This is a genomic window from Streptomyces sp. NPDC045022, from assembly GCF_056432605.1.
Window position 1 is genome coordinate 171691 of record NZ_JBWKIR010000010.1, and the last position, 105367, is coordinate 277057.

Consider the following 105367-nt stretch of genomic DNA (forward strand, 5'->3'; position numbering starts at 1 on the left):
TGACAAGAGGGCCGGTCGGAGGGGGTGCGGGCATGCTTCGGGAGTCTTCCCGACGGGGCCTCGCGGCGCTACTGATTTGACCGGCGACGGGTCCGCGGACGATCGATCAGATGATCGTTTCCGCAGGTCGGATTAGGTATGCCTAAGTGACGTAGGGCACCGCCCGGTGATCCAGGCGCCGCTTGTCAGGCTCCGCGGAATTACGCAACAATGGCGTTGTGAAAAACGTCGGCGAGGCTCGGGAGACCCCCACGGGGACCCCTCAGGAGGAGCTGGCGACCGGTGAGCGCTCGACGCGCAACCGAGTCGCGCGGTCCATCCTGGACCACGGCCCGTCGACCGTCGCCGAGCTGGCAGGCCGGCTGGGACTCACCCAGGCCGCGGTACGACGGCATCTGGACGCCCTCGTCGCCGATGACGTCGTGGAGGCCCGCGAGCAGCGGGTGTACGGCACGCGCACGCGTGGCCGTCCCGCGAAGGTCTTCGCGCTGACCGACTGCGGCCGGGACGCCTTCGACCAGTCGTACGACAAGCTGGCCGCGGACGCCCTGCGCTGGATCGCCGAGCGGGAGGGCGGCCCCGAGGCGGTCGCCGCCTTCGCCCGCGCCCGGATCGTCGCCCAGGCGAGGGCGTACCGCGACGCGATCGAGAGTGTGAGCCCCGACAAGCGCGCCGAAGCGCTGGCCAAGGCCCTGAGCGCCGACGGGTACGCTGCTACGGCGCGCAGCGCACCGGTCGGCGAGCAGCTCTGCCAGCACCACTGCCCGGTCGCCCACGTCGCGGAGCAGTTCCCGCAGCTGTGCGAGGCGGAGACGGAGATCTTCGCCGAGCTGCTGGGTACCCACGTCCAGCGACTGGCGACCATCGCGCACGGCGACGGCGTCTGCACGACGTTCATTCCCAAGATTTCCACTGACGCACCTGCAAACACGGCCGGGAGGAACCCCGCATGACTCTCCCCACGGAGACTGCCCACCCCGAACTCGAGGGCCTGGGCAACTACGAATACGGCTGGGCCGACTCCGACGTGGCCGGTGCGTCCGCGCGCCGTGGCCTGAACGAGGACGTCGTCCGCGACATCTCGGGGAAGAAGTCCGAGCCGGAGTGGATGACGAAGCTGCGCCTGAAGGGCCTGAAGCTCTTCGAGAAGAAGCCGATGCCGAACTGGGGCTCGGACCTGTCGGGCATCGACTTCGACAACATCAAGTACTTCGTGCGCTCCACGGAGAAGCAGGCGGAGTCCTGGGAGGACCTGCCCGAGGACATCAAGAACACCTACGACAAGCTGGGCATCCCGGAGGCCGAGAAGCAGCGCCTCGTCGCCGGTGTCGCCGCCCAGTACGAGTCGGAGGTCGTCTACCACCAGATCCGCGAGGACCTGGAGGAGCAGGGCGTCATCTTCCTCGACACCGACACCGCCCTGAAGGAGCACCCGGAGCTCTTCAAGGAGTACTTCGGCACGGTCATCCCGGTCGGCGACAACAAGTTCGCGTCGCTGAACACCGCGGTGTGGTCCGGCGGCTCCTTCATCTACGTCCCGCCGGGCGTGCACGTGGAGATCCCGCTCCAGGCCTACTTCCGCATCAACACGGAGAACATGGGCCAGTTCGAGCGGACCCTGATCATCGTCGACGAGGGTGCCTACGTGCACTACGTCGAGGGTTGTACGGCCCCGATCTACAAGTCGGACTCGCTGCACTCCGCGGTCGTCGAGATCATCGTCAAGAAGAACGCCCGCTGCCGTTACACGACCATCCAGAACTGGTCGAACAACGTCTACAACCTGGTCACCAAGCGCGCCGTGGCGTACGAGGGCGCGACCATGGAGTGGATCGACGGCAACATCGGCTCCAAGGTGACGATGAAGTACCCGGCCGTCTACCTGATGGGCGAGCACGCCAAGGGCGAGACCCTGTCCATCGCCTTCGCGGGCGAGGGACAGCACCAGGACGCCGGCTCCAAGATGGTCCACATGGCGCCGAACACCTCCTCCAACATCGTGTCGAAGTCCGTGGCGCGCGGCGGTGGCCGCACCTCCTACCGCGGTCTCGTCGAGATCGGCGAGGGCGCCCACGGCTCGAAGTCCAACGTGCTGTGCGACGCGCTGCTCGTCGACACCATCTCCCGCTCCGACACGTACCCCTACGTGGACGTGCGCGAGGACGACGTGTCCATGGGCCACGAGGCGACCGTCTCCAAGGTTTCCGACGACCAGCTCTTCTACCTGATGAGCCGCGGTCTGAGCGAGTTCGAGGCGATGGCGATGATCGTGCGCGGCTTCGTCGAGCCCATCGCCAAGGAGCTGCCCATGGAGTACGCCCTTGAGCTCAACCGGCTGATCGAGCTGCAGATGGAAGGCGCGGTCGGCTAACCCGCCCCGTCGGTCAGCACACGTCTTACTCAGAGAGAGAGCACTACGACAGCCATGGCTGAGGCTCAGAACATCCCGGTGGGCTCCACCACCGCCGGCCAGATCGCGGTGGCCGCCGAGTCGACCGTCGCCACGCGCATGAGCGCGCCCCCGTCCTTCGACGTGGCGGACTTCCCGGTCCCCCACGGCCGCGAGGAGGAGTGGCGGTTCACCCCGCTGGAGCGGCTGCGGGGGCTGCACGACGGCACCGCGGTCGCGACCGGTGACGGCGTGAAGGTGGACGTCCAGGCCCCCGAGGGCGTGACCGTCGAGACGGTGGGCCGCGACGACGCCCGCATCGGCAGGGCCGGCGTCCCCGTGGACCGCGTCGCCGCCCAGGCGTACTCGGCGTTCGAGAAGGCCGGCGTGGTCACCGTCCCCAAGGAGACGGTCCTCACCGAGCCGATCCGCATCGCCGTGCACGGCGAGGGCGGGGTCGCCTACGGCCACCAGGTGATCGAGCTGGGAGCCTTCGCCGAGGCCGTCGTCGTCATCGACCACACCGGTGACGCCGTGCTGGCCGCCAACGTCGATTACGTCCTGGGCGACGGCGCCAAGCTGACCGTCGTCTCCGTCCAGGACTGGGACGACAAGGCCGTCCACGTCGGCCAGCACAACGCGCTCATCGGCCGGGACGCCACCTTCAAGTCCTTCGTGGTCACCTTCGGCGGCGACCTCGTGCGTCTGCACCCGCGGGTCGCCTACGCCGGCACCGGTGGCGAGGCCGAGCTGTTCGGCCTGTACTTCACCGACTCCGGCCAGCACCAGGAGCACCGCCTCCTCGTCGACCACAACACCCCGCACTGCAAGTCCAACGTCGCCTACAAGGGCGCGCTGCAGGGCGAGAGCGCGCACGCCGTGTGGATCGGCGACGTGCTCATCGAGGCCAAGGCCGAGGGCACGGACACCTACGAGATGAACCGCAACCTCGTCCTCACGGACGGCGCGCGCGTCGACTCGGTGCCCAATCTGGAGATCGAGACCGGCGAGATCGTCGGCGCCGGCCACGCCTCCGCCACCGGCCGCTTCGACGACGAGCAGCTCTTCTACCTGATGGCCCGCGGCATCCCGGAGCACGAGGCCCGCCGCCTGGTGGTCCGCGGCTTCTTCGCCGAGCTCGTCCAGCAGATCGGCGTCGCCGACATCGAGGAGCGCCTGCTCGCCAAGATCGACGACGAGCTGGAGGCTGCGGTCGCATGACCTTCGTACGCGCCTGTGGGCTGAGCGAGCTGGCGGAGGACACCCCGAAGCGGGTGGAACTCGACGGCACGCCGGTCTCGGTCGTGAGGACCGAGGGGGAGGTGTTCGCCATCCACGACATCTGCTCCCACGCGAACGTCTCGCTCTCCGAGGGCGAAGTGGAGGACTGCCAGATCGAGTGCTGGCTGCACGGCTCCGCCTTCGACCTGCGCACCGGCAAGCCGTCCGGCCTTCCCGCGACGCGCCCCGTCCCCGTATACCCCGTAAAGATCGAAGGGGACGACGTTCTCGTCTCCCTCTCCCAGGAGTCCTGAGGCACCCATGGCAACGCTTGAAATCCGAGACCTGCACGTCACCGTCGAGGCCGACAACGCCACGAAGGAGATCCTCAAGGGCGTCGACCTCACCGTGAAGCAGGGCGAGACGCACGCCATCATGGGCCCCAACGGCTCGGGCAAGTCGACCCTCGCCTACTCCCTCGCGGGTCACCCGAAGTACACGATCACCAGCGGCACCGTCACCCTCGACGGCGAGGACGTCCTGGAGATGTCCGTCGACGAGCGCGCCCGCGCGGGCCTGTTCCTGGCGATGCAGTACCCGGTCGAGATTCCCGGCGTCTCGGTCTCCAACTTCCTGCGCACCTCCGCCACCGCCATCCGCGGCGAGGCCCCGAAGCTGCGTACCTGGGTGAAGGAGGTCAAGGAGACCATGGAGCGTCTCCACATGGACCCGTCCTTCGCCGAGCGCAACGTCAACGAGGGCTTCTCCGGCGGTGAGAAGAAGCGCCACGAGATCCTTCAGCTGGAGCTGCTCAAGCCGAAGGTCGCGATCCTCGACGAGACCGACTCCGGCCTGGACGTCGACGCCCTGCGCATCGTCTCCGAGGGCGTCAACCGGGTCCGCGAGACCGGTGAGGTCGGCACCCTGCTGATCACCCACTACACGCGCATCCTGCGCTACATCAAGCCCGACTACGTCCATGTCTTCTCCGCGGGCCGGATCGTCGAGTCCGGCGGCGCCGAGCTCGCCGACAAGCTGGAGGACGAGGGCTACGAGGCATACACGAAGGGCGGCGCATCCGCGTGACACAGCTGCCGGGCCTCCTCGACACCGAGGCGATCCGCAAGGACTTCCCCATCCTGGACCGGCAGGTCCACGACGGCAGGAAGCTCGTGTACCTGGACAACGCGGCGACCTCGCAGAAGCCGCGCCAGGTGCTGGACGCCCTGAGCGAGTACTACGAGCGCTACAACGCCAACGTCCATCGCGGCGTGCACGTCCTCGCCGAGGAGGCCACGGCGCTCTACGAGGGCGCGCGTGACAAGGTCGCCGAGTTCATCAACGCGCCGAGCCGCAACGAGGTGATCTTCACCAAGAACGCCTCGGAGTCGCTCAACCTCGTGGCGAACATGCTGGGCTGGGCCGACGAGCCCTACCGGGTGGACCACGAGACCGAGATCGTCATCACGGAGATGGAGCACCACTCCAACATCGTGCCGTGGCAGCTGCTGGCGCAGCGCACGGGCGCGAAGCTGAAGTGGTTCGGCCTGACCGACGAAGGCCGCCTGGACCTCTCCAACATCGACGAGGTCATCACGGAGAAGACGAAGATCGTCTCCTTCGTGCTGGTGTCGAACATCCTGGGCACGCTCAACCCGGTCGAGGCCATAGTGCGCCGCGCGCAGGAGGTCGGCGCGCTCGTCTGCATCGACGCCTCCCAGGCCGCTCCGCACATGCCGCTGGACGTGCAGGCCCTCCAGGCCGACTTCGTGGCCTTCACCGGCCACAAGATGTGCGGCCCGACCGGCATCGGCGTGCTGTGGGGCCGCCAGGAGCTGCTCGAGGACCTGCCCCCCTTCCTGGGCGGCGGCGAGATGATCGAGACCGTCTCGATGCACTCCTCGACCTACGCCCCGGCGCCGCACAAGTTCGAGGCGGGCACGCCCCCGGTCGCCCAGGCGGTCGGCCTCGGCGCGGCCATCGATTACCTCCAGTCGATCGGCATGGACAAGATCCTCGCCCACGAGCACGCGCTCACCGAGTACGCGGTGCGGAAGCTGGGCGAGGTCCCGGACCTCCGGATCATCGGCCCCACCACGGCCGAGGACCGAGGAGCCGCGATCTCCTTCACCCTGGGTGACATCCACCCGCACGACGTGGGCCAGGTCCTCGACGAGCAGGGCATCGCGGTCCGCGTGGGCCACCACTGCGCGCGGCCCGTGTGCCTCCGCTACGGAATTCCTGCGACCACGCGAGCGTCGTTCTATCTGTACTCCACGCCTGCCGAGATCGACGCACTGGTCGACGGGCTGGAGCACGTTCGGAACTTCTTCGGCTGAGAGGCGTGAGCTGAGACCGTGAAGCTGGACTCGATGTACCAGGAAGTCATCCTCGACCACTACAAGAACCCGCACGGGCGGGGCTTGCGGGAGGGCGACGCCGAGGTGCACCACGTGAACCCGACATGCGGCGACGAGATCACCCTCCGCGTGAAGTACGACGGCACGAAGATCGCGGATGTGTCGTACGAGGGCCAGGGCTGCTCCATCAGCCAGGCCTCCGCCTCCGTGCTGAACGAACTGCTGATCGGCAAGGACGTCACCGAGGCGCAGAAGATCCAGGAGACCTTCCTGGAGCTGATGCAGTCCAAGGGCCGGATCGAGCCGGACGACGCGATGGAGGACATCCTGGAGGACGCGGTCGCGTTCGCCGGGGTCTCCAAGTACCCCGCCCGGGTCAAGTGCGCCCTCCTGAGCTGGATGGCGTGGAAGGACGCGACGGCCCAGGTGCTGGGTGGCGCCGACGCCGAAAGGAAGACCGCATGAGTGACACCGTGGAGATGAAGCCGGCCTCGGAGGAGGAACTCCGTGAGGCCCTGATGGACGTCGTCGACCCCGAGCTGGGCATCGACGTCGTCAACCTCGGCCTGATCTACGGCATCCACGTCGACGACGCCAACATCGCCACCGTCGACATGACCCTGACGTCGGCGGCCTGCCCGCTGACGGACGTCATCGAGGACCAGGCCAAGTCCGCCACGGACGGCCTCGTCAACGAGCTGCGCATCAACTGGGTCTGGATGCCGCCGTGGGGCCCGGACAAGATCACCGACGACGGCCGCGAGCAGCTTCGGGCGCTGGGGTTCAACGTCTGAGAACACCTCGCGCGTGAAGCGGCGGCACCTGCCCGGGTGCCGCCGCTCGCGCATGCTCAGCAGCGGGAACGCCGAGTCCGCCCGGTGCGGGCCGGTGTTCCGGCACGCGGCGGCGATCCGGGTGGCCGGCCGGCGGGGACGGCGTCGCCGGGCTGAGCCACCGCTCGGTCGCCGGCGAGGCCGCGACGTACCGCTCGGCTCCACGACGGACCACTTCGCCACCCCTGACGATGTGCCGGTGGCCGCCCTCGGTCAGCCCGATGAGGGCTTCGCCGGCGTCCTGGCCGCCGGCGGGGTGCTGAGAGGACGGTGACGGCGACCTCGCCGCCGGTCTCGTCCGGGTCCTCGGGCAGTGGCCGGGGGCGGCGACCGGCCGGGCGCCGAGCCGGAGCACCAGCTGTGCCGCAGGTGCCGCTGACGGGCGGTTCGTACGACGGGGAGCACGCGCGGGAGGTGCCGGCTCGGGTGATCCCCTGAAACCGCGCCCGGCACGTGAGACACGGTTCGCTCCCACACCCCGCCTCACGTTAGGTTTTCCCCCATGACCGAGTCTGCTTCCCGTACCACCGGCGCCGTGGCCGCCGGCCTCGCCACGATCGCCTCCGACGGCACCGTTCTCGACACCTGGTTCCCGGCCCCCGAGCTGGTCGGGGAGCCGGGCCCGGCCGGCACCGAGCGGCTGACCGCCGAGCAGGCGGCGCAGCTGCTGGGCGGCGGCGCGACCGCGGCGATCGGCCCGGACAACCGCCGGGGTGTCGAGGTGGTCGCGGTCCGCACGGTCATCGCCTCGCTGGACGAGAAGCCGATCGACGCGCACGACGTCTACCTGCGCCTGCACCTGCTCTCGCACCGCCTGGTCAAGCCGCACGGCCAGAGCCTGGACGGCATCTTCGGCCACCTCGCCAACGTCGCCTGGACCTCGCTCGGCCCGGTCGCCGTGGACGACATCGAGAAGGTCCGGCTGAACGCCCGCGCCGAGGGCCTGCACCTCCAGGTGACCTCGATCGACAAGTTCCCGCGCATGACGGACTACGTCGCCCCGAAGGGCGTCCGCATCGCCGACGCCGACCGGGTCCGGCTGGGCGCGCACCTGGCCGAGGGCACCACGGTCATGCACGAGGGCTTCGTCAACTTCAACGCCGGCACCCTCGGCACCTCCATGGTCGAGGGCCGGATCTCCGCGGGTGTCGTGATCGGCAACGGCTCCGACATCGGCGGCGGCGCCTCCACGATGGGCACCCTGTCCGGCGGCGGCAACGTGATCATCTCGATCGGCGAGCGCTGCCTGATCGGTGCCGAGGCGGGCGTCGGTATCGCGCTCGGCGACGAGTGCGTGGTCGAGGCCGGCCTGTACATCACCGCGGGCACCCTGGTCACCATGCCCGACGGCCAGATCGTCAAGGCCCGCGAGCTGAACGGCGCCTCCAACATCCTCTTCCGCCGCAACTCGGTCACCGGCAAGGTCGAGGCCCGCCCGAACAACGCGGTCTGGGGCGGTCTGAACGACATCCTGCACAGCCACAACTGACGCACGCCGTCCGGAGCGCCCCTCACCCCTCGGTGCGGGGCGCTTCGTCATGCGGGTGGGCCGGGGTCGACGGGCGGTGCTTGGGTATGCGGGTGGCCGGCGGTGGTCGCGAACTCCCTCAGCGCCGTGAAGTCGGACTCGCGCAGCCCCCTTCGCGGGTCGACGTGGCGCAGCAGGGCCGGGCCGGGGTGATGGGCGGCCACGTACGCGGTGTCCGCCGGGCTCTGCTCGTCGTCCACCCAGGCGAACGGGCGGCCCTCGGCGTACGCCACGATCGCCTCCGTCTTCCAGTGGACCCCGTCCGGGCGCTCGGCGAACAGGCCGGTGCCGAAGTCGACGTACGGCAGCTCGGGCAGGCCGACGACCGGGGCGATCCAGCGGTTCGCCTCGGCCATCCAGGTGGTCGCCCAGCACAGGTCGTAGCCGAGGCGGAGCAGGGCCGGGCCGTGGGCAGGGTTGAGCCAGACCCTCAGGGGGCGGCGGGAGCGCAGGGGCACCTGGATCGTCGTGTACCCCTCGGGCCGGCGTTCCGGCTGGGCCGCGTACGGATTGAGGGGGCCGTCGACGTCCAGGAACAGCAGGGGGCGGCGCACGGGGACACCGTACGGCAGGAGGGACGCCACGAGTGGGGGACCGGCGGCGTCCCGCTCAGTGGCTGCCGGAAGCGGGGTGCCGGCCACCACCGGCCGAACCGGCAACCGGTCTTCGCCGGGCGCTGATCAGACCGTGGCCGGGGTGTCCGTCACGAGCCGTTCGTACAGGGCCAGCAGTCCGTCGGCCGTTTCCGGACCGGCGGGCAGCAAGGGTGCGCGCACCGGGCCGGCGGGCAGTCCGAGGCGGCCCAGCAGGGCCTTCGCGGTGACCGTGCCCGGCAGGCCCGCACCCGTCATCGCCTCGATCAACGGCATCGCCTTCAGCTGGAGTTCCCTCGCCCGGACGGTGTCGCCCGCGTCGAAGGCGTCCAGGATCGCGGCGATGTGGGCCGGTACGGCATTGCCGACCGTGCTCACGCAGCCCGCCGCGCCGACCGCGTACAGCGCGAGCACGTGCTCGTCGCAGCCGGCGTAGTACGCCAACTCCGTGCGTGCCAGCACCTTCTGGGTGCCGAGGAAGTCGTAGGAGCAGTCCTTGACGGCGACGATCCGGGGATGGTCGGCGAGGCGGATGATCGTGTCCGGTTCGATCCGGGTGCCGGTGCGGCCCGGGATGTCGTAGAGCATCACCGGAAGACCGCTCGCGTCGGCGACCGCCAGGAAGTGGGCGGCCACGGCTTCCTGCGGAGGTCTGCTGTAGTACGGCGTCACCACCAGGACGCCGTCGGCACCCGCCTGCTCCGCCGCGAGGGCCAGTTCGGCCGTGTGCCGGGTGTCGGAGGTGCCCACGCCGGCGACCAGCGCGGCCCGGTCGCCGACCGCCTCCCGGACGGCCGCGATCAGCTCCGCCTTCTCGGCGTCCGTGGTGGTGGGCGACTCGCCCGTGGTGCCGTTGAGGACCAGGCCGTCGCAGCCCCGCCGCACCAGCCGCGCGGCCAGGCGCCCGGCTCCGTCCAGGTCGAGGGCACCCCCCGCGGTGAACGGCGTGACCATCGCGCAGAGGGTGCGGCCGAAGGGCGGGGCGGGCTTGCGTGGGCTCGTCATGGGAGTAGTCTCGGCCCGAGCGTCGTGAAGCTCTACTTAATTCTTCTATGCGATATTGCTAAGCATCGCTGAAGTGTGCAGGGCGTGGCCGGAGGTCGGGTGTCCAATTCGGCGCCTCATGGGTCACTATGGCCGGAGGGTCACCGACGTCAGGTCATGGGAGGCACCATGAAACTGGGCAAGGCACTGGCCACCGGGGTCGCCGAGGAGCGGCCGCTCGTCCACGAAGAGGAAGCACGGCTCCCCGAGGACATCGTCCGCACCGAACCGGCCGAGCCGGCCCGCGAAGAGGTCCCGGCCACCCGATGAGACTGCGGCTCCCGGCGGAACGCCCGACGGAGCCGCCGACCGGATACAAGATCGCCCACCCGGTGCTGTCCCAGGACGGCACCCGGGCCGGGTTCACCGGCGTCTCCCTGGGCGGCGCAATGCCGTACACGGTGCTCGACGACGCAGCTTGTGTCTACGGCCGAAGGCACCGGCCGCCCGCGCGGCTGTGCGACTGCGGCTTCCACTGCGTGCACGACCGCACGGCCGCCGAGGCCCTGCTGTGCACCGCGGAGCACCGCACGGCGGCCCTGCTCGAGGTCTCCGTGCTCGGCGCCTACATCCGCTTCGAGCGGGGTTTCCGCTACGCCCGGCAGCGGGTGCGCACGGCGACCGTGCGGGCCTGCGGCTGCGGCACCGGTGCGGTCGGGCTGGCCGACGCGGGCTGGGGCAGACCCGGCTGGCGGGCCCTCGCGCCCGTCTGCGCGGACTGTGTGCGCGGGCGTACGTCCGTCTCCCTCGCGGGGTTCGCCCGGCTGGCCGGGGACGGGCTGCGGGTGGTCGCGGAAAGCGGTGGTACGGCGGCTTCGTACGTCGAGTTGGCGGCCGCCACCGGCCCGGGCGTGCCCGAACTCGTCGCGGAAGCAGCCCTGTTGCAGGCGCGACTGGACTGGTTCCAGACCCAACTCGCCCGCCTCGGTGAACGTGGGGGCGGGGGAGCGGAGCAGGGCTAAGGGTCTTGGGTCCGGGTACCCGGACGTTCCGTACAGGAAGGGAGGCGGAACACCGTGACCGTGGCCCCGTACGCGCGGCCCGCGGCCGACGGGCACCCCTCCACGGGCGCATTCGCCGGCCCGGCCACCGAACGGTTCTCCCGGCTGCTGCGGCGGGAGGCCGTCCTCGGCGGGGAGGATCCGGCCGAGGAGGGACGTCGTGCCGGACGTGGCGGCGGACCGCTCGGCGCCGCGGACGCCGTCGGACACGCCGGGCCGATCACCCCGGCCGGTGCCGCCACCGCCGCCCTCTCTCCGGCGCTGCCCGTGCGGGCGGGGGCGCTGAGCGTGGCCGCGGTCCTCCTCGCCGTGGCCGGCCGCACCCCGGTGCGCCGAGCCGCCCCGTCCGGACCCGCACCCGCACCCGCATCCGAGGAGACGCTCGGCAGCGTCAGGGCGAATGTCGACGCGATCAGGGAAAGGGCACACCGATGAGCGACAACACTCCGCACGGCTCGGGCGCCAAGGGCCCCGACGAGCTGCGGCAGCAGATCGAACAGACCAGGAGCCAACTGGGCGCGACCGTCGCTCAGCTGATGGACAAGGCCGATGTGAAGGGCCGGGCCCGGGCCCGGGCCGCCGACCTGAGGGACAAGGCCGGTGCCATGACCGTCCAGCTGCGCGCGAGCGCCGCCGGCGCGGGGCACACGGTGCAGGAAAAGGCGGCCAGGACCGGGCACACGGTGCAGCAACGGGCGGCCAGGACCGGGCACACGGTCCAGGAAAGGGCGGCCAGGACCAGCCACACGGTGCAGGAAAGGGCGCTCCACGCCGGTCATGCCGTGCAGGACCGGGCGGTCCACGCCGGGCACGCCGTACAGCATCAGGCCGGCCGCGCGGGCCACGCCATGGAGGGCTCCGTTCCGCAGCCGCTGCGTGACGCGCTGCGCAAGGCCCGGAGCCACCCGGGGCCGGTCCTGGCGGTGGGCGTGCTGGGCGCGGCCGCGGTGGCGGCCGGCATCACCTGGCGCAGGCAGCGCCACCACTGACGCCCGGACGGGCCACAGAAGGCTCCGCACCCACCCTCTCACCGAACAGTTGGTCCTCCTGGACAAAAAAACTTGTCGGTGGGAGGGTGGACCCATGCTGGACGTGACCGTGATCGAGGACCCCCAGGCGGCGGCCGTATCGCTCGACCCGGTACGGGCCCGGCTGCTCGCCGAACTGGCCGCCGAACCGGCGTCGGCGGCGATGCTGGCCGGCAAGGTCGGGCTGCCCCGGCAGAAGGTGAACTACCACCTCAGGGCGCTGGAGCGGCACGGCCTGGTCGAGCTGGCCGGGGAGCGCCGCAAGGGCAATGTCACCGAGCGGCTGATGCGCGCGACCGCCGCGTCGTACGTCATCTCGCCGGCCGCCCTCCCCGCCGTGCAGCCGGACCCGGACCGCTTCCGCGACCAGCTCTCCGCGCGCTGGCTGCTCGCGCTCGGCGCCCGCCTCGTACGGGACGTCGGCGCGCTGATCACCGGCGCCGCGAAGGCCCGCAAGCGGCTGGCGACCTACGCCCTGGACGGCGAGGTCCGCTTCGCCTCGGCCGCCGACCGCGCGGCCTTCGCGCAGGAGCTGACGGCGGGCGTGAGCGCCCTGATCCGCAAGTACGACGCCCCCGGCGCCGAGGGCGGCCGCGACCACCGGATCGTCGTCGCGCTGCATCCCACGGTCAAGGACCGGCCCACCATCGAAAGCTGAGCAGGAGCCCGCCATGCCCGAGGAATTCGAGATCGTCCGCGAGTTCGAGGTCGACGTCCCGCCGGAGGAGGTCTGGGAGGCGGTCACCACCGGAACCGGCGGCTATCTGTGGCCGATGGATCCGCCCGAGCCCCGGGAGGGCGGCACGGGGCCCTTCGGGTCCACGGTGACCGTCTGGGACCCGCCGCACCGCTACACCAGTCGCAGCGAGGACGTCGGCTTCCCCACCCAGTCGCTCAACCAGCTCGACCACACCATCGAGCCCCGCGACGAGGGCCGCCGCGCCTGGGTGCGCTACGTCCACAGCGGCATCTTCACCGACGACTGGAACAACCAGTACGACGGCGCGAGCAAGCACACCAACTTCTATCTGCACACGCTGCGCGAGTACCTCACGCACTTCGCGCCCCGCCCGGTCACCTTCGCCCAGCTGAACGGCCCCGAGGCCTCGAACACCGCGCGGGCGCTGGCCGCCGTCGGCCGCGCGCTCGGCCTGGCGGACGACACGGCCGCGGGCACGAAGATCAGCGCCCAGGGGCCCGGCGGGCGCACCCTGGACGCCGTACTCGACTACCGCAACCCGTACTTCATCGGACTGCGCACCGACAGCGCCCTCATCCGCTTCTTCGGACGCGGCCACTGGGGCGCCCCGCTCGGCATCAGCGTGCACGACTTCGCGCCGGACGCCGATGCCCGGGCGAACGAGTCCGCCTGGCAGGGCTGGCTGAACGGTGTGTTCAGCCGGCCCTGAGCCGTCCGCCGGGCCCGTGGACTACGGGCGGAACCTCAGCACCTGCGGGTCGTGGTCGCTGATCTGGTCGTTGAACTCCGAGTTGATGTGCACGCTGTCGTACTCGAAGTCGCAGCCGCGCCGGATCGCCGGGCTGATCATGATCTGGTCCAGCACCTGCTGGTTGCCCTGGTAGTCGTAGGTGTAACGCTCGCTCCGGGGCAGCGACTTGATCGCCGACCACAGCTCGCCGTCACCCTCGAGGATCTCCGCGGTCCCGGAGAACTCGAAGTCGTTCATGTCGCCGAGCGCGATGACGTTCGCGTTCTTCTGCACGTCCAGGAGGTCCTTGACGAACGCGTGCACCGCGGTCGCCTGTGCGTGGCGCTGGATCTCCGAGCTGCGCACCGGCGGCTGGTACTGCGCGGTCAGCCCCTGGTCGCCGCCCTTGGAGTTGAGGTGGTTGGCGATCACGAAGACCGTCTTGCCCCGGAAGGCGAACTCACCGGCCAGCGGCTTACGGCTGTTCGCCCAGGCCGCATTGGCCGGGTCGATCCGGCCCGGCGAAGCCGTCAGCCGCGCCTTGCCGTGCACCTTGGTGACGCCGACGGCGGTGGTCGAATCGCCGCCCGCGCGGTCCACGAAGGACACGCGCTCCGGGTTGAACAGGAACACCTGACGGATGTTGCCGCCCGGCTCGCCACCGTCCTTGTCGTTGACCGGGTCGATCGAGCGCCAGTCGTACGTCGGGCCGCCCGCCGCGACGATCGCGTCGATCAGCTTGTTCACGGTCTCGCTCGCGTCGACCGTGCCGTCGTCCTTGGCGCCGTTGTCGTCCTGGATCTCCTCCAGGGACACGATGTCCGGCGACTGCAGGTTGTTCACGATCGCGGCGGCGTGCTTGTCGAAGGTCGCGTCCGCCGGGTCGAGGTTCTCGACGTTGTACGTCGCCACCGCCAGCTCGCCGCGCGACTGCTCCCGTGTCGTCTCGCGCTCGAGCCCGCCGCTCTTCAGCGTGCCCAGCCTGCTCGCGACGAGGGTGTAGCCGCCGAACTGGTTGAAGTCCAGCGGGCCGGTGGTGGGGCCGGTGAGTGTGTCACCGACGTTCGCCTTCGGGAAGTCGGCGGTCGGGCCCAGCGACTGGATCTGCAGCCGGCCGGTGTTCTGGGAGTCGTAGGAGCCGTAGACCGTACCGCCGCGGCGGTTGCGGTGCTCCCACGGCTTCACCGTGACCCACAGCTCGCTGTACGGGTCGGTCGCGGTGACCACGCGGGCGTCGGCGACCTGGACGTCCATGCCCTCGAGGGACTCGTAGTAGTCCAGGGCGTACGTCGACGGCTCCAGGGTCAGGCCGTTGACCGAGCCGCCCGCGGCCGTGTCGCCGGCGGGGGCGTACTCCTGCGGTACGGAGTCCTCGTCGACGACGACCGGGGCCGGGGCCGCGTTGCCGGTGGAGACGGTGGTGACGGCCGGCTTGGTGATCTCCGTCAGCGACTGGTTGCCGGAGGAGGCGCCGCCCGGGACGTACTCGGAGACCGTGCCGGTGACCGTGACCGAGTCACCGACCGCGACCTTCGGCGTGGAGCTGGTGAAGACGAACACGCCCTCACTGGTGGCCGGGTTGTCGTCCGGGGTGGGGTCCTGGAGCCAGAAGCCCTTGGAGGAGCCGTAGGTGCGCGTGGCTGTGACGATGCCGGGCACGTCCGTCACCTTCTGGCCGGCGAACGGCGATATACGGGACGCGCCCTGGATGTCGTGGATGCGCACCGAGTCGGCGTGCGCGGGTGAGGTGAGGACGACGGACGCCGCACTGCAGACGGCGGCGACGGTGAGCGCGGCGAGGCGCGCGGAAGACCTGCTCGGCAAGGGTTCCCTCCGGGGACGAACGTGAGCGCCGGGACGAGGGTGGAACGGGAGCGTGTGGGGCTCGTGGCCCTCCGTGACACGCGTAGAGCCGAGTGAACAGTTGTCCCCCCAACTTCTACGCGCGTCAATCTCCTGCCTGGCGTGGGGAGTTGTCAAGGTTTCGGCCATGTACGGCGGCTGACCGGGAGATGAACCGGGCGGCATGGGTGGAAATCCGTCTAGGCTGAGCGGCTGAGCCCGATTCACGGTCCGAGGAGAACCAGCCGATGTCAGACAGCTCCCCCCTGCCGCCCGTACGGCTGCACCCCGAAGCGGAGCTGGCGCGTGCCGCGCTGTCCACGCCGTTGCTCTCCCGCGCCGCCCGCCTCGCTCGCTGGGCCGGACCCGGGACCCGGGTGGACGCCGGCGGCGGGCTCGTCGAGGAACAACTGCCGGCCGCCGCCGAACTGCTCGGGCTGAGCGGTGACGACGCCGCCGCATACGCCAGTGAGGCCTGGCGGGTCGCCGTGGACGCCGGCCTGGTCGAGATCGTGGACGAGGAGGCCGGGACCGTGGCGGCCGGCGCGGACCTGGCCCTGCTCACCGGCGGCTCCCCGCACGATGTGCTCACCGTGTGGCTCGCCGCCGTGGAGACCGTCCTCGCGGACGCGAGCGTGCCCGACCTGGACGGACTGGTCGACGCCCTGGATGAGGGCGGCGAGGTCGATTTCTCGTCACTCGACTGGGACCCGGAGGCCGAGGCGGAGTTCCTCGACGGCGTCCTCGGCAACCTCTACCTGCTCACCGTGAGTGAGGACGGCCCCGGCGAGGCATCCGTCCCGCTGCCCGCCCTGGCCGCGTCGATGCTGGTGCCGGACGACATGGGCGAACCCACCAACGACGTCCTGGAGCAGGTCTCCGACGCGATGATGCGGCTCGACAACCAGTTCCGGATGCTGGAGCCCGTCGGGCTCGTGGAGTACCGGCCGGTGGACGAGGCGCTGCTGGCGGACATCGAGGGCGCCGCCGAGGAGCCCGCCCCACCGGTCGACGACACCGACGTCTCCCGCTACGGCATGGTCCGGCTCACTCCGCTCGGCGCCTACGGGCTGCGGGCACGACTGCTGGAGGCCGGCTTCGAGGCACCGGTCGTCGGTGACCTCGTCGACAAGGGCGCGGACGCGCTGCTCGACGGCACGGCGGGATTCGGGCAGTTCGCCGCGCGCGCCGAGACCGAACACTGGCTCGCCCGGCGCGAACCCCTCGACGCCGCCCGCGAGTTGCTCGCCGCGGCACGGGGTGCGGACGCGGGGGCGCCGCTGCGCAGGCTGCGCTGTCAGCAGGCGCTGTCGCTGGTGGGCGCGGAGGCCGAGCCCGCGCTGCGGGAGGTCCTCGACGACCCCGAGCTGGGCGGCCTCGCCCGGGTGTGGCTGAGCGAGCGGGGTGCCGCCGGGGTGCCGGCGCCCTCCCAGGAGCTGGTGTTCTGGCTGACCATCGACACCGTTGCCGCCCAGCTGGCCGCCGAGGGCAACTCGGAGGAGCTGCAGGCGCTGGTGGAGGGGCTGGCCGAGCAGCACAGCGGGTTCTTCGCGGCCGCCTGGCGGGTGGAGCATCCCGCCACCGCGGATGTGCTGGAGGCGATGGGGCGGCTGCACCCGGACAAGAAGGTGGCGAAGGAGGCACGGAAGGCCGCGTTCAAGGCCCGGTCCCAGCAAGGAGGGTGAGGGCGGCAGGGGGGGGGCTCGGTTCGGCACGGCCGGGCCGCACCGCGTGGGCCTGGTGCCGGGTGGGCCCGGTGCTGTCACGGCGGGACCGAAGTCGGTGCCCGGACACGACGCGGCCGGTGTTTTTGTGGGCCATGGGGCAGCGCGTACGCATTCATGGAACAGGCTCCTCTTAAGTGGCCGGGCGTTCAACTCCCGTTCAAAAGCAGGCGGGAACGTGTGCGCCGAACCGAGGGCCGCCACCCTCCACGGCACGCCCACGTCACAGGAGACACCATGTCGCTCACCCGCAGGGACTTCGCCAGAACATCCGCGATCACCGGTGCCGGGGTCGCACTGGCGGGCAGCGTCGGCGCGCTCGCCACCGCGCCGAACGCCCTCGCGTCCACGGAGACCGACACCGAGAACACGGACGGCGTGTCGGCGCACGGCCACCACGGCGTCGGCTACGGCCCGCTGATCCCCGACCCGAACGGCATCCTCGCCCTCCCCGCGGGCTTCAAGTACCGGATCATCACCTACAGCGGCAGGACCAAGCTGGAGTCCGGCGAGTTCACCCCGTCCAACCACGACGGCACCGCCACCTTCGACGGCCCGCGCGGCGCCACCCTCCTCGTCAACAACCACGAGCTGGCCGGCGCCCGCGCCCAGTGGCCGCACCCGGTGCCGCTCACCGAGGGCCTCGTCTACGACCCGGCGGCGGCCGGCGGCTGCACCGTCGTCGAGGTCCGCCGCGGCGGCGAGGTCGCCGAGTGGGTGGGCATCGCCGGCACCGCCACCAACTGCGCGGGCGGCAGCACCCCGTGGGGCACCTGGCTGACCTGCGAGGAGACCGAGGACAAGGCCGGCAAGAACGGCTTCACCAAGGACCACGGCTACGTCTTCGAGGTGGACCCGGAGGACCGCCGCGCCAACCGCGACCCCAAGCCCATCAAGGCGCTCGGCCGCTACGCCCACGAGGCCGTCGTCGTCGACCCCAAGCGCGGCCACCTCTACCTGACCGAGGACGCCTCCGGCCCCAACGGCCTGTTCTACCGCTGGACCCCGCCGGAGGACTTCCGTCACGGCCGCGGCAAGCTGCGCACCCTCGCCGACGACGCGGGCGTCCTCCAGGCCTTCAAGTGCTTCGACTCCGGCGGCACGTTCGTGGACGACCTGTCCCGGGCCACGAAGACCGGCACCGTCTACGGCGTCGACTGGGTGGACGTCCCGGACCGCGATGCCAAGACGGTTTCGACCCGCAAGCAGTTCACCGACGGCCAGATCACCCGCGCCCGCAAGCTCGAGGGCATGTGGTGGGGCGACGGCGGCGTCTACGTCGTCTCCTCGTTCGCCCGTGCGGAGAGCCCCGTCCAGCACGACGGCCAGGTCTGGTTCTACGACCCCAAGCGCCGCACGCTGACCCTCAAGGTCCTGTTCGGCGTGAACCCCGACCCGGCCGCGGACGGCAACTTCGACGGCCCGGACAACATCACCGTCTCCCCGTACGGCGGCCTGGTCATCGCCGAGGACGGCGAGGGCGTCCAGCACCTGTTCGGCGCCACCGACAGCGGCCGCACCTACCCGATCGCCCGCAACGAGCTGAACAACGGCACCGCGGACGAACCCGAGTACAGCGAGTTCACCGGCGTCACCTTCTCACCCGACGGCCGCACCCTGTTCGCCAACATCCAGACGCCCGGCATCATGCTGGCCATCACCGGGCCCTGGAAGCGGCAGAAGCGCGGCTGAACTCCACGCCGCGCCTGCACCAGGCACGGCCGGCCCTGAGCGTGGCCCGCACTTCCCCCGGCGGGGTGCGGGCCGCATCCGTGTCCGCCGGTGCTCCCTGTCCGAGGCTCGATAAAATGCCGGGACAGCCACCGCCCGCAAGGAGTTCCCGGATGACGCAGGTCAGGCCCATGCGCGCGGACGCCCGGCGGAACTACGAGCGGTTGCTGGCGGTGGCGGCGGAGGCGTTCGCCGAACAGGGGGAGAACGCCTCGCTCGACCAGATCGCCAAGCGGGCGGGCGTCGGATCGGGCACGCTCTACCGGCACTTCCCCACCCGGCACGCGCTGCTGGAGGCCGCGTACGTGGACCGGATCGAGGCGCTGGGGAGGCGGGCCGACGAACTGGCCATGGAGCTGCCGCCGGGTGAGGCGCTCATGGAGTGGCTGAACGAGCTGTGCGTCGCCACGATCCAGCTGCGGGGCATGAAGGCGCTCCTGGGGGCGGCGGTCACGGACGGCGGCTCGGCGGCACCGACGGCGTGCGGCACGGCGTGCGGTACGGCGGTGAAGGGTGCGGCGAGCCGGCTCGTGGGCGCGGCACAGGCGGACGGGGTCCTGCGGGCCGACCTGGAGCCGGTCGAGGTGCTGCGGCTGGCGCACGGGGTGGCCACGGCGTCGGAGCTGGGGAGCGGGCAGGGCGAGGAGATCCGCCGTTATCTGACGTTGCTGACGGAGGGGCTGCGGCTGTAGCCCGGCGCGGTTCGTCCGGTGGGGCGCCCCCGCAGGGGCCTCAGATACCCCGGCGCCGCGGCCGGGGTGCGAGCCGCGGTCAGCGGCGATCGCCCCCGGCACCACGACGTGCCGCGGCAGCCCCGCTACAGCGCCCTCGCCCCCGGTTCCACCATGTTGCGGACGGTGCGGGCCTTGACGAAGTCGCCCAGGGCCGTCATGTCCCACTCCCCGGAGAACTGCCGGATGAGCTTGGCCATCAGCACGCCGGTCTGCGGTTCGGCGCCGGTGAGGTCGAAGCGGACGAGTTCCTCCCCGGTCGCCGGGTCGACGAGGCGGCAGTACGCCTTGGCGACCTCCGTGAACTTCTGGCCGGAGAAGGAGTTGACCGTGAAGACCAGTCCGGTGACCTCCTGCGGCAGCCGGCCGAGGTCGACCACGATCACCTCGTCGTCGCCCCCGCCCTCGCCGGTCAGGTTGTCCCCGGAGTGCTTGACCGCGCCCTTCAGGATCGTCAGCTTGCCGAAGTAGCAGCTGTCGATGTGGTTGCGCTGCGGGCCGTAGGCGATGACCGAGGCGTCCAGGTCGATGTCCTTGCCGCGGAAGGCGGGCTCCCAGCCGAGGCCCATCTGCACCCGGGAGAGCAGCGGGCGCCCGCCCTTGACCAGGGACACGGTCTGGTTCTTCTGCAGACTGACCCGGCCCTTGTCCAGGTTGATCTTCCCGGCGCCCGGCACGGGCGGAGCGGGCGGCACCGGGGGAGCCGGGGGTGCCGACGGGACCGGGGGCGCCGACACCGCCGGGGCCGGCGGGGCCGGCGGGGCGGCCGGCTGTCGCGCCGGGGACGCGGGGGCGGCGGCCGGCTCCTCCACCGTCACGCCGAAGTCCGTCGCGATACCGGCCAGCCCGTTGGCGTACCCCTGGCCGACGGCGCGGGCCTTCCACTGGCCGCCCCGGCGGTAGATCTCCACGACGACCAGCGCGGTCTCGCTGCCGAGCTGCGGCGGGGTGAACGTGGCCAGCACCGCGCCGCCGTCCGCCTCACGGATCGTGGCCGTCGGCTCGACGCCCTGGAAGGTCTGGCCGGCCGCGTCCGGGCTGGCCGTGACCACGATCCTGTCGATGTCCGGCGGCACGGCGGCGGTGTCCACCGTGATCGCGTCGGGCGCGGCACCGCCGCCGGATCGGTAGCTCACGCCCGGTCCGGCCGGCTGGTTGTAGAAGATGAAGTCGTCGTCGGAACGCACCTTGCCGTCGCCCGTGAGCAGCAGGCCCGACACGTCGAGCCGCACCGGAGCGGCGACGTCCACCGTCACGCGCACGGCGGAGAGAGGGATGTTCGAGCCAGGGGTCATAGCTGTCATGCCCGGTGAACGAACGACACCGCTTTACTGTTCCCTTACCTGCCGAACGGGTTACGGCACCACGACGATCTTCCGCCCCACACCCGCCGCGAACTGCTCCAGCGCCTGCGGGTACCGCTCCAGCGGGACCCGGTCGCTGATGAACACCTCCGGGTCCAGCACCCCGCCGGCGAACAGCTCGGCCGCCCGCTCGAAGCTGTGCAGTACCGCCATGGAACCGGTGATGGTGATCTCCTGGTTGTAGACGCGGTACGGGTCGATCGTCACGCGGGTCGCGTAGTCGGCCACCCCGAACTGCAGGAACGTGCCCGCTTTCGCCACCCGGTCCAGGCCGTCCTGGATCGCCGCCGCGTTGCCGGTCGCGTCCACGACCACGTCCCAGCCCTGCGGCCGGTCCAGTTCGTCCGCGCCCGCCGCCGCGCCCGAGACGCCGAGCCGGCGGGCCGTCTCCAGGCGGGCCGGGTTCACGTCGACCACGTCCACGCTCGCCGCGCCGGTCCGTTTGGCCAGCTCCAGCATCATCAGGCCCATGGTCCCGGAGCCGTAGATCAGTACGTGGGCGCCGAGGCGGGAGCGCAGGACGTCGTAGCCGCGCACCGCGCAGGACAGCGGCTCCACCAGGGCCGCGTCCTCGGCGCGCACGTGCTCGGGGAGCTTCACGCAGTTGGCGACCGGGGCGAGCGCGTACTTCGCCGCCCCGCCCGCCGTCGTGACGCCGATCGCGGCCCACCGTTCGCACAGGTTGTTGTGGCCGGTACGGCAGTAGCGGCACTCGTAGCAGTACAGGGAGGGGTCCACGGCCACCCGGTCGCCGACCGCGACCTCGGTGACCTGGGTGCCGACGCCGACGACCGTGCCCGCGAACTCGTGTCCGGGCACGATCGGCAGCTTGGGCGCGAACTCGCCCTGAAGGATGTGCAGGTCCGTGCCGCACAGACCGCACGCGGCGACCTCGACGACGACCTCGCGGGGCCCTGGCGTCGGGTCCGGGACCTCGGTGACGACGGCGCGGCCCACGGACTCGATGACGGCGGCCTTCATTTCACGGCTCCCAACGACAGGCCCTGGACCAGCTTGTCCTGGGCGGCGAACCCCGCGGCGAGCACCGGCAGGGAGACGACGAGCGACGCGGCGCACACCTTGGCCAGGAACAGGCCCTGGCTGGTGATGAAGCCGGTCAGGAAGACGGGGGCGGTCTCGGCGACCACGCCCGTCAGGACCCGGGCGAACAGCAGCTCGTTCCAGCTGAAGATGAAGCAGATCAGTGCGGTCGCGGCGATGCCGGGCAGGGCGATGGGGGCCACCACGCGCGCGAGGATGACCGGCAGCCGGGCACCGTCCACCCGTGCCGCCTCGATGACGGCGACCGGCACCTCGGCGAGGAAGGACTGCATCATCCACACCGCGATCGGCAGGTTCATGGAGGTGTAGAGGATGACCAGGAGCCAGATGTTGTCGAGCATCCCGGCGTTCTTGGCGAAGAGGTAGATCGGCAGCAGGCCCGCCACGGCCGGGAGCATCTTCGTGGACAGGAAGAAGAACAGCACGTCCGTCCACTTCCGCACCGGCCGGATCGACAGCGCGTAGGCCGCCGGGAGGGCCAGCAGGAGAACGCAGAGCGTCGACGCCACCGACGCCACCGTCGAGTTGATGAGCGCGGGCCAGGGGCTCGCGCCGCCGCCGCTGCCGAAGAACTCGCGGTAGCCGTCGAGCGTCAGCGACGCCGCGAAGGAGGGCGGGTTGGCCGCCGCGTCGGCTTCCGAGTGGAACGACGTCAGCGCCATCCACGCGATCGGCAGGAAGAACACGATCCCGGTCAGCCAGGCCAGCAGACCCAGCCCGCCTCGCCGTACGGTACTCATGCGCGGGACACCTCCTCGCGGAACAGGGACGACACCACGCGCAGCGCGAAGGTGGCGATGACGATCGAGCCGATGACCACCAGGACGCCCGCGGCGGATGCGAGCCCGTTCTCGTGGGCCTGGTAGAAGCTCTGGTAGACGGTGTAGGGCAGGTTCGCGGTGCCGAGGCCGCCGGAGGTGATCGTGAAGACCGCGTCGAAGTTCTGCACGATGTAGATCGACCCGAGCAGGGCGCCCAGCTCCAGGTAGCGGCGCAGGTGGGGCAGGGTGAGGTGGCGGAAGACCTGCCAGTCGCTCGCGCCGTCGACCCGGGCGGCCTCGATCTGCTGCTGGTCCCGGCTCTGCAGTCCGGCCAGCAGGATCAGCATCATGAACGGCGTCCACTGCCACACCAGGGAAACCTCGACCGCGAGCAGCGGCGTGTGCGAGATCCAGTCCAGCTGTGGGCCGCCCACATAGTGCAACAGCCCATTGAGCAGGCCGTATTCGGGGTTGTAGAGCACATGCTTCCAGAGCAGGGCGGCGGCCACCGGCACCACCAGGAAGGGCGCGATGAGCAGGGTGCGGACGATGCCCCGGCCGCGGAACCTGCGGTCCAGCAACAGGGCCAGCACGAGCCCCAGCACCAGGCTGGCCAGTACCACCGCCACCGTGAGCAGCACGGTCGTCCACACCGAGTGGCGCAGGCCGGCGTCGGTGAGTACCTGGTGGTAGTTGTCGAGGCCGGTGAAGCGGCGGGCCTTGGGATAGAGGGCGTTCCAGTCGAAGAAGGAGATCACCAGCGTGGCCACGAACGGCAGCTGGGTCACCGCGATCATGAAGACCAGGGCCGGCAGCAGTGGGGCGCGGGTGGCCCAGGCCCGCAGCCGGGCCGGGGGCTGCCGTACCGTCCGTGCGGGGGTGGCCGCGAGCGGGGCCGTTGTCGTCGCTGTCATCGTCCCTCGTACTCCTTGGAGATCTGCTCGGCGAGTTTCTGGGACTTCCTCAGGGCCGAGGTGACGGACTGGCGTCCGGCAATGGCCGCGCTGATCTCCTGGGAGACCTTGGTGCCGAGGTCGGTGAACTCGGGGATGCCGACGAACTGGATGCCGGGCGCGGGACGCGGCTGTACGCCGGGGTCGTTCGGCCGGGCGCTCTCGATGGCCTCCCGGGTCATGTCCTGGAAGGCGGCGGCCTCCTTGCGGTAGGCGGCGTTCTCGTAGGTCGACGCGCGCTTGCCCGCCGGGACGTCCGACCAGCCGCTGGTGTCGCCGACGAGCTGCTCGTAGCCCTTGCCGGACGCCCAGGAGACGAACTTCCAGGCCTTGTCGGGGTTGCGGGAGGCCTGCTGGATGCCCCAGGCCCAGGTGTAGAGCCAGCCGGAGGACTTCGTCTCCTGTACGGGGGCGGGGGCGTAACCGAGCCTGCCCCTGACCGGGGACCCGGCCGCCTCCAGCAGTCCGGCCGCGGAGGTGGCGTCGTACCACATGGCGACCTTGCCCTGGGTCATGTTGTTCAGGCACTCGGCGAAGCCGGACTGGGCGGCGCCGGACTCGCCGTGCTCGCGGACCAGGCCGACGTAGAACTTCGTCGCTTTTTCGAAGGCCGGGGAGTCGAGCCGGGCCTTCCAGTCCTTGTCGAACCAGGTGCCGCCGAAGGTGTTCACGACCGTCGTCAACGGTGCCATCAGCTCGCCCCAGCCGGGCAGCCCACGCAGACAGATGCCCTTCATGCCGGGCCGCGCCCCGTCCACCCGTGCGGCGAGGTCGGCGACCTGCCGCCAGGTGGGGTGGGCGGGCATCGTCAGGCCCTTCGCCGCGAACACGTCCTTGCGGTACATCAGGAAGGACGACTCGCCGTAGAAGGGCTGACCGTAGAGCTTGCCGTCGTCGCCGGTGAGGGACTGGCGCATGGGGCCCAGGACGTCCTGCTCGTCGTACGACGGGTCCTTCGCGACGTACGTGTTCATCGGGTGCAGCCAGCCGTTGCGGGCGTAGATGGGTATCTCGTAGTTGGACAGGGTGGCCACGTCGTACTGGCCGGCCTGGTTGGCGAAGTCCTGGCTGATCTTGTCGCGGACGTCGTTCTCGGGCAGGACCGTGAAGTTGACCTTGATGCCGGTCTCTTTCGTGAAGTGCCCGGCGGTCAGCTTCCGCAGCTCGGTCATCTGGGGGTTGTTGACCATCAGGACGTTGATGGAGTCGCCGCCGGAACCGGTCCCGCCCGCACCGGCCCAGCAGCCGGAGAGCAGCGGGGCGAGCAGCGTCCCTGCGGCGGCCATGGCGAGCGTGGCTCGCGGCCTCCGTCGGCTCGGGGTGCGCATGGATCGCTCCTGGAGATATGAGGGCATAAGGGGCGCCCGGAGGTGTGGAACGCCCCCAGGGGGACGAGTGGGGAGTTCAGACCCGGATGACCTGCGGGCCCAGCAGGGAGTAACGGTGGGCCTCGGCGGCCGGGAGCAGGGTGCTCGTCACGATCGCCGCCAGCGCGCCGACCTCGGCGAACCGGCAGAAGCTGACCGCGCCGAACTTGGTGTGCACGCCCGCGAACACGGTCCGCCGCGCGGCCCGGATCGCCTGCGCCTTGACCTCGCTGACCGCCGGGTCGGGCGTGGTCAGGCCGTGTTCGCGGGAGATGCCGTTGGCCCCGATGTAGGCGAGGTCGACGACGAAGCCGGCCAGCATCTTCGTCGTCCAGTGGTCGACGGTGGCGAGCGTGCCCGGGCGGACCCGGCCGCCGAGCAGCAGCACCGAGATGTGCTCGGCCTCAGCGAGGGCGCCCGCGACCGGCAGGGACGCGGTGACCACGGTCAGCGGCCGGTCCCTCGGCAGTGCCTCGGCGATGAGCTGCGGGGTGAAGCCCTCGTCGACGAAGACGGTCTCGGCGTCCCCGAGCAGCTCGGCGGCGGCGGCCGCGATCCTGCGTTTCTCGGGCACATGGCTGGTGGCGCGGAAGGAGAGCGTCGTCTCGAAGCCGGCGCTCTCCACCGGACAGGCGCCCCCGTGGGTGCGGCGGAGCAGGCCGTGGTCCTCCAGGGCGCGCAGATCGCGCCGGACGGTCTCCTTGGCCACGTCCAGCTCGGCGGCGAGCGCGGTGACGTCGACCGAGCCGGTGGCGCGCGCGGCCCGCACGATCTCGCGCCGGCGTTCTTCCGCCGTCCTTGTGCCCATCTCGTCACCCACTTCCCCGCGGAGCTGCCCGTTCGGGCCCATGGGGGAAGTTCTACAGCGGGTGCGCGGCGCTGACCAGGCCTGTTGCGGATCCGATGCTGCCCGGGTGCGCCCGCTTGCCGCGCGATGTGCCCGCCGCGGACCTGCGGCGCCGTGCGCCGCGGGGTGGGAGCGGGCGCCGTGCATGCCCGAACACGGTGGCGGGCGGGCCCGTTCGGTGCCCGCCCGCCGCTGTGAGCGATCCTTTTCCGCCGTCGCGACGCAGTCGCGCGGGTCAGTAGGGCCAGATCGGCGGGTCGCTGACGAAGTGCCCGCCCAGGTGGCTGTGGGCCGGGTTCCGCGGGTCCAGATCGCCCTGCTCGGCGATCAGCTTCCCGGCGTACGGCTCGGAGTCGTCCTGCGGCTCGTAGCCGAGTGCCCGTGCGGTCGTGAGGTCCCACCACAGGCGCGTGTTGGCGGAGGAGCCGTAGACCACCGTGTGGCCGACGTGCTCCGCGGTCAGGGCCGCGTGGAAGAGGCGGGCGCCGTCGGCCGGGCTCATCCACACCGAGAGCATGCGCACGCTGGTCGGCTCGGGGAAGCAGGAGCCGATGCGCACCGAGACGGTCTCCAGGCCGTGCTTGTCCCAGTAGAGCTGGGCCAGGTCCTCGCCGAAGGACTTCGACAGGCCGTAGAAGGTGTCCGGGCGGTGCGGGGTGTCGACCGGGATGAGCGGATCGCCCGCGCCCGGGGCCGGGGTGAAGCCGACGGCGTGGTTGGAGGAGGCGAAGACGATCCGGGGCACGCCTTCCAGGCGGGCGGCCTCGTACAGGTTGTAGGTGCCCTCGATGTTCGACTTCAGGATCTTCTCGAAGGATGCCTCCAGGGAGATCCCGGCGAGGTGGATGATCGCGTCCACCCCGCGCACCGCCTCGCGCACCGCCTCCTTGTCGGAGAGGTCCGCGGTGATCGCGTCCGGCTCGCCGTCGACGGGGCGCATGTCGAACAGGCGCAGCGAGTGGCCGTAGCCGGGCAGCAGGGACCGCATCAGGGAGCCGACCCCGCCGGTGGCGCCGGTGAGCAGAACGGTGCGGGGAGCGGGCATTCTCGGTCTCCTTGGCGGTCAACGGCCGTATGTGTGGACCGTATGTGTGGACGAAATTCACATGCATGGACACGCTAGGGAGCGGCGACATGCCTCGTCAAGTGTGCCGTGACAGGGTGGAATCCGCCGCTGTCTTGCCTCTTGATGCGCTTGACCCGCTCCGACGCGGACCCGTAGCGTGAGTTCGTTCAGAAACATAGACAACGGTCAGAAGCATGCACCGACAGGGAGCGCCCGTGACGCCAGCCCCTCTCGCCGCCCGGCTCCGCGATCCGAGCGGGCCGCTGTTCTTCCCCGTCACGGCCTACGGCCCCGACGGCTCACTCGACCTCGACGTCTACCGCACCCATGTGCGCCGGGGGGTCGCGGCCGGTGCCGCCGCCGTGTTCGCCTGCTGCGGCACCGGGGAGTTCCACGCGCTGCTGCCGGAGGAGTTCCAGGCCTGCGTCCGGGTGGCGGTGGAGGCGGCCGAGGGCCGCGTCCCGGTCGTCGCGGGCGCCGGCTACGGCACCGCGCTCGCCGTCCGCTACGCACGTCTCGCCGCGGACGCGGGCGCCGACGGCCTCCTCGCGATGCCGCCGTACCTCGTGCTCGCCGGCCAGGAGGGACTGCTGCGGCACTACCGGGAGGTCGCCGCGGCCACCGCCCTGCCGGTCATCGTCTACCAGCGTGACAACGCGGTCTTCACCCCGCGGACCGTGGTCGAACTCGCCCGCACCGACGGCGTCATCGGCCTCAAGGACGGCCTCGGTGACCTCGACCTGATGCAGCGGATCGTCAGCGCCGTCCGCACCGAGGCCCCCGGCGACTTCCTGTACTTCAACGGCCTGCCCACCGCCGAGCAGACCCAGCTCGCCTACCGCGCCCTCGGCATCACCCTGTACTCCTCGGCCGTGTTCTGCTTCGCCCCGGAGATCGCCCTCGCCTTCCACCGTGCCCTGGAGACGGGCGACACGACCACCGTCCAGCACCTCCTGGACGGTTTCTACCGCCCGTTCGTCGAACTGCGCGCCCAGGGCCGGGGCTACGCCGTCTCCCTCGTCAAGGCCGGCGTACGGCTGCGCGGCCTGGACGTCGGCGAGGTCCGGCCCCCGCTGCACGAGCCGGGCGAGGACCATGTCAAACAGCTCGCTCAGCTGATCGAGCGTGGGTACGCGCTGCTGGAGGAGGACGCGTGAAGGCGTCGGCGTTCGTCTACCCCTGGGACGTCAACGGGGACCCGGAGGCGCCCGCGCGCATCGCGGGTACCGGCGTGGAGCAGGTGACCCTGGCCGCCGCCTACCACTCCACCCGGACCCTGACCCCCCGCCACCCGCGCCACCGCATCGTCACCGCCGAGTACGCGGCCGTCCTGTATCCGCCGGGCGACCGCTGGGCGGGCCGCGGCCTGCGCCCGTACCCCGCCGGCCGCTGGGCCCCCGGCAACGCGTACGGCGAGGCCGCCGAGGCCCTCACCGGCGCCGGTCTGGAGGTGCACACCTGGGTCGTCCTCGCCCACAACTCCCGGCTGGGCGCCGAGCATCCGGACACCTCGGTCGTCAACGCCTACGGGGACCGCTACCCGTGGGCCCCCTGCATCGCCCAGCCCGCCACACGCGCGTACCTGGTCGACCTGGCCGCCGAGGCCGCCGTACGCCCCGGCGCCCACGGCACCGAGCTGGAGTCCCTCGGCTGGTACGGGCTCCAGCACCTGCACGCCCACGACAAGACCTCCGGCGTGGGCCTCGGGGACGCCGGGCAGTACCTGATGTCCCTGTGCTTCTGCCCGTCCTGCCGCGCCGGCTACGGCGGACAGGGCCTCGACGCCGACGAGCTGGCGGCGGCCGTGCGGACCGCGCTGGAGCCGCTGTGGCGGGGCGCGGCGGACGACGAGGGCTGGCCCACGGCCGAGAAGCTGCTCGGCCAGGACACGGCGGCCGCCACGCGCGCGTGGCGCGAGCGGACCGCCCGCACCCTCCAGGAGGAGGCCGTCGCCGCCGTACGCGCCGCCGCGTCCGACGCCTTCCAGATCCTGCTGCACGCCGACCCCGTCTCCTACCACTGCGGCGCCAACGCGGGCGTCGATCCCGCCCACATCCTGTCGGTGGCCGACGGCGTGGTGGTGCCCTGCACGGGAGGTACGGCGCTGCTGGCACCGTTCGCCGAACGGGCGCGGGAACGGACGGTGCTGGCCGCAAACCTCACGGTCGTCACCGGCATGGGCGGCAGTCCCGGCACGCTCGCATCGGACGCGGCACGCGCGCGTGCCGAGGGGGCCACGGAACTGCGGCTGTATCACGCCGGGTTGGCGTCGGACGGCGACCTGGCGGCGGTGCGGGAGGCGCTGTCCGCCCGCTGAGCCAGCGGGACCGCCGTCAGGACCAGCGCGAGGCCGTAGATCGGCAACAGCAGCCCGGTACCGGCCAGTTCGACCAGGCCGGCCCCGAGGGCGAGGCCGAGCACGTTCGGGGTGAAGATCAGCGTGTTGGCGGTGGCCGTCGCGCGGCCCAGCAGCGGGCCGGGGGTCTCGTGCTGGACGGCGGTGAACGCGGCGATCAGCACGCAGGGCAGGCCCAGACCGCTGGCCACACCCGACACCAGGGCCACCGCGTCCGACGGCACGGCCCGCGCGGCCACCGCGGCCCCCGTGAGGTCCTTGACCCACACACCCGACGCCAGCCACAGCGAGGAGGTGCCGAAGGCGGACACCACCAGGCCGATGAGGTACAGCCCCGCATTGCGGTCCCGCAGGACGCGGACCACGGTCCAGGAAGTCGTCATGCCCGGCCATCGTGGGCCTGAGGCGGGGACCTCGGGATCGGTCAGGTGCTCTAGGTGTGCCGTCCCGGGACTGAATTTCCGAGCGACCCTTCGTGACACCGATGAGTTCCGGGGAGCCAAGCGGTCAGTCCTCCGTACGAGAAGCGCAACCCCCGAGGAGTGAGGGCATGACCATGGTGGATCTCGGCCCGCAGACCAGGATCGTGGCGCGGCTCGCGGAGTCCGTGGCCGACGCGCAGCTGACGGCCGTCACGCCGTGCCCGGACTGCGCGGTGCGGAACCTGCTGGGGCACATCCTGATGTTGTCCGTGGCCTTCCGGGACGCGGCCCGCAAGGACCTCGGCGCGACGACCGACACGAACCCGAACGCCGCCGCCCCGGACATCGGCCCCGGCTGGCGCGAGGAGCTGCCCAAGGCGCTGGACGACCTGGCCGACGCCTGGCGCGACCCGGCCGCCTGGACCGGCGGCACCCGGGCCGGCGGGGGGGACCTGCCGGGCGCGGTCGCGGGCGCCGTCGTCGCCGACGAACTGGTGATCCACGGCTGGGACCTGGCCCGTGCCACCGGCCAGGACTACGCCCCGGACCCGGCCGCCCTGGAATCGGCCCACGGCTTCCTCCTCGCCGCCGCCGACGACCCCGGCCGCGGCAACGGCCTGTTCGGCCCGGTCGTCCCGGTCCCGGCGGACGCACCGCTGCTGGACCGGGCGGTTGGACTGAGTGGGCGGGACCCGGGGTGGCGGCCGTAGCAGCGGCACTGAGTAGGAGGACAGGTACGGCATGAGTACCCCGGCCGGTGTGCCGGGCCCGGCGGTGCCGGTTCGATGACCACATGACGACACAGCACATCGCGACGGTGCCGGGCCCGGCGGCCGGGAAGGAACGGGATCCCCGGGGCTGGGTGGCGCCCGCGGTGGCGACGGCCCTGATGGTTCCGCTCGGCCCGCTCGCCCTCCTCTTCGGCGGACTGTCCGCCATGGCCACGGACAGCTGTGGCCCCGACGACTGCTCGGCCGCCCTGGACACGGCGCTGACCTGTATCTACGGCATGCTCCTCCTCGGCGGCCCGCTCTCGTTCGCGGCCCTGCTCACCGCGTGGCTGCTGCCCTGGAAGCGACGCTGGTCGGCGGCGCGCGTCTGGGCGGCCCTGCTCGCCCTGGTGCCGCCGCTGTCCGTGCTGTACCTGGTGTTCACGCTTCCGGCGCCCTGACCGGACCTCTCCGTCGTACGCTCGCTCCCATGCCGCTCACCCTCACCGTCCTCGGCACCGCCTCCCCCCACCCGGGCCCCGACCGGCCGTGCTCCGGGTACCTGCTGTCCGGCGGGGGCGCCGAGGTGTGGGTGGACGCGGGCCCCGGGACGTTCGCCGCGTTGCAGCGGCACACGGACCCCGCGCGGCTCACCGCGATCTGGATCTCGCACCTGCACGCCGACCACAGCGCCGACCTGCTCGCGGCCGCCTACGCGTTCGCCTACGGCGGGATGACCCCGCCCGCGCCGGTCCCGGTGTACGCCCCACCGGACTGCGCCCGTCGGCTGGCCGGCTTCTTCGGGCGACCGGACGTCGACTTCCTGAAGGGCGTCCTCGACTTCCGGGACCTGTACGACGGCCACGACGTCCGGCACTGGAACCTCCGCCTCGCCGCCCGCGCCGTCGCCCACGACACCGAGGCGTACGGGCTGCGCGCCGAGTGCCAGGGGAGCGTACTGGCGTACTCCGGGGACAGCGGGCCCTGCCCGGCCCTCGCCGAACTCGCCTCCCGCGCGGACCTGTTCCTGTGCGAGGCGGACATCGACGAGCATCGCGAAGGCGAAGCATCGCAACAGGTGCATCTGACGCCCGAGGACGCCGGCCGGATCGCCCGCGACGCCCGCGTGCGCGAGCTGCTCGTCACGCATGTTGGGCCCACGCTGACCCGCGAGGCGGCCGCCGCCCGCGCCGCCGCCGTCTCCGGCCGGCCCACGCACATGGCGGTCGAAGACGGCACCCGCACCGTCTGAGCGTCTCCGCCCCGCAGCCCGGCTTCCTTTGTCAGAAGCATTGACGAAACGCGGGCCCCCTCCTACCTTCAACGCGTCGTACTTCGTACGTCATATATGAGACGCGATATGTGAGATCCGAGAGGGCCGCATGACCTCTGTGCCCATCCCGATCCCGTCCCGCACGCAATACGTGCTGGACGCGATCAGGCACCGCATCCTGACGGGGCAGCTGACGCCCGGCCAGGCCCTGGTCGAGACGGAGCTGGCCGCGCAGTTCGGGGTGTCCAAGACCCCGGTGCGGGAGGCCCTGAAGACGCTCGCCGGGACCGGCCTGGTCGTGATGAGCCAGTACAAGGGCGTCACGGTGCGCAGGGTGGACGCGGACATGGCACGCGAGGTCTACGACGTGCGGCTGCTGCTGGAGCCGGAGGCCCTGCGGCGGGCGGTGCGGCGCGGGGCGTCCCTCGAAGACGCCCGCGACGCGCTGACCCGCGCCGGCGACGCCACCGACACCGCCGAACGCTCGCTCGCCAACCGGGAGTTCCACCGCGCCCTCTACCTGCCCTGCGGCAACCCGCTGCTCGGCCGGATGCTGGACGAGGTCCGCGACCAGGCCGCCCTCGTCTCCGCCGTCGCCTGGGCGGCCGACCCGTCCTGGGAGCGGGAGGCCACCGAGCACCGGGAGATCCTGCGGCTGGCGCTCGCCGGTGACGCGGACGGCGCCGCAACCGCCCTGTACGCACACATCGCGTCCTTCGTACGGCGAGCTTTCCCCTCGGGCACCGAGCCCCAGCCAGAGGAAGGTCATCAATGAGCAGCGTGACGTTCGAGACCCAGCGGGCGGCCCTGGCCGACGTGGTGGCCATCCCGGTGACCCCCTTCGCCGAGGACGGCTCCGTCGACCGGGACACCCACCGGGCCGTGCTGCGTCGCCTGCTCGACGGCGGGATCGGCACCCTCACCCCCAACGGCAACACCGGCGAGTTCTACGCCCTCACCCCCGAAGAGCACCGCCTCGTCACCGAGTCGACCGTCGAGGAGGCGGGCGGCCGTGCGGTGATCCTCGTCGGCGTCGGGCACGACGTGCCCACCGCGATCGCCTCCGCCCGGCACGCCCGCGATCTCGGCGCCCAGATGGTCATGGTCCACCAGCCCGTCCACCCGTATGTCTCGGCCGCCGGCTGGGTCGACTACCACCGCGCCATCGCCGAGGCGGTCCCCGAGCTGGGCGTGGTGCCGTACCTCCGCAACGCCCAGCTGCCCGGCGCCCGCCTCGCCGAACTCGCCGACCACTGCCCGAACGTCATCGGCGTCAAGTACGCCGTCCCGGATGCCGCACGGTTCGCGGCCTTCGCGCGGGACGCGGGCCTCGACCGGTTCGTCTGGGTCGCCGGTCTCGCCGAGCCGTACGCCCCCTCCTACTTCTCCGCGGGCGCCACCGGCTTCACCTCCGGGCTGGTGAACGTCGCCCCGGCCGTTTCGCTGAACATGCTCGAAGCGCTTCGATCCGGTGACTACCCCGCCGCCATGAAGATCTGGGAGCGCATCCGCCGCTTCGAGGAGCTGCGCGCTGCTCACGGCTCCGCCAACAACGTCACCGTCGTCAAGGAGGCGCTCGCCGCGCTCGGCCTGTGCCGCCGGGACGTCCGCCCGCCGAGCAAGCCGCTGCCCGAGGACGAGCGGGCCGAGGTCGCCGCCATCGCCGCCGGATGGTCGATATGAACGCACCCCGCGAAAAGGACGCACCCCGCAAGCGCCCTCAGGACCTGAGAAGCCACCAGTGGTACGGCACCGACGGCCTGCGCTCCTTCAGCCACCGCGCCCGCACCCGCCAGCTCGGCTACCTGCCCGAGGAGCACCTCGGCAAGCCGGTCATCGCCATTCTCAACACCTGGTCCGACATCAACCCCTGCCACGTCCACCTCCGTGACCGAGCCCAGGCCGTCAAGCGCGGAGTGTGGCAGGCGGGCGGCTTCCCCCTCGAGTTCCCGGTCTCCACGCTCAGCGAGACCTTCCAGAAGCCGACCCCGATGCTCTACCGCAACATGCTCGCGATGGAGACGGAGGAGCTGCTGCGGTCGTACCCGGTGGACGGCGCCGTGCTGATGGGCGGCTGCGACAAGTCCACGCCCGCCCTGCTGATGGGTGCCGCCTCCGTGGATCTGCCGGCCGTCTTCGTGCCGGCCGGGCCCATGCTCCCGGGGCACTGGCGCGACGAGGTGCTCGGCTCCGGTACCGACATGTGGAAGTACTGGGACGACAAGCGGGCCGGCCTCATCGGCGACTGCGAGATGACCGAACTGGAGAGCGGCCTGGCCCGCTCACCCGGCCACTGCATGACCATGGGTACGGCGTCCACGCTCACCGCCGCCGCCGAGGCGCTCGGCGTGACCGTGCCCGGTGCGTCCAGCATCCCGGCGGTGGACTCCGGACACGACCGGATGGCCGCCAAGGCGGGCCTGACGATCGTCCAACTGGTCCACCGGGACCGGAAGCTGAGCGAGATCCTCACCCGCGAGGCCTTCGAGGACGCCGTGACGACCGTCCTGGGCCTCGGTGGCTCCACCAACGCCGTGATCCACCTGATCGCCATGGCGGGCCGGGCCGGAGTCCGGCTCACCCTGGACGACTTCGACCGCATCGCCCGCACGGTCCCGGTCCTCGCCGACGTCCGCCCCGGCGGACAGCGCTACCTCATGGAGGACTTCCACTTCGCGGGCGGCCTGCCCGGCTTCCTCTCCCGGATCCCCGATCTGCTCCACCTGGACCGGCCGACGGTCTCGTACAACACCCTGCGCGAGCAGTTGAGGGGCGCACAGGTGCACAACGACGACGTCATCCGGCCCCGCGGCAACCCGGTCGCGGCAGAGGGCGGAGTCGCGGTCCTGCGCGGCAACCTCTGCCCGGACGGCGCCGTCATCAAGCACATCTCCGCCGAACCCCGGCTGCTCGAGCACACCGGTCCGGCCGTCGTCTTCGACGACTACCGGACGATGCAGCGCACCATCAACGACCCCTCGCTCGGCATCACCGCCGACAGCGTGCTGGTGCTGCGCAACGCCGGGCCCAAGGGCGGCCCCGGCATGCCCGAGTACGGCATGCTGCCGATCCCCGAGCACCTGCTCAAGCAGGGCGTGCGGGACATGGTCCGGATCTCCGACGCCCGGATGAGCGGCACGAGTTACGGCGCCTGCGTGCTGCACGTGGCGCCGGAGTCGTACGTCGGCGGACCGCTGGCGCTGGTGCGCACCGGCGACTCCATCACCCTGGACGTCGACGCCCGCACCCTTCATCTCCACGTGGACGACGCGGAGCTGGCACGCAGGCGGGCCGAGTGGACCCCGCCGCCAGCCCGTTACGCGCGCGGTTACGGCGCGCTCCACAACGAGCAGATCACGCAGGCCGACACCGGCTGCGACTTCGAGTTCCTGGCCCGCCCGGGCACGGTCCCGGACCCGTACGCCGGCTGACCCACCCCCATGCCGGGAAGCACCTCACCCATGGACATGTAGCAAGCGCTTCCTGCACTCCCTATCGCGAACGGAGAACAGTCATGGCCCAAGCCGCAGCCGTGGCGAAACCGCCCGCGCCCCGGCGGCGCCGTGCCTCCGCGACCCCGCGCAGGCTGCCGTACCTGCTGATGCTGGGCTTCATCGCCTACCCGGTGCTCAGCGTCTTCTACTACAGCCTGCAGAACTACAACCCCACCAAGCCGTGGCGGAACGGGTGTACGAGCACTGCCACTTCCACACCCTGAACCGGACGGACCTGGCCACAGCACCCTACGGCTTCGTCTTCGCGCCCTCCACGGCCGTCGCCAACCCGCGCGGCTACCTGGTCCCGCGCAGCAGGGTCACCAGCGAGGCCCCGGACGCCCACTACAAGCTGGCCCGCCCCTGGGTGCCCGGCTCCGACCGCACCGCCCGCCCGATGTTCACCGTCCGCGACACCTGGCTCGGCCCGGGCATCGACGCGGTCGCCCCCTACGCCGACATGTCGGCCACCTACCCCTGGCAGGACCAGCGGTTCGCCGAGTACCGCAACACCGGCCCCGGCGCGGCCGTCACCGCCGCGGAGAACCGGCCCCACCTGACGGACGCACAGGCCCGGTCGGCGACCAGGACGGCCTACCTCGGGGGCTGGGCACCCTGGAAGGAGTGCTGATCGTGCCGTTTCGCAGACACCCGCACAGTGAGCAGGGCCGCCTCCCTCGGCTGCGTATCGATCGGATAACAAGGCTCCCCGTGTAGGTGTGATGCGCGTAGACAGTCTGTGACCTGGTACATCACTCCCATTCACCAGATCCGGAGAATCCATGCGGAAGTCCCTCAAGGCGGTCGCGGCCGGCGCCGTCTGTGTCGTTGCCGGCGCGGCGCTGTACGGCGCGGGCGCGGCCACCGCCGGTCAGTCGACGGCGAACTCCACCCACGAGCCCTACAACATCGGGCAGTTGGTGAAGGACATCGACACCTACTACGGCACCACCGCCGACGGCAACGGCGTCTACCAGGCGTCCCCGGACAGCCCGTACGCCAAGGACCTGGCGCGCATCGACGCCGACGCCAGGCACTACATCGACAAGACGGCCCGCAAGGCGCACCGGCACGGCGAGAAGCCGGCCGTCGTCTTCGACATCGACGACACGCTGCTGCTCAGCCTCGACTACGAGAAGCGCTACAACTACACGTACAACGGCACCACATGGGCCGACTACGTGAACCGCGCCGACCGCCCCGCCGTCTTCGGCACCCCCGAGCTGGTCCGGTACGCCGAGTCCAAGGGCGTCGAGGTCTTCTACAACTCCGGTCTCAGCGAGGCGCAGCGCACCGCCGCCGTGGCGAACCTGAAGAAGGTCGGCGCCGATGTGAACCTCGACGCCGACCACATGTTCCTCAAGGACAAGGCCAACCCGCCGGCCTACCTGGGTGACTGCGCCACCCCGGGCACCTGGAACTGCACGACCGTCCAGTACAAGTCCGGCACCCGCGAGCACATCGAGGACGACCTCGGGTACGAGATCATCGCCAACTTCGGCGACCAGTACTCGGACCTGGACGGCGGCTACGCCGACCGTACCTACAAGCTGCCGAACCCGACGTACTTCGTCAGCTGAGTCCTTCCGGGCAGGCGGCGAGCAGCCGCTCGTACTCGGCCCCCGTCACCGGCAGCACCGTGCCGTGGCGGGGGCCGGCCGGCAGCTCGTACATCCCGGCCGGCGGGATCGGTACGGCGGCGGCCGGGCACCCGGAGCGGATGGGTGCATTCCTCGCGCTTGCCTCCGCCGCCTGCTACGGCCTCGTCGACTTCGCCGGCGGGCTGCTGTCCCGTCGACGCACTTCGGTGCCATGAGCGTCGTGGTACCGGTGAGCGCCGTCACCGGAGTGGCCCTGTCCGTCGTGTGCGGTGTGCTCTTTCTGCACGACCGGCCGAGCCCGCCGGCCTGGCTGGGCATCTGCGTCACCGTGCCCGCCCTGTGGCTGGTCGCCGGTGGCGGCAGGGGACATGACGACCCGGCAGCCTCCGGGCGGCGGCCGGCGGCCGGCGGACGGCCTGGCGGCGAGCCTCGGGGTGGCCGTCCAGTATCTCGGGCTCGCCCAGGCGGATCCGGCGAGCGGTCTGTGGCCCGTGGCGGCCGGCCGGCTCGCCGCGGTCCTCCTCCTGCTGCCGGGCGCCGGCCGGCACGCCGCCCGCTTCCGGCAGCCCGCCGGGCGCCTCGGCCTGGCCGTCCTGATCGGAGCGGGAGCGGCGCTCGGCCTGATCCTCTACCTCTGGTCGACCCGGCAGCAGATGCTTGCCGTGGCGGTCGTCCTGGCCTCCCTGTACCCGGCCGTGCCGACGGTCCTCAGCGCCAGCAACGCGTCCGCGGCCAGGTCGTCGGCGGCGTCCGCTTCACCGGTCAGGAGGTGGGCGAGACGGGAGAGTTCCGCGTAGTGCTGTTCGAAGAAGGCACGGAACTCCACGGAGGCGGCGTCATCGACGACTGTGCCCACGGGTCTCTCCTCGCAGCGGTCCTCCGGCGTCGAACAGCCGTGCGCCGGAACGAGATGCGGAACTGTACCAGTGATCACCATGGACTCGTGCGGGTCCTCGAACAGCGTATGGCTGCCCGAACCCGATTCCGTAACACGGGGAAAACCTGAAACAGGTTCGACGAGGGAACAATCCAGCCAGCATCAGCGCACCGAACACCAGGCACCGAGGAGTTGGACCATGTCCGAGACGCAGAAGGTGGATCAGCGTCCGAGCGCCGCGCCACCCGCGCGGTACGGCGTCGACCGGTACTTCCGGATCTCCGAGCGGGGATCCACGTACGGCCGGGAGATACGCGGCGGCTTCGCCACGTTCTTCACCATGGCCTACATCCTTGTCCTGAACCCGATCATCCTGGGCAGCGCCAAGGACAAGTTCGGCCACTCCCTCGACACCGGCCAACTCGTCACCGCCACCGCGCTGGTGGCCTGTGTGATGACGATCGTCATGGGCGTCGGCGGCAATCTCCCGCTCGCGATCGCCGCCGGCCTCGGCCTCAACGCCGTCGTCGCCTTCCAGCTCGCCCCGCTGATGAGCTGGTCCGACGCGATGGGCCTGGTCGTCCTCGAGGGCCTGGTCATCTGCCTCCTGGTCCTCACCGGGCTGCGTGAAGCGATCATGAACGCGATCCCGCACCAGCTGAAGCAGGCGATCGGCGTCGGCATCGGCCTGTTCATCGCCTTCATCGGCTTCGTCGACGCCGGGTTCGTCAGCCGCATCCCCGATGCCGCGCACACCACCGTGCCCGTGCAACTCGGCGCCGTCGGGCGCCTCACCGGCTGGCCGGTCCTCGTCTTCTGCCTCGGCGTGCTGCTCACCATCGCGCTGCTCGCCCGCAAGGTGAAGGGCGCGATCCTCATCAGCATCGTGACGATGACCGTCGTCGCGATCGTCATCGACGCCGTCGCCGACATCAAGAGCTGGGGACTGACCACGCCCGAGGTGCCGGACCGGATCGTCGCCGCCCCGGACTTCGGACTGGTCGGCCACTTCAGCCTGTTCGGCGGCTTCGCCAAGGCCGGCGTGCTCACCGCCGTCCTGCTGGTCTTCACCCTCATCCTGTCGGACTTCTTCGACGCCATGGGCACCATCGTCGGCATCAGCGCCGAGGCCGGGCTGCTGGACGAGAAGGGACAGGTGCCCGGCCTCGGCCGCGTCCTGTTCATCGACGGCGCCGCCGCCGTGGCCGGCGGTCTCGGTTCCGCCTCCTCCAACACCGCCTACATCGAGTCCGCCGCCGGCGTGGGCGAGGGCGCCCGCACCGGTTTGGCCAACCTCGTCACCGGCGGCCTCTTCGGCCTCGCCCTCTTCCTCACCCCGCTGCTCACCATCGTCCCGCTGCAGGCGGCGGCGCCCGCGCTGATCGCGGTGGGCTTCCTGATGATGACCCACGTCAAGCACATCGACTGGGACAGGTACGAGATCGCCGTACCGGCCTTCCTCACCATCGCCGCGATGCCGTTCACGTACTCCATCACCGACGGCATCGGCGCGGGCTTCGTGTCCTACGTGGTCGTCAAGACGGTCCTGGGCAAGGCGAGGGAGGTCAACTGGCTGCTGTGGGGGGTCTCGGCGCTGTTCCTGGTGTACTTCGCGATCGATCCGGTGGAGCAGGTCCTGGGCGTCAAGTGACCGCCGGGAGGGGCCCCGTGCCCACCGTCAGCCCTTCAACGCCGCCTGCATCATCGCCTTCGCCACCGGGGCCGCCAGCCCGTTGCCGCTGACCTCCGAACGCGCCGCGTCCGACTGCTCGACCATCACCGCGACGGCGACCTCCTTGTCGCTGCTGTCGGACTTGCCGTACGAGGTGAACCACGCGTACGGCGTCTTGCTGTTGTTCTCGCCGTGCTGGGCCGTACCGGTCTTGCCGCCGACCGTCACCCCGTCGATCAGCGCGTTCGTGCCCGTTCCGTCCTTGACCACCGTCTCCATGGCCGACTGCAGCTGCTCGGCGGTCGAGGAGCTGACGATCTCCTGGGTGTCCGCGCTGTCGTCGTAGTCCTTCAGCACCTCACCGCCACTGTCGGTGATCCGCGACACCATATGCGGTGAGACCAGCTTGCCGCCGTTGGCGATGGCCGCGGAGACCATGGCCATCTGGAGCGGGGTCGCGGTGACGTCGAACTGGCCGATGCCGGACAGCGCGGTCTGCGCCTCGTCCATGCCGGAGGGGTACACGCTCGGGTAGGCCCGCACCGGCACGTCCTGCTCCTGGTCGTTGAAGCCGAACTTCTCCGCCATGGCCTTCACCTTGTCCTGCCCGAGCCGGACGGCCAGATGACCGAAGACGTTGTTGCAGGAGTACCGCAGGGCGACCCGGATCGAGGCGTTCTTGCACGGCGCCGACTTGTTCTCGTTCGCCAGCACACGCTGCGTGCCCGGCAGGGTGTAGGGGTCCGGGCTGTCGGTGGGCTCGTCCACGTTCTTGTACAGCCCGTCCTCCAGCGCGGCCGCCGCCACGACCAGCTTGAACGTCGAGCCAGGCGGCAGCGGCTGACGCAGCGCGCGGTTGGTGAGCGGCTTGTCCTTGTCCGCGTTGAGCGTCTTCCAGGCCGTCCCGGCCGTGTTCGCGTCGGTCAGCGAGGACGGGTCGTACGACGGCGTCGACACCGCCGCGAGGATCTTGCCGGTCCTGGGGTCTATCGCGACGGCCGCGCCCTTGTTGCCGCCGAGCGCGCGGTACGCCGCCTTCTGCACGGCCGGCTCGATCGTCGTGAGTACGTTGCCCGGGTCGGCACGCCGGTCCGTGACGGTGTCCATCACGGTCTTCAGCCGGGTGTCCGTGCCGTTGAGCAGGTCCGTGTAGATGCCCTCCAGCTGGGTGGGCGCGTAGGCCTGCGACGCGTAGCCGGTCACCGCCGCGTACAGCTTGCCGTCCTTGTACGTCCGCTTGTACTTGAGGTCGCTGCCCTTCGTCCGCGCCGAGCCGGTGATCGAGTTCCCGGCCACGATGATGTTCCCGAGCGGCCGCGAGTACGTCTCGATCGCGTTCCGCCGGTTCTTGTTGTCGTCCGCGAGGGCCTTGCCGTCGTAGAACTGCACCCACGTCGCCCGGACCAGCAGGGCGAGCACGAGCAGCAGCGCGAAGACGGACGCCCGCCTGATCGTCTTGTTCATCCCGCTGGGAAGACGATCGAGAGGGGGGCGATCGTTCCCGTACGCCCGGCTTTCTCATCGAACGCTCAGGAAACCGGCCTTGTACGCGGCGATCACCGGGGCTCAGTCCACCAGGGTCAGGACGACCTCGTCGATCTCCCGGCCCCGCCCGCTCGCATAGCCGCGGGCCCTGGCCGTCTCCCGGAACCCGCACTTCTCCAGTACGCGCCGCGAGGCGGCGTTGTCGGCCGCCGCCCGCGCGTACAGGGGCCGCTCGGACACCTCCGCGAGCAGGGCCCGCAAGGCGGCCGTGGCCACGCCCCGGCCCCAGTACGCGCGGTCGATCCAGTACGTCACCTCGCGCTCGCCGGCCGCTCCGTAGACCGCCGCGTTGCCGGCCACGGCCCCGTCGGCCAGGACCGTGCGCAGCACCTCGGAGGAGCCTCTGAGGCGCTGCCAGTGGGCTGCGAAGGAGTCCCGGTCGTACGGCTTCTCCGGGCCGAACGCGGCCATCCGGACGGCCTCCGGGTCGGTCATCTGCCGGAAGAACACCGGCAGGTCACTGTCATCCACGGCCCGCAGCGCGATCTGCATGTGACCGAGCCTACGACCTCGCGGTGCTCAGAGCCGCCTGGTCGCCAGCGTCAGCCGGTCCCGCGCGTCGAACAGCGCGTCGCGGATCAGCTGTTCATGGGCGGGGGTCAGCCGCGCCACCGGGACCGAGCAGCTGATGGCGTCGCGGGCGGGCGTACGGTACGGGATCGCCACGCCGAAGCAGCGCAGGCCCAGCGTGTTCTCCTCGCGGTCCACCGCGAAGCCCTGCTCCCGGACCTGGTGCAGCTCCTCGATGAGCTTCTCCCGGTCGGTGAGCGTGTGCTCGGTGAGGGCCGGCAGGGTCTCCGGCAGCAGTTTGCGCACCTGCTCGTCGGTGTACGTGGCGAGGATGGCCTTGCCGAGCGAGGTGGAGTGGGCCGGGAGCCGGCGCCCGACGCGGGTGAAGGGGCGCAGGTAGTGCTGGGACTGGCGGGTGGCCAGGTAGACGACGTTGATGCCGTCGAGACGGGCCAGGTGGATGGTCTCCGTGGTGTCGTCGGAGAGCCGGTCCAGGGTGGGGCGCGCGGCGGCCACCACCTCGTCGCCGTCGATGTACGACGTGCCGACGAGCAGCGCCCGCACCCCGATGCCGTACCGGGTGCCCGTCGCGTCCGTTTCCACCCAGCCCAGCTCCACCAGCGTGCGCAGCAGCATGTACAGGCTGGACTTGGGGTACCCCACGGCCTCCTGGACGGCCGCGAGCGAGTGCATGCCGGGCCGGCCGGCGAAGTATTCCAGCAGTTCAACCGTCCGTACCGCGGACTTGACCTGCGCCCCGCCCGTGTCGCCTGCCGTCATCGCCCTTGACCCCTTCGTTCGCCGAGGACCTGGATATTGAGGACCCGGATATATAGTCTCCGAGCAGCCAATTCATCATCAGAGACAGTGTTCAGTATATCGAACGCGGCTGAGGGATGACCGACATATTGCGGCCTTACTGGGAGGGACCCGCGGTGGCAGCAGCACCAGTCTGGAGTGTCGACCCGCGCACCGGGAAGCAGCGGGAACAGGTTGCGGTGGAGGCCACAGCCCAGGAGGTGGACGCGGCGGTCCGGGCGGCCCACGCCGCCCGCGGCGGCCTCGCGGACCGCGCGGTCCGCTCGGCGTTCCTGCGCTCGGCCGCGGCGGGCCTGGAGGCCGCCAAGGACGGCCTGATCGAGACCGCCGACGCCGAGACCGCGCTCGGTCCGGTCCGGCTGACCGGAGAACTCGCCCGCACCGGCTACCAGTTGCGCGCCTTCGCGGACATCGTCGACGAGGGCGCCTTCCTCGACGTCGTCATCAACCACCCCGACGACACCGCGACCCCGCCGATCCCGGACCTGCGCCGTTACAAGGTCCCGCTCGGTGTCGTCGCCGTCTACTCCGCCTCCAACTTCCCCTTCGCCTTCTCCGTCGCGGGCGGCGACACCGCGAGCGCGCTGGCCGCGGGCTGCCCGGTCGTGGTCAAGGCACACCCCGACCACCCCGCGCTGTCCGAGCTGGTCGCCGAGGTGCTGCGCCGGGCCGCCGCCGAGCACGGCATCCCCGAGGGCGTCGTCGGGCTCGTGCACGGCTTCGAGGCGGGCGTCGAGCTGATCAAGCACCCGCTGGTCGCCGCCGCGGGCTTCACCGGTTCGGTCCGCGGTGGCCGGGCCCTCTTCGACGCGGCCGCCGCGCGGCCGGTGCCGATCCCGTTCCACGGCGAGCTGGGCTCGCTGAACCCGGTGCTGGTCACCGAGGGGGCCGCAGCCGAGCGGGCGGAGGAGATCGGCAGCGGGCTCGCCGGGTCGATGACCCTCGGCGTCGGCCAGTTCTGCGTCAAGCCCGGGCTGGTGCTGGTGCCGTCCGGGGCGGGCGGTGACCGGCTGGTGAAGTCCCTGACCGACGCGGTCGGCGACACCGGCGCCGGGGTGCTGCTCGACCACCGTATGCGGGACAACTTCATCGCCGGGGTGCGCGAGCGCGCCGGGCTGGAGGGCGTGGCGGCCCCGGTGACGCCGGGCGCGGGCGACGAGCACACGGTCAGCGCCGGGTTCCTGACGGTGCCGGCGGGCCTGCTGGCCGAGGAGGGGGCCTACGACCTGCTGCTGGAGGAGTGTTTCGGGCCGGTCAGCGTGGTGGTCCGCTACGAGGACGAGGATGAGGCGACGGCGGTCCTGTCCCGGCTGCCGGGCAACCTGACGGCGACGGTCCAGCTGTCCTCCGAGGAGGCGGCCGGCGGCGGCCGGGGCGCGGAGATCCTCGCCGAGCTGACTCCGCTGGCCGGGCGGGTGCTGGTGAACGGGTGGCCGACGGGGGTGGCCGTGGCGCCGGCCCAGCACCATGGAGGGCCGTACCCGGCGACCACGTCCACCTCCACGTCCGTGGGCGGTACGGCTGTCGAGCGGTGGCTGCGGCCCGTGGCCTACCAGAACGCCCCGGAGGCACTGCTGCCGGTCGAGTTGAAGGACGAGAACCCCCTGGGGCTTCCCCGGAGGTTCAACGGAGTTCTGGAGCGGTGACGCCGTAGGGGTGCGACGCGTCGGCGGCCGCGGTTCGTCGTGGCCGGCCGCGCGGTTCCCCGGGCCCCTCGGGTGACTCCCGGCGCCCTGCGAGAATTGGCCGATGGACGTGATACTTCCCGAACTGCCCTTCCTGCTGCGGACCTACGGGCCCGACGGGCACTGGGCCTACGAAGACGGTGTGCTGACCGGATGGGCCGGGTCCCGGCAGGACCGGTTCGTCACGCCCACCGGCGAGGCACTGGACCCGGCCTCCGACGCGCCCCGGCTGCTCGGGGCGCCCGAAGGCGACTTCCAGCTGATCGCGCGGGTCACCGTCGGGTTCCGTGCCGCCTTCGACGCCGGAGTCCTCTACGTCCACGTCGGCGAGCGGGCCTGGGCCAAGCTCTGCCTGGAGTACTCCCCGGACGTGCCCACCGTCTGCACGGTGGTCACCCGGGGGCACTCCGACGACGCCAACTCCTTCACGGTGGACGGCGGTTCGGTCTGGCTGCGGGTCAGCCGGACCGGGCGGGCGTTCGCCTTCCACGCCTCCCGGGACGGGGCGCGCTGGACCTTCGTCCGGCTCTTCACCCTGGGGGAGGAGAAGGAGACCGGTGCCGCGCTGGTCGGGTTCATGACCCAGTCGCCGCTGGGGGAGGGCTGTGTGGTCACGTACGACCACATCGAGTTCAGGACCGACTGGCCGAGCGACCTGCGAGACGGCAGCTGAGGGCGAAGGCCAGGACGAACAGGGCCGCGCCCAGCAGCAGGCTCGCCCGCATTCCGGTGGCGAAGCCGCCGTTCACCAGCGCGCCGAACACCGCGATCCCCAGTCCGCCGGCCACCTGCCGTGCCGCGTTGAGCACCCCGGCCGCCAGGCCCGCCCGCTCGGCCGGTACGGCGTCCATCATCACGGCCGTCAGCGGCGGGACGGTCAGCGCGCAGCCGAGGGCCATCGGGATGAGCAGGACGGCCACCACGGGCGCGGGCGTGCCGGAGCCGACGGACAGCAGGCCCAGCAGGCCGGCCACGGCCAAGGCCTGACCCGCCAGCATCGGCAGGCGCGGGCCGTAGCGGCCGGCCAGCTTTCCGGACACCACGTTGGTCACCGCGATCAGCCCGGACATCGGCAGGAACAGCAATCCCGTGTACAGCGCCGAACGGCCCTGCACCTGCTGGAAGAAGAGGGAGAAGAGGAACACCCCGCCGTAGAAGGCGACGCTGCACGCCGCCCCCGTCGCCATGGCCACCCGCACCGCCCGGTCCCGGAACAGGCCGATCGGGACGACCGGGTGCGGCTGCCGCCCCTCGATCCGTACGAACAAGGCGGCGGCCGCCACCGCCACGGCGAAGGCCACGACGCCCGGCGTACCGCCCTCGATGACCGCGAACGTCAGGCCCGTCAGCGTGACCACGGCCGTCAGCTGGCCCGGCAGGTCCAGGGGGGCCGGCCGGCGCTCGGAGCGCGGCGCGCGCAGCAGCAGGGCCAGGGCGACCGCGCCCAGCGGCAGATTGATGAAGAAGATCCCCCGCCAGTCCCACGCCGTGGTCAGCGCACCGCCCGCCACCGGCCCCAGTGCCACCGCGACCGAGCCCCCGGCCGCCCACAGCGCCACCGCCTTGGCCCGCTGCGCCGGATCGGCGTACGCCTGGCGTACCAGGGACAGCGAGGCGGGCAGCACGACGGCCGCCGCCACACCCTGCACCACCCGCGCGCCGATCAGCGCCGGCAGGGTCGGCGCCAGTCCGCAGGCCGCCGAGGCGAGTGTGAAGACGCCGATGCCCAGGGCGTACGCCCGGCTCGCCCCGGCCCGGTCCGCGAAGGCGCCCGTGGAGAGCATCAGGGCGGCGAAGGCGAGGGTGTAGGCGTCCACCACCCACTGCAGCCCGGACATCCCGCCGCCGAGCGAGGAGCCGATGGCCGGCAGGGCCACGTTCACCACGGACGCGTCGAGGGTGATCAGCGCGAAGCCCAGCAAGGCGGCGGTCAGGGTGCGGGCCGGCGTGTGCGCGGCCGGCGACCGGCGCCGCACTCCCGTGGCCTGAGGATCACCGAGGGTCTGGTTCGTTGACATGCCCCCATGCTGCGGATCTTCTCCCGCGTACAGTAGTGACCCGAATGCCACGCATCCGGAGGTTCTGGCCATGCTCCGTGTCGCGGTCGTCGCGTCGCCGCCCGTGTCGATGTTCAACCTCGCCATCCCCGAGCTGCTCTTCGACAAGGTCGAGGTCGGCGGACAGCCCGGCTACCAGGTGGTGATCTGCGCGCCCGACCCCGGGCCCGTGCCCACCACCGGCACCCTCGATCTGCAGGTGCCGCACGGCCTGGAGGTGCTGCGGGACGCGGACACGGTGATCGTGGCGGGCGCCGGCGAGCCCTCCTCGCCGGACCCGCGCGTGTTGGACGCCCTGCGCGAGGCCGCCGGCGCGGGGGTGCGCATCGCCTCCATCTGCACCGGTGCCTTCTCGCTCGCCGAGGCCGGTCTGCTCAAGGGCCGCAAGGCCACCACCTACTGGACACACGCCGAGGAGCTGCGCCGCCGGCACCCCGACATCGACGTCCAGGGCGATGTCCTATACGCCCAGGACGGCCAGTTCCTGACCTCCTCCGGCTACGCGGCCGGCATCGACCTGTGCCTGCACCTCATCCGCACCGACTACGGCGCCGCCGTCGCCAACGAGGTCGCCCGGCTCGCCCTGGTCGCCCCGGTCCGCCCCGGCGGCCAGACCCAGTTCACCCACACCCCGCTGCCTCCCGAGCGCGGCACCGCCTGCGCCGACACCCGAGGCTGGGCCATGCGCAACCTGGACCGGCCGCTCACCCTCACCGACCTGGCCCGGCACGCCGGAGTCTCGGTGCGCACCCTCACCCGGCGCTTCCACGCCGAGAGCGGGGTCAGCCCGTTGCAGTGGCTGCTGCACCAGCGCATCGAGCGCGCCAGGGAACTCCTGGAGACCACCACCCTGCCCATGGACCAGGTGGCGGCCGCCTGCGGCCTCGGCACCGCCGACTCGCTCCGTGCCCACCTGGTCCGCCGCACCGGCCTCACCCCGAGCGCCTACCGTGCCCAGTTCAGCCGGCACGGCACCGGCCCGCAGGCCGTGGCGTGATCCCGGTGACCGGGAATGCACCACGCTGATCGAAGGTTCACGTACCGGGTGGCGGGGAGAGCCCCCGTGCCCGTACGACCTGGAGAGAGCCGAAGAATGCGCGTCGAGATCTGGAGCGACATCGCCTGCCCGTGGTGCTACGTGGGCAAGGCCCGCTTCGAGAAGGCGCTGGCTGCCTTCCCGCATCGCGACGAGGTCGAGGTGGTGCACCGCTCCTTCGAGCTGGACCCGGGACGCGCCAAGGGCGATGTGCAGCCGGTGATCACCATGCTGACCGGGAAGTACGGCATGAGCGAGGCGCAGGCCCAGGCGGGCGAGGACAACCTGGGCGCCCAAGCCGCCGCCGAGGGCCTGGACTACCGCACCCGGGGCCGCGACCACGGCAGCACCTTCGACATGCACCGCCTGCTGCACCTCGCCAAGGAGCACGCCAGGCAGGACGAGCTGATCCAGCTCTTCTACCGGGCCAACTTCGCCGAGGAGCGGTCCGTCTTCACCGAGGGCGACGAACGCCTGGTGGAGCTGGCGGTAGCGGCCGGACTGGACGCCGGCCAGGTCCGCGCGGTGCTCGCCGACCCGAACGCGTACGCCGACGCGGTCCGTGCCGACGAGAGCGAGGCCGCCCGGCTCGGCGCGAACGGCGTGCCCTTCTTCGTCCTCGACCGCGCCTACGGCGTCTCCGGCGCCCAGCCCGCCGAGGTCTTCACCCAGGCGCTGACCCGGGCCTGGGGCGACCGCTCACCGCTGAAGCCGGTCGGCGCGGGTGACGCCGAGGTCTGCGGGCCGGACGGGTGCGCGGTCCCGCAGCACGGCTGAAACCGCAGGTCGGCGCGGACGTATAAGGCTTGCTAAGCGAAACCACGTAAAAATCCGCAATGGACGGGGTCCGCAGAGGGCCGCAGAGTGGTCCCATGAACACCACGGAGACGTTCGACAGCCTCGTCCGCGCCGAGTTCACCCCCAAGAGCAGCTACCTCAACACCGCGAGCAACGGCCTGCTGCCCGCCCGTACCGTCGCCGCCCTGCACGAGGCGGCGCTGCTGCGGGCCGAGGGCCGGCCGCTGACCCCGCTGTACGAGGACGTGGAGAGCTGCCGGGCCGCGTACGCCCGGCTGGCCGGTGTCCCGGCCGACCGGGTCGCGGCGGGCGCCTCGGTCGCCGCGCACACCGGTGTGATCGCCGCTTCGCTGCCCGCCGGCGCCGAAGTCCTGACGGCCGAGGACGACTTCACCTCCGTGCTCAACCCGTTCCACCTCCGTGGCGACCTCAAGGTGCGCACGGTCCCGCTGGAGCGGATCGCCGAGTCCGTCCGCCCGGGCACCGCGCTCGTCGCGGTCAGCGCGGCCCAGTCCGCCGACGGACGCGTCGCCGACCTGCCAGCCCTGCGGGAGGCCGCCCGCGCACACGGCGCCCGCACCTACGTCGACTTCTCCCAGGCCGCGGGCTGGCTGCCGATGGACGCGGACGCCTACGACTACACCGCGAGCGTCTCCTTCAAATGGCTGCTCGGCCCGCACGGCGCGGCCTTCCTCACCGTTCCCGAGGACCTCGGCGGACTGACCCCGCTGCTGGCGGGCTGGGTGGCGGCCGAGAAGCCGTGGGACAGCTGCTACGGACCGGTCGCGGAACTCGCCCGCTCCGCACGGCGGTTCGACCTCACCCACGCGCTGTTCACCTTCGCGGGCCTGCGCCGGTCCCTCGCCCTCGTCGAGGAACTCGGCGTCGCGGCGATCCACGCGCACGACGTGGCCCTCGCCGACCGGTTCCGCGCGGGACTCGCGGTCCTCGGCCACGAGCCGGTGCCCGCACCCGGCTCGGCGATCGTCTCGGTGCCCGGCCTCGGCTCCCGGCAGTCCCCGCTGAGCGAGGCGGGCATCGAGCTCTCCGACCGCGCGGGCAATCTGCGCGCGGCCTTCCACCTCTACAACACCGCCGCGGACGTGGACCGCCTGCTGGAGGCACTGTCCGGCTGACACCACCGGGCCGGGGCCTCCCGTCCCACACGAGGAGGCCCCGGCCCGGTGATCTCAGGCGGTCACTTCACCGGCGTGAAGTCCCGCGCTCCGATGAACTCCGGCCGGCGGACCGGCGCCGCGAACGGCTCCACCGCCGTGTTCTCCACGCTGTTGAACACGATGAAGACGTTGCTGCGCGGGAACGGCGTGATGTTGTCCCCTGAGCCGTGCATGCAGTTGCAGTCGAACCAGGTCGCCGAGCCGGCCCTACCCGTGAACAGCCGGATGCCGTGCTCGCTCGCCAGCTCGGTCAGCGCCTCGTCGGACGGCGTGCCCGCGTCCTGCATCTGCAGCGACTTCTTGTAGTTGTCCTCGGGCGTGGCCCCGGCACAGCCGAGGAACGTCCGGTGCGAGCCCGGCATGATCATGAGCCCGCCGTTGGTGTCGAGGTTCTCGGTCAGCGCGATCGAGACGGACACCGTGCGCATGTTCGGCAGGCCGTCCTCGGCGTGCCAGGTCTCGAAGTCCGAGTGCCAGTAGAAGCCGCTCGCGCCGAAGCCCGGCTTGACGTTGATCCGGGACTGGTGGACGTACACGTCCGAGCCGAGGATCTGCCGGGCCCGGCCGACCACCCGCGGATCACGCACCAGGTTCGCGAACACCTCGCTGATCCGGTGCACCTCGAAGACCGAGCGGATCTCCTTCGACTTCGGCTCGACGATGGAGCGCTCGTCCTCGCGGATCGCCGGGTCGGTGACCAGCCGGTCCAGCTCACGCCGGTACACCTCGACCTCGTCCGGGGTGATCAGCTGGTCGACGGCGAGGAAGCCGTCGCGCTCGTACGCCTGGAGATCGGCCGTCGGGATCGGGCCCGGGGTGTCCGGGGAGCCCCAGATGACCGGGTCCTGGCGGGGGACGGTCACCTCGCTGGTGCCGCGGGTCGGGTACAGGTCGGTGGCAGTGGTCGTGGTGGTCACTGGTCGTCACACCTCCTCGGGCTCGGTGAGCAGCGGATAGACGCCGTTCTCGTCGTGGTCCTCCCGGCCGGTCACGGGCGGGTTGAACACGCAGATGCAGTGGAAGTCCTCCTTGACGCGCAGCGTGTGCCGCTCGTGCCCGTCGAGGAGGTACATGGTGCCGGGGGTGATCGTGTACGTCTTTCCGGCCTCGTGGTCGGTCAGTTCGGCCTCGCCCCGGGTGCAGACGACGGCCTCGATGTGGTTGGCGTACCACATCGACGTCTCGGTCCCGGCGTACAGGATGGTCTCGTGCAGGGAGAAGCCGACCCGCTCCTTGGCGAGGACGATCCGCTTGCTCTCCCAGGTGCCGGACTGCGCCTTGACGTGCCGGTCGGTGCCTTCGATGTCCTTGAACGATCGGACGATCACGGTGCTGTTCTTCCTCCTAGGTGTACGGGCGGTGTACGGGCCTGGTCAGACGGTTTCCCGGACGGCACGCGCGAGGATGCTCAGGCCCTCGTCCAGCTCGTCGGGAGTGATGGTCAGGGCGGGCAGCAGCTTGACGACCTCGCCCTCCGGGCCGGACGTCTCGATGAGCAACCCCAGTTCGAAGGCCCGCCGGGCGATGCGCGAGGCCCGGTCCTTGCCGTGGAACTCCAGGCCCCACACGAGCCCGCGCCCGCGGTACTCCTTCACATCGGCGAGGTTCTCCTCGGTGATGGAGATCAGCGCCTGCTCGACCTGCTCGCCGCGGGAACGGGTCTGCTTCTCCATGGCCGCGCCGTCGGTCCAGTAGGTCTCCAGGGCCGCGGTGGCCGTGACGAACGCCGGGTTGTTGCCGCGGAAGGTGCCGTTGTGCTCGCCGGGCTCCCAGACGTCCAGCTCGGGCTTGAACAGGCACAGCGACATCGGCAGGCCGTAGCCGCTGATGGACTTCGAGACCGTGACGATGTCGGGCGTGATGCCCGCCTCCTCGAAGGAGAAGAAGGCGCCGGTACGGCCGCAGCCCATCTGGATGTCGTCGACGATCAGCAGCATGTCCTGCCGTTCGCACAACTCCTTGAGCGCGCGCAGCCATTCGGGCCGGGCGACGTTGATGCCGCCCTCACCCTGCACGGTCTCCACTATGACGGCGGCGGGCTTGTTCAGGCCGGAGCCCTGGTCCTCCAGCAGTCGCTCGAACCACAGGAAGTCGGGCACCTGGCCGTCGAAGTAGTTGTCGAACGGCATGGGCGTGCCGTGCACCAGCGGGATGCCGGCGCCGGCCCGCTTGAAGGCGTTGCCGGTGACGGCCAGGGAGCCCAGGGACATCCCGTGGAAGGCGTTCGTGAAGGACACGATCGCCTCCCGGCCCTTCACCTTCCGGGCCAGCTTCAGCGCCGACTCGACGGCGTTGGTGCCCGTCGGCCCCGGGAACATGACCTTGTACGGCAGGTCGCGCGGGCGCAGCACCAGGTCCTGGAAGGCCTGCAGGAAGGACCGCTTGGCCGTGGTCGACATGTCCAGGCCGTGGGTGACCCCGTCCCGGGACAGATAGTCGATCAACGCCCGTTTCAGCACGGGGTTGTTGTGGCCGTAGTTGAGTGAGCCGGCTCCGGCGAAGAAATCGAGGTACGCGTGTCCGTCCTCGTCGTACATCCGGCTGCCCTGCGCGCGGTCGAAGACGGTGGGCCAGCCGCGGCAGTAGCTGCGCACCTCGGACTCGAGGGTCTCGAAGACGCTGAGGTCGGGCTGGGTGATGGTCACGGTGAATCGCTCCTCGGTGGGCGGTGAAGTCGGGTCGGCGGGTCTGCGCGGTCGGCGGGTGCGCGCGGTCAGCGGGCCTGTGCGGTCAGCGGACCGATGCGGTACAGGACCTCGGGGTCGTGCGGGCCGTCCGGGAACAGGTCGGCGGGGAACAGCACCTCGCGCCCGACCTGCGCTCCGTGCCGGGCGGCGAAGGAGGTGAACAGGCGCTCGGAGGCGGTGTTGCCGGGGGTGATGGTCGTCTCGACGTCGGTGATGCCCCGCTCGGCGGTGAGCCGTGCGGTCAGCCCGTCCAGCAGCGCTGCGGCGACGCCGAGGCCGCGGTGGGCGGAGTCCACGGCCACCTGCCAGACGAGCAGGGTGCGGGGGCGGTCCGGCCGCACGTATCCGGTGACGAATCCGACCGGCTCCCCGTCCGCACCGCGCGCCACCGCAGAGGTGCCGGCGAAGTCCCGGCACCACAGCAGATAGCTGTACGAAGAGTTCAGGTCGAGGGTTTTCGAGTCCTTGGCGAGACGCCAGAGCGCGGCTCCGTCGGTCGTCGCCGGTCGGTCGATGAGCAGGTCTGCTGGTGCGGCAGTCATGCGGCACGAATTTAGCGAGGCGAATTCATAAATGCACGGGCGTTGCCGCTGTGCTGCACAGTGGCCTCTCCGAAATGCCCGGATTGACCTATGGCAAATCGGTACAGATATATTCCGCTGTGGATTGTGTCACAGCACCGAAACCGCCGGAAACAAGCCGGAAAACTTCCCCGTTTAGCCTTGCGGAAAGCGGGCAGGAGAAGACGGGAAGCTATCGTCCGGAGAATTGGCGGGAATTGTGAAACTAAATTCAATTCACGCGCCGATGGCCACGAGAGGGACGAAATTCCATCGCATACCGGCGGATCCGGGGGCGGAGCCCCCAGGGATCGCGCCCGACGGCTACCGCCAGGCGCCGTCCACGGCCCGCCCGGCCGCCGCAACGTCCACGGTCAACCCCTGCTCGGCCAGCGCGGCGCCCAGCGCCGCCAAGGACCCCCGCACCGCACCCGGCGTCGCATCGGCCCCGTAATGGTTGACCCGGATCATCTCCTTGGCCAGCGCACCCCCGCCCGCGGCCAGCGGCAGCGCCGGGTCGCTCTCCAGGGCCCGCGCCACCAGCTCGGAGGCCACCACCCCCGACGGCACCCGAAGAGTCGTCGCGACCGGCGCCGCATCCTTCTCCGCCTGCACATAAGGCTCCAGTCCACCGCCCAGTGCCACCGCGCCGGCCCGCGAAGCCAGCGCGGCACCACGGTGCCGGGCCATCACCGTGTCCAGGCCCGCCGACTCGAGGCGCTCCAGGCACGCCTGAAGCGCCAGCATCTCCAGCTGTGCGGGAGCGTGCGGCAGCGCCGTGCGGCCGGCGTCGATCCAGCGCTCCTTCCAGTCGAGCAGGGAGAGGTAGGAGCGGCGCGGCGCGTTCGGGTTCGCCGCCATCCGGGCCCACGCCCGCCCACTCACCGAGATCGCCGACACCCCCGCCGGGCCGCCCATCGCCTTCTGTGCGCCGATCACGCACAGGTCCACGCCCCACGCGTCCGGCAGCACCGGCTCGGCGCCCACGGAGGCGACCGCGTCCAGGTAGAACAGCGCACCCTGCTCCCGCACGACCTCGCCGATCTCCGCGACCGGGTTGGTGTTGCCGGTCGCCGCCTCCGCGTGCACCAGCGACACGAAGTCGATCTCCGGGTGCTCGGCGAACGCCTCCCGGATCTGCTCGGCGCCCACCGCCGTGTGGAAGGGGACGGCGATGTCGTACACCGTCGCGCCCGAGTCGCGGAGCCAGTTGCCGAAGGTCTGCCCGTAGGGGCCCGTGATCACGTTCAGGGCCACCGTGCCCGGACCGGCCGCCGCGCGGATCGCGCCCTCCAGCGGCAGCAGTGCCTCACCCTGCGTGATCAGGACGTCCTGCCGGGTGTCCAGCAGCCGGGCCACCGCATCCTCGATGGCGGCGAAGCGCTCGGCGCTCAGCGGGGGCAGGTCGAGGAAGGGGTGGGTCACGGCGGCGCTCTCTTCGCTCTCGGGGGTGGACTCCACCGATCTTAGGTCGAAGGGCTCCACGGCCATCGGTTTGGTTTGAGAGACTCAAACACTTCCTTATAATCGGAACCCACCGTTCCCCCACAGGAGATCTCCCCATGAAAACGCTCGTCGGGCGCCGGACCCGCCTCCTGGCCGCCACCACCGCGACCGCCGCACTCGTGCTCGTCGCGGCCGGCTGCTCCTCCAGCGACTCGGGGAGCGGCAAGACCACCGTCAAGGGCGTCCACCTCGCCAAGGCCGGTCAGCTGACCACCTGCACCCACCTGCCGTACCCGCCGTTCCAGTCGGAGATCGACGGCAAGGTGCAGGGCTTCGACGTCTCCCTCGTCGACCTCGTCGCCAAGAACCTGGGCGTCAAGCAGCAGATCCTCGACACGCCGTTCGAGAACTTCAAGACCGGCGCCTTCCTGAACTCCGGCCAGTGCGACCTGGCCGCCGCCGGCATGACCATCACCGCCGAGCGCAAGAAGAACGTCGACTTCTCCGACCCCTACTTCGAGGCCACCCAGGCCGTCCTCGTCGACAAGAGCAGTGGCGTCGGCTCGCTCGCCGACGTCAAGGCCAAGGGCAAGAAGCTCGGCGCCCAGGCACAGACCACCGGTGAGGACTACGTCAGGGGCAAGGGCTACGACCCGATCTCCTTCGAGTCCTCCGACGCGGTCCTCAACGGCCTGCGCACCGGCCAGGTCCAGGCCGTCGTCATCGACTACCCGGTCGTCCAGGGCTGGCTGAAGGACAAGGCCAACGCGGACAAGTTCAAGGTCGTCGACAACCTCAAGACCGGTGAGCAGTACGGCTTCACCGTGAAGAAGGGCAACAAGGCGCTGCTCGACGCCGTCAACAAGGCCCTGAAGGACGCCAAGGCCGACGGCACCTACAAGAAGATCTACGAGCAGTGGATCGGCCCGTACAACGCCACAGTCGCCTCTCCCTCGGCCTCATGACCGATACGGACGTACCACTCCAGCCGAAGAAGAAGGGACTCACCCGGCGCCAGAAGCGCACCGTGTCCCGGGCCGTGCAGTACGCCGTCTTCGTCGCCGCCGTGATCGCCTTCGCGGTCACGGCGGACTGGGGCCGGCTGCAGAACCAGTTCGCCCAGGCGGACATCGCCAAGCAGATGTTCCCCGAGGTCATCACGCTGGCGCTGAAGAACACCGTGCTCTACACGCTGTCCGGCTTCGTCGTCGGCCTCGTGCTCGGCATGGTCATCGCGCTGATGCGGCTGTCCTCCGTGGGCCCGTACCGCTGGCTGGCCGGCGTCTACATCGAGATCTTCCGCGGCCTGCCCGCCCTGCTGATCTTCATCTTCGTCGGTGTCGCCGTGCCCCTCGCCTTCCCGGGCACGGAGATTCCCGGGGGTACGTACGGCAAGGTCGCCATCGCGCTCGGCCTGGTCTCGGCCGCCTACATGGCGGAGACCATCCGCGCCGGCATCCAGGCCGTGCCCAAGGGGCAGACGGAGGCCGCCCGTTCGCTCGGCTTCTCGCCCGCGAAGGCCATGATCTCCATCGTCATCCCGCAGGCCTTCCGGATCATCCTGCCGCCGCTCACCAACGAACTGGTCCTGCTCTTCAAGGACTCCTCGCTGGTGCTGTTCCTCGGCGTCACCCTGGAGGAGCGGGAACTGTCCAAGTTCGGCCGCGATCTGGCCAGCACGACCGCCAACTCCACACCGATCCTGGTCGCGGGCCTGTGCTACCTGCTGGTCACCATCCCGCTGAGCTTCGTCGTCCGCCGCATGGAATCCAAGGCCCAGGAGGCGATCCGGTGAGCCGCCCGGAGATCGAAGTACGCGGGCTGCACAAGTCCTTCGGCGACAACGAGGTGCTGCGCGGCATCGACCTGGCGATCGGCCAGGGCGAGGTCGTCTGTGTCATCGGGCCCTCCGGCTCCGGCAAGTCGACCCTGCTGCGCTGCGTGAACCTGCTGGAGGAGCCCACCAGGGGCCAGGTCTTCGTCGGCGGCACCGAGGTCACCGACCCGGACGTCGACATCGACGCCGTACGCCGCCGTATCGGCATGGTGTTCCAGCAGTTCAACCTCTTCCCGCACCTGAACGTCACCGAGAACCTGACGCTGCCGCAGCGCCGGGTCCTGGGCCGGGACAAGGCGACCGCGGCGCGGACCGCCGCCGAGAACCTCGCCCGCGTCGGCCTCTCGGAGAAGGCGGACGCCTACCCGTCCTCCCTCTCCGGCGGCCAGCAGCAGCGCGTGGCCATCGCCCGCGCGCTCGCCATGGGCCCCGCGGTGATGCTCTTCGACGAGCCGACCTCCGCACTCGACCCCGAGCTGGTCGGGGACGTCCTCGCGGTGATGCGCAGGCTCGCGGAGGAGGGCATGACGATGATGGTCGTCACACACGAGATGACCTTCGCCCGCGAGGTGGCCGACCGGGTCGTCTTCATGGACGGCGGCGTGATCGTCGAGGACGGCAGCCCCGACCGGGTGATCGGCGACCCGCAGCACGAGCGCACCCGGCACTTCCTGTCCCGCCTGCTCGACCCGGCGATGGCCGAGGTCGAGGAGGAGACCTCCGACCAGGTGGGGAAGGGCGAGCCGTAGGTCGTTAAGGTGCGGTGCATGAGCGATGGCACGGTGCTGCACGTGAAGGGCCGGGTCCTGGCGGGACCCGACGACGTCCGTGACGAGCTGTGGGTGGTCGGGGGGCGGATCTCCTACGACCGCCCCGCCGGCGCCCGCGACCTCACCACAGTCGAGGGCTGGGCGCTGCCCGGCCTGGTCGACGCCCACTGTCACGTCGGCCTCGGCGCGCACGGTCCGGTCGACGCGGACACCGCCGAGAAGCAGGCCCTCACCGACCGGGAGAACGGCACCCTGCTGATCCGTGACGCGGGCTCGCCCTCCGACACCCGCTGGATCGACGACCGCGAGGACCTGCCGAAGATCATCCGGGCCGGCCGGCACATCGCCCGCACCCGCCGCTACATCCGCAACTACGCCTGGGAGATCGAGCCGGACGATCTCGTCGCGTATGTCGCCCAGGAGGCCCGGCGCGGCGACGGCTGGGTCAAGCTGGTCGGCGACTGGATCGACCGCGACCTCGGCGACCTGGCCCCCTGCTGGCCCCGCGAGGCGGTCGAGGCCGGCATAGCGGAGGCCCACCGGCTCGGCGCCCGCGTCACCGCGCACTGCTTCGCCGAGAGCTCCCTGCGCGACCTGGTCGAGGCGGGCATCGACTGCGTCGAGCACGCGACGGGCCTCACCGAGGACCTGATCCCGCTGTTCGCCGAGCGGGGTGTCGCGATCGTCCCGACCCTCGTCAACATCGCCACCTTCCCGGACCTCGCGGCCGGCGGCGACTCCAGGTACCCGCGCTGGTCCGCCCACATGCGCCGCCTGCACGAACGCCGCTACGACACCGTGCGCGGCGCCTACGACGCGGGCATCCCCGTCTACGTCGGGACGGACGCCGGCGGCTCGCTGGCCCACGGCCTGGTCGCGGCGGAGGTGGCGGAACTGGTCACCGCCGGCATCCCGCCGGTTCAGGCCGTGTCGGCGACGAGCTGGGGCGCCCGCGCCTGGCTGGGCCGGCCGGGCCTGGAGGAGGGCGCGCCGGCCGACCTGGTGGTCTACGAGGGCGATCCCCGGGCGGACGTACGGGTGCTGGCGGCGCCGCGCCGCGTGGTGCTGAACGGGCTCGTGGTCGAGTGAGGGGAACGTCCGTGCCCAGCGATTCGAAGGGGCGTGCGCGATATCCACGTTCGAGTGAAGTAACCGTGGATCGCTGACCGTTCACCCACAGTGCGTACAAGGTTGACGGGTCCCAAGCAGGTTTCTTCTGGGGGTCCCCCGCCTTGAACAGCAACAACTTCCGCATGCCCACACGCCGTCTCGCCGCGATCGCGACGGTCACCGCCCTCACCGCGGCGCCCGTGGTCCTGGGCGCGGGCGCCGCGCACGCGACCGGTGACCACGGTCGCGCCTCCGCCGTCGTGCTGCGCACCGGGCTCGACGTGTCCCTGCTCAACAAGACCGTGGACGTCCCGCTCGCGGTCTCCCTCAACGAGGTCCAGGCACCTCGGAGCGCCGACAGGACCTCGCTGTCCGCCCGGCTCGACGGCGTGGCCGACGGCAAGCCGTTCACCGTGCTCGGCGCCGATGTCGCCCAGTCCCGGGCCACGGTCACCGCCCGGCGCGCCGAAGGCTCGGTCCGGCTGGTCCACGCCAAGCTGCACGTTCCCGGCCTGCCCCTGCTGTCCCTGATCGAGGCCGACACGGTCACGGCCAAGGCGACCTGCGAGGTCGGCAAGGCACCGGTCGCCTCCGCGAACGTCCTCGGCGCCGTCACCGTCCTCGGCAAGCGCGTCACGCTGACCGCCGGCGGCCCGGCCGAGGTGCGGGTGCCCGGCGTCGGCGAGGTCCGCCTCGACGTCGCCCAGCGGCGGACCACAACCCGCACGGCCGCCGCGACCGCCCTCGAACTCAAGGTCTCCGTCAATCCGCTGAAGCTCAACGTGGCCGACGTCGAGGGCACCGTCACCCTGGCCGAGGCCACCTGCGAGTCACCGATGGCCCCGCCCACCGGGAAGCCCGTGCCGAGTCACGACCCGGCCGCCGACGTCCGTCCCCAGGGCGCCCCGGCCCAGGCCGACCTCGCCGAGACCGGCGGCAGCTCGGCGACCCCGTACATCGCGGGCGGCGCGCTGGCGCTGCTGCTGGCCGGCGGGGGAGCGGTGACGGTGGCCAGGCGCCGCAAGGGCTGACGCCGGGGCCACGCAGGGCTGACTGCCACCGTCCACCGGGGAGGGGCCCGTCCCACCCCTCCCCGAACGGCGCCGCCGAAGTAGGCCGACGCGGACGACGTCATGGGTGAAGTGCCGGTCAGGGTGGTTCAGGGGCGCAGCCCCGGTTACCGCAGCGCAGCCGACAGCGCCCGCAGAAAACCGCTCACCGTGGTCCGGTCCCGCACAGCCACCCGCACCCACTCCTCACCGAGCCCCGGGAACGTGTCCCCGCGGCGCACCGCGTAGCCGAGGTCGCGCAGCCGTCGTCGTACAGCGGCAGCGCCCTCCATGCGGACCAGCACGAACGGCCCCTGTGCGGGCTCCACCACCCGGACGCCACGATCGGCGAGCGCGGACAACCCCGCGACCAGATGGGCCCGGTCCCCGGCGACGCGATGCGCCGCGTGCCCCGCCTCCGCCAGCGCCCGCGGCGCCACACACGCCTCCGCCGCGGCCAGCGCGGGCGTCGACACCGGCCACAGCGGCTGGGCCCGCTCCAGCGAGGCGATGATCCCGGGGCCGGCCAGCACGTATCCGATGCGCAGCCCCGCCAGCCCCCATGTCTTGGTCAGGCTGCGCAGCACCACGAGCCCGGGCACGTCGGTCCGCCCGGCCAGCGCCTCCCGCTCACCCGGCACCGCGTCCATGAACGCCTCGTCGACCACCAACGTCCGCCCCGGACGCGCCAGTTCGGTGATCACGCCGGCCGGATGCAGCACCGACGTCGGGTTCGTCGGATTCCCGATCACCACCAGGTCCGCGTCGTCCGGCACGGCCGCCGGATCCAGCCGGAAGCCGTCCTCCTCCCGCAGCAGCACCCGGTCCACCATGTGCCCGGCGTCCCGCAGCGCGGCCTCCGGCTCGGTGAACTGCGGGTGCACCACCACCGGCCGACGGACCTTCAGGGCGCGGGCCAGGAGTACGAACGCCTCCGCCGCCCCCGCCGTCAGCAGCACCCGCTCCACCGGCAGCCCGTGCCGCGCCGCCACCGCCGCCCGCGCCGCCCGCCCGTCCGGGTAGGCCGCGAGGGACGACAGCGAGGCGGCGATCTTCTCGCGCAGCCACGGCGGAGGCGTGTCGGCCCGGACGTTGACGGCGAGGTCGACCAGCGCGGCCCCGTCGTCCCGCACCTCGGCGTCCCCGTGATGACGAAGGTCGTGCCCGGTGCCCCCGGCGTCCTCAGTGCGCATGGCTGTGCGAGTGCCCCCCGTGATGGTGGTGCCCGTGCCCGTGGTGGTGGCCGTCGTCGTCCGGATGGAAGTGCGGCTGCTGCGGCAGCCCCACCTTGTCCTCGAAGCCCGGCAGCGCGATCCGGTACACGCAGGAGTCGCAGTTCATGCGCAGATCGCCCTTGACGGCCTCCTCGTACCGCTCCAGCACCAGGTCCAGCAGCTCCGGCTCGGGCCCGATGACGTCGGCCGACCGTACGTCGATCTCCGGGTGCGCGGCCGCCCAGCCCTCGGTCTGCTGCCGCACCCGGTCCGGCAGGATGCCGGTGAACAGGAAGTAGGGAAGGACGACGATCCGCCGCGCTCCCAGCTTCGCGCACCGGTCCAGGCCGCTCGGCACGTCCGGCGCCGCCAGCGACACGAACGCCGTCTCCACACCGGCGTACCCACGGCCCTCCCACAACAGCCGCGCCGCCTTGTGCACCTCGGCGTTGGCGTCGGGGTCCGTCGAACCCCGGCCCACCAGCAGGACGGTGACGTCCGCCCGGTCCCCGGGGCCGCGCTCCGCGCCGCCGAGCGCCTCGTCCAGCCGCCGCTCCAGGACGCTCAGCAGCGCCGGATGCGGGCCGAGCGGGCGGCCGTAGGCGTACGAGATGCCCGGGTGCCGTTCCTTCTCGCGGGCCAGCGCCGCCGGGATGTCGCCCTTGGCGTGCCCGGCGGACACCAGCATCAGCGGCACGGCCGCGAACCGGCGCACGCCCTTCTCGACCAGCTCGGCGACGGCCTCGCCCAGCGGGGGCGGGGACAGCTCGATGAAACCGCCCGCGACGGGCAGGTCGGGCCGGCGGCGCCCCAGCTCCCGGACGAAGTCGCGGAACGCCTCGGCTCCGGCGTCGTCGCGGGTGCCGTGTCCGGCGATGAGCAGGGCGGGCGGGGTGGTCACGAGGTCTCCTCAGGCGAAGTGGGGTGGTACAGCAGGGCGTTGAGCGCGGCGGCGGCGACCGCCGAGCCGCCCTTCTCGGACACGTTGCTCACGGCGGGCAGCCCGCTGTCCCGCAACGCGGCCTTGGACTCGGCCGCGCCGACGAAGCCGACGGGCAGGCCGATGACGAGTGCGGGGGAGGCGTCCAGGGTCAGCAGCTCCTCCAGGGCGGTCGGCGCACAGCCGATCACCCACAGGGCGCCCGGCCCGACCTGCTCGTAGGCGAGCCGGATCGCATGGGCCGAACGGGTCAGTCCGGGGCCGGAACGCGCGTCCTTCAGCCGGCACACGGTCTCCCGCCGCGTGATCCCGGCCGCGACCATCTCCACGTCCACGACGACGGGCGCCCCGGCGTGCAGCGCCGTGTGCGCCTTCGCCAGCTCGCCCTCGTCCATGACGAGATCGGTGGCGTACTCCAGGTCGGCGGCGGAGTGGATGACCCGCTCCACCACCGCCCGGGTGAGCGGCGGGAAGTGCGACGTGGCCAGGCGGGCGCGCAGCCGCCGGAAGGACTCCTGCTCGATGGGGTGGACCACACGGTTCACTGGGCGCCCTCCTGCCCTGAGGCGGAGCCGCTCATCGACGCGGACTCCTGCCAGCGGTAGCCGCGCGGGGTCACCATGCGCCCCGCGATGGTGCGGGTCGCGGTGTTGCCCACGGTCACGACCGTCATCATGTCGACCGTCGCCGGGTCGAGTTCGGCCAGCGTCGTCACCCGGCTCGACTCGTCCGGCCGCGAGGCGTTGCGGACGACACCGACCGGTGTGGCCGGCCGCCGGTGTTCGGCGAGGATGCCCAGCGCCTTCGGCAGCTGCCAGTCACGGCCCCGGGAACGGGGGTTGTAGAAGGTGACGACGATGTCCGCCTCGGCCGCCGCCCGCACCCGGCGCTCGATGACCTCCCACGGTGTGTGCAGGTCGGACAGGCTGATGGACACATGGTCGTGGCCCAGCGGCGCGCCCAGGACCGCCCCGGCGGCCAGTGCGGCCGTCACCCCGGGCACCCCGACCACGTCGATGTCGTCGGAGGCCTCGGCGAGCGCCGGGGAGGCCATGGCGTACACGCCCGCGTCCCCGCTGCCGATCAGCGCCACCGCGTGCCCGCGCCGCGCCTCCGCGACGGCCGTACGGGCCCGCTCCTCCTCCGCGCCGAGCCCCGACTCCAGCACCCGGGTGCCCGGCCGCAGCAGATCGCGGATCTGGTCCACGTACTGGTCGAGCCCGACCAGCACCGAGGCCCGCCGCAGTTCGGCCGCCGCGCGCGGGGTGAGCAGGTCCCGGGCGCCGGGCCCGAGCCCGACCACAGCGAGCCGCCCGCGCCCGGGGCGTCGTACGACCGCGCAGGTCGCCATCGCGGGCCGCCCGTCGGCGCGCCCCGACTTCCGCTTCGGGACCAGCAGTTCACCGCCGCACGCCAGCGCGGCGGCCTCCGCCACCGACGGCGTGCCGACGGCCGCGAGCGGCGCGTCCGACGGGTTGGGCACCTCGACCACCGCCAACTCCTCGGCGGAGTAGGTCACCAGGGGCACCCCGAGCCGTTCGGCGGCCGCGACGATGCCCGGCTCCGCCGACTTGGCGTCCACCGTGGCGAGTTCGGCCACGGACCTCACCGAGAGGCCCGCCTGTGCCAGCGTCTCCTCGACCAGCCCGAGGACCTCGTCCACCGGCGCCCCCTTGGACGCACCGACCCCGACCACCAGGGACGGCGGACGCAGCAGCACCTCACGCTCGCCCGGTACGACGTCCCGGTCGGTGAGCCGGATCGTGTACGGCCCCCGCGCCGAGGTCGGCAGCGGTGGCAGCGGCCACGGCACCTCCGCCTCCAGCGCGACCGGTTCACCGTCCAGCAGGGCGCGGGAGACCAGGGCCACCGAGCCCTCACAGGGCAGTCCGAGCGTGTCCAGGCCCGCCAGTCCGACGGAGTCCGTCGCGGTGGTCACCACCGGCTCGGCCCCCAGCACCTCACCCACCGCGCGGGCGAGTTCGTTGGCGCCGCCGCCGTGCCCGCCGACCAGCGAGACCGCGAACCGGCCGCCCTCGTCCACGCACACCACACCCGGGTCGGCCGTCTTGTCGCCGAGCAGCGGTGCGAGCAGCCGCACCACCGCCCCCGTCGCCAGGAAGCACACCACCTGCTCGCACTGCGCGAACGCGGCCCGTACGGCCTCCCCGACGGGACCCTCGTACACCCGGGTACGGTCCGGCCACGCCGCGGCCAGCCGGTCCCGCGCCGCCGCGCCCGCCGCGGTGGCGGAAATGAGGCCGATCACTGGGCAACTCCTTCACTAGGCACCGGGGTTCTGACACCCCAGAGCAGAAACACGGGATTGGTGGCCGCGAGCCGGGTCACGTCCCCGGGCAGCGGCGCCAGTCGCGACGACTGCAGCAGCACCCCGTCGCAGCCGAACCCGGCGGCCGTGAGCGCCTCGCGCGCCGCCGGTACCCGGTCCAGCGCGGCCATGGCGACGACCACGGTCCGCCGCGCCCGCCGCGCGCACGCGGTGACGATGGCGGGCAGTTCCCGCCCCCCGCCGCCGATGAACACCGCGTCGGGATCCTCCAGATCCTCCAGGGCGGAGGGCGCCGGGCCGTGCACCACGCGCATGTCCACGCCGTGCGCCCGGGCGTTGGCGCGGACGCGGTCCACCCCGTCCGGGCTCTTCTCGACGGCGACGACGGCCGCGCCGAGCCGCGCGCACTCCACCGCCACCGAGCCCGAGCCGGCGCCCACGTCCCACACCAGATCACCCGGTCGCGGCCCCAGCCGGGCCAGGGCCAGCGCCCGCACCTCGAACTTGGTGATCATCGAGTCCCGGTGGGTGAACTCGGCCTCGTCCAGCGCCCATCGGTCCGGGCGGGACGGAACCCCGGCGACCGTACGCACCGCACCCAGCGCCCGTGCCTCGTCCAGGCACAGCACCACGCTCACCGCCGTGCCCCAGTCCCGGGCCGCCGCCTCGGCCGGCGTCACCCGCTCCACGCGCTCCCGTTCCGGATCGCCGAGCGCGCTCGCCACGACGAGGACACGCTCACCGGTCAGCGCGGCACCCAGCTCGGCGGGCCCGGCCCCCGGCCCGGTCAGGACGGCCACCTTGGGGTGCGCCCGGCAGACGTTCACCGCCGTCCGCGGATCCCGGCCGTGCGCGCTGACCACGACCGCGTCGTCCCAGGGCAGCCCGATCCGCGCGAACGCCGTGGCCACCGAGGACACCCCCGGTCGCACGTCCAGCAGCCCGGCGCCGAACCGCTCGGCCAGCGCCCGCACGATCCCGAAGAACCCGGGATCGCCGGAGGCCAGCACGACCACCGGCAGCTCCTTGCCGACGTACTCCGCGATCGTGTCCAGGGCGGGCGCCAGCGGGCCGAGCACCACCCGCCCGGCGCCCTCCGGCGGCCGTACGGCGTCCAGATGACGACGTCCGCCGACCACCAGCGCGGCCCCGGCGAGCACGTCGTCCGGAACGGGCGCCCCCGTCCCCGTGCCGACGACCGTGATCAACTGTTCGCCCCTCGCTCGCGCAGCGCCCGCCGGGCCTCCGGGTCGGCCTTGCGGTACCCGTGGAAGTGCCCCGGGTGGTACAGGTGCGAGCGGGTGCCGTGCGCGTCCAGCGCCGGGCCGACCAGGAAGAGCGTGTGCTTCCAGAGCTTGTGCTCCTTCACCGTCTCCTCCAGCGTGCCGATCGTGCACTTCACGACCAGCTCCTCCGGCCAGGTCGCCTGGTAGGCGACGACCACGGGGGTGTCCGTCGGATAGCCGCCCTCCAGCAGCTCCCGCACCAGCTGCCCGCTGCGCGCCGCCGACAGGAAGACCGCCATGGTCGTACCGTGCCGGGCGAACTCGCGGACCTCCTCGCCGGGCGGCATCGGCGTCTTGCCGCCGCCCAGCCGGGTCAGCACGACGGACTGCGCGACCTCGGGGATCGTCAGCTCGCGCCGGGCGAGCGCGGCCACCGCCGAGAACGCCGACACACCGGGCACGACCTCGGTCGCGATGCCGATGTCCGCGCACCGGTCCAGCTGCTCCTGGGTGCCGCCCCACAGCGCCGGATCGCCGGAGTGGATGCGGGCGACCTTCAGGTTCTCGGCCTGGGCACGCCGGTAGACGGCGACGACGTCCTCGAGGGACATGGCCGCCGAGTCCAGGATCTCCGCGTCCTCGCGCGCGTGCTCGAGGACCTCCGCCTGGACCAGGCTGGCCGCCCAGATCACCACATCCGCCTCCGCGATCGCGCGCGCGGCACGGAACGTCAGCAGGTCGGCGGCGCCGGGGCCGGCACCGACGAACGTCACCTTGCCGGTGGGGGCATCGGCCATGGGAAGGGTCCTCTCGTACGGGAACGCAACTCGTTGGTGGGCGAAATGTCAGGGTGTGCAGAGGTATGGGCGGCGCCGGATGTGCACGAAGGTGCCTCCATCGGATAGCAAGTGCCTATGGCGGTCTTCGTCGCGCTCGGCGCGTTCCTGATGACGCTGGCCGGCGGCTGGACGGCACAGCGCGTGACCGACCGCAGGCATCTCGTCCTCGGCCTGGCCGGCGGACTGATGCTGGGCGTGGTCGGCCTCGACCTGCTGCCGGAGGCGCTCCGGGCGGCAGGCCGCGAGGTCTTCGGGGTACCCGCCGCCCTGCTGCTGTTCGTGACCGGGTTCCTGGTGGCCCATCTGGTGGAGCGCACCCTGGCCGCGCGCCAGGCGGCCCACGGCGGTGACGAGCACGATCACCGGGCGCCCGAGGTGGGCCTGACGGCGGCCGCCGCGATGGTGGGCCACAGCGCCATGGACGGCGTGGCGATCGGCGCGGCCTTCCAGGTGGGCGGCGGCATGGGCGCGGCCGTCGCGTTCGCCGTGATCGCGCACGACTTCGCCGACGGCTTCAACACCTTCACCCTCACGACCCTGTACGGCAACGCGCGCCGCCGGGCGATCGGGATGCTGGTCGCCGACGCGTGCGCGCCCGTGCTGGGCGCGCTGTCGACCGCCTTCTTCCACATCCCGGAGCCGGTGCTCGGCGGCTATCTCGGCCTCTTCGGCGGTGTACTGCTCTACCTCGCCGCCGCCGAGATCCTCCCCGAGGCCCACCACGAACACCCCGCCCGCTCCACTCTGCTGTGCACGGTCGCGGGCGTGGCGTTCATCTGGCTGGTGGTCGGCATCGCCGGCTGAGGGCAGACCCGGCGTCACAGCTTCCCGCCCCGTCCGCCGTCCCGCCGCGGGGGCGCGATCAGCGTCGACAGGTACGGCAACGGCGTCCCGTCCAGCTCCGCGGCCGACCGCACCGACTCCTCGGGCAGGCCCAGCGCCGACCCCCACACGGCGTCCCCGAGCCGCCCGGTCTCCTCGAGCGCCTCGGCGACCTCGGCGGCCTGCCGCCCGAACTTGTACGCCACGACGGTCCCCGGCCCGGCCAGCGCCTCCTTCAGCACCGCCGACCCGGCCGTGACGGGCACGAGGGTCAGCGGTTCGGTGCCCTCCGTCAGCACCGCTCCGGACCGCGCCGCGAGATCCTGCATGGCGGTGATCCCGGGCACGGTCTCCACGACGACCCCCGGCACCAGTTCGGCGATGGTCTGCGCGAGATACGTGAACGTCGAGTACACGTTGGGGTCGCCGATGGTCGCGAAGGCCACGGACCCCCGCCGCCGCAGCAGCTCGGCGACCCGCTCGCCGGCCGCGTCCCAGGCCGCCTCCCGCCGCGCCCGGTCGGACCGCTCGTTCAGCGCGAAGACCACCCGGACGACCTTGTCCTCGGGCACGTAGTGCAGCACGGTCGCCTCGGCCCGCCCCCGCTCGCCGCCGTCCCTTCCATCGGGTGCGGCCATCACGGGTACGACCACGACGTCGGCCGAACGCAGCGCGTTGACCCCCTTGACGGTCACCAGCTCCGGGTCACCGGGACCGACCCCGACTCCGACCAGCCTGCTGCTCATGACGTCCGGCACCTCTCCACGAACCGACGGGCCACACCGGGCTCGGACGCCCAGTGCGTATGCAGATAACTCGCGTGCACGCCCTGCTGTACGAAACCTTCGACCCGCCGGACGGGGGCCCGCATGCCCCAGGCGGGAGCGGCACCGGCGCCGGGCTCGACGACCGTGCGGTGGAACTCGTGCCCCCGCATCCGCGTCCCGGCCACCGCCAGCACACTGTCGCCGACGGCCACGGCATCCCGGTAGCCGAGCGTCAGCCGCTCACTCATCCGCGCGGTGGCGTCCAGCACCCCGCACATGGGGCGCCCGTCCAGCTCCCGGCACAGGTAGAGCAGTCCGGCGCACTCGGCGGCCACGGGCGCGCCGGAGAGCGCGAGACCGGCGACGGCCTCGCGCAACGGCTTGTTGGCGGACAGCTCGGCGGCGTACACCTCGGGGAAGCCGCCGCCGATGACCAGCCCCGCGGTGCCCTCCGGGAGGCGCTCGTCCCGGAGCGGATCGAAGGTGACGACGTCGGCACCGGCGGCGCCGAGCAACTCGGCGTGCTCGGCGTAGGAGAAGGTGAACGCCTCTCCGCCGGCGACGGCGACCACCGGCGTCCGCTGCTCGGCCGACCGAGTCCGGTGGTCGTGGGTGGGCGGCACGACGGCCTCAGCCACGTCCCAAGCCGCACCCGGCACCGAACCCGCACTCCGCGCCAGCGCCATCAGGGCATCCAGGTCACATCCGTCGGAGACCTGCGCGGCCATCGCCGTGACGGCGTCCACCGCGGCCGAGCGCCGCTCAGCGGCAGGCACCAGCCCAAGATGCCGCGACGGCGTCTCCACCTGCGCGGCCCGCCGCAGCACGCCCAGCACCGGTACCCCGGAGGCATCCAGCGCCTCCCGCAGCAACTCCTCGTGCCGGTCCGAGGCGACCTTGTTCAGGATCACGCCCCCGACCCGCACCTCCGGGTCCCAGGACGCGAACCCGTGCACCAGCGCCGCCACCGACCGCGACTGCGACGACGCGTCCACGACGAGCACCACCGGCGCCCGCAGCAGCTTGGCGACGTGCGCCGTGGACGCGAGTTCCCCCTCGCCCGCGGCCCCGTCGTACAGCCCCATCACACCCTCGACCACGGCGAGGTCACACCCCCGGGCGCCGTGCAGGAACAGCGGAGCGACCAGAGCCGGCCCGCACAGATACGCGTCGAGGTTGCGCCCCGCCCGCCCGGTCGCGAGCGTGTGGTACCCGGGGTCGATGTAGTCCGGCCCGACCTTGTGCGGGGACACGGCGAGTCCCCGCGCGGCGAACGCGGCCATCAGCCCCGTGGCGACGGTGGTCTTGCCGCTGCCCGAGGAAGGCGCGGCGATGACCAGCCGAGGCACCGACGATCTCACCACTCGATGCCCTTCTGGCCCTTCTGGCCCACGTCCATGGGGTGCTTGACCTTGGACATGTCGGTGACGAGGTCGGCGAAGTCCACGAGCTTCTCCGGCGCGTTCCGCCCCGTGATCACCACATGCTGTGTACCGGGCCGGTTCCGCAGCACGTCCACGACCTCGTCCGTGTCCACCCATCCCCAGTGCATGGGGTACGCGAACTCGTCCAGCACGTACAGCCGGTACGTCTCGGCGGCCAGGTCCCGCTTGACCTGCTCCCAGCCCTCCCGGGCCTTCTCCTCGTTGGTCGCGTTGTCACCCTGGATGTCCCGCTGCACCCAGGACCAGCCCTCGCCCATCTTGTGCCAGTCGACGGTCCCGCCCTCGCCGGAGGCGCCGAGCACCCGCAGCGCGTTCTCCTCGCCGACCTTCCACTTCGCGGACTTGACGAACTGGAACACCCCGATCGGCCAGCCCTGGTTCCAGGCGCGCAGCGCGAGCCCGAACGCGGCGGTGGACTTGCCCTTGCCGACCCCGGTGTGCACGACGACCAGCGGACGGTTGCGGCGCTGGCGGGTCGTCAGACCGTCGTCCGGCACCACACTCGGCTGTCCCTGCGGCATTACGCGGCCCTCCTCGAAGTCCCCTGCACATCCCTGACCAACCCGGCGATCGAGTCGGCCCGCAACTCGTCGAGCGTGACGGCCGTACCGCCCAGGTCACCCGCGAGCTGCCCGGCGAGCCCGAGCCGCACCGGCCCCGACTCGCAGTCCACGACCACCGAGGCGACGCCGTCGGCCGCGAACAGCCGCGCGGCCCGCCCCGCCAGGGCGACCGGCTCCGGGCCACCGGTGGCCCGCCCGTCGGTCACCACCACGACGAGCGCCCGCCGCGCCGGATCCCGCAGCCGCTCCACCCGCAGCACCTCGTGCGCCTTGAGCAGCCCGGCCGCGAGCGGCGTACGACCGCCCGTCGGCAGCGACTCCAGCCGGACGGCGGCCGCCTCGACGGACGAGGTCGGCGGCAGTGCGACAGCGGCGCCGGCCCCCCGGAAGGTCACCAGCCCCACCTTGTCCCGCCGCTGGTAGGCGTCCAGCAGCAGCGACAGCACCGCACCCTTGACGGCGCCCATCCGCTGCCGCGCCGCCATCGACCCAGAGGCGTCCACCACGAACAGCACGAGGTTGCCCTCGCGCCCCTCCCGGGTCGCCTGCCGCAGATCGTCCCGGCGGATCACCAGCCCCGGCCCCGACCGGCCGCGGGCCCGCTGGTGCGGGGCGGCGGCCTGCACGGTCGCCGCCAGGTGCAGCCGGGTCAGCGCACCCCGGGGCCGCCGGGCCCCGGTCGTCCGCCCGTGCTCGGTCCGGGCCCGCGACCGCCGGCCGGCGGCACCTTCCCCGATCCCGGGCACGCTCAGCACCTTCGTACGGAACGGCTCGGCGGCCCGTACGGCCGACTGCTCCTGGGAGCCGGACGGCTGCGGCTGCCCGCCCTCACCGGCCTCGGGCTGCGCGGCACTGCCGCCGTCGCCCTGCGGACCGCTGTCGGATGCCGGCTGCCCACCGCCGCCACCGGGTCCGTCGGGACCGGGATCGTCGTCGGTGTCCCCGCCGTCCCCGGAGTACTGCTCCAGCGTCTCGTCCAGCTTGTCCTCGTCGAGGCCCGGCGCGTCGAACGGGTTGCGCCGGCGCCGGTGCGGCAGCGCGAGCAGCGCGGCCTGCCGCACGTCCTCCGCGAGCACGTCGGTCCGCCCGGCCCACGCGGCCAGCGCGGTCGCCGTACGCGCCATCACGATGTCGGCCCGCATGCCGTCCACCTCGAACGCCGCGCAGGTCGCCGCGATCTGCCGCAGCGCCGCCTCGCCCAGCCGCACCTGCGGCAGCAACTCCCGGGCCGCGACGATCCGCTGCCGGACGGCGGCCTCCTCGTCGGCCCAGCGGACGGCGAAGCCGGCCGGGTCGTCGTCGTAGGCCAGCCTGCGCCGCACGACCTCCACCCGCTGATCCGGCTCCCGCGAGGCCGCGACCTCCACGGTCAGCCCGAACCGGTCCAGCAACTGCGGCCGCAGTTCGCCCTCTTCGGGGTTCATGGTGCCGACGAGCAGGAACCGGGCCGCGTGCCGCACGGAGACGCCCTCCCGCTCCACGTACGAGGCACCCATCGCCGCCGCGTCCAGCAGCAGGTCGACCAGGTGGTCGTGGAGGAGGTTGACCTCGTCCACGTACAGGATGCCGCGGTGCGCGCCGGCCAGCAGGCCCGGCTCGAACGCCTTCACCCCCTCGGCGAGCGCCCGCTCGATGTCGAGCGCGCCGACCAGCCGGTCCTCGGAGGCGCCGACGGGCAGCTCGACCATGCGGGACGGGCGCGCCGTACCGGCTCCCGGCTCGTGCGGCCCGTCCGGGCAGGACGGGTCCGGGGCCGCCGGGTCGCAGGAGAACCGGCATCCGGGGACGACGGCCACCTCGGGCAGCAGCGCCGAGAGAGCGCGTACGGCGGTGGACTTGGCGGTGCCCTTCTCGCCGCGCACCAGCACACCGCCGACCGCCGGCGAGACGGCGTTCAGCAGCAGCGCGAGCCGCAGGTCGTCCTGGCCGACAACGGCCGTAAAGGGGAACGGGGTGGTCACTGGTCGCCCTCCAAGTCGCCTTCCAGCTCGAGGTAGGTGGCGCGCAGCCGCTCCAGCGTCTCCGCGTCCGGCTCGGCCCACAGACCGCGGTCCGCGGCCTCCAGCAGCCGTTCTGTGACGCCGCGCAGCGCCCACGGGTTGGACTTCTTCATGAAGTCCCGGTTCTCCGGGTCGAAGACGTACTCCGCGCTGAGCTTCTCGTACATCCAGTCGTCGACCACACCGGCCGTCGCGTCGTACCCGAACAGGTAGTCCACGGTCGCGGCCATCTCGAAGGCGCCCTTGTAGCCGTGCCGGCGCATGGCCGCCATCCAGCGCGGATTGACCACCCGGGCACGGAAGACCCGGTGCGTCTCCTCACCCAGCGTGCGGGTCCGCACCTGGTCCGGTACGGCGCTGTCACCCACGTACGCCTCGGGGTTGGCGCCGGTCAGGTGCCGGACCATGGCGACCATGCCGCCGTGGTACTGGAAGTAGTCGTCGGCGTCGACCAGGTCGTGCTCGCGCGTGTCGACGTTCTTCGCGGCGACCGCGATCCGCTTGAACGCGGTCTCCATGTCGCCGCGCGCCGCCCGTCCCTCCAGCCCGCGCCCGTACGCGTAGCCGCCCCACACCGCGTACACCTCGGCGAGGTCGGCGTCGGAGCGCCAGTTGCGGGCGTCGATCAGCGGCAGCAGCCCGGCGCCGTACGCCCCCGGCTTGGAGCCGAAGATGCGGGCCGTGGCGCGCCGCCGGTCGCCGTGCTCGGCGGTGTCCTCGTCGGCGTGCGCCTTGACGAAGTTCCGCTCGGCCGGCTCGTCCAGCTCCGCCACCGCCCGTACCGCGTCGTCGATCAGCCCGACCACATGCGGGAACGCGTCCCGGAAGAAGCCGGAGATGCGGACCGTGACGTCGATGCGCGGGCGCCCCAGCTCCGCCGGCGGGATCACCTCGAAGCCGGTCACCCGGCGCGAGGCGTCGTCCCACACCGGGCGGCAGCCCAGCAGCGCCAGGATCTCGGCGATGTCGTCACCCTGCGTGCGCATCGCCGAGGTGCCCCACACGGTCAGGCCGACCGACTTCGGGTACTCGCCGGTGTCCTGCAGGTACCTCTGCACGAGCGAGTCGGCGAGCGACTGGCCGACCTCCCAGCTGAGCCGGGACGGAATGGCCTTGGGATCGACCGAGTAGAAGTTCCGGCCGGTCGGCAGCACATTGACCAGGCCGCGGGTCGGCGACCCCGAGGGGCCCGCCGGAACGTAACCGCCGTCCAGGGCCCGCAGGATGTGCCCGATCTCGTCGGTGGTACGGGCGAGGCGCGGTACGAGTTCGGTGCAGGCGAACTCCAGCACGGCGACCGCGGCCGGGAGTTCGGTGCCGAGCACCTCCCGCAGCACGGCGCGTACGGCCGTACCGTCCCAGGACCGGTCCTCCATCTCCTGCGCGATCCGCCGGCACAGCTGCTCCAGCAGGTCGATCGCGTCGGACGCCGTCCGCGCCGGACCCTCCGCCAGGTCCGTCAGCTCCAGCGGCGCCTTCACCGCGGCGCCCGGCTCGGCCAGCAGTTCCTTCTCGTCCAGGCCGAAGTGAGCGGCCAGCGCGGCCCGCAGGCCCGGCAGCGCGTTGGCCTGGCCGCCCCACACCTGCGAGGCGCGCAGCACGGCGAGGACGAGGTTCACACGCGGCTCACCGACCGGCCCGCCGCCCAGGATGTGCAGGCCGTCGCGGATCTGCACGTCCTTGATCTCGCACAGATAGCCGTCGATGTGCATGACGAACTCGTCGAACGCCTCGTCGTCCGGCTGCTCGTCCACGTGCAGGTCGTGATGCAGCTCGGCCGCCTTGACGAGGGTCCAGATCTGGGCGCGGACGGCCGGCGCCTTCACCGGGTCCAGATCGGAGACGAGCGCGTACTCGTCCAGCAGCTGCTCCAGCTTGGCCAGGTCGCCGTAGGTGTCGGCACGCGCCATCGGCGGTACCAGGTGGTCGACCACCGTGGCGTGCCCGCGCCGCTTGGCCTGGGTGCCCTCACCGGGGTCGTTGACGATGAACGGGTAGACCAGCGGCAGCTCGCCGAGCACCGCGTCCGGGGCGCAGCCGGCGCTCAGCCCGAGGCCCTTGCCCGGCAGCCATTCCATGGTGCCGTGCTTGCCCATGTGCACGATCGCGTCGGCGCCGAAGCTGTTCTCGAGCCAGCGGTAGGCCGCCACGTAGTGGTGGGACGGCGGCATGTCGGGGTCGTGGTAGATCGCGATCGGGTTCTCGCCGAAGCCGCGCGGCGGCTGGATCATCACGACGACGTTCCCGAACCGCAGGGAGGCCAGCACGATGTCGTCGCCGTCCACGTACAGGTTGCCCGGCGGCTCGCCCCACGCCTCGGTCATCGCGTCCCGCAGCTCCGGGTCCAGCTTCCCGAACCACGCCCGGTAGTCGGCCAGCGGCACCCGTGCGGGCGCGGCGGCCAGCTGCTCCTCCGTCAGCCACTCCACGTCGTGACCGCCGGCCTCGATCAGCCGGTGGATCAACTCGTCGCCCTCGGCGGGGTATTCGGTCAGCGAGTACCCGGCGTCGCGCAGCGCGTCCAGCACGCGTACCGCCGACGCCGGCGTGTCCAGCCCGACCGCGTTGCCGACGCGGGAGTGCTTGGTCGGGTACGCCGTGAAGACCAGGGCGATCTTCTTCTCGGCGTTCGGCTTGTGCTTCAGCCGCGCGTGCCGCAGGGCGATCCCGGCCACCCGGGAAGCCCGCTCCGGGTCGGCGGCGTACACCGGAACCTCGTCCGGGCCCTGCTCCTTGAAGGAGAACGGCACGGTGATCAGCCGGCCGTCGAACTCGGGGATCGCGACCTGCATCGCCGCGTCCATGGGGGACAGGGCCGCGTCCGACTCCTCCCACGCCTCCCGCGAGGAGGTGAGGCAGAGCCCCTGCAGCACAGGGACATCGAGGTCGGCGAGCGCGCCGATGTCCCATGCCTCCTCGTCGCCGCCCGCCGACGCCTGCGAGGCGTGCGTGCCGCCGGCCGCGAGGACGGTGGCCACCAGTGCGTCGGTCTTCCCCAGCAGCTCGTACAGCCCGGCGTCCGCGCCGCGCAGCGAACCGCAGTACACCGGCAGGGCGTTGGCGCCCTTCGCCTCGATCGCCTCGCACAGCGTGTCGACGAAGGCGGTGTTGCCGCTCAGCTCGTGCGCCCGGTAGAAGAGCACACCCACGGTCGGACGGCCGTCCCGCAGCTCGTACGCGCCGTGCACACCGTACTCCGGCATCTTGCGCGGCTCCTCGAAGCCCTCACCGGTCAGCAGTACGGTGTCGGACAGGAACCGGGACAGCTCCAGCAGGTTCGCGGGGCCGCCCTCGACCAGGTACTTCAGCGCCTCCGCGACCACTCCGGCCGGCACGGACGACTCGGCCATCAGCTCGGCGTCGGGGACGGCCTCGCCGCCCAGCAGCACGGTCGGCACCCCGGACGCCTTCAGCGCGGCCAGCCCGTCCTCCCAGGCACGCTTGCCGCCCAGCAGCCGTACGACGGCGATGTCCGCGCCCTCGACCAGGCCCGGCAGCTCCCCGGCCACGTCGACCCGGGTCGGGTTGCCGATCCGGTACCCGGCGCCGGAGGCCCGGGCCGCCAGCAGATCCGTGTCGGCGGTCGACAACAACAACACTGTGCTCATGCGGGCGCTCCCGGTGGAATGAAAGGCAGTCCTTGCGGCGCGCCCGACTCGATGAGCCGCCAGAGCGCGTCCGTGTCCGCGTGCTGTTCGATCAGGTCGCCGAGCCGGTCGAGCTGCTCCTCGCGCAGCGTGGCGAAGGAGGTGTCCGGCGCCGGTACGAAGCGGCGGCCCGCGGCGGCGGCCACCTCGCGCAGGAAGGCCCGCCGGAAGCCGTCCGACTCCAGCGAGCCGTGCCAGTGGGTGCCCCACGTCTGGCCGACCCGGCAGCCGTCCAGGAAGGCGTCACCACCGGAGACCTCGGCGACCCCGTGATGGATCTCGTACCCCTCGACCCGCTCGCCGAGGGCCTCCCCGGCCGGCCGGGTCAGGGTCTTCTCGCGGGCGAACCGCACCCTTACGGGAAGCAGGCCGAGCCCGGGGACCTCACCGGCCCGCGACTCGACCTCGTCCTCGATGTGCTCGCCGAGGATCTGGAAGCCGCCGCAGATGCCGAGCACCGGCCGTCGCTCGGCGGCCCTGCGCACGAGGGCGTCGGCGAGCCCCCGTTCCCGCAGCCACTGGAGCGCCCGGACCGTGCCCCGGGTCCCCGGGATCACGACCAGGTCCGCGTCCGCCAGCTCCTCCGGGCGGTCCACGAACCGCACCACGACACCCGGTTCGGCGGCCAGCGCGTCCACGTCCGTGAAGTTGGACATCAGCGGGATCGCGCACACGGCGACCCGCAGCACGTCCTCGCCGACTGGGGGAGCGACGGTCGACTCCCGGACGGTCCCCCGCAGCGACACCCGCAGCCCGTCCTCCTCGTCGATGCCGAGCCCGTGCCGGAAGGGCAGGACTCCGTACGTGTGCCGCCCGGTGAGTCCGCGCAGCATGTCCAGGCCGGGCTCCAGCAGGGAGACGTCCCCGCGGAACTTGTTCACCAGGAACCCGGCGACCAGCTCCTGGTCCTCCGGCGAGAGCAGCGCGACCGTGCCGAAGAAGGAGGCGAAGACGCCCCCGCGGTCGATGTCCCCCACCACCAGCACGGGCAGCCGCGCGTTCCGCGCGATCCCCATGTTGACGATGTCGGTCCGGCGCAGATTGATCTCGGCCGGACTTCCCGCCCCCTCACAGATCACCGCGTCATACGTGCCCCGCAACTCGGCCAGACACTCCAGCACCGTGCCGAGGAGTCGTTGCTGCCGCCCACCGTGGTACCCGCGCGCGCTCAACTCGCCCACCGGCCTGCCCAGCAGCACCACCTGGCTGCTCTGCTCGCCGCCCGGCTTGAGCAGCACCGGGTTCATCAGCGCGGTCGGCTCGACCCGGCACGCCTGGGCCTGCATGGCCTGCGCCCGCCCGATCTCCGCGCCCTCCCGGGTCACGAACGAGTTGAGGGACATGTTCTGCGCCTTGAACGGCGCGACCTTCACGCCCTGGCGCACCAGCCACCGGCAGATCCCGGCCGTCACGACGCTCTTGCCGGCGTCGGAGGTGGTGCCGGCGACGAGGAGACCCCCGCTCACTTCCCACGTCCCTTCACGAGTCGGCGCGCGGCGACCGTGGCGCCGAGCGCGAGCAGGCCGACGCGGCGGGAGAGCCGTACGGCCCGGTCGATGTCGGTGACCCGGACGGCACGCCCGGACTCCCCGTTGAGCAGGGGGCGGTGTTCGACCCGGCCGCCGTAGGAGAGCGTCCCGCCCAGGCGCACGCCGAGGGCACCCGCGAACGAGGCCTCCACGGGCCCGGCGTTGGGGCTCGGGTGCCGGGACGCGTCGGCCCGCCAGGCCCGTACGGCACCGCGCGGATCGGGGCCGGCGAGCACGGCGAGGACGGCGGTCAGCCGGGCCCCCGGCCAGCCGGCGAGGTCGTCGAGGCGGGCGGAGGCCCAGCCGTAGCGCCGGAAACGTCGCGACCTGTGACCGACCATCGCGTCGAGGGTGTTGACCGCCCGGAACCCCAGCAGCCCCGGCACCCCGCCCACCGCACCCCACACCAGGGCGCCCACGACGGCGTCGGAGGTGTTCTCGGCGACCGACTCGACCACGGCCCGGGCGATCCCGTCGGCGTCCAGCGCCTGCGGGTCCCGGCCGCACAGATGGGGCAGCCGCGCGCGGGCCGCCTCCACGTCCCCGGCCTCCAGGGCCCGCCCGATGGTGCGGGCCTCCCGGGCGAGCGAGGTACCGCCGACGACGGCCCAGGTGGCGGCGGCGGTCAGCGCGACGGAGGCGGCGGGGGAGGGGCGTACGACGCGTGCGGCCAGCGCGCCCAGGGCGACGGCGCCACCGGCGCACACGGTGGTGTGCAGCGTGCCCCAGCCGCGGTGGTCGTGCCACAACACGCGTTCCACGGCCGCGGCCGCCCGTCCGAACGCGGCGACCGGATGCCCGCGGCGTGGATCACCGAGGAGCAGGTCACCGAGGAGACCGGCGGCGGCGCCGTACGCGTAGGAGCGATCGGCACCCATCGGCTCAGCCGGCCGTGGGCACAGGAGCGGGCCTGGTACTGGTCCTTCGGCAGCCGAGCATGGCGATCTATGTCCTCACTCAGGGTGTCCGCGCCCTGGTTCGACGAGATGCGGCGGCGAGAGTTCCTGGCTCCCGGGGGGTTCTTCCCCGGTGACAGTGGCGGGACCGCGCCGGATTCGCACCGGCTTCCTCTTCTGCCGCCGTACATGGCCTGGGCAGTCCACCATGCGCCCGGAACGGCCGTCAACTTGCTGTTGACCTGCGTGGGGAGAGTGTGCCGATCCCCACACCGTGGGGCGTGAGGACATGCCAGAGGCTCCCCTCCGGCAGCGGCTGGAGGGGAGCCTCGGGTGCTCGGTCAGGCCTTGGCCACGATCAGGTACATGCCGTACGCCACCGCCGCCGCGCAGGTCGCGAAGCAGACGTAGGCGCCGGTGACGGCGAGGGCGGCGGAGTCGCCCCGGGCCGCGGCCTGCTCGCGCCGGGACAGGCCCTTGATGCCGAGGGTGAACAGGGCCACCAGGCCCACGGTGACCACGAGGCTGACGCCGAAGACGGAGCCGAGGGCCGCCCAGTCGATCTTCATGATGCTTCCTTGGTGAACGGGTGCTCGGGATCAGACCGCGGCGGCCGGCGGGGTCGCCGGGGCGGCGAGGGCCGGGTCGGCGGCCGGGGCCGGGATGGTGGCCGTCAGGCCCTCGGTGACCGCGCCCGCCGGGGGCGGGGCCACGGCGGCGATGGCGGTGGTCACCACGCCGGCCGGCTCCTCGGTCTCGGTGACGACGTGCGTGTGGTCGACGACCTCACGGCGGGAGAGCTTCCAGATCGCGGCGCTCGCGGCGATCAGGAAGACGGCGACGGCGGCGGTGCCCCAGTCACCCAGGTCCGTGACGGACTCGGCGCCCGCGCCGACCAGCGCGGCGGCCGGCAGGGTCAGCGCCCAGGCGACGAACATACGGGTCGCGGTGGACCAGCGGACCACACCGCCCTTGCGGCCCAGGCCCGCGCCCATCACCGAGCCGGAGACGACGTGAGTGGTGGAGAGGGAGAAGCCGAGGTGGGCGGAGGTCAGGATGGCGGTCGCGGCGCTGGTCTGGGCGGCGAAGCCCTGGCGCGGCTCCAGGTCGGTCAGACCCTTGCCCATGGTGCGGATGATGCGCCAGCCGCCGATATAGGTGCCGAGCGCGATCGCCAGGCCCGCGGAGAGGATCACCCAGGTGGGAGGGTTGGAGCCGGGGGCTATGGAGCCGCCCGCGACGAGGGCGAGGGTGATGATGCCCATCGTCTTCTGGGCGTCGTTGGTGCCGTGGGCGAGGGAGACCAGGCCGGCGGAGGCGATCTGGCCGGCGCGGTAGCCCTTGCGGGTGGCCTCGCCCTCGGCCTTGCCGCCGATGCCGTAGGAGAAGCGGGTGGCCAGCATGGCCGCGACGCCCGCCACGATCGGCGCGGCGACCGCAGGCAGCAGCACCTTGGTGACCAGGACCTCGCCGTGCACGGCCCCGAAGCCCGCGGAGGCGACGGTGGCGCCGATCAGGCCGCCCATCAGGGCGTGGGAGGAACTGGACGGGAGGCCCACCAGCCAGGTCAGCAGGTTCCAGAGGATCGCGCCGACCAGGGCGGCGAAGATGACCTCGGGACGGATGCCGGTCTCGTCGACGAGACCCTTGGAGATCGTGTTCGCGACCTCCACCGAGAGGAAGGCGCCCACAAGGTTGAGGGCGGCGGACATGGTCACCGCGATCTTGGGCTTGAGAGCGCCTGTCGAGATGGTGGTGGCCATCGCGTTCGCGGTGTCGTGGAAACCGTTCGTGAAATCGAACGCGAGTGCGGTTACCACCACAATCGCGAGGATCAGCGAGAAGCTTTCCATTTACCCAGGCAATCGTTCGAGGTCATTGGCGGGTCGAACGTAGGCAACCTGGGTGAACGGAAGATGAACTGAGACGGGCATCAGGGTGTCAGTAACGAGCGAGTGGGGTTCCGTTTGTCTCTGTCGCCCCAAGCGTCCCTTGGTCACTGGCTCCGCGCGAAGGACCACAGCCGGGCCGCCGACCCGTTGAAGAGATTCTGGTCACCCGGCACTCCGCCCTTGGTTCCGTACTGCCAGAACGTCCAGAACCGCCGGCCGCCCGGCAGCGCCCCCGGCCGCGAGGTGCCGTGGCGGGCGATCCACAGGGGGTGCGTGGAGGAGAAGGCGTGGCTGTCGCCGGTGCAGAGCTTCCACCACTGAGTCGTCGTGTAGATCACCGGGCGGCGGCCGGCCTCGCGCTCGATCCCGTCGCTGAAGGACCGGATCCAGCGGACCATCCGCTGCTTGCCCAGTCCGTAGCACTTGTCCTTCTTGCTGTACGGGTTGTACTCGACGTCCAGCGCGGGCGGCGGCGTCCAGCCGTCCGCCCGCCAGTCGCCGCCGTGCCGTACGAAGTACACCGCCTGCCGGGCGCCGGAGGACTCGTCCGGCCGCGCGAAGTGGTACGCGCCCCGCACCAGGCCCGCGCCGCGCGCGCCGCCGTACTGCCGTGCGAAGCGGGGATTGCGGTAGTCCGTGGCCTCGGTCGCCTTCACGTAGACGAACCGCGCGCCCTTCGCCCGGGCGGCCGGCCAGTCGATCCGCTTCTGGCGGGACGACACGTCGTGCCCCCGGGGCAGCCGAGCGGCCGCCACCGGAGGTCCGGCCTGCGCGGCGCCTGCCGCGATCGAGGTGCCCGTGAGGACGAGCGCCGCCGTGGCCGCCGCGAGGACACCGGCGCGACGGCGGGGAAGATGCCTTCGCGGGCCATGCGTCGTCTCCCCGGAGTGACGGGCGAAGGATCGCCGGGCGGACAAGCGAGATCATCGAAGGTCTGGCGATGACCGGATCGGCTCCCCATCGCGGTGACTCGCGACCACATCCGCCTGTTCGGAGGTACACCCTCCGGTTCCGCTCGGGCAGCATCCCCACCCCGCGCCGACCCGGCTGGCAGGATCACCGCATGGCTGAACAGCGACGGAACGCGTCAGGGGAACCGGCGGGCGACGAGACGGCGCGTGGCGAGGCGCGGGAGGTGCGCGGCGGGGCGGCGCGCGACGGGGCGGGGGAGGCGGTGCGTGGCCGGGCGGCTGGAGAGGTGGCGCGTGGGGCGGCGGAGCCGGTGCCCGTACAGGCGGCGGGAGCCGCCGGGGACGCGGCGCTGGTCTGGGAGGCGCTGGTCGCGACGGCGCGCCGGACCGTCACCGACGGGCTGGTCGTCGGCACCTCCGGCAACGTCTCCGCACGCGTCGGGGACCTGGTGCTGGTCACCCCGTCGGGCGTCCCCTACGACCGGCTCACCCCGGAAGACATCACCGGCGTCGACCTGACCGGACGCCAGGTGCTCGGCACCCTGGTGCCGACCAGCGAGCTGCCCATGCACCTCGCCGTCTACCGCACCACCGAGGCCCGTGCGGTCGTCCACACCCACGCCGTGCACGCGACCGCGGTCTCCACGCTCGTCCCCGAACTCCCGCCGGTCCACTACATGGCCGGCGCCCTCGGCGGCCCCGTCCGGGTCGCCCGCTACGCGACGTACGGCAGCGACGAGCTGGCCGAGAACATGCTCCGCGCCCTCACCGGCCGCTCCGGCTGCCTGCTGCAGAACCACGGCACGATCACCTACGGCGCCGGTCTCGACCAGGCCTACGACCGCACCGCCCAGCTGGAATGGATGTGCCGCCTGTGGCTGACGGCGTCCTCGGTGCCGGGCCTGACGCCGTCCCTGCTGACGGAGGCACAACTGGCCGAAGCCGGGGCACGCTTGAAGGGGTACGGCCAACGGAGGTGACCCCTTGCTGCACAGTCCCCGGTTCCGACGGTTTCTCGACCGGCTTTCCCCAGGCCGCGGCCCCTCTCCCGCGCCGCTCCCGGCGATCCGCCGCGACGACGCTCAGCCACGACGTACGCTCCGGGGGCCCCGCGACGCCCTCAAGGCAGCGGGGGAGGCGCCGGACCGCAAGCCACCGCCACCCCGGTCATCCCGCCCCGCCCCTCCGCTGGCCGGTCGCCGGACCCACCACGACACTGGAGCCGTGCACCCAGTCAAAGCGACCGCCACCGCGCTCACCGCGGTGCTGGCCGCCGGCATGGCATCCGTGGCCGCCGGCCGGCTGGCCAGCGACGCCGCGCTGAAGGCGGCCGCCGGCCGCCCGCTGCCCACCGAGCCGCGGCTCACCGTGCACCACACGGGCGCCGGCCGGATCGCGCTCACCCGCGACCTGGCCTCGCTGCGCCCCGGCACCTACGGCCTGGCCGGCGACGGCTCCCACGCCGTCGTCGGGCCCGTCCTGGAGGCGGCCCCGCACACGGCCGACACCGTCGTACGCCGCCTGGACCGCGTCACGCACGGCGCCCTCGCCCCCGGCGACGCGGTGTGGCTCACCCCCAACCTCTACGTCGGCGACCCGGGCGCCGCCCTCGGCCTCGACCACGCCGATGTCGACGTGCCCGGCGAACTCGGTGCCCTGCCGGCCTGGTTCCTGCCCGGCCACCGGGACACCTGGGTGATCGCCGTGCACGGCCTCGGCGCCACCCGTGAGCACGTCATGAACGTCATGGGATTCCTGCACGGCCGCCACCTGCCGGTCCTCGCGCTCGCCTACCGCGGCGACCTCGGCGCCCCGCGCCCGCCGGACGGGCTGAACCACCTCGGCGAGACCGAGTGGCGGGACGTGGACGCGGCGATCCGCTACGCCGTCCGTTACGGCGCCCGCAGGGTCGTCCTCCTCGGCTGGTCCACCGGCGCCACGATGGCCCTGCGCGCCGCCGAGCACTCCGCCGTGCGCGAGCGCGTCGCCGGGCTGATCCTCGACTCGCCGGTGCTCAGCTGGGAGGCCACCCTGCGTGCCCTCGCCCGGGCCCGCCACACCCCGCAGTCGCTGCTGCCGCTCGCGGTGCGGGCCGCGCAGGGCCGGGCCGGTCTGCACGCCGGCCGGGCCGCCGAGATCACCGCCCCCGCCCGGCTCGTCGTACCCACCCTGATCATCCACGGCCCGGACGACCAGGTGGCGCCGTGGGAGTACTCCCGCCGCCTGGCCGAGCGCCGCGCCGACCTGGTAGCCCTGCACACCGTTCGGAACGCCCCTCACTCGGCCATGTGGAACGCGGACCCGAAGGAGTACGAGGAGCGCCTGCGCCGCTTCCTGACCCCGCTGATGTGAGGACCGGCCGGCCCGGTTCCCGACCGGTCCCGGCCATTCCGTTTAAGGCTGTACGGCTGGCCTGATCACGCCTGCTCGGCCCGGACCGGACGCCGTGCGTTGGCCAGCCCCGTCGCCCGCCGTGACATTCCGTTTGGGATTTCGGACCGTCAACCGGAAGACTGCACCCGTGACGTCCCGTATCCCGCGCGACTCCAGGCTTCGACTCGTCCGCCCGCGACCCCTGGCCGCCGCCCCCAGAGCTGTGAACCAGCGGCGCCCACGCCGCCCCGCACCCCGGCCGCCGGAGGGCACCCCCGCCCCCGCCGAACTGGCCAGAATGGCACGCGTCCGCCTGGCCGGCCCGGTCCGCGTCGCCCGCTGGGCCGACGCCGCCCTCGGCCCCGGCAGCGACGGTGCCACCGCCGACGGCAAGGCCACCCTCTCCGACGCGACCGCCGAACGGGCCGCCGCCGACCTCGGCCTGAGTGCCGCCCAGGTCCGCGCCGACTGGGACACCGCCCGCCTCGCCGGACTCGTCGAGGTGCACGGCGACAGCGCCCGCCCCGGCTGGCGGCTGCGCGCCTGGGACCGCGACGACAGCGCCGTGCTGCGCGGCTGGGTCGCCCTCTTCGACGCCTGGTCGCTCGCCCACCCCGAACCCGGGGGGCACGAGCCGGCCGCCGTCGCCGAGGTCGTCTCGGCCATGCCCCAGGTGCTCTCCTTCCTCCAGCTGTCCGCCGGGCCGGTCCCGGTCGAGCAGCTGCTCGACCTGCTCCAGCAGCGGGTCACCGAACTGCGTACCGAGCGCTGCGAGGTCCCCTACGAGCCCGGTGCCGAGCAGCCCGCCGGGTCCCCGAGCCCGGCCGACACCGCCTCCGCCCCCGTCGCCGACGCCCCGCTCGCGCCCCTGCTCGACTGGGCGCTGCGGGCCCTCGCCTCCGTCGGCGCCCTGACCTACGGCGACGACCAGGCCACGCTCACCCCGCTGGGCAGCTGGGCGGTCTGGGTCAAGCTGGAGCAGATCTGCGTGGCCGCGCAGAGCCCCGCCGGGAACATCGAGCAGTCCGCCGAGGACATGCTCCGCGGCTGCGCCCAGCTCCGCCCCAACGCAGCCCGCGCCGAGTACCGCGCCTGGCTCGCCGCCCGCCCCGTCGGCAGCGCCGTCACCGAGCTGATCGACGCCGCCCGCGGCGAGGACGCCCTGCTGCGCGGCCTGGCCTTCGAGGCGCTGCGCGTGGTCGGCGCCCCGGCCGAGCCCGACGTACGGGCCGTCCTGGACGAGCCGGCGCTCCGGCCGTACGCCCTGCTGTGGCTCGCCGAGCACGACGGTGTCGACCCGGAGGACGCCCACGAGGCACTCACCCGTGACGAGGCCACCTGGCTGTGGGTGGACACCGCCGCGGCCGTCGCCGACCACGGCGAGGCGCCGATGCTGGTCCGGCATCTGGAGGCCGCGGTGCAGCCCACCGTCCCCCAGCTGCTCGACGAGGTCCGCGCCGTCGGCCACCCGCGCACCGTGCAGGTCCTGGTCGCCCTCGCCGCCGCGCATCCCGACCCGGCCCTGGCCAAGGCCGTGCGCCGGGCCGCCTTCCAGGTGCACACCGGGGGATGAGCGGTCAGGGACCGGCCCGGGCTTCAGACCTGCCATGCACTGCTCAACGACACCAGTGCCGGCCACGAGTCGGACGTGTCCCGACCGGGCCGTGGGCGGTCGGGCCGGCTGCCACACCCCTCCCGCGCGCCGAGGACATCGGCCGGCTCAGGCCCCTGTCTCGGGGGCGTACGTGCCGAAGCTCCAGATGGTGCCCTCGGCGTCCCGGGCCATGTAGTCCCGCGAGCCGTAGTCCTGGTCCGTCGGGGGCATCAGGATCTCCACCCCGTGCTCCACGGCCCGCTGGTGGTGGGCATCCACGTCGTCCACGACGACATACACCCCGGCGGGTCCCGCGTCCTTCATCGCCGTGTCGAAGAGACCGCCGCGGCCCTTGGAACCGATCATCACCGCGCCGTTGCCCTGCACCAGCTCGGCGTGCAGCACCTTGCCGTCCGCGGTCTCGTACACCGACAGCTCGGTGAAGCCGAGGGCCTCCGTCAGCTGCCTGATCGCCGCCTTCGCGTCCGCGTACAGCAGCGTGGGGTAGATGCTCGGCCGTCCCGCACCGGTGCCTGCCATGCCGATCACTCCTTCGTGCGTCGGTTCCGTGGCCTGTCGTTCAGTCTCGCAGCCGCCGCTGACAACGCCTCAGCGGAACGCGTCGCACGGAATCCGGCTGCCGCGCGCACCCTGTACCTCGAAGGGGCCCGTCACACGCCTCCGCCCGCGCCGACGCGGGCACGTCGCACTCGTCGCCCTGAACCCGGGCGCCGGCCCGGCCCGCCCCCGCCCCCACCGCCGGACGAAGACCCGAACGGGCGACTTCCCGGCCCCGCCCCGCCCGGCACCCGGTCCCCACCGCCAGTCCTCACTACTCTCGGCGCCTGATCCATGGCCGGACAGCGAAGGGGGAGAGGACCGTTCCCGCGCACGTCCGCCGAGCCGCCGGTCTCCTCCTCGCGCTCTGTCTCCTCGGCATGGCCCATCACGTGCGGCCCGCCCCCTACGGAGACCGTCTCGTCCACTCCGCGCGCGTGGCGCAGCAGCCGCACGCCGGGACGTGGACGCCGCGCGTACGGGGAACCGCCGTGGCCGCCTACGACACCCGCACCGGCGCGCTGCGGTGGCGATACGTGCGCGCGGGGCACCGACCGGTTGCCGTGCTGCCCGCCCGCGCGGAGGTGATCACGCTCTGGGACGACGGGCTGCTCACCGACACCGACGGCCGCTCGGTGCGCTGGCACCGCGCCCTGCCCGACGCGGCCGAGTGGCTCCCGGGCCAGGGCGGTACCGGTGTCCTGCGGCCCCTGGGGCGCGGCATCCTCGCGGTCGTCGCGCCCCGCCGGATCACCGCGTACCGCACCGCCGACGGCGATCTGCGCTGGGTGCTGCCCGCCCGGCAGGGCTGCGCGTTCCGGCCCGCGCACGCCCTGCGCCGCGGCCCGGCCCTGCTCGTCGCCCAGCCGTGCACACGTGCCGCCTGGACCGGGCAGCTCGTCGCCCTGGACGACCTGGGGCGGATCACTCCCGACCGCAGACCGCTGGGAAACGATCTCCCGGGGCGCGGGTCGAACGCACGGACGTAGAAAAACCGCTTGCACGACCCCGTTAGACTTGGCCCATGGCCATTCTCCTCGCGCATTAGACGGCGGGAACGTCCTCAGCCGCCCACCCGTCAATCCCTGTACGCCCTGGAGTCTGTCCGTGATCTCCGCCTCCGGTATCGAGCTGCGCGCCGGTGCGCGCGTCCTCATCGAGAACGCCACCTTCCGTGTCGCCAAGGGCGACCGCATCGGCCTCGTCGGCCGCAACGGCGCGGGCAAGACCACCCTCACCAAGTGCCTGGCCGGCGAAGGCATCCCGGCCGGCGGCACGATCACCCGCTCCGGCGAGGTCGGCTACCTCCCGCAGGACCCCCGCACCGGCGACCTGGACGTCCTCGCCCGCGACCGCATCCTCTCCGCGCGCGGCCTGGACATGCTGATCCGCAAGATGCGCGAGAACGAGGAGCGCATCGCCAGCGGCAAGGGCGCCACCCGCGAGAAGGCCCTCAAGCAGTACGAGCGCCACGAGACCGAGTTCCTCACCAAGGGCGGGTACGCCGCCGAGGCCGAGGCCGCCACCATCGCCGCCGCGCTCAACCTGCCCGACCGCGTGCTCGGCCAGCCCCTGCACACCCTCTCCGGTGGTCAGCGCCGCCGTGTCGAGCTGGCCCGCATCCTGTTCTCCGACGCCGACACGCTGCTCCTCGACGAGCCGACGAACCACCTCGACGCGGACTCGATCGTCTGGCTGCGGGACTACCTGAAGAGCTACCGCGGCGGCTTCATCGTGATCTCGCACGACGTCGACCTGGTCGACACGGTCGTCAACAAGGTGTTCTACCTGGACGCCAACCGCTCCCAGATCGACGTCTACAACATGGGCTGGAAGCTCTACCAGCAGCAGCGCGAGGCCGACGAGAAGCGCCGCAAGCGGGAGCGCGCCAACGCCGAGAAGAAGGCCGCCGCACTGCACTCGCAGGCCGACAAGATGCGGGCCAAGGCCACCAAGACGGTCGCCGCGCAGAACATGGCCCGCCGCGCGGACAAGCTGCTGGCCGGTCTGGAGGCGGTGCGCCAGTCCGACAAGGTCGCCAAGCTGCGCTTCCCCGAGCCCTCGCCCTGCGGCAAGACCCCGCTGATGGCCGAGGGCCTGTCGAAGTCGTACGGCTCGCTGGAGATCTTCACCGACGTCGACCTGGCCATCGACAAGGGTTCCCGGGTCGTCATCCTGGGCCTGAACGGCGCCGGCAAGACCACCCTGCTGCGGCTGCTGGGCGGGGTGGAGAAGCCCGACACCGGCAAGGTCATCGAGGGCCACGGCCTCAAGCTCGGCTACTACGCCCAGGAGCACGAGACCCTGGACCCCGACCGCACGGTCCTGGAGAACATGCGCTCGGCCGCCCCCGACATGGACCTGGTCGAGGTCCGCAAGGTGCTGGGCTCGTTCCTGTTCTCCGGCGACGACGTCGACAAGCCCGCCGGTGTCCTCTCCGGCGGCGAGAAGACCCGTCTCGCCCTGGCCACCCTGGTGGTCTCCTCGGCGAACGTCCTCCTCCTCGACGAGCCGACCAACAACCTCGACCCCGCGAGCCGCGAGGAGATCCTCGGCGCCCTGCGCACCTACCAGGGCGCGGTCGTCCTCGTCACCCACGACGAGGGCGCCGTCGAGGCGCTCCAGCCGGAGCGGATCATCCTGCTGCCGGACGGCGTCGAGGACCTGTGGGGCTCCGACTACGCGGATCTCGTCGCCCTGGCGTGATCGAAAGCCTGATCCACTGCGTATGGATCATTCGGCCGATCCGTGATCCATCATCTGTGTGAGATCTCCTCGTATCGAGGTGTGTCCTACACGGATTTTCCGGCCGATCCCCCAGCAGCCAAGGGATCGGCCGTTCCGCGTCCCTGACCTGGTGCTTCGCCGATCCACCCGTTCGGCCGTACGGATCCGACTCCCCTGGAATCTCCCGTTCCCCTTGTGGGGATGTGCTCCTGTCGTCACAACGATGTCTCACGGACCTTGCCGAATGGGTGGCCATCACGCCCCGGAGGGGTGATCATGAGGAGACCAGAGCGCACTTCCCATGAGGAGGCACGGGTGGCCGAGACTCTGAAGAAGGGCAGCCGGGTGACCGGCGCCGCGCGCGACAAGCTCGCGGCAGACCTGAAGAAGAAGTACGACTCCGGTGCGAGCATCCGGGCGCTGGCCGAGGAGACCGGCCGCTCGTATGGCTTCGTACACCGGATGCTCAGCGAGTCGGGCGTCACGCTACGTGGACGTGGCGGAGCGACCCGGGGCAAGAAGGCCGCATCGTCCTGATTCCGGGCGGCCCATCGGCTTCGATGGTGGCCACCCGGTCGGCGGACTGACCGGCCGGGTGGTTACTGTGCAGTCACTTACGCGTGCCCCCGCACGCGAGCGTGCCCACGGCACGTATGGCTGACCGCACTCATCGGAGGCGCCCCATGGCTTCGCCCGACCAGGACCTCGCTCCTGTACTCGACAAGGACGGCGTACGGCTCACCGTGGACGACGCGCTCGCCACGGTGACGCTGACCAACCCGGCCAAGCGCAACGCGCAGAGCCCCGCTCTGTGGCGGGCGCTCACCGAGGCCGGGCGGTTGTTGCCGGGCTCCGTCCGGGTCGTGGTGCTGCGCGGAGAGGGCACGTCCTTCTCCGCCGGACTGGACCGGCAGATGTTCACGCCGGAGGGGATCCCGGGCGAGCCGACCTTCACCGATCTCGCGCGCCGTGACGACGCCGGGCTCGACGCGACCATCGCCGAATTCCAGGAGGCGTTCACCTGGTGGCGGCGGAACGACATCGTGACCGTCGCCGCTGTACAGGGGTATGCCATCGGTGCCGGGTTCCAGCTGGCGCTCGCCTGCGACCTCAGGGTCGTCGCCGACGACGTGCGGTTCGCCATGCGCGAGACCAGCCTGGGCATCGTTCCCGACCTGACCGGCACGCATCCGCTGGTCGGCCTCGTCGGGTACGCCCGCGCGCTCGAGATCTGCGCGACCGGGCGGTTCGTCGGAGCCGAGGAGGCGGTGACCACCGGGCTGGCCAACCTCGCGGTGCCCCCGGCCGAACTCGACGCCGCCGCACGCGATCTGGCGGCGGCGCTGCTCGCCGCGCCGCGGGACGCGGTGGTGGAGACCAAGGCGTTGCTGCGGGGTGCCGTCGACCGTACGTACGACGACCAGCGTGCGGCGGAGCGGGCCGCTCAGGCCCGGCGCCTGCGGGATCTGGCCGGCGTGGGCGAATGAGCCCGGCGCCGGCAGGCCTCCGGCGCCGCTGCGACGGCGACACGGTCGGCCCACCGCCGTGATCACATGACGCCGGCGGCCGCCCGGACCCGCGGCCCGGGGCTCGCCGCGCCGAGATGAGGTTCGGGTCGGCGCGACCGCACGCCACCGCGGGTCCGCCCCTCAGAACCCGTGCCTCATCCCCCCGTCCACAGGCACCATGATCCCCGTCAGATAGGACGCGGCCGGGGACAACAGGAACGCCGCGACCCGTCCGAACTCCTCCGGCGTCCCGTACCGGCGCAACGGAATCCGTGACTCGTTGGCCGCCCGGGTGGCCTCCGGATCCGCGGACAACCCGTCCAGCTCGCGCACGCGATCCGTGTCGATGCGGGCCGGCAGCAGCCCCACGACCCGGATCCCGCGCGGCCCCAGCTCGTCCGCGATCGACTTGGCGAACCCGGCCAGGCCGGGCCGCAGCCCGTTGGAGACGGTCAGCCCCGGAATCGGCTCGTGCACCGACCCCGACAGCACGAACCCGATGACACCGCCCTCCTCCAACTCGGCCGCCGCCGCGCGGGCGAGCCGTACCGCGCCGAGGAACACCGACTCGAACGCGTCCCGCCACTGCTCGTCGGAGTTGTCGGCGACGAACCCCGGCGGCGGCCCGCCCACGCTCACCAGCACCCCGTGAAAGCCGCCGAAGTGCTCGCGGGCGGCCGCGATCAGCCGCTCGGCCGCCTGCGCGTGGGCGTTCTCCACGGCCACACCCACCGCGTTCGGGCCCAGTTCGGCGGCGGCGTCGGCGACCCGCTGCTCGTCCCGGCCGGTGATGACCACCTTCGCCCCGTCGGCGACGAGTTCCCGCGCGGCCGCGTTGCCCAGCCCGCGCGTCGCTCCGGTGACGACGTACACACGGTCCTTCAGTCCAAGATCCATGGCCCCTATCCTGCCTCGTCGTCCCCGAACAGGGTGAGGGCGGTGTTCACCAGGGCGATGTGGCTGAAGGCCTGCGGGTAGTTGCCGAGCTGGCAGCCCAGGTCCGGGTCGTACTCCTCTGCGAGCAGGCCCACGTCGTTGACGAGGCCCACCAGCCGTTCGAACAGCTTCCGGGCCTCGTCAGCGCGGCCCGTCACATGCAGGGCCTGCGCGAGCCAGAACGAGCAGGCCAGGAAGGCGCCCTCGCCGCCGGGCATCCCGTCCACGCCGACCGCGTCGGTGTCGTAGCGGCGCAGAAAACCGCCGTGGTCCAGGTCCTCGCGGATCGCGTCGACCGTGCCGACCACGCGCGGATCATCGGGCGGCAGGAAGCCGACGCGCGGGATCAGCAGCAGGGCGGCGTCCAGCTCACGCGAGCCGTAGTACTGGGTGAACGTGTTGCGCTTGGGATCGAAGCCCTTGTCGCACACCTCCCGGTGCACCTCGTCACGCATCACCCGCCAGCCGTCCAGATCGCCGTGCAGCTCCGGGTACTTCTCCAGCGTCCGTACGGCACGGTCGGCGGCCACCCACACCATGACCTTCGAGTGCACGAAGTGGCGGCGGCCGCCGCGTACCTCCCACAGACCCTCGTCGGGCTGCCGCCAGGCCGACTCCAGGAACTTCATCAGCGAGCGCTGCAGCGACCACATGTGCGGCTTGGTGGGCAGGCCGGCGGCGCGGGCCAGCGACAGCGAGTCCATGACCTCGCCGTACACGTCCAGCTGGAGCTGGTCGACCGCGCCGTTGCCGACCCGTACGGGAGCGGAGTCGGCGAAGCCGGGCAGCCAGGGCAGTTCCCATTCCGGCAGCCGCCGCTCACCCGCCACGCCGTACATGATCTGCAGGTCCGCCGGGTCGCCCGCGACCGCGCGCAGCAGCCAGTCGCGCCAGGCCTCGGCCTCGTCGTGATAGCCCGCGGCCAGCAGGGCGCCGAGGGTCAGGGTGGAGTCGCGCAGCCAGCAGTAGCGGTAGTCCCAGTTGCGTACACCTCCCGGTTCCTCGGGCAGCGAGCTGGTGGCCGCGGCGACGATCCCGCCGGTCGGGGCGTAGGTGAGCGCTTTGAGAGTGATCAGGGACCGTACGACGACGTCCCGGTACGGCCCGTCGTAGCGGCAGCGTGCCGCCCAGCGCCGCCAGTCGTGGACGCTGCTGCTCAGCGTCTCGTACGGGTCGAGGAGCGGTGGGCGCCGCTCGTGCGAGGGGTGCCAGGTGAGCACGAACGCCACCCGCTCGCCGTCGGCGACGGTGAACTCGGAGTGGGTGCCGTAGTCCTCGCCCCAGGTGCGTACGGCCGGCTCGGCGCGCAGCCACACCGAGTCCGGGCCCGCGATGGCCACCCGCTGGCCGTCGGAGCGGCGCACCCACGGCATGATCGAGCCGTAGTCGAAACGCAGGCGCAGTGTGCTGCGGACGGTGACCCGGCCACTGACCCCCTCGACGATGCGGACGACGTGGGGAGCGCGCTCCCGCTGCGGCATCAGGTCGGTGACGCGCACCGTGCCGTCGGCGGTCTCCCACTCGGTGTCCAGGACCAGGGTGTCGGACCGGTAGGCACGGCGGGTGCAGGTGTCCGCTCCCATGGGGGCGATCCGCCAGTGGCCGTGGTCCTCGTCACCCAGCATTCTGGCGAAGCAGGCGCCGGAGTCGAAGCGGGGCAGGCACAGCCAGTCGATCGAGCCGTCCTTGCCGACCAGGGCGGCGGTCTGCTCGTCGCCGATGAGGGCGTAGTCCTCGATGCGCGCGTTCACGGGATCCGGTTTCCCGGCGGGCCAGGGGGCCAATCCGGTGTGCGCCGGGGGAGTGACGGTGCTCGTGGGGAGCTTGTCGGCCCCGGGCGGTCACACGGTGACCGGTTCGCTCTCCTCCGGCTGCCGCTGTGCCGCGGCCTCCTCCCGGTCGCGGATCTCGCGCCGGACGAGGAACCACCAGCCGACCGGAACCGCCGCGGCGAACAGCCACCACTGGATCATGTACGCGTAGTTCAGCGGCGCGTCCTCGCTGCCCGGGTCGGAGATCTGCTCCGGGGAGCCGCCCTTGGGCGCGGGCGCCGTCTGCTCGACATAGCCGCCGAGTACCTGCGCGCCGAGCCGCCGCGCCTCCTCCGCGCTGTTGATCAGCATGATCTGCCGGTCCGGAAGACCCTTGACGTTCTTGATGCCGCTCGCCGCGGTCGTCTCGTCGGCCTTCAGCCGCCCGGTGATGGTGGTGCGGCCGGCCGGCGGGGCGGGGATCTCGGGGAAGGCGGTCTGCAGGCCGTTCGCGGGGACCCAGCCGCGGTTGACGAGGAGCACCTTGCCGTCCGTGAGGACGAACGGGGTGAGGACGTGGAAACCGACCTCGCCGTCGGAGTTGGTCCGGCGCCGGACCACGACCTCCTTGGCGGTGTCGAAGGTGCCGGTCGCGGTGACCGTGCGGTACTTCTCGGTGCGGGTCACCGGGTGCCCGGGAGAGGTCAGCCGTTCCACCGGGACCGGCTCGGCGTGCAGCGCGGTGGAGACCAGGTCGTTGCGGGCGGTGCGCTCGTGGTACCGGTGCTGCTGCCAGAAACCCAGCCTGATCATCGTCGGGATCAGCGCGATCGCGACGAGCGTGAGGATCACCCACTGGCGGGACAACAGGAAGCGGTAGCGGTGCACCCCACGACGGTACCTCCGAGCCGTGGGGTGCGATCACGCGGGTACCGGCTCACACCCGGTCCACGACCCCCGTCCTCCCCTCCGCCCGGGCGCAGTGCGCGCCGCAGTACCAATGGCCCTCCACCTCGACGCCCTGCCCGATGATCTGCACCCGGCAGTGCTCGCAGAGGGGGGCCATGCGATGGATCGCACAGGAGAAGCAGTCGAACACATGCACTGCACCCTGTGCGTGGACCTCGAAGGTCATTCCGTAGTCATTGCCGCAAACTTCGCATGTCGCCATGCGCCACAGGGTGGGTCGCCGACGGCGTGCGAGCGAGCGGCCGCCGGGTGAGTCGTACGCCAATCACCCATTCGTACGATTACCTGCCGGTTTGACGGCGGGTGCCCGTTCGGCGCCGGGTCTCCTGCGGTCACTCGTCGGCGGGCTCCACGTCCCCGAGCAGCTGCCCGAAGGCCGCCTCGTCCACGACCGGCGTGCCGAACTGCCGGGCTTTGACCGTTTTGGACGTGCCCGAGTCGGGGTCGTTGGTCACCAGCAGGCTGGTCAGCCGGGAGATGCCGGAGGCCACGTGCAGCCCGGCCTCGGTCGCCCGGTCCTCCAGCAGCTCCCGTTCCGTGGAGGTGTCGCCGGAGAACGCCACCCGCATGCCCTGCTTGAGGCGTTTGCCGTCTTCGTACCGGCCGGGGTTGGGGTAGGGGCAGGCGGGCCGCTTCCGGGAGGCGCGCCAAGTGCCGGGCCGGTAGTTGCCGTAGCCGCCGGACGACTGCCGGGGCACGGGCCGGTCCGACCACTCCGTCAGCGGCCGGCACTCCAGCAGGGGCAGCCGTACGCCGCCCGCCGCCGCCGCGCGCAGACTGGGCCGGAACGCCTCCGCCAGCACGCGCGCGTCGTCCAGCGCGTGGTGCGCCCGCTGCTGTACGACCCCGAAGTGGGCCGCCAGCGACTCCAGTTTGAAGTTGGGCAGCGGCAGGCCCAGCTCCTTCGACAGCGCGATGGTGCACAGCCGCTGCCGCACCGGGGCCTCGCTGCGGACGCGCGCGTACTCCCGCGCGATCATCTGCCAGTCGAAGACCGCGTTGTGCGCGACGAGCACCCGGCCGTCCAGCCGGGTGGCGAACTCCTCGGCCACGTCCGCGAACAGCGGCGCCCCTTCGAGCGCCTCGCTCGTCAGACCGTGTATCCACACGGGTCCCGGATCGCGCTCCGGGTTGACCAGCGTGTACCAGTGGTCCTCGACCTCGCCGCGCGCGTCCAGCCGGTAGACGGCCGCCGAGATGATCCTGTCGTCCCGGGCCAGGCCGGTGGTCTCCACGTCAACGACCGCGTATCCCTGGGGATACGCGGCCGGCCACTGGGTGGGGGAGGACACTGCGGTCGCACGGTCTTCGAGCATGGTCACTGAGGATACGGGTCACGACTGACAGCGCTGTCCCTCAGGTGCCGGCCGGGGGCCCGCGGGCCCGTCCCGCGGCTCGGCCGTCGCACACGCGTGCGCGCGCCCGCGCGCACGGTCGAAACTGTACGCGCGCGTACGGCGCATCCATGACCGCCTGGCCGCGGGGAGCGGTGAAGTCGCGTACGGCCGCAGAAGGGACACCCCGGGCTCCGCGCCTGTGCCATGCCGGCCTGCGCGTCGCAGAGTGAGCGAGGGGGAGGCGGCCGGAGGTGGGGGAGAGCCGACAGGCGCTGATCATCGCCGTATCGAAGTACGAACTCTCCGACCGGTTCGATGACTTGACGGACACGGTGGGGCATGACATCGAGCTGATGACCGGCGCCCTGGCCGCTTCGGGATACAGCGTCAACTCATCGGGGACACCGCGGCGGTGACGATCCGTCCGGCCAGGGGCAAGGGGCTGGTCGGCATCCCGGCCCGCGAGGTCCGGTCGGTCACGCCGGCGGCCCGCTGCTGACGAGTCGGAGCGCTGATCCGTAGGCCCGCGGTGTCATATTCCGGGTGTGACCGAACCGATCCACGACGAGCCCCACAGCGGCGCGCTCGGCTCGCGGCTGAACTGGCTGCGGGCCGCCGTGCTGGGCGCGAACGACGGCATCGTCTCCACCGCGGGACTCGTCGTCGGCGTGGCCGGCGCGACCGAGAGCCGGGCCGCCCTGCTCACCGCCGGACTGGCCGGCCTGCTCGCCGGGTCGATGTCCATGGCGGCCGGTGAGTACGTCTCCGTCTCCACCCAGCGTGACTCCGAGATGGCCGCGCTGGCCGTGGAGAAACGGGAGTTGAGGGAACAACCGGAGGCCGAACTGGAGGAGCTGACCGAGCTGCTGGAGGAGCGCGGCCTGTCCCGGGAGGTCGCCCGCGAGGCCGCCGAGCAGCTCACCGCGCGGGACGCGCTCCGGGCCCACGCGCGCGTGGAGCTGGGCATCGACCCGGACGAGCTGACCAACCCCTGGCACGCGGCTCGCGCGAGCTTCCTGGCGTTCACCGTCGGCGCGCTGCTGCCCCTGCTGGCCATCGTCCTGCCCCCGGCCGCCTGGCGGCTCGCCGTCACCGTGCTCTCCGTCCTGGCCGCCCTCGTCGTCACCGGCTGGAGCAGCGCCCGCCTCGGCGCGGCGAACCCGAAACGGGCGGTCCTGCGCAACGCGGCGGGCGGGGCGCTGGCGATGGGGGTCACCTACGCGGCGGGCAGCCTGCTGGGGGCGGCCGGGATCTGACCGGCGGGCGCGCACCCTGGGCGCCGGCCCGCCGCGGCCACGGCGTACCGTGAAGCGCGCTCGACCACCCCCCGAGCACACGCACGACACCCCGCACGAGAAGGACCCTCGCCATGCGCGCCACCACCATCCACGCCCCGTACGACATGCGTGTGGAGGACGTCCCCGAGCCCATCGTGCAGCTGCCCACCGACGCCGTGGTGCGGGTGCTGCGCGCCTGTATCTGCGGCAGCGACCTGTGGGCGTACCGCGGTGAGGCGGCCCGCCAGCCGGGGCAGCGCATCGGGCACGAGTTCCTCGGTGTCGTCGAGGAGGCCGGCTCCGGGGTGAGCACCGTCAAGCGCGGCGACCTGGTGGTCGCGCCCTTCATGTGGTCCGACGGTGTCTGCGACTACTGCCGCGAGGGCCTGACGACGTCCTGCGAGCACGGCGGATTCTGGGGTTCCGTCGGCTACGACGGCGGCCAGGGCGAGGCCGTGCGCGTGCCGTTCGCCGACGGCACACTGGTCCGGCTGCCCAAGGAAGCGGCCGGCGACGACCACCTGCTGTCCGCCCTGCTGACCCTGTCCGACGTCCTCGGCACCGGGCACCACGCGGCCCTCGGCGCGGGTGCCCGTCCCGGTGCCACGGTCGCCGTGGTCGGTGACGGCGCGGTCGGCCTGTGCGCGGTGCTGGCCGCCAAGCGGCTGGGCGCCGAGCGGATCATCGCGCTGGGCCGGCACGAGGTCCGTACCGACATCGCGCGCCGGTTCGGGGCCACCGACGTGGTCGCCGAGCGCGGCGACGCGGCCGTCGAGGCAGTCCGGGAACTCACCCGCGGCCAGGGCGCGCACGCCGTCGTCGAGGCGGTCGGCACCGAGCAGTCCATGCGGACGGCCGTCGGCGTCACCCGGGACGGCGGCGCGATCGGCTTCGTGGGAGTGCCCCACGGCAGCGGCACCGGCCTCGACCTCAGTGTCATGTTCGACCGGAACATCGCCCTGCGCGGCGGTGTCGCTCCGGTCCGCGCCTACATCCCCGACCTGCTGCCCGACGTCCTCGACGGCACGATCGACCCCTCGCCGGTGTTCGACATGACCGTCGGCATGGAGGGCGTGCCGGACGGCTACAAGGCGATGGACGAGCGCACCGCCCTGAAGGTGCTCGTCACCAACGACCGGTGACCGGCCGGCACCGGCGGATCGGCAGCGGCACAGGCGTGCGCGGACCGGTGACCGCGACCACCGCGCCCAGGGCGCTCACCTCGGCCCGCGCGGGCGCGTAAGCGGCCGGCGGATCGCCCCGCGCGGCTCGGCCGGACCCGCCGCCACCGGGCGAGCAGGGTGACGGCGGTGGGCAGGACCACCTTGGCCGGCAGGGCACGCCCGTACGCCGTCGCCGTCGCACGATTCCGGCCGCCCGCGCACCCATCACCAGGCGGCCGGGTCCGAACCCCAGGGCACCGGAGGCCGTGCCCAGCCGGCCGGGCCGCCCGCGAAGGACACGGGCGGCAGGGCGTGCCGCAGCCGGCCGAGGGGGCTGTCCGTCTCGGCCAGCCAGGCGTCCGGGCCCTCGTACGGCGCCCCCGCGGCCGGGGCCGGCCGGAGCCCGTCCGTCAGCCAGTGGGCGGTCCGGGCGAGCGCCAGTCGTACGCACCGGCCGGATCCGTCGTACGACTGCTCGGTCAGCGCCCGCAGGACGGCCGCCGCCAGCAGATAGCCGGTGCCGTGGTCCAGGGCCTGCGCGGGCAGCGCGCCCGGTTTCCCGGCCGAGCCCTCGGTCACCGCGATGCCGGTCGCGACCTGCACCAGGCTGTCGAAGCCGCGCCGCCCGCCCCAGGGCCCGTACGCGCCCCATGCGGATACCTGCGCCACGACCAGGCCCGGCCGCCGCGCGGCCAGTGCCTCCGGGGAGAGGCCGAACCGGTCGAGGGCGCCTGGCCGGTAACCGGTGACCACGACGTCCGCCGAGGCGAGCAACTCATCGAACCTGTCCTGGTCGCCGGCGAGATCGAGGGTCGCCGACCGCTTTCCGAAGCCCGTGTCGGCGTGCTGGTCCGGAAGTTCGGGCAGCCACGGCGCGTCCAGGCGCAGCACGTCCGCGCCGAGCAGGGCGAGGGTGCGCGTGGCGACCGGGCCGGCCAGGACCCGGGTCAGGTCGAGGACGCGCAGCCCGGCGGCGGGCAGCAGGGCAGTGGTGGCGCAGGCCGGCGGCGGAAGCACGCGCGCGCGGGCCGTGTCCAGCCGCTCGTGCTCGACCAGCGGCCGGGCGGCCACCGCGGCCGCCTGCTCGTGCGCCTGCCATTCCTTCGGGGTGCGCAGGGCCACGGCCAGGCCGCCGGCGCCGTAGACGGTCTCCTCCACCTCCAGGGCGGGCAGTTCGGCGAGGCGCGCGGCCACCTCCTCGACGGAGGCGCTCTCCGGCAGGCCCAGCGCGCCGAGCAACCGGGCCCGGTGGTGCGGGTAGTTGGCGTGGGTGCGCACCCAGCCGTCGGCCGTGCGCCAGAACCGTGACAGCGGCGCGAAGGCGACCGGCGCGCGCCCGCCGACCTGGAGGAGGCGCTCGCTGTGGAAGGCGGCCGCGACCGCGCCGTCGTCGACCCGGACGCCGGGGATCTCGGCGAGCCCGGCCCGGCGGGCGCCAAGCTCCGCGGCGGCCAGCGCACACGCGCCGACGCACGCGCGGGCGAGCTGCCGTACGGGAAGGCGCGCGTCGAGCGCGCCTTCCCGTGAAACGGTGGTGAGCCGTGCGAGACGGGCGGGGTCGCCACCCAGAGCGGACCACGCGAACTTGATACCAGTCATGACTGCACTATGCAGTATTGATTGAGTCAATATGCTGGCGAGGCCCGACGCTGGACTACTTGGTCACCGCGGCCAGTGCGTCCGCAGTGCCCCAGCCGTAGAAGCCGTTGTAGTTCTTCGACCCCTCGCACACGGCGTCGACCTTGCCGTCACCGTTGATGTCGTACGGGTCCGTGCATGGCGTGGCGTTGGCCTCCGCATACAGCAGGGCCTTCACCAGGGCCGCGGGGGCGTGCGGATGGGTTGACTTGATCAATGCGGCAACGCCGACGACATGCGGGGTCGCCATCGACGTCCCCGCCATGTAGCCCCATTTACCGCCCGGCAGCGGGCCCAGGATGAGACCGCTGGTCGCCGGGGGCTGCGGCTTCTGGTAGGCCGTCGAGTCACCACCGGGCGCGGCGATGTCGATCACGCCGAGGCCGTAGTTGGAGAAGGACGACTTCAGGCCCTTCGCGCCGGTCGCCGCGACCGTCACCACGCCCGGCAGCTGGGTCGGTATGTCGTAGCACTCGTGCGGGTCGATCACCCGGTCCGACGGGGTGCCGTCGTTCGGGGAGACCGGGTCGGTGATCGAGTCGGACGCGAGGTCGTAGCTCTCGTTGCCCGCCGCCGCGACGTTGACCGTGCCCTTCTGCTCCGCGTACCGCGAGGCCCGGGTGATGGCGTCCACGAGCGCCTTCTGGTCCGGGTCGGTGGCGCAGTTGAAGTACCACGGGTCGGTGTAATAGCTGTTGTTGGTCACGTCGACGTGGTGCTCGGCCGCCCACACGAAGCCGCAGACCACGGCCTCCGTGTAGAAGTACCCGTTCGGGTTGGCGACCTTGATGCCCGCCACCTTGACGCCCGGCGCCACACCCGTGACACCGACACCGTTCTTCGCGGCGGCGATCTCACCCGCCACGTGTGTGCCGTGCGGGCTCTCCGACGCGCTCGGCCGCCAGGCGCCGTCCGTCGTGTCCGGCTTGCCCGACACGCAGTTGGCGGACGCGTCACGGTCGAAGTTGGGCGCGATGTCCGGGTGGGTGTCGTCGACGCCCGTGTCGATGACGGCGACCGTCACGTCCCGGCTGCCCAGCGTCTTCTCGTGCGCCTTGTCCGCCTTGATGGCCGGCAGGTCCCACTGGAGCGGCTCCAGCGGGTCCTGGCCGTCGGCCGCCCGGGTGCCGGCCTCGGCGACCTCCTCGGCGCTCAGCGCCTTCGGCGTGCCGACGTCGGTGGTGGACTGGGCGGGCAGCGGCGCGTTGCGCGTGGCACCCGCCGAGTCGACCCCGCGCACCGTGCGGATCTCCTCGGCGAAGCCGGGGTTGGCCGAGTGGACGACGATCACGCCGATCCGGTCGTACGCGATCACCACCGAACCCCCGGCCTCGGTGATCGCCTTCTGGACGTGCGCCGAAAGGCCGTGGCCCGGGTGGACGTTGACGACGTAGCTGAGCGCGGGCCCGTCGGCGGTGGCCGCCGGAGCGTTGCCGGCGGCGGAGGCGGTCACGTCGGGCAGGAAGGCGAGGGCCGTCGCCAGGGCCATCCCGGCGGGGATCGCGAGGGCGCGGCGGTAGCGCGGCTTGGGCGCTGTCATGGGTCGGTTCTCTCCAGTTCGTTCGGGGTACGAGCGGGCCGTGCGGGAAGTCCTCGGGGCGTGCCGTTCGCTTGACCGCTACTCGACCGCGCGCAGTGCGTTGACGATGCCGGAGCCGTAGAAGCCGTTGACGCGCTCGCCCCCGGCACAGGTGGCGTCCACGACCCCGTCGCCGTCACCGTCGTAGGGGCCGCTCGGGCAGCCGGGGTTGTCCGCCTGGGCCTTCAGCAGGGCCTGCAACCGGGCGGGGGTGGCGTGCGGGTGGGCCGACTTCAGCAGCGCGGCCACCGCGGCCACGTGCGGGGAGGCCATCGACGTGCCCTGCAGGAAGCCGTACTGCCCGTTCGGCAGCGTGGACAGGATGCGGCCGTTCTTCGACGGCGTGTCCGGGATCTGGTACTTGTCGCCGCCCGGCCCGGCCACGTCGACGACCCCCTGGCCATAGCTGGAGTAGTACGACTTCGCGCCCTTCACGCCCACCGCGCTCACGGTCACCACACCGGGCAGCTGGGTCGGTACGTCGAAGCACGTGTGCGGGTCGACCGTCCGGGTCCCGGCCGTGGAGTCGTCAGGGCTGGAGTCGTCCACGATCGCCCGCGCGTCCAGGTCGTCGTTGGAGTTGCCCGCCGAGGCCACATTGAGCGTGCCCTTGCGCTGAGCGTAGAGCTGGGCCCTGTTGACCGCGTCAACGATGGCACGTTGATCCGGGTCGTCCATGCAGTTGTACAGCCACGGGTCCACGTAATAGCTGTTGTTGGTTATCTCGATGCCGTGGTCCGCGGCGAACACGAAGGCGCAGACCACGCTCTCCGGGTAGAACAGCGAGCCGGCGTCCGGCTGGGCCACCGTGATGCTCGCGACCTTCACACCGGGCGCCACACCGGACACGCCTATGCCGTTGCGGGCCGCCGCTATCTCACCGGCCACATGGGTGCCGTGGTAGTGGTCGGCGTCCACCGGCCGCCACGCGCCGTACGTCGTGTCCGCCTTGCCGCTCACGCAGTTCGCCGACTGGGAGGCGGAGAAGTTCGGCGCGATGTCCGGATGGGTGTCGTCGACGCCCGTGTCGATCACGCCGACGGTCACGCTCCTGCTGCCCGGGTCGATCCGCGCGGCCTTGTCGGCGCCGATCGCCCGCAGGTCCCACTGGTCCGCCTCCAGCGGCTCCTCACCCGCCGCCGCTCCCTGGGCGAGCTTCGCGGCGTCCGCCCTGGACAGGACCTGCACCGCGCCCTCGTCCGTCGTCCCCGCCGCGCTCAACGGCGCCGTACGCGTGGCACCCGCCGACTCCACCCCGCGCACCGCGCGCATCCGCGGCCCGAAGTCCGGGTTCGCGGAGTGGACGACGATCACCCCGATCCGGTCGTAACCGGCCACCACGGTGCCGTCGTTGCGCGCGATCTCCCGCCGCACGGACTCGATCGTGTGATGGTCCGCGCGGGTGTTGACCACGTACGTGAGATTCGGGCCGTCCGTCGCCCGCGCCGCCGTGGTCCCGGTGGGCGCGGCGGAGGCCGCCGTCGGCAGGAAACCGAGCGAGGCGGTCAGCGACAGCACGACCGGCACGGCCAGCGCGAGCCGGCGTCTGGAGCGCAGATGAACCATGGGATCTCCACATCATCCGGATACGAGAACCGCCCGGGACACAGGTGCTGCTCGGGCAGGTACATGACGGGTGGTGCAGGGCGAAGCTATCTTCCGCGCCCGGTCTCCGAAAGAGCCCGACGGACTTGAACCGCTCCGCGCGTGGCGCCGTGACCGTGGACAGGGGGCCCAGCAGGATCGTGGCCTCCCCCGGAATCACAGCCGGGAGCCGGGCCCCTGACTCCCGGTCAGTGTTCTCCGGCCCCCGAGGTCAGAAAACGCGCATGTCCGTCACACGAGGAGACTCCGTGGCCACCGAGACACCGCCCCCCGCCACACCGGGGCCCCCACTTCCCTCCACCGAGGAGTTCACCCAGGTGCACCAGAGCGCGGAGTTCGGCGAACTGCGCCGCGCCCACCGCTCCTTCGCCTTCCCGCTGACCATCGCCTTCATCGCCTGGTATCTGCTGTACGTCCTGCTGTCCAACTACGCGGGCGGCTTCATGGGCACCAAGGTGGCTGGCAACATCAACGTGGCCCTCGTCCTGGGCCTCGCCCAGTTCCTCACCACCTTCCTCATCGCCTGGTGGTACGCGCGGCACGCCGCCGCCAGGCTCGACCCCAGGGCCGAGTCCATCAAGTCCCGGATGGAGGGCGGCGCATGACCCCCGCGGCGCACACCCTGCTGGCCGCCGGCGAGGCGAGCGAGCACCGGACGCTGATCATCACCCTGTTCGCGGTGTTCGTCGCCGCGACCCTCGTCATCACGGTCTGGGCGGGCCGCCAGACCAAGGGCGCCGCCGACTTCTACGCCGGCGGCCGGCAGTTCACCGGCTTCCAGAACGGCCTCGCCGTCTCCGGTGACTACATGTCCGCCGCGTCCTTCCTCGGTATCGCCGGCGCCATCGCCCTCTTCGGCTACGACGGCTTCCTGTACTCCATCGGATTCCTGGTCGCCTGGCTGGTCGCCCTGCTCCTGGTCGCCGAGCCGCTGCGCAACTCCGGCCGCTACACGATGGGCGACGTGCTGGCCTACCGGATGCGCCAGCGTCCCGTCCGCACGGCCGCCGGCACCTCCACGATCGTCGTCTCGATCTTCTACCTGCTTGCCCAGATGGCCGGCGCCGGCGTCCTCGTCTCGCTGCTGCTGGGCATCACCAGCGACGGCGGCAAAATCGGCATCGTCGCCCTGGTCGGCGTCCTGATGATCGTGTACGTCACCATCGGCGGCATGAAGGGCACCACCTGGGTCCAGATGGTCAAGGCGGTGCTGCTGATCATCGGCGCCCTGCTGCTGACCTTCCTGGTCCTGCTCAAGTTCCACTTCAACATCTCGGACCTGCTGGGCAAGGCCGCCGACAACAGCGGCAAGGGCTCGGCGTTCCTGGAGCCCGGCCTGAAGTACGGCGCCACCGGCACCACCAAGCTGGACTTCATCTCGCTCGGCATCGCCCTGGTCCTCGGCACCGCGGGCCTGCCGCACATCCTCATCCGCTTCTACACCGTTCCCACCGCCAAGGCCGCCCGCAAGTCCGTGATCTGGGCCATCGGCCTGATCGGCGCCTTCTACCTGATGACCCTCGCCCTCGGCTTCGGCGCGGCCGCGCTGATCAGACCGGACGAGATCATCACGTCCAACAAGGCGGGCAACACAGCCGCCCCGCTCCTCGCCCTGCACCTGGGCGGGGTGGACTCCAACTGGGGCGCGGTCCTGCTCGCCACCATCTCGGCGGTCGCCTTCGCCACCATCCTCGCGGTCGTCGCCGGCCTCACCCTGGCCTCGTCCTCCTCCTTCGCCCACGACATCTACGCGAACGTCATCAGGAAGGGACAGGCGACCGAGAAGCAGGAGATCGGCGCCGCCCGCTGGGCCACCGTCGGCATCGGCGCGGTCTCGATCCTCCTCGGTGCCCTCGCCCGCGACCTGAACGTGGCGGGCCTGGTCGCCCTCGCCTTCGCCGTAGCGGCCTCCGCCAACCTGCCGACCATCCTCTACAGCCTGTTCTGGAAGCGGTTCACCACCTCGGGCGCCCTGTGGTCGATCTACGGCGGCCTGGTCACCGCCGTCGGCCTCGTGCTGTTCTCGCCGGTGGTGTCGGGCAAACCGACCTCGATGTTCCCCGACGTCGACTTCCACTGGTTCCCGTTGGAGAACCCCGGGATCATCTCCATCCCGGTCGGCTTCCTGCTGGGCGCCGTGGGCACCCTGCTGTCGAAGGAGATCCCGGACGCGGGCAAGTACGCCGAACTGGAGGTGCGGTCCCTGACCGGCACCGGAGCGCACTGAGCTTCGTACGGACGGCCGCGTCGTACAGGACTGTACGGTCCTACGACGCGGCCGCGTCGTACCTCGTGGGGATCGGGCCGCTGTCGATGTCACCGGTGTCACGTAGGCTCGCAGGTGACGGACGACTCACGGGTGACCGAAAATGAGGGATCGGAAGAGGGAGGGGGCCCACGTGCTCATCGACACCTACGGCCGGGTGGCCACCGACCTGAGGGTCTCGCTGACCGACCGGTGCAACCTGCGCTGCACCTACTGCATGCCCGAGGAAGGCCTGCAGTGGCTGGCCAAGCCCGACCTGCTCACGGACGACGAGATCGTCCGGCTCATCGACATCGCGGTCCGCACGCTCGGCATCGAGGAGGTCCGCTTCACCGGCGGCGAGCCCCTGCTGCGCCCGGGCCTGGTCGGCATCGTCGAGCGCGTCGCGGCCCTCGCGCCCCGCCCCCAGATGTCCCTCACGACGAACGGCATCGGCCTCAGGCGCACCGCGACCGCCCTGAAGGCGGCGGGCCTGGACCGGGTCAACGTCTCCCTCGACACCCTCCGCCCGGACGTCTTCAAGACCCTCACCCGCCGGGACCGGCACAAGGACGTCCTCGAAGGCCTCCAAGCCGCCCGCGAGGTCGGCCTCACCCCGGTGAAGGTCAACTCGGTCCTGATGCCGGGCCTGAACGACGACGAGGCCCCCGACCTGCTGGCCTGGGCCGTCGAGCACGCCTACGAACTGCGGTTCATCGAGCAGATGCCGCTGGACGCCCAGCACGGCTGGAAGCGCGAGGGCATGGTCACCGCCGGGGACATCCTCGCCTCCCTGCGCACCCGCTTCGACCTCTCCCCCGAGGGGGCGGACGAGCGCGGCTCGGCACCGGCGGAGCGCTGGCTGGTCGACGGCGGCCCGCACCGGGTCGGCGTGATCGCCTCGGTCACCCGCCCGTTCTGCGCGGCGTGCGACCGCACCCGCCTGACCGCCGACGGCCAGATACGGACCTGCCTGTTCGCCACCGAGGAGACCGACCTCCGCGCCGCGCTGCGCTCCGGCGCCCCCGACGAGGAGATCGCCCGGATCTGGAAGCTGGCGATGTGGGGGAAGAAGGCGGGAGCGGGCCTGGACGACCCGTCGTTCGTGCAGCCGGACCGGCCGATGTCCGCGATCGGCGGCTAGGGCACCTCGGGCGCCTGCCAGTCCGCGAACCTCACCACGTCCTTCAGAAACCCCCGCACCCCGAGGAACTGCGACAGATGCTCGCGGTGCTCCTCGCACGCGAGCCACGTCTTGCGCCGCTCCGGCGTGTGGATCTTCGGGTTGTTCCAGGCCAGCACCCACACGGCGGCGGCGCGGCAGCCCTTGGCGGAGCAGATCGGGGTCTCGTCACTCACGGATTCGTCTCGGGTTCGTCTCACGAAAACAGGCGGAAACAAGGCGACGCCGAGCAGCCACGGGGGGAGCTGCCCGGCGTCGGTCCGTCGCTCCGACGGGGGATGCGGAGCGCGTACGCAGTATGTCACGGGACACCCGTCACCCGGCACCGGAACTGCACGATTGATCTGAGCTTTTCTTGAGCTTGACGCGTGACCGCGGTCCGCTTCCACTGCTTCGGCCCTGGTCACGCTCATCGACCCCGCCGCACGTCACCCCGGTCACGCCGGGGCGGACGGCTTACCGGGCACACCCGCCGCCGGGTTCGTCGGCACGTCCTGCGGCACGTCCTCCGACCCGGGCTCCGCCCGTTCGTCCTCGGCCCGCAGCGGCGGCGCGATCACCGGACGCGTCGGCGTGGTGACGAACGTCGAGGGAAGGGACGGCGGCCGCTCCCGGCCCGCGTTCGCGATCACCACGGCGATGTAGGGCAGCACCGCACCGGCCACCAGGGCCACGATGGCGACGTGCCGTTCGACGTTCCACAGCGTCGCCGCGAGAATCACGGACACGGTGCGAATCGACATCGAGATGACGTACCGCCGCTGCCGGCCCCGTACATCCTCGGCGAGGCCCGTCCGGGCCCCGGTGATCCGGAACACCTGGACGCTGCCCCCGTGCTGTTTCCGCATCACTTTCCACCATCCGCCCGCATCGGACTCTCCCTCGGCCCGCACCGTCGTCCGCACCCGGCGGACAACCGGGCCGGGGCACCTCCCACGGTACGCCGGGCCCGCGCCACCCACGAGACCGGGTCGCCCGCCGCCTGGGGCAACGCCGAGGCGCTGCCACGCCCGGGGGAACCTGACATGCGCCGGAGGGCGACCGGAACCACACTTGCCGTAATGCTCACGTCGAGCCGTACGAGGAGGCAGCCATGGGCTGGTTGTGGGCGATCATCGTGGGATTCGTGCTGGGCCTGATCGCCAAGGCGGTCATCCCGGGCAAGCAGCACAGCCCCTTGTGGCTGACCACCATCGGCGGCATCCTCGGCGCCATCGTGGGCAACGCCGTCGCCCGCGCCGTCGGCGTCGAGGCGACCCCTGGCATCGACTGGAGCCGGCACATCTTCCAGCTCGTGGCCGCGATCATCATCGTGGCCGCCGTCGACGCCCTCTACATGGCGACGCTGGGCAAGAGAAAGCACCAGCGGGTCTGAGCCGGAACGCCCTCCGAAGGGGGCGCGGGGCACTGCGCGACACACCACGACGAAGCCGCAGCCGGCAGATCACCCGCGCCCCACGGCGCTACGCGGAAACAACCCCGCTACGCGGAAACAACCCCGCTACGCGGAAACAACCCCGCTACGCGGAAACAACCCCGCTACGCGGAAACAACCCCGCTACGCGGAAACAACCCC

Annotated in this window: 101 protein-coding genes, 4 pseudogenes and 1 riboswitch (1 of these 106 cut by a window edge); of the genes and pseudogenes, 56 read left to right on the plus strand and 49 right to left on the minus strand. The window is 72.1% G+C overall.

The genetic code is table 11. The annotated features are described in order from the left end of the window. Positions 1–34 carry the start of an AAC(3) family N-acetyltransferase gene (locus AC07C1_RS19955; protein WP_478940661.1) on the minus strand. It extends 782 nt beyond the left edge of the window, so 34 of the gene's 816 nt are visible here — the first part of the coding sequence; its start codon is at positions 32–34; its stop codon lies off the left edge, out of view. 184 nt (positions 35–218) lie between these two features. Here AC07C1_RS19955 and AC07C1_RS19960 point away from each other — a divergent pair, with 184 nt between their 5' ends. The 10 genes from AC07C1_RS19960 to dapD all read left to right on the plus strand — a co-directional run bounded on the left by AC07C1_RS19960 (position 219) and on the right by dapD (position 8292). Continuing rightward, positions 219–953, plus strand: coding sequence for a helix-turn-helix transcriptional regulator (locus AC07C1_RS19960; protein ID WP_478940662.1), 735 nt, complete (start codon positions 219–221; stop codon positions 951–953). Further along, positions 950–2371 carry a Fe-S cluster assembly protein SufB gene (gene sufB / locus AC07C1_RS19965; RefSeq protein WP_478940663.1) on the plus strand — a complete coding sequence of 474 codons (1422 nt, stop codon included), beginning with the start codon at positions 950–952 and terminating at the stop codon, positions 2369–2371. The genes AC07C1_RS19960 and sufB overlap by 4 nt, the downstream gene beginning before the upstream one ends. A gap of 54 nt (positions 2372–2425) precedes the next feature. Further along, positions 2426–3610, plus strand: a complete 1185-nt coding sequence (sufD, locus tag AC07C1_RS19970; RefSeq protein WP_478940664.1) for a Fe-S cluster assembly protein SufD — start codon at positions 2426–2428, stop codon at positions 3608–3610. Beyond that, positions 3607–3924 carry a non-heme iron oxygenase ferredoxin subunit gene (locus AC07C1_RS19975; RefSeq protein ID WP_478940665.1) on the plus strand — a complete coding sequence of 106 codons (318 nt, stop codon included), beginning with the start codon at positions 3607–3609 and terminating at the stop codon, positions 3922–3924. Before sufD ends, AC07C1_RS19975 begins: the two co-directional genes overlap by 4 nt. 7 nt (positions 3925–3931) lie before the next feature. Next, positions 3932–4696, plus strand: coding sequence for a Fe-S cluster assembly ATPase SufC (gene sufC, locus AC07C1_RS19980; protein WP_478940666.1), 765 nt, complete (start codon positions 3932–3934; stop codon positions 4694–4696). Next, positions 4693–5949 carry a cysteine desulfurase gene (locus AC07C1_RS19985; RefSeq protein WP_478940667.1) on the plus strand — a complete coding sequence of 419 codons (1257 nt, stop codon included), beginning with the start codon at positions 4693–4695 and terminating at the stop codon, positions 5947–5949. The genes sufC and AC07C1_RS19985 overlap by 4 nt, the downstream gene beginning before the upstream one ends. Before the next feature lie 18 nt (positions 5950–5967). Continuing rightward, positions 5968–6435 carry a Fe-S cluster assembly sulfur transfer protein SufU gene (sufU, locus tag AC07C1_RS19990; RefSeq protein ID WP_478940668.1) on the plus strand — a complete coding sequence of 156 codons (468 nt, stop codon included), beginning with the start codon at positions 5968–5970 and terminating at the stop codon, positions 6433–6435. Next, positions 6432–6764 (plus strand): metal-sulfur cluster assembly factor, encoded by a 333-nt coding sequence (locus AC07C1_RS19995; protein WP_030745090.1) that lies wholly within the window; start codon positions 6432–6434, stop codon positions 6762–6764. Before sufU ends, AC07C1_RS19995 begins: the two co-directional genes overlap by 4 nt. 13 nt (positions 6765–6777) lie before the next feature. Next, a complete protein-coding gene (locus AC07C1_RS20000; RefSeq protein ID WP_478940669.1) occupies positions 6778–7077 on the plus strand; it encodes a hypothetical protein in 300 nt (99 codons plus the stop codon). A 228-nt stretch (positions 7078–7305) separates the two neighbouring features. Continuing rightward, the gene (gene dapD, locus AC07C1_RS20005) at positions 7306–8292 is read left to right on the plus strand and encodes a 2,3,4,5-tetrahydropyridine-2,6-dicarboxylate N-succinyltransferase (RefSeq protein ID WP_478940670.1); all 987 of its coding nucleotides are present in this window, start codon (positions 7306–7308) and stop codon (positions 8290–8292) included. 47 nt (positions 8293–8339) lie between these two features. On the opposite strand, the gene AC07C1_RS20010 is transcribed toward dapD, so the two are convergent. Together AC07C1_RS20010 and dapA are read right to left on the minus strand one after the other, a co-directional pair. Beyond that, complete coding sequence (locus AC07C1_RS20010; RefSeq protein ID WP_478940671.1) at positions 8340–8885, minus strand: HAD domain-containing protein; 546 nt, start codon at positions 8883–8885, stop codon at positions 8340–8342. A gap of 126 nt (positions 8886–9011) precedes the next feature. Next, positions 9012–9929, minus strand: coding sequence for a 4-hydroxy-tetrahydrodipicolinate synthase (dapA, locus tag AC07C1_RS20015; RefSeq protein WP_478940673.1), 918 nt, complete (start codon positions 9927–9929; stop codon positions 9012–9014). Between the two features lie 168 nt (positions 9930–10097). Between dapA and AC07C1_RS20020 the strand changes: the two genes are divergently transcribed. The 6 genes from AC07C1_RS20020 to AC07C1_RS20045 all read left to right on the plus strand — a co-directional run bounded on the left by AC07C1_RS20020 (position 10098) and on the right by AC07C1_RS20045 (position 13406). Next, positions 10098–10238 (plus strand): hypothetical protein, encoded by a 141-nt coding sequence (locus tag AC07C1_RS20020; protein ID WP_478940675.1) that lies wholly within the window; start codon positions 10098–10100, stop codon positions 10236–10238. Next, positions 10235–10930, plus strand: a complete 696-nt coding sequence (locus AC07C1_RS20025) for a hypothetical protein (protein ID WP_478940677.1) — start codon at positions 10235–10237, stop codon at positions 10928–10930. Before AC07C1_RS20020 ends, AC07C1_RS20025 begins: the two co-directional genes overlap by 4 nt. Positions 10931–10984: 54 nt before the next feature. Further along, positions 10985–11404, plus strand: coding sequence for a phage holin family protein (locus AC07C1_RS20030; RefSeq protein ID WP_478940679.1), 420 nt, complete (start codon positions 10985–10987; stop codon positions 11402–11404). Beyond that, positions 11401–11958 (plus strand): DUF3618 domain-containing protein, encoded by a 558-nt coding sequence (locus tag AC07C1_RS20035; RefSeq protein WP_478940680.1) that lies wholly within the window; start codon positions 11401–11403, stop codon positions 11956–11958. The genes AC07C1_RS20030 and AC07C1_RS20035 overlap by 4 nt, the downstream gene beginning before the upstream one ends. 94 nt (positions 11959–12052) lie before the next feature. Continuing rightward, positions 12053–12655 (plus strand): ArsR/SmtB family transcription factor, encoded by a 603-nt coding sequence (locus AC07C1_RS20040; RefSeq protein ID WP_478940682.1) that lies wholly within the window; start codon positions 12053–12055, stop codon positions 12653–12655. 13 nt (positions 12656–12668) lie between these two features. After that, positions 12669–13406 (plus strand): SRPBCC family protein, encoded by a 738-nt coding sequence (locus AC07C1_RS20045; protein WP_478940683.1) that lies wholly within the window; start codon positions 12669–12671, stop codon positions 13404–13406. A 21-nt stretch (positions 13407–13427) separates the two neighbouring features. Here the strand turns inward: AC07C1_RS20045 and AC07C1_RS20050 are convergent, their stop codons facing one another. Then, positions 13428–15251, minus strand: a complete 1824-nt coding sequence (locus AC07C1_RS20050) for an endonuclease/exonuclease/phosphatase family protein (protein WP_478940685.1) — start codon at positions 15249–15251, stop codon at positions 13428–13430. Between the two features lie 266 nt (positions 15252–15517). On the opposite strand from AC07C1_RS20050, the gene AC07C1_RS20055 reads away from it, so the two are divergent. From AC07C1_RS20055 to AC07C1_RS20065, 3 genes are all read left to right on the plus strand, one after another. After that, positions 15518–16954, plus strand: coding sequence for a hypothetical protein (locus AC07C1_RS20055; protein WP_478940686.1), 1437 nt, complete (start codon positions 15518–15520; stop codon positions 16952–16954). Between the two features lie 276 nt (positions 16955–17230). Then, positions 17231–18685 carry an alkaline phosphatase PhoX gene (locus tag AC07C1_RS20060; protein ID WP_478940687.1) on the plus strand — a complete coding sequence of 485 codons (1455 nt, stop codon included), beginning with the start codon at positions 17231–17233 and terminating at the stop codon, positions 18683–18685. Positions 18686–18837: 152 nt separating this feature from the next. Next, positions 18838–19416, plus strand: coding sequence for a TetR/AcrR family transcriptional regulator (locus AC07C1_RS20065; RefSeq protein WP_478940689.1), 579 nt, complete (start codon positions 18838–18840; stop codon positions 19414–19416). A gap of 125 nt (positions 19417–19541) precedes the next feature. On the opposite strand, the gene AC07C1_RS20070 is transcribed toward AC07C1_RS20065, so the two are convergent. The 7 genes from AC07C1_RS20070 to AC07C1_RS20100 form a co-directional block, all read right to left on the minus strand. Beyond that, complete coding sequence (locus AC07C1_RS20070) at positions 19542–20750, minus strand: TerD family protein (RefSeq protein ID WP_478940691.1); 1209 nt, start codon at positions 20748–20750, stop codon at positions 19542–19544. 60 nt (positions 20751–20810) lie between these two features. Beyond that, positions 20811–21800 carry a zinc-dependent alcohol dehydrogenase family protein gene (locus tag AC07C1_RS20075; protein ID WP_478940693.1) on the minus strand — a complete coding sequence of 330 codons (990 nt, stop codon included), beginning with the start codon at positions 21798–21800 and terminating at the stop codon, positions 20811–20813. Next, the gene (locus AC07C1_RS20080; protein WP_478940695.1) at positions 21797–22621 is read right to left on the minus strand and encodes a carbohydrate ABC transporter permease; all 825 of its coding nucleotides are present in this window, start codon (positions 22619–22621) and stop codon (positions 21797–21799) included. Before AC07C1_RS20080 ends, AC07C1_RS20075 begins: the two co-directional genes overlap by 4 nt. Beyond that, positions 22618–23556, minus strand: a complete 939-nt coding sequence (locus AC07C1_RS20085) for a carbohydrate ABC transporter permease (protein WP_478940697.1) — start codon at positions 23554–23556, stop codon at positions 22618–22620. Before AC07C1_RS20085 ends, AC07C1_RS20080 begins: the two co-directional genes overlap by 4 nt. Next, positions 23553–24923, minus strand: a complete 1371-nt coding sequence (locus AC07C1_RS20090; RefSeq protein ID WP_478940699.1) for an ABC transporter substrate-binding protein — start codon at positions 24921–24923, stop codon at positions 23553–23555. The genes AC07C1_RS20085 and AC07C1_RS20090 overlap by 4 nt, the downstream gene beginning before the upstream one ends. 76 nt (positions 24924–24999) lie before the next feature. Continuing rightward, positions 25000–25770, minus strand: coding sequence for a DeoR/GlpR family DNA-binding transcription regulator (locus tag AC07C1_RS20095; protein ID WP_478940880.1), 771 nt, complete (start codon positions 25768–25770; stop codon positions 25000–25002). A gap of 274 nt (positions 25771–26044) precedes the next feature. Beyond that, complete coding sequence (locus AC07C1_RS20100; RefSeq protein WP_478940700.1) at positions 26045–26854, minus strand: NAD-dependent epimerase/dehydratase family protein; 810 nt, start codon at positions 26852–26854, stop codon at positions 26045–26047. A gap of 236 nt (positions 26855–27090) precedes the next feature. On the opposite strand from AC07C1_RS20100, the gene AC07C1_RS20105 reads away from it, so the two are divergent. Both AC07C1_RS20105 and AC07C1_RS20110 read left to right on the plus strand, forming a co-directional pair. Beyond that, positions 27091–28032: a 5-dehydro-4-deoxyglucarate dehydratase gene (locus AC07C1_RS20105; RefSeq protein WP_478940702.1), complete on the plus strand. Its 942-nt coding sequence runs from the start codon at positions 27091–27093 to the stop codon at positions 28030–28032. Next, entirely contained in the window at positions 28029–29192 is a 1164-nt protein-coding gene (locus AC07C1_RS20110; protein WP_478940704.1) for a hypothetical protein, read from the plus strand. The genes AC07C1_RS20105 and AC07C1_RS20110 overlap by 4 nt, the downstream gene beginning before the upstream one ends. Here the strand turns inward: AC07C1_RS20110 and AC07C1_RS20115 are convergent. Then, positions 29129–29485: pseudogene (locus AC07C1_RS20115) on the minus strand (MFS transporter); the annotation flags it as partial. The gene AC07C1_RS20110 and the pseudogene AC07C1_RS20115 sit on opposite strands and share 64 nt — an antisense overlap. A 296-nt stretch (positions 29486–29781) precedes the next feature. On the opposite strand from AC07C1_RS20115, the gene AC07C1_RS20120 reads away from it, so the two are divergent. The 9 genes and pseudogenes from AC07C1_RS20120 (at position 29782) to AC07C1_RS20160 (ending at position 36710) form a co-directional block, all read left to right on the plus strand. After that, positions 29782–30363: a TIGR03086 family metal-binding protein gene (locus AC07C1_RS20120; protein ID WP_478940706.1), complete on the plus strand. Its 582-nt coding sequence runs from the start codon at positions 29782–29784 to the stop codon at positions 30361–30363. An 83-nt stretch (positions 30364–30446) separates the two neighbouring features. Continuing rightward, the gene (locus tag AC07C1_RS20125; RefSeq protein ID WP_478940707.1) at positions 30447–30824 is read left to right on the plus strand and encodes a hypothetical protein; all 378 of its coding nucleotides are present in this window, start codon (positions 30447–30449) and stop codon (positions 30822–30824) included. 29 nt (positions 30825–30853) lie between these two features. Continuing rightward, complete coding sequence (locus AC07C1_RS20130) at positions 30854–31615, plus strand: MBL fold metallo-hydrolase (protein ID WP_478940709.1); 762 nt, start codon at positions 30854–30856, stop codon at positions 31613–31615. Positions 31616–31745: 130 nt separating this feature from the next. Next, positions 31746–32411, plus strand: coding sequence for a GntR family transcriptional regulator (locus tag AC07C1_RS20135; protein WP_478940710.1), 666 nt, complete (start codon positions 31746–31748; stop codon positions 32409–32411). After that, entirely contained in the window at positions 32408–33319 is a 912-nt protein-coding gene (locus AC07C1_RS20140) for a dihydrodipicolinate synthase family protein (protein ID WP_478940712.1), read from the plus strand. The genes AC07C1_RS20135 and AC07C1_RS20140 overlap by 4 nt, the downstream gene beginning before the upstream one ends. Next, a complete protein-coding gene (gene araD / locus AC07C1_RS20145; protein WP_478940714.1) occupies positions 33316–35067 on the plus strand; it encodes an L-arabinonate dehydratase in 1752 nt (583 codons plus the stop codon). Before AC07C1_RS20140 ends, araD begins: the two co-directional genes overlap by 4 nt. Then, positions 35010–35324, plus strand: a pseudogene (locus AC07C1_RS20150) (carbohydrate ABC transporter permease); the annotation flags it as partial. The gene araD and the pseudogene AC07C1_RS20150, both read left to right, overlap by 58 nt. After that, a pseudogene (locus AC07C1_RS20155) lies at positions 35315–35761 on the plus strand (pectinesterase); the annotation flags it as partial. The pseudogenes AC07C1_RS20150 and AC07C1_RS20155, both read left to right, overlap by 10 nt. A 151-nt stretch (positions 35762–35912) precedes the next feature. Next, positions 35913–36710 carry an HAD family acid phosphatase gene (locus tag AC07C1_RS20160; RefSeq protein ID WP_478940715.1) on the plus strand — a complete coding sequence of 266 codons (798 nt, stop codon included), beginning with the start codon at positions 35913–35915 and terminating at the stop codon, positions 36708–36710. 730 nt (positions 36711–37440) lie between these two features. Here AC07C1_RS20160 and AC07C1_RS20165 read toward each other — a convergent pair. Continuing rightward, positions 37441–37587, minus strand: a pseudogene (locus AC07C1_RS20165) (SigE family RNA polymerase sigma factor); the annotation flags it as partial. A 220-nt stretch (positions 37588–37807) separates the two neighbouring features. Between AC07C1_RS20165 and AC07C1_RS20170 the strand changes: the two are divergent. Continuing rightward, on the plus strand, positions 37808–39259 hold the full coding sequence (locus AC07C1_RS20170; protein ID WP_478940717.1) for an NCS2 family permease: 1452 nt from the start codon (positions 37808–37810) through the stop codon (positions 39257–39259). A 27-nt stretch (positions 39260–39286) separates the two neighbouring features. On the opposite strand, the gene AC07C1_RS20175 is transcribed toward AC07C1_RS20170, so the two are convergent. The 3 genes from AC07C1_RS20175 to AC07C1_RS20185 form a co-directional block, all read right to left on the minus strand. Next, positions 39287–40744 carry a peptidoglycan D,D-transpeptidase FtsI family protein gene (locus AC07C1_RS20175; RefSeq protein WP_478940719.1) on the minus strand — a complete coding sequence of 486 codons (1458 nt, stop codon included), beginning with the start codon at positions 40742–40744 and terminating at the stop codon, positions 39287–39289. A gap of 102 nt (positions 40745–40846) precedes the next feature. Beyond that, positions 40847–41317: a GNAT family N-acetyltransferase gene (locus tag AC07C1_RS20180; protein ID WP_478940721.1), complete on the minus strand. Its 471-nt coding sequence runs from the start codon at positions 41315–41317 to the stop codon at positions 40847–40849. A gap of 27 nt (positions 41318–41344) precedes the next feature. Then, entirely contained in the window at positions 41345–42115 is a 771-nt protein-coding gene (locus AC07C1_RS20185) for an IclR family transcriptional regulator (protein WP_478940723.1), read from the minus strand. A 155-nt stretch (positions 42116–42270) separates the two neighbouring features. Here AC07C1_RS20185 and AC07C1_RS20190 point away from each other — a divergent pair, with 155 nt between their 5' ends. After that, positions 42271–43800: an aldehyde dehydrogenase (NADP(+)) gene (locus AC07C1_RS20190; protein ID WP_478940724.1), complete on the plus strand. Its 1530-nt coding sequence runs from the start codon at positions 42271–42273 to the stop codon at positions 43798–43800. Positions 43801–43903: 103 nt separating this feature from the next. Then, the gene (locus AC07C1_RS20195) at positions 43904–44512 is read left to right on the plus strand and encodes a DUF1349 domain-containing protein (RefSeq protein ID WP_478940726.1); all 609 of its coding nucleotides are present in this window, start codon (positions 43904–43906) and stop codon (positions 44510–44512) included. Here the strand turns inward: AC07C1_RS20195 and AC07C1_RS20200 are convergent. After that, entirely contained in the window at positions 44472–45857 is a 1386-nt protein-coding gene (locus AC07C1_RS20200; protein WP_478940728.1) for an MFS transporter, read from the minus strand. The two genes, AC07C1_RS20195 and AC07C1_RS20200, sit on opposite strands and share 41 nt — an antisense overlap. Positions 45858–45927: 70 nt before the next feature. On the opposite strand from AC07C1_RS20200, the gene AC07C1_RS20205 reads away from it, so the two are divergent. The 3 genes from AC07C1_RS20205 (at position 45928) to AC07C1_RS20215 (ending at position 48866) form a co-directional block, all read left to right on the plus strand. Further along, positions 45928–46893, plus strand: a complete 966-nt coding sequence (locus tag AC07C1_RS20205; protein ID WP_478940730.1) for a GlxA family transcriptional regulator — start codon at positions 45928–45930, stop codon at positions 46891–46893. Between the two features lie 96 nt (positions 46894–46989). Continuing rightward, complete coding sequence (locus AC07C1_RS20210; protein WP_478940731.1) at positions 46990–47709, plus strand: DsbA family oxidoreductase; 720 nt, start codon at positions 46990–46992, stop codon at positions 47707–47709. 95 nt (positions 47710–47804) lie between these two features. Continuing rightward, positions 47805–48866 (plus strand): aminotransferase class V-fold PLP-dependent enzyme, encoded by a 1062-nt coding sequence (locus AC07C1_RS20215; RefSeq protein ID WP_478940733.1) that lies wholly within the window; start codon positions 47805–47807, stop codon positions 48864–48866. Positions 48867–48928: 62 nt separating this feature from the next. Here AC07C1_RS20215 and thpD read toward each other — a convergent pair whose 3' ends face one another. The 5 genes from thpD to AC07C1_RS20240 all read right to left on the minus strand — a co-directional run bounded on the left by thpD (position 48929) and on the right by AC07C1_RS20240 (position 53580). Next, complete coding sequence (gene thpD, locus AC07C1_RS20220) at positions 48929–49825, minus strand: ectoine hydroxylase (RefSeq protein ID WP_478940735.1); 897 nt, start codon at positions 49823–49825, stop codon at positions 48929–48931. A 6-nt stretch (positions 49826–49831) separates the two neighbouring features. Next, positions 49832–50236 (minus strand): ectoine synthase, encoded by a 405-nt coding sequence (locus tag AC07C1_RS20225; RefSeq protein WP_478940736.1) that lies wholly within the window; start codon positions 50234–50236, stop codon positions 49832–49834. Positions 50237–50281: 45 nt separating this feature from the next. Continuing rightward, the gene (gene ectB / locus AC07C1_RS20230) at positions 50282–51553 is read right to left on the minus strand and encodes a diaminobutyrate--2-oxoglutarate transaminase (RefSeq protein WP_478940738.1); all 1272 of its coding nucleotides are present in this window, start codon (positions 51551–51553) and stop codon (positions 50282–50284) included. A gap of 68 nt (positions 51554–51621) precedes the next feature. Further along, positions 51622–52137 carry a diaminobutyrate acetyltransferase gene (ectA, locus tag AC07C1_RS20235; protein WP_478940739.1) on the minus strand — a complete coding sequence of 172 codons (516 nt, stop codon included), beginning with the start codon at positions 52135–52137 and terminating at the stop codon, positions 51622–51624. A gap of 342 nt (positions 52138–52479) precedes the next feature. Continuing rightward, positions 52480–53580, minus strand: a complete 1101-nt coding sequence (locus tag AC07C1_RS20240; RefSeq protein WP_478940882.1) for a pyridoxal-phosphate-dependent aminotransferase family protein — start codon at positions 53578–53580, stop codon at positions 52480–52482. 137 nt (positions 53581–53717) lie between these two features. Between AC07C1_RS20240 and AC07C1_RS20245 the strand changes: the two genes are divergently transcribed. The 5 genes from AC07C1_RS20245 (at position 53718) to AC07C1_RS20265 (ending at position 58349) form a co-directional block, all read left to right on the plus strand. Then, positions 53718–54566 (plus strand): transporter substrate-binding domain-containing protein, encoded by an 849-nt coding sequence (locus AC07C1_RS20245; RefSeq protein ID WP_478940741.1) that lies wholly within the window; start codon positions 53718–53720, stop codon positions 54564–54566. After that, complete coding sequence (locus AC07C1_RS20250; protein WP_478940742.1) at positions 54563–55396, plus strand: amino acid ABC transporter permease; 834 nt, start codon at positions 54563–54565, stop codon at positions 55394–55396. The genes AC07C1_RS20245 and AC07C1_RS20250 overlap by 4 nt, the downstream gene beginning before the upstream one ends. Then, a complete protein-coding gene (locus AC07C1_RS20255; protein WP_478940744.1) occupies positions 55393–56187 on the plus strand; it encodes an amino acid ABC transporter ATP-binding protein in 795 nt (264 codons plus the stop codon). Before AC07C1_RS20250 ends, AC07C1_RS20255 begins: the two co-directional genes overlap by 4 nt. An 18-nt stretch (positions 56188–56205) precedes the next feature. Further along, complete coding sequence (locus AC07C1_RS20260; RefSeq protein ID WP_478940746.1) at positions 56206–57297, plus strand: amidohydrolase family protein; 1092 nt, start codon at positions 56206–56208, stop codon at positions 57295–57297. Between the two features lie 143 nt (positions 57298–57440). Next, positions 57441–58349, plus strand: coding sequence for an SCO1860 family LAETG-anchored protein (locus tag AC07C1_RS20265; protein WP_478940748.1), 909 nt, complete (start codon positions 57441–57443; stop codon positions 58347–58349). Positions 58350–58495: 146 nt separating this feature from the next. Here the strand turns inward: AC07C1_RS20265 and cobC are convergent, their stop codons facing one another. The 6 genes from cobC to cobM are packed head-to-tail and all read right to left on the minus strand — an operon-like array spanning position 58496 to position 64834. Further along, positions 58496–59560: an Rv2231c family pyridoxal phosphate-dependent protein CobC gene (gene cobC, locus AC07C1_RS20270; protein WP_478940750.1), complete on the minus strand. Its 1065-nt coding sequence runs from the start codon at positions 59558–59560 to the stop codon at positions 58496–58498. Continuing rightward, positions 59550–60482, minus strand: coding sequence for a sirohydrochlorin chelatase (locus tag AC07C1_RS20275; RefSeq protein ID WP_478940751.1), 933 nt, complete (start codon positions 60480–60482; stop codon positions 59550–59552). Before AC07C1_RS20275 ends, cobC begins: the two co-directional genes overlap by 11 nt. Further along, a complete protein-coding gene (locus AC07C1_RS20280; protein ID WP_478940752.1) occupies positions 60479–61066 on the minus strand; it encodes a precorrin-8X methylmutase in 588 nt (195 codons plus the stop codon). The genes AC07C1_RS20275 and AC07C1_RS20280 overlap by 4 nt, the downstream gene beginning before the upstream one ends. Further along, positions 61063–62790 carry a precorrin-3B C(17)-methyltransferase gene (gene cobJ / locus AC07C1_RS20285; protein ID WP_478940754.1) on the minus strand — a complete coding sequence of 576 codons (1728 nt, stop codon included), beginning with the start codon at positions 62788–62790 and terminating at the stop codon, positions 61063–61065. The genes AC07C1_RS20280 and cobJ overlap by 4 nt, the downstream gene beginning before the upstream one ends. Then, positions 62787–64019, minus strand: a complete 1233-nt coding sequence (gene cbiE, locus AC07C1_RS20290; RefSeq protein WP_478940755.1) for a precorrin-6y C5,15-methyltransferase (decarboxylating) subunit CbiE — start codon at positions 64017–64019, stop codon at positions 62787–62789. Before cbiE ends, cobJ begins: the two co-directional genes overlap by 4 nt. Then, entirely contained in the window at positions 64016–64834 is an 819-nt protein-coding gene (gene cobM / locus AC07C1_RS20295) for a precorrin-4 C(11)-methyltransferase (protein ID WP_478940757.1), read from the minus strand. Before cobM ends, cbiE begins: the two co-directional genes overlap by 4 nt. Positions 64835–64951: 117 nt before the next feature. Between cobM and AC07C1_RS20300 the strand changes: the two genes are divergently transcribed. Beyond that, positions 64952–65680, plus strand: a complete 729-nt coding sequence (locus AC07C1_RS20300; protein ID WP_478940759.1) for a ZIP family metal transporter — start codon at positions 64952–64954, stop codon at positions 65678–65680. A gap of 14 nt (positions 65681–65694) precedes the next feature. On the opposite strand, the gene cobI is transcribed toward AC07C1_RS20300, so the two are convergent. The 10 genes from cobI to AC07C1_RS20350 all read right to left on the minus strand — a co-directional run bounded on the left by cobI (position 65695) and on the right by AC07C1_RS20350 (position 79354). Further along, positions 65695–66444, minus strand: a complete 750-nt coding sequence (gene cobI / locus AC07C1_RS20305) for a precorrin-2 C(20)-methyltransferase (protein WP_478940761.1) — start codon at positions 66442–66444, stop codon at positions 65695–65697. Beyond that, positions 66441–67826, minus strand: a complete 1386-nt coding sequence (locus AC07C1_RS20310) for a cobyrinate a,c-diamide synthase (RefSeq protein WP_478940763.1) — start codon at positions 67824–67826, stop codon at positions 66441–66443. Before AC07C1_RS20310 ends, cobI begins: the two co-directional genes overlap by 4 nt. Beyond that, positions 67823–68431, minus strand: coding sequence for a cob(I)yrinic acid a,c-diamide adenosyltransferase (gene cobO, locus AC07C1_RS20315; protein ID WP_055704317.1), 609 nt, complete (start codon positions 68429–68431; stop codon positions 67823–67825). Before cobO ends, AC07C1_RS20310 begins: the two co-directional genes overlap by 4 nt. Then, the gene (locus tag AC07C1_RS20320; RefSeq protein ID WP_478940765.1) at positions 68431–70434 is read right to left on the minus strand and encodes a putative cobaltochelatase; all 2004 of its coding nucleotides are present in this window, start codon (positions 70432–70434) and stop codon (positions 68431–68433) included. Before AC07C1_RS20320 ends, cobO begins: the two co-directional genes overlap by 1 nt. Continuing rightward, on the minus strand, positions 70431–74081 hold the full coding sequence (gene cobN, locus AC07C1_RS20325; protein ID WP_478940767.1) for a cobaltochelatase subunit CobN: 3651 nt from the start codon (positions 74079–74081) through the stop codon (positions 70431–70433). Before cobN ends, AC07C1_RS20320 begins: the two co-directional genes overlap by 4 nt. After that, entirely contained in the window at positions 74078–75586 is a 1509-nt protein-coding gene (locus tag AC07C1_RS20330) for a cobyric acid synthase (RefSeq protein WP_478940769.1), read from the minus strand. Before AC07C1_RS20330 ends, cobN begins: the two co-directional genes overlap by 4 nt. After that, complete coding sequence (locus tag AC07C1_RS20335; protein ID WP_478940771.1) at positions 75583–76527, minus strand: cobalamin biosynthesis protein; 945 nt, start codon at positions 76525–76527, stop codon at positions 75583–75585. The genes AC07C1_RS20330 and AC07C1_RS20335 overlap by 4 nt, the downstream gene beginning before the upstream one ends. 98 nt (positions 76528–76625) lie before the next feature. Then, a riboswitch (cobalamin riboswitch) is annotated at positions 76626–76768 on the minus strand. Between the two features lie 118 nt (positions 76769–76886). Beyond that, the gene (locus tag AC07C1_RS20340) at positions 76887–77114 is read right to left on the minus strand and encodes a hypothetical protein (protein ID WP_478940773.1); all 228 of its coding nucleotides are present in this window, start codon (positions 77112–77114) and stop codon (positions 76887–76889) included. A 30-nt stretch (positions 77115–77144) separates the two neighbouring features. Then, on the minus strand, positions 77145–78398 hold the full coding sequence (locus AC07C1_RS20345) for an inorganic phosphate transporter (protein ID WP_478940775.1): 1254 nt from the start codon (positions 78396–78398) through the stop codon (positions 77145–77147). Positions 78399–78541: 143 nt separating this feature from the next. Continuing rightward, on the minus strand, positions 78542–79354 hold the full coding sequence (locus AC07C1_RS20350) for a lysozyme (RefSeq protein ID WP_478940776.1): 813 nt from the start codon (positions 79352–79354) through the stop codon (positions 78542–78544). A 146-nt stretch (positions 79355–79500) separates the two neighbouring features. Here AC07C1_RS20350 and AC07C1_RS20355 point away from each other — a divergent pair, with 146 nt between their 5' ends. From AC07C1_RS20355 to AC07C1_RS20365, 3 genes are all read left to right on the plus strand, one after another. Continuing rightward, positions 79501–80328 carry a class II aldolase/adducin family protein gene (locus AC07C1_RS20355; RefSeq protein ID WP_478940778.1) on the plus strand — a complete coding sequence of 276 codons (828 nt, stop codon included), beginning with the start codon at positions 79501–79503 and terminating at the stop codon, positions 80326–80328. Positions 80329–80572: 244 nt separating this feature from the next. Further along, on the plus strand, positions 80573–81700 hold the full coding sequence (locus tag AC07C1_RS20360; RefSeq protein WP_478940779.1) for an alpha/beta hydrolase: 1128 nt from the start codon (positions 80573–80575) through the stop codon (positions 81698–81700). Positions 81701–81869: 169 nt separating this feature from the next. Then, positions 81870–83294, plus strand: a complete 1425-nt coding sequence (locus AC07C1_RS20365) for a hypothetical protein (RefSeq protein WP_478940781.1) — start codon at positions 81870–81872, stop codon at positions 83292–83294. Between the two features lie 147 nt (positions 83295–83441). Here AC07C1_RS20365 and AC07C1_RS20370 read toward each other — a convergent pair whose 3' ends face one another. Then, entirely contained in the window at positions 83442–83855 is a 414-nt protein-coding gene (locus AC07C1_RS20370; RefSeq protein WP_478940783.1) for a VOC family protein, read from the minus strand. Between the two features lie 398 nt (positions 83856–84253). Here AC07C1_RS20370 and AC07C1_RS20375 point away from each other — a divergent pair, with 398 nt between their 5' ends. The 4 genes from AC07C1_RS20375 to AC07C1_RS20390 all read left to right on the plus strand — a co-directional run bounded on the left by AC07C1_RS20375 (position 84254) and on the right by AC07C1_RS20390 (position 88087). After that, positions 84254–84862: a hypothetical protein gene (locus AC07C1_RS20375; RefSeq protein WP_478940785.1), complete on the plus strand. Its 609-nt coding sequence runs from the start codon at positions 84254–84256 to the stop codon at positions 84860–84862. 118 nt (positions 84863–84980) lie between these two features. Continuing rightward, on the plus strand, positions 84981–86579 hold the full coding sequence (locus AC07C1_RS20380; RefSeq protein WP_478940787.1) for an ABC-F family ATP-binding cassette domain-containing protein: 1599 nt from the start codon (positions 84981–84983) through the stop codon (positions 86577–86579). Between the two features lie 336 nt (positions 86580–86915). Beyond that, positions 86916–87137 (plus strand): helix-turn-helix domain-containing protein, encoded by a 222-nt coding sequence (locus tag AC07C1_RS20385; RefSeq protein ID WP_004002281.1) that lies wholly within the window; start codon positions 86916–86918, stop codon positions 87135–87137. A 146-nt stretch (positions 87138–87283) separates the two neighbouring features. Beyond that, positions 87284–88087: an enoyl-CoA hydratase/isomerase family protein gene (locus tag AC07C1_RS20390; RefSeq protein WP_478940789.1), complete on the plus strand. Its 804-nt coding sequence runs from the start codon at positions 87284–87286 to the stop codon at positions 88085–88087. Between the two features lie 162 nt (positions 88088–88249). Here the strand turns inward: AC07C1_RS20390 and AC07C1_RS20395 are convergent, their stop codons facing one another. The 5 genes from AC07C1_RS20395 to AC07C1_RS20415 form a co-directional block, all read right to left on the minus strand. Next, positions 88250–89005 (minus strand): SDR family oxidoreductase, encoded by a 756-nt coding sequence (locus AC07C1_RS20395; protein ID WP_478940791.1) that lies wholly within the window; start codon positions 89003–89005, stop codon positions 88250–88252. 5 nt (positions 89006–89010) lie between these two features. After that, positions 89011–90795, minus strand: coding sequence for a glycoside hydrolase family 15 protein (locus AC07C1_RS20400; protein WP_478940793.1), 1785 nt, complete (start codon positions 90793–90795; stop codon positions 89011–89013). A 90-nt stretch (positions 90796–90885) separates the two neighbouring features. After that, positions 90886–91683: an SURF1 family cytochrome oxidase biogenesis protein gene (locus AC07C1_RS20405; RefSeq protein WP_478940795.1), complete on the minus strand. Its 798-nt coding sequence runs from the start codon at positions 91681–91683 to the stop codon at positions 90886–90888. A 49-nt stretch (positions 91684–91732) separates the two neighbouring features. Beyond that, positions 91733–91966 (minus strand): hypothetical protein, encoded by a 234-nt coding sequence (locus AC07C1_RS20410; protein ID WP_190018425.1) that lies wholly within the window; start codon positions 91964–91966, stop codon positions 91733–91735. Positions 91967–92096: 130 nt separating this feature from the next. Further along, positions 92097–93080, minus strand: a complete 984-nt coding sequence (locus tag AC07C1_RS20415) for a DEDDh family exonuclease (protein WP_478940797.1) — start codon at positions 93078–93080, stop codon at positions 92097–92099. Between the two features lie 272 nt (positions 93081–93352). Here AC07C1_RS20415 and AC07C1_RS20420 point away from each other — a divergent pair, with 272 nt between their 5' ends. From AC07C1_RS20420 to AC07C1_RS20430, 3 genes are all read left to right on the plus strand, one after another. Continuing rightward, a complete protein-coding gene (locus tag AC07C1_RS20420) occupies positions 93353–93517 on the plus strand; it encodes a hypothetical protein (RefSeq protein ID WP_478940798.1) in 165 nt (54 codons plus the stop codon). Between the two features lie 129 nt (positions 93518–93646). Then, a complete protein-coding gene (locus AC07C1_RS20425; RefSeq protein WP_478940800.1) occupies positions 93647–94357 on the plus strand; it encodes a VIT1/CCC1 transporter family protein in 711 nt (236 codons plus the stop codon). 113 nt (positions 94358–94470) lie between these two features. Beyond that, on the plus strand, positions 94471–95520 hold the full coding sequence (locus AC07C1_RS20430; RefSeq protein WP_478940801.1) for a zinc-dependent alcohol dehydrogenase family protein: 1050 nt from the start codon (positions 94471–94473) through the stop codon (positions 95518–95520). Between the two features lie 246 nt (positions 95521–95766). On the opposite strand, the gene AC07C1_RS20435 is transcribed toward AC07C1_RS20430, so the two are convergent. The 3 genes from AC07C1_RS20435 to AC07C1_RS20445 form a co-directional block, all read right to left on the minus strand. Beyond that, positions 95767–97140 (minus strand): CoA transferase, encoded by a 1374-nt coding sequence (locus AC07C1_RS20435; protein WP_478940803.1) that lies wholly within the window; start codon positions 97138–97140, stop codon positions 95767–95769. A 55-nt stretch (positions 97141–97195) separates the two neighbouring features. Then, a complete protein-coding gene (locus tag AC07C1_RS20440) occupies positions 97196–98719 on the minus strand; it encodes a S8 family peptidase (protein ID WP_478940805.1) in 1524 nt (507 codons plus the stop codon). Between the two features lie 78 nt (positions 98720–98797). Next, on the minus strand, positions 98798–100324 hold the full coding sequence (locus tag AC07C1_RS20445; protein WP_478940807.1) for a S8 family peptidase: 1527 nt from the start codon (positions 100322–100324) through the stop codon (positions 98798–98800). A 287-nt stretch (positions 100325–100611) separates the two neighbouring features. Between AC07C1_RS20445 and AC07C1_RS20450 the strand changes: the two genes are divergently transcribed. From AC07C1_RS20450 to moaA, 3 genes are all read left to right on the plus strand, one after another. Then, positions 100612–100968: a DUF485 domain-containing protein gene (locus AC07C1_RS20450; protein ID WP_478940809.1), complete on the plus strand. Its 357-nt coding sequence runs from the start codon at positions 100612–100614 to the stop codon at positions 100966–100968. After that, the gene (locus AC07C1_RS20455) at positions 100965–102590 is read left to right on the plus strand and encodes a solute symporter family protein (RefSeq protein ID WP_478940811.1); all 1626 of its coding nucleotides are present in this window, start codon (positions 100965–100967) and stop codon (positions 102588–102590) included. Before AC07C1_RS20450 ends, AC07C1_RS20455 begins: the two co-directional genes overlap by 4 nt. A gap of 172 nt (positions 102591–102762) precedes the next feature. After that, positions 102763–103752, plus strand: a complete 990-nt coding sequence (moaA, locus tag AC07C1_RS20460) for a GTP 3',8-cyclase MoaA (protein WP_478940813.1) — start codon at positions 102763–102765, stop codon at positions 103750–103752. Here the strand turns inward: moaA and AC07C1_RS20465 are convergent. Together AC07C1_RS20465 and AC07C1_RS20470 are read right to left on the minus strand one after the other, a co-directional pair. Beyond that, positions 103749–103967 carry a hypothetical protein gene (locus AC07C1_RS20465; RefSeq protein WP_478940815.1) on the minus strand — a complete coding sequence of 73 codons (219 nt, stop codon included), beginning with the start codon at positions 103965–103967 and terminating at the stop codon, positions 103749–103751. The two genes, moaA and AC07C1_RS20465, sit on opposite strands and share 4 nt — an antisense overlap. Positions 103968–104228: 261 nt before the next feature. Beyond that, the gene (locus tag AC07C1_RS20470) at positions 104229–104639 is read right to left on the minus strand and encodes a DUF3099 domain-containing protein (RefSeq protein WP_478940817.1); all 411 of its coding nucleotides are present in this window, start codon (positions 104637–104639) and stop codon (positions 104229–104231) included. Positions 104640–104884: 245 nt separating this feature from the next. On the opposite strand from AC07C1_RS20470, the gene AC07C1_RS20475 reads away from it, so the two are divergent. Then, entirely contained in the window at positions 104885–105166 is a 282-nt protein-coding gene (locus tag AC07C1_RS20475; protein ID WP_478940819.1) for a GlsB/YeaQ/YmgE family stress response membrane protein, read from the plus strand. Positions 105167–105367: the final 201 nt, after the last annotated feature.

Coding starts and splice junctions, on each gene's coding strand:
- sufB (WP_478940663.1), top strand. CDS start 950: ATGACTCTCCCCACGGAGACTGCCCACCCCGAACTCGAGGGCCTGGGC.
- sufD (WP_478940664.1), top strand. CDS start 2,426: ATGGCTGAGGCTCAGAACATCCCGGTGGGCTCCACCACCGCCGGCCAG.
- AC07C1_RS19975 (WP_478940665.1), top strand. CDS start 3,607: ATGACCTTCGTACGCGCCTGTGGGCTGAGCGAGCTGGCGGAGGACACC.
- sufC (WP_478940666.1), top strand. CDS start 3,932: ATGGCAACGCTTGAAATCCGAGACCTGCACGTCACCGTCGAGGCCGAC.
- AC07C1_RS19995 (WP_030745090.1), top strand. CDS start 6,432: ATGAGTGACACCGTGGAGATGAAGCCGGCCTCGGAGGAGGAACTCCGT.
- dapD (WP_478940670.1), top strand. CDS start 7,306: ATGACCGAGTCTGCTTCCCGTACCACCGGCGCCGTGGCCGCCGGCCTC.
- dapA (WP_478940673.1), bottom strand. CDS start 9,929: ATGACGAGCCCACGCAAGCCCGCCCCGCCCTTCGGCCGCACCCTCTGC.
- AC07C1_RS20020 (WP_478940675.1), top strand. CDS start 10,098: ATGAAACTGGGCAAGGCACTGGCCACCGGGGTCGCCGAGGAGCGGCCG.
- AC07C1_RS20025 (WP_478940677.1), top strand. CDS start 10,235: ATGAGACTGCGGCTCCCGGCGGAACGCCCGACGGAGCCGCCGACCGGA.
- AC07C1_RS20035 (WP_478940680.1), top strand. CDS start 11,401: ATGAGCGACAACACTCCGCACGGCTCGGGCGCCAAGGGCCCCGACGAG.
- AC07C1_RS20040 (WP_478940682.1), top strand. CDS start 12,053: ATGCTGGACGTGACCGTGATCGAGGACCCCCAGGCGGCGGCCGTATCG.
- AC07C1_RS20045 (WP_478940683.1), top strand. CDS start 12,669: ATGCCCGAGGAATTCGAGATCGTCCGCGAGTTCGAGGTCGACGTCCCG.
- AC07C1_RS20055 (WP_478940686.1), top strand. CDS start 15,518: ATGTCAGACAGCTCCCCCCTGCCGCCCGTACGGCTGCACCCCGAAGCG.
- AC07C1_RS20060 (WP_478940687.1), top strand. CDS start 17,231: ATGTCGCTCACCCGCAGGGACTTCGCCAGAACATCCGCGATCACCGGT.
- AC07C1_RS20065 (WP_478940689.1), top strand. CDS start 18,838: ATGACGCAGGTCAGGCCCATGCGCGCGGACGCCCGGCGGAACTACGAG.
- AC07C1_RS20070 (WP_478940691.1), bottom strand. CDS start 20,750: ATGACCCCTGGCTCGAACATCCCTCTCTCCGCCGTGCGCGTGACGGTG.
- AC07C1_RS20075 (WP_478940693.1), bottom strand. CDS start 21,800: ATGAAGGCCGCCGTCATCGAGTCCGTGGGCCGCGCCGTCGTCACCGAG.
- AC07C1_RS20080 (WP_478940695.1), bottom strand. CDS start 22,621: ATGAGTACCGTACGGCGAGGCGGGCTGGGTCTGCTGGCCTGGCTGACC.
- AC07C1_RS20085 (WP_478940697.1), bottom strand. CDS start 23,556: ATGACAGCGACGACAACGGCCCCGCTCGCGGCCACCCCCGCACGGACG.
- AC07C1_RS20090 (WP_478940699.1), bottom strand. CDS start 24,923: ATGCGCACCCCGAGCCGACGGAGGCCGCGAGCCACGCTCGCCATGGCC.
- AC07C1_RS20095 (WP_478940880.1), bottom strand. CDS start 25,770: ATGGGCACAAGGACGGCGGAAGAACGCCGGCGCGAGATCGTGCGGGCC.
- AC07C1_RS20100 (WP_478940700.1), bottom strand. CDS start 26,854: ATGCCCGCTCCCCGCACCGTTCTGCTCACCGGCGCCACCGGCGGGGTC.
- AC07C1_RS20120 (WP_478940706.1), top strand. CDS start 29,782: ATGACCATGGTGGATCTCGGCCCGCAGACCAGGATCGTGGCGCGGCTC.
- AC07C1_RS20125 (WP_478940707.1), top strand. CDS start 30,447: ATGACGACACAGCACATCGCGACGGTGCCGGGCCCGGCGGCCGGGAAG.
- AC07C1_RS20130 (WP_478940709.1), top strand. CDS start 30,854: ATGCCGCTCACCCTCACCGTCCTCGGCACCGCCTCCCCCCACCCGGGC.
- AC07C1_RS20135 (WP_478940710.1), top strand. CDS start 31,746: ATGACCTCTGTGCCCATCCCGATCCCGTCCCGCACGCAATACGTGCTG.
- AC07C1_RS20140 (WP_478940712.1), top strand. CDS start 32,408: ATGAGCAGCGTGACGTTCGAGACCCAGCGGGCGGCCCTGGCCGACGTG.
- araD (WP_478940714.1), top strand. CDS start 33,316: ATGAACGCACCCCGCGAAAAGGACGCACCCCGCAAGCGCCCTCAGGAC.
- AC07C1_RS20160 (WP_478940715.1), top strand. CDS start 35,913: ATGCGGAAGTCCCTCAAGGCGGTCGCGGCCGGCGCCGTCTGTGTCGTT.
- AC07C1_RS20170 (WP_478940717.1), top strand. CDS start 37,808: ATGTCCGAGACGCAGAAGGTGGATCAGCGTCCGAGCGCCGCGCCACCC.
- AC07C1_RS20175 (WP_478940719.1), bottom strand. CDS start 40,744: ATGAACAAGACGATCAGGCGGGCGTCCGTCTTCGCGCTGCTGCTCGTG.
- AC07C1_RS20180 (WP_478940721.1), bottom strand. CDS start 41,317: ATGCAGATCGCGCTGCGGGCCGTGGATGACAGTGACCTGCCGGTGTTC.
- AC07C1_RS20185 (WP_478940723.1), bottom strand. CDS start 42,115: ATGACGGCAGGCGACACGGGCGGGGCGCAGGTCAAGTCCGCGGTACGG.
- AC07C1_RS20195 (WP_478940726.1), top strand. CDS start 43,904: ATGGACGTGATACTTCCCGAACTGCCCTTCCTGCTGCGGACCTACGGG.
- AC07C1_RS20200 (WP_478940728.1), bottom strand. CDS start 45,857: ATGTCAACGAACCAGACCCTCGGTGATCCTCAGGCCACGGGAGTGCGG.
- AC07C1_RS20205 (WP_478940730.1), top strand. CDS start 45,928: ATGCTCCGTGTCGCGGTCGTCGCGTCGCCGCCCGTGTCGATGTTCAAC.
- AC07C1_RS20210 (WP_478940731.1), top strand. CDS start 46,990: ATGCGCGTCGAGATCTGGAGCGACATCGCCTGCCCGTGGTGCTACGTG.
- AC07C1_RS20215 (WP_478940733.1), top strand. CDS start 47,805: ATGAACACCACGGAGACGTTCGACAGCCTCGTCCGCGCCGAGTTCACC.
- ectA (WP_478940739.1), bottom strand. CDS start 52,137: ATGACTGCCGCACCAGCAGACCTGCTCATCGACCGACCGGCGACGACC.
- AC07C1_RS20245 (WP_478940741.1), top strand. CDS start 53,718: ATGAAAACGCTCGTCGGGCGCCGGACCCGCCTCCTGGCCGCCACCACC.
- AC07C1_RS20250 (WP_478940742.1), top strand. CDS start 54,563: ATGACCGATACGGACGTACCACTCCAGCCGAAGAAGAAGGGACTCACC.
- AC07C1_RS20260 (WP_478940746.1), top strand. CDS start 56,206: ATGAGCGATGGCACGGTGCTGCACGTGAAGGGCCGGGTCCTGGCGGGA.
- cobC (WP_478940750.1), bottom strand. CDS start 59,560: ATGCGCACTGAGGACGCCGGGGGCACCGGGCACGACCTTCGTCATCAC.
- cobM (WP_478940757.1), bottom strand. CDS start 64,834: ATGGCCGATGCCCCCACCGGCAAGGTGACGTTCGTCGGTGCCGGCCCC.
- AC07C1_RS20300 (WP_478940759.1), top strand. CDS start 64,952: ATGGCGGTCTTCGTCGCGCTCGGCGCGTTCCTGATGACGCTGGCCGGC.
- cobI (WP_478940761.1), bottom strand. CDS start 66,444: ATGAGCAGCAGGCTGGTCGGAGTCGGGGTCGGTCCCGGTGACCCGGAG.
- cobO (WP_055704317.1), bottom strand. CDS start 68,431: ATGCCGCAGGGACAGCCGAGTGTGGTGCCGGACGACGGTCTGACGACC.
- cobN (WP_478940767.1), bottom strand. CDS start 74,081: ATGAGCACAGTGTTGTTGTTGTCGACCGCCGACACGGATCTGCTGGCG.
- AC07C1_RS20335 (WP_478940771.1), bottom strand. CDS start 76,527: ATGGGTGCCGATCGCTCCTACGCGTACGGCGCCGCCGCCGGTCTCCTC.
- AC07C1_RS20340 (WP_478940773.1), bottom strand. CDS start 77,114: ATGAAGATCGACTGGGCGGCCCTCGGCTCCGTCTTCGGCGTCAGCCTC.
- AC07C1_RS20345 (WP_478940775.1), bottom strand. CDS start 78,398: ATGGAAAGCTTCTCGCTGATCCTCGCGATTGTGGTGGTAACCGCACTC.
- AC07C1_RS20355 (WP_478940778.1), top strand. CDS start 79,501: ATGGCTGAACAGCGACGGAACGCGTCAGGGGAACCGGCGGGCGACGAG.
- AC07C1_RS20370 (WP_478940783.1), bottom strand. CDS start 83,855: ATGGCAGGCACCGGTGCGGGACGGCCGAGCATCTACCCCACGCTGCTG.
- AC07C1_RS20375 (WP_478940785.1), top strand. CDS start 84,254: ATGGCCCATCACGTGCGGCCCGCCCCCTACGGAGACCGTCTCGTCCAC.
- AC07C1_RS20390 (WP_478940789.1), top strand. CDS start 87,284: ATGGCTTCGCCCGACCAGGACCTCGCTCCTGTACTCGACAAGGACGGC.
- AC07C1_RS20395 (WP_478940791.1), bottom strand. CDS start 89,005: ATGGATCTTGGACTGAAGGACCGTGTGTACGTCGTCACCGGAGCGACG.
- AC07C1_RS20410 (WP_190018425.1), bottom strand. CDS start 91,966: ATGGCGACATGCGAAGTTTGCGGCAATGACTACGGAATGACCTTCGAG.
- AC07C1_RS20415 (WP_478940797.1), bottom strand. CDS start 93,080: ATGCTCGAAGACCGTGCGACCGCAGTGTCCTCCCCCACCCAGTGGCCG.
- AC07C1_RS20430 (WP_478940801.1), top strand. CDS start 94,471: ATGCGCGCCACCACCATCCACGCCCCGTACGACATGCGTGTGGAGGAC.
- AC07C1_RS20435 (WP_478940803.1), bottom strand. CDS start 97,140: ATGACTGGTATCAAGTTCGCGTGGTCCGCTCTGGGTGGCGACCCCGCC.
- AC07C1_RS20440 (WP_478940805.1), bottom strand. CDS start 98,719: ATGACAGCGCCCAAGCCGCGCTACCGCCGCGCCCTCGCGATCCCCGCC.
- AC07C1_RS20445 (WP_478940807.1), bottom strand. CDS start 100,324: ATGGTTCATCTGCGCTCCAGACGCCGGCTCGCGCTGGCCGTGCCGGTC.
- AC07C1_RS20455 (WP_478940811.1), top strand. CDS start 100,965: ATGACCCCCGCGGCGCACACCCTGCTGGCCGCCGGCGAGGCGAGCGAG.
- AC07C1_RS20470 (WP_478940817.1), bottom strand. CDS start 104,639: ATGCGGAAACAGCACGGGGGCAGCGTCCAGGTGTTCCGGATCACCGGG.
- AC07C1_RS20475 (WP_478940819.1), top strand. CDS start 104,885: ATGGGCTGGTTGTGGGCGATCATCGTGGGATTCGTGCTGGGCCTGATC.